This is a genomic window from Streptomyces sp. WG5 (genome assembly GCF_049974565.1).
Lineage (GTDB): Bacteria > Actinomycetota > Actinomycetes > Streptomycetales > Streptomycetaceae > Streptomyces.
Map to the genome: position 1 here is coordinate 1 of NZ_JBNGGC010000017.1, position 113,743 is coordinate 113,743.

At 70.4% G+C, this 113,743-nt stretch carries 102 protein-coding genes and 3 tRNA genes (1 of these 105 cut by a window edge); 51 read left to right on the forward strand and 54 right to left on the reverse strand.

What is annotated here, in order from left to right; genetic code table 11:
• Both ACP4IX_RS19290 and ACP4IX_RS19295 read right to left on the reverse strand, forming a co-directional pair.
• A partial coding sequence (locus ACP4IX_RS19290) for a thiamine pyrophosphate-dependent enzyme (RefSeq protein WP_426521579.1) occupies positions 1–887 on the reverse strand: 887 nt, incomplete at its 3' end.
• 510 nt (positions 888–1,397) lie between these two features.
• Positions 1,398–3,023 carry a protein kinase domain-containing protein gene (locus ACP4IX_RS19295; protein WP_426521578.1) on the reverse strand — a complete coding sequence of 542 codons (1,626 nt, stop codon included), beginning with the start codon at positions 3,021–3,023 and terminating at the stop codon, positions 1,398–1,400.
• Positions 3,024–3,372: 349 nt separating this feature from the next.
• On the opposite strand from ACP4IX_RS19295, the gene ACP4IX_RS19300 reads away from it, so the two are divergent.
• A complete protein-coding gene (locus ACP4IX_RS19300) occupies positions 3,373–5,043 on the forward strand; it encodes a protein kinase domain-containing protein (protein ID WP_426521577.1) in 1,671 nt (556 codons plus the stop codon).
• Positions 5,044–5,205: 162 nt separating this feature from the next.
• Here ACP4IX_RS19300 and ACP4IX_RS19305 read toward each other — a convergent pair whose 3' ends face one another.
• On the reverse strand, positions 5,206–5,745 hold the full coding sequence (locus tag ACP4IX_RS19305) for a bacterial proteasome activator family protein (protein WP_426521576.1): 540 nt from the start codon (positions 5,743–5,745) through the stop codon (positions 5,206–5,208).
• A 216-nt stretch (positions 5,746–5,961) separates the two neighbouring features.
• Between ACP4IX_RS19305 and ACP4IX_RS19310 the strand changes: the two genes are divergently transcribed.
• Positions 5,962–6,747 (forward strand): hypothetical protein, encoded by a 786-nt coding sequence (locus ACP4IX_RS19310; protein ID WP_426521575.1) that lies wholly within the window; start codon positions 5,962–5,964, stop codon positions 6,745–6,747.
• Positions 6,748–6,759: 12 nt separating this feature from the next.
• Here ACP4IX_RS19310 and ACP4IX_RS19315 read toward each other — a convergent pair whose 3' ends face one another.
• On the reverse strand, positions 6,760–7,740 hold the full coding sequence (locus ACP4IX_RS19315) for an NAD(P)H-quinone oxidoreductase (protein ID WP_426521574.1): 981 nt from the start codon (positions 7,738–7,740) through the stop codon (positions 6,760–6,762).
• Positions 7,741–7,914: 174 nt separating this feature from the next.
• Here ACP4IX_RS19315 and ACP4IX_RS19320 point away from each other — a divergent pair, with 174 nt between their 5' ends.
• Both ACP4IX_RS19320 and ACP4IX_RS19325 read left to right on the forward strand, forming a co-directional pair.
• The gene (locus ACP4IX_RS19320; RefSeq protein WP_426521573.1) at positions 7,915–8,943 is read left to right on the forward strand and encodes an ATP-binding cassette domain-containing protein; all 1,029 of its coding nucleotides are present in this window, start codon (positions 7,915–7,917) and stop codon (positions 8,941–8,943) included.
• Positions 8,940–9,788, forward strand: a complete 849-nt coding sequence (locus ACP4IX_RS19325) for an ABC transporter permease (protein ID WP_426521572.1) — start codon at positions 8,940–8,942, stop codon at positions 9,786–9,788. Before ACP4IX_RS19320 ends, ACP4IX_RS19325 begins: the two co-directional genes overlap by 4 nt.
• Positions 9,789–9,821: 33 nt before the next feature.
• Here ACP4IX_RS19325 and ACP4IX_RS19330 read toward each other — a convergent pair whose 3' ends face one another.
• The 6 genes from ACP4IX_RS19330 to pdhA all read right to left on the reverse strand — a co-directional run bounded on the left by ACP4IX_RS19330 (position 9,822) and on the right by pdhA (position 17,136).
• Entirely contained in the window at positions 9,822–10,919 is a 1,098-nt protein-coding gene (locus ACP4IX_RS19330; RefSeq protein WP_426521571.1) for a potassium channel family protein, read from the reverse strand.
• Positions 10,916–12,394, reverse strand: a complete 1,479-nt coding sequence (locus tag ACP4IX_RS19335) for a molybdopterin-binding protein (protein ID WP_426556206.1) — start codon at positions 12,392–12,394, stop codon at positions 10,916–10,918. The genes ACP4IX_RS19330 and ACP4IX_RS19335 overlap by 4 nt, the downstream gene beginning before the upstream one ends.
• Complete coding sequence (locus ACP4IX_RS19340) at positions 12,394–13,398, reverse strand: NTP transferase domain-containing protein (protein ID WP_426556207.1); 1,005 nt, start codon at positions 13,396–13,398, stop codon at positions 12,394–12,396. The genes ACP4IX_RS19335 and ACP4IX_RS19340 overlap by 1 nt, the downstream gene beginning before the upstream one ends.
• Before the next feature lie 80 nt (positions 13,399–13,478).
• Entirely contained in the window at positions 13,479–14,957 is a 1,479-nt protein-coding gene (locus ACP4IX_RS19345; protein ID WP_426556208.1) for a dihydrolipoamide acetyltransferase family protein, read from the reverse strand.
• Positions 14,957–15,961 (reverse strand): alpha-ketoacid dehydrogenase subunit beta, encoded by a 1,005-nt coding sequence (locus ACP4IX_RS19350; RefSeq protein WP_426556209.1) that lies wholly within the window; start codon positions 15,959–15,961, stop codon positions 14,957–14,959. Before ACP4IX_RS19350 ends, ACP4IX_RS19345 begins: the two co-directional genes overlap by 1 nt.
• On the reverse strand, positions 15,958–17,136 hold the full coding sequence (gene pdhA / locus ACP4IX_RS19355; protein WP_426556210.1) for a pyruvate dehydrogenase (acetyl-transferring) E1 component subunit alpha: 1,179 nt from the start codon (positions 17,134–17,136) through the stop codon (positions 15,958–15,960). Before pdhA ends, ACP4IX_RS19350 begins: the two co-directional genes overlap by 4 nt.
• Before the next feature lie 174 nt (positions 17,137–17,310).
• On the opposite strand from pdhA, the gene ACP4IX_RS19360 reads away from it, so the two are divergent.
• Positions 17,311–17,829, forward strand: a complete 519-nt coding sequence (locus ACP4IX_RS19360) for an Lrp/AsnC family transcriptional regulator (RefSeq protein WP_426521565.1) — start codon at positions 17,311–17,313, stop codon at positions 17,827–17,829.
• 115 nt (positions 17,830–17,944) lie between these two features.
• Here the strand turns inward: ACP4IX_RS19360 and ACP4IX_RS19365 are convergent, their stop codons facing one another.
• Together ACP4IX_RS19365 and ACP4IX_RS19370 are read right to left on the reverse strand one after the other, a co-directional pair.
• The gene (locus ACP4IX_RS19365) at positions 17,945–18,610 is read right to left on the reverse strand and encodes a TetR/AcrR family transcriptional regulator (protein ID WP_426556211.1); all 666 of its coding nucleotides are present in this window, start codon (positions 18,608–18,610) and stop codon (positions 17,945–17,947) included.
• Positions 18,607–20,121 (reverse strand): 3-hydroxyacyl-CoA dehydrogenase, encoded by a 1,515-nt coding sequence (locus ACP4IX_RS19370; protein WP_426556212.1) that lies wholly within the window; start codon positions 20,119–20,121, stop codon positions 18,607–18,609. The genes ACP4IX_RS19365 and ACP4IX_RS19370 overlap by 4 nt, the downstream gene beginning before the upstream one ends.
• 158 nt (positions 20,122–20,279) lie before the next feature.
• On the opposite strand from ACP4IX_RS19370, the gene paaN reads away from it, so the two are divergent.
• Positions 20,280–21,971 (forward strand): phenylacetic acid degradation protein PaaN, encoded by a 1,692-nt coding sequence (paaN, locus tag ACP4IX_RS19375; RefSeq protein WP_426556213.1) that lies wholly within the window; start codon positions 20,280–20,282, stop codon positions 21,969–21,971.
• Here paaN and ACP4IX_RS19380 read toward each other — a convergent pair.
• The 6 genes from ACP4IX_RS19380 to ACP4IX_RS19405 form a co-directional block, all read right to left on the reverse strand.
• Complete coding sequence (locus ACP4IX_RS19380) at positions 21,968–22,753, reverse strand: TrmH family RNA methyltransferase (protein ID WP_426521561.1); 786 nt, start codon at positions 22,751–22,753, stop codon at positions 21,968–21,970. The genes paaN and ACP4IX_RS19380 overlap by 4 nt on opposite strands.
• A 66-nt stretch (positions 22,754–22,819) precedes the next feature.
• Complete coding sequence (locus tag ACP4IX_RS19385; RefSeq protein ID WP_426521560.1) at positions 22,820–24,118, reverse strand: HTTM domain-containing protein; 1,299 nt, start codon at positions 24,116–24,118, stop codon at positions 22,820–22,822.
• The gene (locus ACP4IX_RS19390) at positions 24,115–25,176 is read right to left on the reverse strand and encodes a DUF5819 family protein (RefSeq protein WP_426556214.1); all 1,062 of its coding nucleotides are present in this window, start codon (positions 25,174–25,176) and stop codon (positions 24,115–24,117) included. Before ACP4IX_RS19390 ends, ACP4IX_RS19385 begins: the two co-directional genes overlap by 4 nt.
• Positions 25,177–25,457: 281 nt before the next feature.
• Positions 25,458–25,787 carry a rhodanese-like domain-containing protein gene (locus tag ACP4IX_RS19395; protein ID WP_426521588.1) on the reverse strand — a complete coding sequence of 110 codons (330 nt, stop codon included), beginning with the start codon at positions 25,785–25,787 and terminating at the stop codon, positions 25,458–25,460.
• Positions 25,788–25,836: 49 nt separating this feature from the next.
• Positions 25,837–26,652, reverse strand: coding sequence for a hypothetical protein (locus ACP4IX_RS19400; protein ID WP_426521558.1), 816 nt, complete (start codon positions 26,650–26,652; stop codon positions 25,837–25,839).
• A 62-nt stretch (positions 26,653–26,714) separates the two neighbouring features.
• Positions 26,715–28,205 carry a DUF2252 domain-containing protein gene (locus ACP4IX_RS19405; RefSeq protein WP_426521587.1) on the reverse strand — a complete coding sequence of 497 codons (1,491 nt, stop codon included), beginning with the start codon at positions 28,203–28,205 and terminating at the stop codon, positions 26,715–26,717.
• Positions 28,206–28,622: 417 nt separating this feature from the next.
• Between ACP4IX_RS19405 and ACP4IX_RS19410 the strand changes: the two genes are divergently transcribed.
• The 3 genes from ACP4IX_RS19410 (at position 28,623) to ACP4IX_RS19420 (ending at position 31,019) form a co-directional block, all read left to right on the forward strand.
• Positions 28,623–29,489, forward strand: coding sequence for a carbohydrate-binding protein (locus ACP4IX_RS19410; RefSeq protein WP_426556215.1), 867 nt, complete (start codon positions 28,623–28,625; stop codon positions 29,487–29,489).
• Positions 29,490–30,016: 527 nt separating this feature from the next.
• Entirely contained in the window at positions 30,017–30,733 is a 717-nt protein-coding gene (locus tag ACP4IX_RS19415) for a hypothetical protein (protein ID WP_426521556.1), read from the forward strand.
• Between the two features lie 7 nt (positions 30,734–30,740).
• Positions 30,741–31,019 (forward strand): hypothetical protein, encoded by a 279-nt coding sequence (locus tag ACP4IX_RS19420; RefSeq protein WP_426521555.1) that lies wholly within the window; start codon positions 30,741–30,743, stop codon positions 31,017–31,019.
• Between the two features lie 489 nt (positions 31,020–31,508).
• Here ACP4IX_RS19420 and ACP4IX_RS19425 read toward each other — a convergent pair.
• Positions 31,509–31,595: transfer RNA gene (locus ACP4IX_RS19425), tRNA-Leu, on the reverse strand.
• 534 nt (positions 31,596–32,129) lie between these two features.
• On the opposite strand from ACP4IX_RS19425, the gene ACP4IX_RS19430 reads away from it, so the two are divergent.
• The 8 genes from ACP4IX_RS19430 to ACP4IX_RS19465 all read left to right on the forward strand — a co-directional run bounded on the left by ACP4IX_RS19430 (position 32,130) and on the right by ACP4IX_RS19465 (position 43,434).
• Positions 32,130–33,011 (forward strand): FhaA domain-containing protein, encoded by an 882-nt coding sequence (locus tag ACP4IX_RS19430; protein ID WP_426556216.1) that lies wholly within the window; start codon positions 32,130–32,132, stop codon positions 33,009–33,011.
• Between the two features lie 10 nt (positions 33,012–33,021).
• Positions 33,022–33,537: an antibiotic biosynthesis regulator FhaB gene (fhaB, locus tag ACP4IX_RS19435; protein WP_426521553.1), complete on the forward strand. Its 516-nt coding sequence runs from the start codon at positions 33,022–33,024 to the stop codon at positions 33,535–33,537.
• 141 nt (positions 33,538–33,678) lie between these two features.
• Positions 33,679–35,259 carry a Stp1/IreP family PP2C-type Ser/Thr phosphatase gene (locus ACP4IX_RS19440; protein WP_426521552.1) on the forward strand — a complete coding sequence of 527 codons (1,581 nt, stop codon included), beginning with the start codon at positions 33,679–33,681 and terminating at the stop codon, positions 35,257–35,259.
• A 27-nt stretch (positions 35,260–35,286) separates the two neighbouring features.
• Complete coding sequence (locus tag ACP4IX_RS19445) at positions 35,287–36,735, forward strand: FtsW/RodA/SpoVE family cell cycle protein (protein WP_426556217.1); 1,449 nt, start codon at positions 35,287–35,289, stop codon at positions 36,733–36,735.
• A complete protein-coding gene (locus tag ACP4IX_RS19450) occupies positions 36,732–38,204 on the forward strand; it encodes a peptidoglycan D,D-transpeptidase FtsI family protein (protein ID WP_426556218.1) in 1,473 nt (490 codons plus the stop codon). Before ACP4IX_RS19445 ends, ACP4IX_RS19450 begins: the two co-directional genes overlap by 4 nt.
• A gap of 556 nt (positions 38,205–38,760) precedes the next feature.
• Positions 38,761–40,107, forward strand: a complete 1,347-nt coding sequence (gene iscB, locus ACP4IX_RS19455) for an RNA-guided endonuclease IscB (protein WP_426556219.1) — start codon at positions 38,761–38,763, stop codon at positions 40,105–40,107.
• Positions 40,108–40,203: 96 nt separating this feature from the next.
• The gene (gene pknB, locus ACP4IX_RS19460) at positions 40,204–42,219 is read left to right on the forward strand and encodes a Stk1 family PASTA domain-containing Ser/Thr kinase (RefSeq protein WP_426521548.1); all 2,016 of its coding nucleotides are present in this window, start codon (positions 40,204–40,206) and stop codon (positions 42,217–42,219) included.
• A 153-nt stretch (positions 42,220–42,372) separates the two neighbouring features.
• Complete coding sequence (locus ACP4IX_RS19465) at positions 42,373–43,434, forward strand: restriction endonuclease (protein WP_426521547.1); 1,062 nt, start codon at positions 42,373–42,375, stop codon at positions 43,432–43,434.
• Positions 43,435–43,523: 89 nt separating this feature from the next.
• Here ACP4IX_RS19465 and ACP4IX_RS19470 read toward each other — a convergent pair whose 3' ends face one another.
• The 5 genes from ACP4IX_RS19470 to ACP4IX_RS19490 all read right to left on the reverse strand — a co-directional run bounded on the left by ACP4IX_RS19470 (position 43,524) and on the right by ACP4IX_RS19490 (position 47,029).
• A complete protein-coding gene (locus ACP4IX_RS19470) occupies positions 43,524–44,297 on the reverse strand; it encodes a class E sortase (protein ID WP_426521546.1) in 774 nt (257 codons plus the stop codon).
• A gap of 13 nt (positions 44,298–44,310) precedes the next feature.
• Positions 44,311–45,375 carry a class E sortase gene (locus tag ACP4IX_RS19475; RefSeq protein WP_426521545.1) on the reverse strand — a complete coding sequence of 355 codons (1,065 nt, stop codon included), beginning with the start codon at positions 45,373–45,375 and terminating at the stop codon, positions 44,311–44,313.
• Entirely contained in the window at positions 45,372–46,010 is a 639-nt protein-coding gene (locus tag ACP4IX_RS19480) for an aminodeoxychorismate/anthranilate synthase component II (RefSeq protein WP_426521544.1), read from the reverse strand. Before ACP4IX_RS19480 ends, ACP4IX_RS19475 begins: the two co-directional genes overlap by 4 nt.
• Positions 46,007–46,168, reverse strand: coding sequence for a hypothetical protein (locus ACP4IX_RS19485; protein WP_043382636.1), 162 nt, complete (start codon positions 46,166–46,168; stop codon positions 46,007–46,009). The genes ACP4IX_RS19480 and ACP4IX_RS19485 overlap by 4 nt, the downstream gene beginning before the upstream one ends.
• 81 nt (positions 46,169–46,249) lie before the next feature.
• Positions 46,250–47,029, reverse strand: a complete 780-nt coding sequence (locus ACP4IX_RS19490; RefSeq protein WP_426521543.1) for a DUF881 domain-containing protein — start codon at positions 47,027–47,029, stop codon at positions 46,250–46,252.
• A gap of 121 nt (positions 47,030–47,150) precedes the next feature.
• On the opposite strand from ACP4IX_RS19490, the gene crgA reads away from it, so the two are divergent.
• Positions 47,151–47,405, forward strand: a complete 255-nt coding sequence (gene crgA, locus ACP4IX_RS19495; protein ID WP_426521542.1) for a cell division protein CrgA — start codon at positions 47,151–47,153, stop codon at positions 47,403–47,405.
• A gap of 253 nt (positions 47,406–47,658) precedes the next feature.
• On the opposite strand, the gene ACP4IX_RS19500 is transcribed toward crgA, so the two are convergent.
• Both ACP4IX_RS19500 and ACP4IX_RS19505 read right to left on the reverse strand, forming a co-directional pair.
• Positions 47,659–48,549, reverse strand: coding sequence for a rhomboid family intramembrane serine protease (locus ACP4IX_RS19500; RefSeq protein ID WP_426521541.1), 891 nt, complete (start codon positions 48,547–48,549; stop codon positions 47,659–47,661).
• Between the two features lie 103 nt (positions 48,550–48,652).
• Positions 48,653–49,186: a peptidylprolyl isomerase gene (locus ACP4IX_RS19505; RefSeq protein WP_426521540.1), complete on the reverse strand. Its 534-nt coding sequence runs from the start codon at positions 49,184–49,186 to the stop codon at positions 48,653–48,655.
• Between the two features lie 320 nt (positions 49,187–49,506).
• Between ACP4IX_RS19505 and ACP4IX_RS19510 the strand changes: the two genes are divergently transcribed.
• Positions 49,507–50,208 (forward strand): DUF5324 family protein, encoded by a 702-nt coding sequence (locus ACP4IX_RS19510; RefSeq protein WP_426521539.1) that lies wholly within the window; start codon positions 49,507–49,509, stop codon positions 50,206–50,208.
• Between the two features lie 85 nt (positions 50,209–50,293).
• Here ACP4IX_RS19510 and ACP4IX_RS19515 read toward each other — a convergent pair whose 3' ends face one another.
• Together ACP4IX_RS19515 and ACP4IX_RS19520 are read right to left on the reverse strand one after the other, a co-directional pair.
• The gene (locus ACP4IX_RS19515; RefSeq protein WP_426521538.1) at positions 50,294–51,070 is read right to left on the reverse strand and encodes an isoprenyl transferase; all 777 of its coding nucleotides are present in this window, start codon (positions 51,068–51,070) and stop codon (positions 50,294–50,296) included.
• Positions 51,071–51,593: 523 nt separating this feature from the next.
• Positions 51,594–51,666: transfer RNA gene (locus tag ACP4IX_RS19520), tRNA-Ala, on the reverse strand.
• Between the two features lie 178 nt (positions 51,667–51,844).
• Between ACP4IX_RS19520 and ACP4IX_RS19525 the strand changes: the two genes are divergently transcribed.
• Together ACP4IX_RS19525 and ACP4IX_RS19530 are read left to right on the forward strand one after the other, a co-directional pair.
• On the forward strand, positions 51,845–52,393 hold the full coding sequence (locus ACP4IX_RS19525; protein WP_426521537.1) for a helix-turn-helix domain-containing protein: 549 nt from the start codon (positions 51,845–51,847) through the stop codon (positions 52,391–52,393).
• 75 nt (positions 52,394–52,468) lie between these two features.
• Positions 52,469–54,205: a protein kinase domain-containing protein gene (locus ACP4IX_RS19530; RefSeq protein ID WP_426556220.1), complete on the forward strand. Its 1,737-nt coding sequence runs from the start codon at positions 52,469–52,471 to the stop codon at positions 54,203–54,205.
• Positions 54,206–54,217: 12 nt separating this feature from the next.
• On the opposite strand, the gene ACP4IX_RS19535 is transcribed toward ACP4IX_RS19530, so the two are convergent.
• Complete coding sequence (locus tag ACP4IX_RS19535; RefSeq protein ID WP_426521535.1) at positions 54,218–55,513, reverse strand: hypothetical protein; 1,296 nt, start codon at positions 55,511–55,513, stop codon at positions 54,218–54,220.
• A 345-nt stretch (positions 55,514–55,858) separates the two neighbouring features.
• Positions 55,859–55,987 (reverse strand): DLW-39 family protein, encoded by a 129-nt coding sequence (locus tag ACP4IX_RS19540; protein ID WP_426521534.1) that lies wholly within the window; start codon positions 55,985–55,987, stop codon positions 55,859–55,861.
• A 337-nt stretch (positions 55,988–56,324) separates the two neighbouring features.
• On the opposite strand from ACP4IX_RS19540, the gene ACP4IX_RS19545 reads away from it, so the two are divergent.
• The 3 genes from ACP4IX_RS19545 (at position 56,325) to ACP4IX_RS19555 (ending at position 58,511) form a co-directional block, all read left to right on the forward strand.
• Positions 56,325–56,699, forward strand: a complete 375-nt coding sequence (locus ACP4IX_RS19545) for a DUF6344 domain-containing protein (RefSeq protein WP_426521533.1) — start codon at positions 56,325–56,327, stop codon at positions 56,697–56,699.
• 244 nt (positions 56,700–56,943) lie between these two features.
• The gene (locus ACP4IX_RS19550) at positions 56,944–57,732 is read left to right on the forward strand and encodes a GntR family transcriptional regulator (RefSeq protein ID WP_426521586.1); all 789 of its coding nucleotides are present in this window, start codon (positions 56,944–56,946) and stop codon (positions 57,730–57,732) included.
• A gap of 8 nt (positions 57,733–57,740) precedes the next feature.
• Positions 57,741–58,511, forward strand: a complete 771-nt coding sequence (locus ACP4IX_RS19555) for a glycosyltransferase family 2 protein (protein WP_426521532.1) — start codon at positions 57,741–57,743, stop codon at positions 58,509–58,511.
• Positions 58,512–58,781: 270 nt separating this feature from the next.
• Here the strand turns inward: ACP4IX_RS19555 and ACP4IX_RS19560 are convergent, their stop codons facing one another.
• Together ACP4IX_RS19560 and ACP4IX_RS19565 are read right to left on the reverse strand one after the other, a co-directional pair.
• Positions 58,782–59,702: an FkbM family methyltransferase gene (locus ACP4IX_RS19560; RefSeq protein ID WP_426556221.1), complete on the reverse strand. Its 921-nt coding sequence runs from the start codon at positions 59,700–59,702 to the stop codon at positions 58,782–58,784.
• Positions 59,703–59,894: 192 nt separating this feature from the next.
• On the reverse strand, positions 59,895–60,089 hold the full coding sequence (locus ACP4IX_RS19565) for a ferredoxin (RefSeq protein ID WP_426521530.1): 195 nt from the start codon (positions 60,087–60,089) through the stop codon (positions 59,895–59,897).
• 166 nt (positions 60,090–60,255) lie between these two features.
• On the opposite strand from ACP4IX_RS19565, the gene ACP4IX_RS19570 reads away from it, so the two are divergent.
• The 3 genes from ACP4IX_RS19570 (at position 60,256) to ACP4IX_RS19580 (ending at position 66,309) form a co-directional block, all read left to right on the forward strand.
• Positions 60,256–60,798, forward strand: coding sequence for a hypothetical protein (locus ACP4IX_RS19570; RefSeq protein ID WP_426521529.1), 543 nt, complete (start codon positions 60,256–60,258; stop codon positions 60,796–60,798).
• Positions 60,799–61,155: 357 nt separating this feature from the next.
• Entirely contained in the window at positions 61,156–65,319 is a 4,164-nt protein-coding gene (locus ACP4IX_RS19575) for a hypothetical protein (protein ID WP_426556222.1), read from the forward strand.
• Between the two features lie 759 nt (positions 65,320–66,078).
• Complete coding sequence (locus tag ACP4IX_RS19580) at positions 66,079–66,309, forward strand: hypothetical protein (protein ID WP_426556223.1); 231 nt, start codon at positions 66,079–66,081, stop codon at positions 66,307–66,309.
• A gap of 516 nt (positions 66,310–66,825) precedes the next feature.
• Here the strand turns inward: ACP4IX_RS19580 and ACP4IX_RS19585 are convergent.
• Positions 66,826–67,491 (reverse strand): YdcF family protein, encoded by a 666-nt coding sequence (locus ACP4IX_RS19585; RefSeq protein WP_426521527.1) that lies wholly within the window; start codon positions 67,489–67,491, stop codon positions 66,826–66,828.
• The gene (locus ACP4IX_RS19590) at positions 67,488–68,282 is read right to left on the reverse strand and encodes a GntR family transcriptional regulator (RefSeq protein WP_426556224.1); all 795 of its coding nucleotides are present in this window, start codon (positions 68,280–68,282) and stop codon (positions 67,488–67,490) included. Before ACP4IX_RS19590 ends, ACP4IX_RS19585 begins: the two co-directional genes overlap by 4 nt.
• 161 nt (positions 68,283–68,443) lie before the next feature.
• Between ACP4IX_RS19590 and ACP4IX_RS19595 the strand changes: the two genes are divergently transcribed.
• The 13 genes from ACP4IX_RS19595 to ACP4IX_RS19655 all read left to right on the forward strand — a co-directional run bounded on the left by ACP4IX_RS19595 (position 68,444) and on the right by ACP4IX_RS19655 (position 75,487).
• Positions 68,444–68,776, forward strand: coding sequence for a hypothetical protein (locus ACP4IX_RS19595; protein WP_385642369.1), 333 nt, complete (start codon positions 68,444–68,446; stop codon positions 68,774–68,776).
• Positions 68,777–68,778: 2 nt separating this feature from the next.
• On the forward strand, positions 68,779–70,119 hold the full coding sequence (locus ACP4IX_RS19600) for an FtsK/SpoIIIE domain-containing protein (RefSeq protein ID WP_426556225.1): 1,341 nt from the start codon (positions 68,779–68,781) through the stop codon (positions 70,117–70,119).
• A 76-nt stretch (positions 70,120–70,195) separates the two neighbouring features.
• The gene (locus ACP4IX_RS19605) at positions 70,196–70,864 is read left to right on the forward strand and encodes a DUF2637 domain-containing protein (RefSeq protein WP_426556226.1); all 669 of its coding nucleotides are present in this window, start codon (positions 70,196–70,198) and stop codon (positions 70,862–70,864) included.
• Positions 70,865–70,885: 21 nt separating this feature from the next.
• Positions 70,886–71,065: a hypothetical protein gene (locus ACP4IX_RS19610; protein ID WP_426556227.1), complete on the forward strand. Its 180-nt coding sequence runs from the start codon at positions 70,886–70,888 to the stop codon at positions 71,063–71,065.
• A 5-nt stretch (positions 71,066–71,070) separates the two neighbouring features.
• The gene (locus tag ACP4IX_RS19615) at positions 71,071–71,259 is read left to right on the forward strand and encodes a mobile element transfer protein (protein WP_426556228.1); all 189 of its coding nucleotides are present in this window, start codon (positions 71,071–71,073) and stop codon (positions 71,257–71,259) included.
• Positions 71,260–71,273: 14 nt separating this feature from the next.
• Positions 71,274–71,429: a hypothetical protein gene (locus tag ACP4IX_RS19620; protein WP_383553680.1), complete on the forward strand. Its 156-nt coding sequence runs from the start codon at positions 71,274–71,276 to the stop codon at positions 71,427–71,429.
• A 21-nt stretch (positions 71,430–71,450) separates the two neighbouring features.
• Positions 71,451–71,759, forward strand: a complete 309-nt coding sequence (locus ACP4IX_RS19625; protein ID WP_426556229.1) for a SpdD-like protein — start codon at positions 71,451–71,453, stop codon at positions 71,757–71,759.
• Positions 71,760–71,762: 3 nt separating this feature from the next.
• Complete coding sequence (locus ACP4IX_RS19630; RefSeq protein ID WP_426556230.1) at positions 71,763–72,308, forward strand: GGDEF domain-containing protein; 546 nt, start codon at positions 71,763–71,765, stop codon at positions 72,306–72,308.
• A 93-nt stretch (positions 72,309–72,401) separates the two neighbouring features.
• A complete protein-coding gene (locus ACP4IX_RS19635) occupies positions 72,402–72,581 on the forward strand; it encodes a hypothetical protein (RefSeq protein ID WP_426556231.1) in 180 nt (59 codons plus the stop codon).
• Positions 72,578–72,757, forward strand: a complete 180-nt coding sequence (locus ACP4IX_RS19640; protein ID WP_426556266.1) for a hypothetical protein — start codon at positions 72,578–72,580, stop codon at positions 72,755–72,757. Before ACP4IX_RS19635 ends, ACP4IX_RS19640 begins: the two co-directional genes overlap by 4 nt.
• Entirely contained in the window at positions 72,754–74,145 is a 1,392-nt protein-coding gene (gene repSA, locus ACP4IX_RS19645) for a replication initiator protein RepSA (RefSeq protein WP_426556232.1), read from the forward strand. The genes ACP4IX_RS19640 and repSA overlap by 4 nt, the downstream gene beginning before the upstream one ends.
• Positions 74,142–74,330 (forward strand): helix-turn-helix domain-containing protein, encoded by a 189-nt coding sequence (locus ACP4IX_RS19650; protein ID WP_019527440.1) that lies wholly within the window; start codon positions 74,142–74,144, stop codon positions 74,328–74,330. Before repSA ends, ACP4IX_RS19650 begins: the two co-directional genes overlap by 4 nt.
• Complete coding sequence (locus ACP4IX_RS19655) at positions 74,330–75,487, forward strand: tyrosine-type recombinase/integrase (RefSeq protein ID WP_426556233.1); 1,158 nt, start codon at positions 74,330–74,332, stop codon at positions 75,485–75,487. The genes ACP4IX_RS19650 and ACP4IX_RS19655 overlap by 1 nt, the downstream gene beginning before the upstream one ends.
• A gap of 56 nt (positions 75,488–75,543) precedes the next feature.
• On the opposite strand, the gene ACP4IX_RS19660 is transcribed toward ACP4IX_RS19655, so the two are convergent.
• From ACP4IX_RS19660 to dnaA, 9 genes are all read right to left on the reverse strand, one after another.
• Positions 75,544–75,620: transfer RNA gene (locus tag ACP4IX_RS19660), tRNA-Ile, on the reverse strand.
• A gap of 100 nt (positions 75,621–75,720) precedes the next feature.
• Positions 75,721–76,449 carry a DUF3566 domain-containing protein gene (locus ACP4IX_RS19665; protein WP_426521515.1) on the reverse strand — a complete coding sequence of 243 codons (729 nt, stop codon included), beginning with the start codon at positions 76,447–76,449 and terminating at the stop codon, positions 75,721–75,723.
• A gap of 18 nt (positions 76,450–76,467) precedes the next feature.
• Positions 76,468–79,062 carry a DNA gyrase subunit A gene (gyrA, locus tag ACP4IX_RS19670; protein ID WP_426521514.1) on the reverse strand — a complete coding sequence of 865 codons (2,595 nt, stop codon included), beginning with the start codon at positions 79,060–79,062 and terminating at the stop codon, positions 76,468–76,470.
• Positions 79,063–79,104: 42 nt separating this feature from the next.
• On the reverse strand, positions 79,105–81,165 hold the full coding sequence (gene gyrB / locus ACP4IX_RS19675; RefSeq protein WP_426521513.1) for a DNA topoisomerase (ATP-hydrolyzing) subunit B: 2,061 nt from the start codon (positions 81,163–81,165) through the stop codon (positions 79,105–79,107).
• Between the two features lie 433 nt (positions 81,166–81,598).
• Positions 81,599–82,174, reverse strand: a complete 576-nt coding sequence (locus ACP4IX_RS19680) for a DUF721 domain-containing protein (RefSeq protein WP_426521512.1) — start codon at positions 82,172–82,174, stop codon at positions 81,599–81,601.
• The gene (gene recF, locus ACP4IX_RS19685; RefSeq protein WP_426521511.1) at positions 82,171–83,292 is read right to left on the reverse strand and encodes a DNA replication/repair protein RecF; all 1,122 of its coding nucleotides are present in this window, start codon (positions 83,290–83,292) and stop codon (positions 82,171–82,173) included. The genes ACP4IX_RS19680 and recF overlap by 4 nt, the downstream gene beginning before the upstream one ends.
• Positions 83,293–83,357: 65 nt before the next feature.
• Positions 83,358–84,380, reverse strand: a complete 1,023-nt coding sequence (gnd, locus tag ACP4IX_RS19690; protein WP_426521510.1) for a phosphogluconate dehydrogenase (NAD(+)-dependent, decarboxylating) — start codon at positions 84,378–84,380, stop codon at positions 83,358–83,360.
• A gap of 70 nt (positions 84,381–84,450) precedes the next feature.
• The gene (gene dnaN / locus ACP4IX_RS19695; protein ID WP_426521509.1) at positions 84,451–85,581 is read right to left on the reverse strand and encodes a DNA polymerase III subunit beta; all 1,131 of its coding nucleotides are present in this window, start codon (positions 85,579–85,581) and stop codon (positions 84,451–84,453) included.
• A 1,072-nt stretch (positions 85,582–86,653) separates the two neighbouring features.
• Positions 86,654–88,564 (reverse strand): chromosomal replication initiator protein DnaA, encoded by a 1,911-nt coding sequence (gene dnaA, locus ACP4IX_RS19700; protein WP_426556234.1) that lies wholly within the window; start codon positions 88,562–88,564, stop codon positions 86,654–86,656.
• A 376-nt stretch (positions 88,565–88,940) separates the two neighbouring features.
• Here dnaA and rpmH point away from each other — a divergent pair, with 376 nt between their 5' ends.
• From rpmH to ACP4IX_RS19745, 9 genes are all read left to right on the forward strand, one after another.
• On the forward strand, positions 88,941–89,078 hold the full coding sequence (gene rpmH, locus ACP4IX_RS19705; RefSeq protein ID WP_003975051.1) for a 50S ribosomal protein L34: 138 nt from the start codon (positions 88,941–88,943) through the stop codon (positions 89,076–89,078).
• A 21-nt stretch (positions 89,079–89,099) separates the two neighbouring features.
• On the forward strand, positions 89,100–89,471 hold the full coding sequence (gene rnpA / locus ACP4IX_RS19710; RefSeq protein WP_426521507.1) for a ribonuclease P protein component: 372 nt from the start codon (positions 89,100–89,102) through the stop codon (positions 89,469–89,471).
• Positions 89,468–89,842 carry a membrane protein insertion efficiency factor YidD gene (gene yidD, locus ACP4IX_RS19715; protein ID WP_426521506.1) on the forward strand — a complete coding sequence of 125 codons (375 nt, stop codon included), beginning with the start codon at positions 89,468–89,470 and terminating at the stop codon, positions 89,840–89,842. The genes rnpA and yidD overlap by 4 nt, the downstream gene beginning before the upstream one ends.
• Before the next feature lie 3 nt (positions 89,843–89,845).
• Positions 89,846–91,120, forward strand: a complete 1,275-nt coding sequence (yidC, locus tag ACP4IX_RS19720; protein ID WP_426521505.1) for a membrane protein insertase YidC — start codon at positions 89,846–89,848, stop codon at positions 91,118–91,120.
• 15 nt (positions 91,121–91,135) lie between these two features.
• A complete protein-coding gene (locus tag ACP4IX_RS19725; RefSeq protein ID WP_426521504.1) occupies positions 91,136–91,648 on the forward strand; it encodes a protein jag in 513 nt (170 codons plus the stop codon).
• A 125-nt stretch (positions 91,649–91,773) separates the two neighbouring features.
• Positions 91,774–92,493, forward strand: a complete 720-nt coding sequence (rsmG, locus tag ACP4IX_RS19730; RefSeq protein ID WP_426521503.1) for a 16S rRNA (guanine(527)-N(7))-methyltransferase RsmG — start codon at positions 91,774–91,776, stop codon at positions 92,491–92,493.
• A gap of 312 nt (positions 92,494–92,805) precedes the next feature.
• Positions 92,806–93,879 carry a ParA family protein gene (locus ACP4IX_RS19735; RefSeq protein WP_426521584.1) on the forward strand — a complete coding sequence of 358 codons (1,074 nt, stop codon included), beginning with the start codon at positions 92,806–92,808 and terminating at the stop codon, positions 93,877–93,879.
• Positions 93,876–94,988 (forward strand): ParB/RepB/Spo0J family partition protein, encoded by a 1,113-nt coding sequence (locus ACP4IX_RS19740; protein ID WP_426556235.1) that lies wholly within the window; start codon positions 93,876–93,878, stop codon positions 94,986–94,988. Before ACP4IX_RS19735 ends, ACP4IX_RS19740 begins: the two co-directional genes overlap by 4 nt.
• A gap of 327 nt (positions 94,989–95,315) precedes the next feature.
• Entirely contained in the window at positions 95,316–95,933 is a 618-nt protein-coding gene (locus ACP4IX_RS19745; RefSeq protein ID WP_426521501.1) for a GNAT family N-acetyltransferase, read from the forward strand.
• Between the two features lie 81 nt (positions 95,934–96,014).
• Here the strand turns inward: ACP4IX_RS19745 and trxA are convergent, their stop codons facing one another.
• The 7 genes from trxA to ACP4IX_RS19780 all read right to left on the reverse strand — a co-directional run bounded on the left by trxA (position 96,015) and on the right by ACP4IX_RS19780 (position 106,104).
• The gene (gene trxA / locus ACP4IX_RS19750; RefSeq protein WP_426521500.1) at positions 96,015–96,347 is read right to left on the reverse strand and encodes a thioredoxin; all 333 of its coding nucleotides are present in this window, start codon (positions 96,345–96,347) and stop codon (positions 96,015–96,017) included.
• Between the two features lie 43 nt (positions 96,348–96,390).
• On the reverse strand, positions 96,391–97,359 hold the full coding sequence (trxB, locus tag ACP4IX_RS19755; RefSeq protein ID WP_426521499.1) for a thioredoxin-disulfide reductase: 969 nt from the start codon (positions 97,357–97,359) through the stop codon (positions 96,391–96,393).
• 185 nt (positions 97,360–97,544) lie between these two features.
• The gene (locus ACP4IX_RS19760; RefSeq protein ID WP_426556264.1) at positions 97,545–98,447 is read right to left on the reverse strand and encodes an anti-sigma factor family protein; all 903 of its coding nucleotides are present in this window, start codon (positions 98,445–98,447) and stop codon (positions 97,545–97,547) included.
• Between the two features lie 17 nt (positions 98,448–98,464).
• Positions 98,465–99,190, reverse strand: a complete 726-nt coding sequence (gene sigM, locus ACP4IX_RS19765) for an RNA polymerase sigma factor SigM (RefSeq protein WP_426556236.1) — start codon at positions 99,188–99,190, stop codon at positions 98,465–98,467.
• Positions 99,191–99,221: 31 nt separating this feature from the next.
• The gene (locus tag ACP4IX_RS19770; protein WP_426521497.1) at positions 99,222–100,940 is read right to left on the reverse strand and encodes a protein kinase family protein; all 1,719 of its coding nucleotides are present in this window, start codon (positions 100,938–100,940) and stop codon (positions 99,222–99,224) included.
• 140 nt (positions 100,941–101,080) lie between these two features.
• Positions 101,081–103,648, reverse strand: coding sequence for a murein biosynthesis integral membrane protein MurJ (gene murJ / locus ACP4IX_RS19775; RefSeq protein ID WP_426556237.1), 2,568 nt, complete (start codon positions 103,646–103,648; stop codon positions 101,081–101,083).
• A gap of 44 nt (positions 103,649–103,692) precedes the next feature.
• Positions 103,693–106,104, reverse strand: coding sequence for a DUF6049 family protein (locus tag ACP4IX_RS19780; protein ID WP_426556238.1), 2,412 nt, complete (start codon positions 106,102–106,104; stop codon positions 103,693–103,695).
• A gap of 225 nt (positions 106,105–106,329) precedes the next feature.
• On the opposite strand from ACP4IX_RS19780, the gene ACP4IX_RS19785 reads away from it, so the two are divergent.
• Complete coding sequence (locus ACP4IX_RS19785; protein ID WP_426556239.1) at positions 106,330–107,799, forward strand: CCA tRNA nucleotidyltransferase; 1,470 nt, start codon at positions 106,330–106,332, stop codon at positions 107,797–107,799.
• 104 nt (positions 107,800–107,903) lie between these two features.
• On the opposite strand, the gene ACP4IX_RS19790 is transcribed toward ACP4IX_RS19785, so the two are convergent.
• The 4 genes from ACP4IX_RS19790 to ACP4IX_RS19805 form a co-directional block, all read right to left on the reverse strand.
• Positions 107,904–108,410 (reverse strand): LppU/SCO3897 family protein, encoded by a 507-nt coding sequence (locus ACP4IX_RS19790; RefSeq protein ID WP_426556240.1) that lies wholly within the window; start codon positions 108,408–108,410, stop codon positions 107,904–107,906.
• Between the two features lie 121 nt (positions 108,411–108,531).
• Positions 108,532–109,794: an MFS transporter gene (locus ACP4IX_RS19795; protein ID WP_426521492.1), complete on the reverse strand. Its 1,263-nt coding sequence runs from the start codon at positions 109,792–109,794 to the stop codon at positions 108,532–108,534.
• Positions 109,795–109,872: 78 nt separating this feature from the next.
• Positions 109,873–110,955: an inositol-3-phosphate synthase gene (locus ACP4IX_RS19800; protein WP_100049573.1), complete on the reverse strand. Its 1,083-nt coding sequence runs from the start codon at positions 110,953–110,955 to the stop codon at positions 109,873–109,875.
• Between the two features lie 44 nt (positions 110,956–110,999).
• Complete coding sequence (locus tag ACP4IX_RS19805) at positions 111,000–111,677, reverse strand: helix-turn-helix transcriptional regulator (protein ID WP_426521491.1); 678 nt, start codon at positions 111,675–111,677, stop codon at positions 111,000–111,002.
• Between the two features lie 352 nt (positions 111,678–112,029).
• Here ACP4IX_RS19805 and ACP4IX_RS19810 point away from each other — a divergent pair, with 352 nt between their 5' ends.
• Positions 112,030–113,743, forward strand: partial view of a transglycosylase domain-containing protein gene (locus ACP4IX_RS19810; RefSeq protein WP_426556241.1) — the 5' portion only. 986 nt of this gene lie beyond the right edge of the window; 1,714 of the gene's 2,700 nt are visible here — the first part of the coding sequence; its start codon is at positions 112,030–112,032; its stop codon lies off the right edge, out of view.

Here is a 113,743-nt window from a genome sequence, read left to right on the forward strand (position 1 = left end):
TCACCGCGCCGCGCCCGCTCCAGCGCCCACCGGGTCACCGCGAGACAGGCCAGGACGTCGTTGCCGTCGACGCGTACACCCGGGAAGCCGAAACCGCTGGCGCGCTGGTAGAGCGGCACCCGGGTCTGCTTCTCGTTGGACTCGGAGATCGCCCACTGGTTGTTCTGGCAGAAGAACACCACCGGCGCGTTGTAGACGGCGGCGAAGTTGAACGCCTCGCTCACGTCTCCCTGGCTGGAGGCGCCGTCACCGAAGTACGCGATCACGCCCGAGTCCGCGCCGTCCTTGGCCACGCCCATCGCATAGCCCGTGGCGTGCAGCGCCTGCGACCCGATGACGATCGTGTACAGGTGGAAATTGTTGCTGTTGGGGTCCCAGCCGCCGTTGTTCACGCCGCGGAACATGCCGAGGAGGTTGGTCGGGTCGACCCCGCGGCACCAGGCGACGCCGTGCTCGCGGTAGGTCGGGAAGACGTAGTCGTCCTCGCGGGTGGCCCGGCCGGAGCCGATCTGGGCAGCCTCCTGCCCCAGCAGCGAGGCCCACAGGCCCAGCTCGCCCTGACGCTGCAGGGCGGTGGCCTCGGCGTCGAAACGCCGGGTGAGCACCATGTCGCGGTACAGGCCGCGCAGCTCGTCGGGGGTGATGTCGGCGACATACTCGGCGTACTCGGCGTAGGCCGAATTCTTGGCGGTCCCGACGCGTTCGCCCTCGGGCGTCAGCAGTTGTACGAGCTCCGTCTCGGAGCCCTTCTCGGCAGCGGCGGTGCGGGGGGTGCGCTTGGCGCCCGCGGTCCCGGCCCTGGTCCCGGTCGCCTTGGTGCCGGTGGTACCGGTCGCCTTGCTTCCGGCGCTGCGTCGCGGCTTGCGCGCGGCAGTGCTCTCGGTCACGTGTGCTCCTCCGTCGGTCCGGCCCCCGGGTTCGCCGGAAGCCAGTGCGGCTCACCTGCGGCCCGGCGGTCGCACGAGGGTGGGTGCGGCCCGGTCGGGAACAGGCGTGACAGGTGCCCCGGCGAGCGCCCTGCGAACAGCACGTTACCCAGTGCTCCACATTTCTGTGAAACCCCTCCTGACCTGCATTTTTACTCGGATTTCCAAGTAAATCGGCAAAGTGCGGAAGTTTTACTGGTCACAGCCTCGCAGGGGGCCGGAACAACGGCACGTTATCCCGGCCACCCCGGGCACGGGAAGACTTGGCGTGGGACACCGCGCGCGCACCCCAAAACGGACACATCCCGGCATTCCTCCTGGACGGCCCCGGGCTCGTCCGCCGGGGGTGTGCACGATCCGCACCGCCGTCGGGGTGGTGGGCGTACTGCGGCCGGGTGACGCCCCGAACGCGAAGCGCGCGTGGGCCCGTTTCCGGGACGCACGCGCGCGTGAGGAGCGATTCGGTTCGGGTCAGCCCAGGCCCGGCAGCCCCGTGTCGCTGGTCGCACCACCGTCGGTGCCGCCGGTGGGATCGCTGGACGCGCCGCCGTCGGTGCCGCCGGTCGGGTCGCCCGTCGGGTCCGTGGTCGGGTCGCCCGTCGGGGCGCCCGTCGGGTCCGTGGTCGGGTCGCCCGTCGGATCGCCCGTCGGATCGTCCGTCGCGGTCTGCGACGGCGTGTACGACGGCGTGTAGGGCCGATCCCAGTTCCCGCCGCCGCCCGTTCCTCCGTTGCCGTCGCCCCGATCCGTGCCCGGGTCGGTGGTCTCCTGCGTCTCCTCGTCGCTGGGCGACGGGCTGGGCGACTCGTTGCCGGTGCTCTGCGAGGTGGTCGCCGTCGGGCTCTTGTCCGTGTCGGTGCCACCCGTGCCGCCGCCGTTGTTCAGGGCCAGCGCGACGCCCGCGGCGACGGCGATCACCGCGAGGACGGCCAGGATCCACAGCTTGCCGCGGCCGCTGCCCTTGTTGCCGCTGCCCTCGAAGCCGCCGTCGTCTCCGCCGTAGCCACGGCCGTAGCCACCCGGCAGGATCGGCTGGGGGATCTGCGTGGTGCCCGAGCCGTGGTCGGGGTGCGGCAGCACCGAGGTGCCCGCGAGGCCGGCGGCGGGCGTGTGCCGGCCGTCGTGCGCGGCGACCGGGCCGGTGTTCCAGGTGCCGGTGTGACCGCCCTGCTCGTACAGCATCTGCAGCCCGTACTGGACCAGGCCGCGCATCTCCTCGGCGGTCTGGAAACGGTCGTCGGGCTCCTTGGCCAGCGAGCGCATCACCAGGCCGTCGAGCTCCGGCGGGGTGGCGTCGGAGACCTCGGACGGCGGCGTCGGGATGTCCTGGACGTGCTGGTAGACCACCGACAGCGGGGTCTCGCCGGTGAACGGCGGACGCAGCGCGAGGAGTTCGTAGAGCAGGCAGCCCGTCGCGTACAGGTCGGAGCGGTGGTCGACGGCCTTGCCGAGGGCCTGCTCCGGGGAGAGGTACTGCGGGGTGCCCATGACCATGCCGGTCTGCGTCATCGTCGACTGGGCGCCGTGCAGGGCGCGGGCGATGCCGAAGTCCATCACCTTCACCGCGCCGTTGTGCGTGATGATGACGTTGGCCGGCTTGATGTCGCGGTGGACGATGCCGTGCTGGTGGGAGTAGGCGAGGGCCTCCAGGACACCGGAGACGATGATCAGCGCCTGCTCGGGGCCGGGCGCCTCGGCGTTGAGGAGGAGGTCGCGGATGGTGCGGCCCTCGACGATCTCCATCACGATGTACGGCACGGACTGGCCGCCGACGACGTCCTCGCCGGAGTCGTACACGGCCACGATGGCGTGGTGGTTGAGACCGGCCACCGACTGCGCCTCACGCGTGAAGCGCGCCTTGGAGACCGGGTCCTCGGCGAGGTCGGCGCGCAGCAGCTTGACCGCCACGGTGCGTCCGAGGCGCACGTCCTCGGCGGCGAACACCTCGGCCATGCCGCCCCGCCCGAGCCTGCGGGTCAGCCGGTACCGGCCGTCACCGACCAGGCCGCCGTTGCCCCAGGCCTCCGGCGCGTCAGACATACCGCCGCCAGTCGCCTCGGGATCGGACGGGCCCTGGGCGCGCTGCTGCTGTGCCATCAGTCCTCGCCGTCGTTTCTGCCCGCGGTGCGCGCGGTGTTGTTACGGTCTCCGTCGGCCACGCTACAGCCTTCGCGGGGGCCTCCGGTCCGAGATGGGCGCCGGGACCGGCATCGAGACGGACCGGTCATGAAACCCTGGTTCCGTACTCTCGTGCAAATTCCGTGTACCGGCGGTACGCCGGCTGTAACGCTTCCGCGACGCTTCTTTCGCGTACGGTCACGGAACGGGCACCCCGCTTGACGTGTCGGTGCCCTGGGGCAGACTTGGCCGGGAATAGCACTTTCGATCACGAGCGCGCGTGCTGCTGACACCGGCGCCGCACAGCGCCTATGGGGGACGCAGAGACATGAGCCAGGACGCCGGACAGGGCCGGTACGCGGGGCGGGCGCTCGCCGGCGGCCGCTACCAGCTGCGCGACTTGCTCGGCGAGGGCGGCATGGCCTCCGTACACCTGGCGTACGACTCGGTGCTGGACCGCCAGGTGGCGATCAAGACACTGCACACCGAACTGGGACGGGAACAGGCCTTCCGCGAGCGCTTCCGCCGCGAGGCCCAGGCCGTGGCCAAACTCACGCACACCAACATCGTCTCGGTCTTCGACACCGGCGAGGACACGCTGCCGGCCGGCGGCTCCGCCGCGGGCGACGGCATGCCGACGCCGTACATCGTCATGGAGTACGTCGAGGGCCGGCCGCTCAGCTCGGTGCTCGACGAGGACGTACGGCAGCACGGCGCCATGCCCGCCGACAAGGCCCTCAAGATCACCGCGGACGTGCTGGCAGCCCTCGAGATCAGCCACGAGATGGGCCTGGTCCACCGGGACATCAAGCCGGGCAACGTGATGATGACCAAGCGCGGCGTGGTCAAGGTGATGGACTTCGGCATCGCCCGCGCCATGCAGTCCGGCGTGACCTCGATGACGCAGACCGGCATGGTCGTCGGCACCCCGCAGTACCTCTCGCCGGAACAGGCGCTCGGCCGCGGCGTGGACGCCCGCTCCGACCTGTACTCGGTCGGCATCATGCTGTTCCAACTGGTCACCGGGCGCCTGCCGTTCGAGGCGGACTCACCGCTGGCCATCGCGTACGCGCACGTGCAGGAGGAGCCGGTGGCCCCTTCCTCCGTCAACCGCGCCCTGCCGCCCGCCGTCGACGCGCTGGTGGCCCGCGCGCTGAAGAAGAACCCGAACGAGCGTTTCCCCAGCTCCGAGACCATGCGGGACGAATGCCTGCGCGTGGCGGCCTCCTTCCGGGCGGCCCCGCCGAGCATCGTGCCCGGCGGGCACGCGCCGAGCGGCGCGGGCGTCGGCTCCGCGGTGTTCCCACCGGTCGACCAGACCGCACCCGCGCCCACGGGTCCCGTCCAGACGCCGTACCAGCCGATGCCGAATCCCGGCCCGAGCCCCTACGGCGGCACCCCGGCCCCCGCCGCGCACTCGCCCGCGTACGGCTACCCGCAGCAGGGCGGCGGCTACCAGACGCCGTCGCCGTACGCACCGCAGCAGCAGGGCGCGCCCACGCCACCGCCGTACACCCTCACGCCCGCCACCCGCGCGTCCGGATCACCGGGCGGCGGCAAGGGCGGCAAGATGGTGGTCATCGGCTCGATCGCGGTCGTCGTCCTGGTGGTCGGCGGCCTGATCGGCGCGCTGACGATGGACGACGGCGGTGACGAACCCACGGGCGGCAGCGCGACCACCGCCGCCTCGGAGGTGCCGGGTTACCGCGGGCCGGACAAGACGAAGACGATCGAGAAGGACACCTGCACGGAGCCCCGTGAGTCGTACAACGACCCCGACAAGATCCGGGTGCCGGACTTCACGTTCAAGTACATCGGCTCGGTCAAGGAGTGCTTCAACGCCGCCGGCTGGCCGATGGAGATCGTGGAGGTCGACGAGAACACCTACGGTGAGGGCTCGATCCGGGACCAGTTCCCCCAGCCCGGTACCGACGTCGACCCCGACGACATGCCGAAGATCCAGCTGAAGGTCTCGACGGGCAAGCCGCCGTCCGCCTGACCACGCGATCCGTCCGGCGTACGGCGAAGGGCCCGGCAGCGGCTGCTGCCGGGCCCTTCGCGCCGTCGGTGGTCGGCGCTCCCCGCGGGTGCGGGCTTCCCACGGGTACCAGCGGGCTTCCCACCCGGGCCGGTGGGCCTGCTGCCCGTACCGGTGGGCCTGCTACAGGTAGGGACCGCCGGAGCGGACGCCCGGGTGGGGCGGCTCCTCGCCGTCCTGGCCGACGCCCGGCGGGAGAGCGCGGCGCATCTGCTCCAGCTGGGCCCGCGCGGCCATCTGCTGGGCGAACAGCGTGGTCTGGATGCCGTGGAACAGGCCCTCCAGCCAGCCCACCAGCTGGGCCTGCGCGATCCGCAGTTCGGCGTCGGTCGGCGTCACGTCGTCCGTGAAGGGCAGGGAGAGCCGTTCCAGCTCCTCGACCAGCTCCGGGGCCAGGCCGTCCTCCAGCTCCTTCACCGAGCTGGAGTGGATCTCCTTGAGCCGCGCCCGGCTCGCCTCGTCCAGGGGCGCGACCCGCACCTCCTCCAGCAGCTGCTTGATCATGCTGCCGATCCGCATGACCTTGGCGGGCTGTTCCACCTGCTCGGTCACCGGGGTCTCGCGGGAGTCGTCGTCTCCGCCGCCGCTGAGCGCCATTCCGTCCTGGCCGACGACCAGGATCTGAGGGTTCTCCGGCGACCTGTCGTTCCTCGGCATCTCCATGCCCGCCATTCTCTCGTACGCCCGCACCTCGATCGGGTGGTGCCCCCGGAGAAACGTGATCCACCGCGTTCGGCGCAGTCCGGAATGCCGGTATGGCGGGCAGGTGTGAGGCTTGTTCCGTCGATTTCCGCGACTGGTTATCACCGGGAGGGGGTCACGGACGTGACTCCATGGCTGCACGCACTGCGAACCACGGGACTGGCGGGGGTTCTGGGGGTGAGCACGCTGGTGTCGCCGTGGGCGGTGGAGGCGGCGCACGGCGCCGGGGCCGCGACAGCGGGGGCCGCCGGGTTCGCGGCGGTGGACGCGATCGCGGCCCCGTCACCTTCCGCGCCGGTCCCCGCTGCGGTGCCCGGGGCGGCTGCCGGCCCCGACCGCTCCGGCGGTGGCGACGGACATGACACCGGCGGTGACGACGCGCACGACCCCGACGGTGACGACGGCGACGACGGGCGGGGCGCTCACGAGCGCCCCCGGCGCCAGGACGGCCGTGACGGCCCGGACCGCCCGCAGGCCCACCCCGCTTCCCCCACCGCCGAGGAGTCCGGCCCGGCGGGCGGCGCGGCGCGCGGCTCCGCGACGCCCGCCCCTTCTCCCTCGTCCTCTCCCTCGGCGTCCGGCGGCTCGGCGGCCGACCCGGAGCCCTCCCGGGCGGGGAGCCGGCCGGGCGAAGGGCGGCAGCGGCCCGGACGGCCCGAGGAGCGGGCACCGGACTGGGACGGCGCGGACGAGGACGCGGGTCACAGGGCGGACGGTGACGGTGGCCGGGGCATCCTCGACGATCCGTTCCCCGCCGTGCCGCCCGGGGAGGCCGGAGAGGTCAGGGAGGCCGCCCCGGTGCCCTCCGCGACCCCGCCCCGGTCCGAGCAGCCGCAGGCCGGCACGCACGCCGAGAACGCCACCGAGCCCGTGGTGCGGGTCCTTCCCCTGGGCAGCGGGCTCGTCCTCATCGGCCTCGGCCTGGCCCTGGCCTTCGTCGGCCTCCGCCTGCGCCGGGGCTGACACCCGCCTCCGCTACGGGGTGACCAGCAGCACCTTGCCGATGTGCCCGCTCTCCTCCACGACCCGGTGGGCGGCGGGAGCGTCGCTCATCGGGAGTTCACGGTCGACGACCGGACGGACGTGCCCCTCCGCGAGCAGCGGCCAGACGTGCTCGCGTACGGCCGCCACGATGGCCGCCTTCTCCTCCAGCGGGCGGGCGCGCAGCGACGTCGCGCTGACGGCCGCGCGCTTCATCAGGAGCGTGCCGATGTCCAGCTCGGCCTTCCGGCCGCCCTGCATGCCGATGATCGCGAGCCGGCCGTTGGCGGCGAGGGCCTGGACGTTGCGGTCCAGGTACGTGGCGCCCATGTTGTCGAGGATGACGTCGGCGCCCGCGCCGCCCGTCGCCTCCCTCACCTCGGCGACGAAGTCCTGCTCGCGGTAGTTGACCAGGATGTCGGCGCCCAGCTCGGCGCAGCGCTCCAGCTTCTCCTTGCTGCCCGCCGTCACGGCGACCTTCGCGCCGACGGCCTTGGCGAGCTGGATCGCCATGGTGCCGATGCCGCTGGAACCGCCGTGCACGAGGAACGTCTCGCCGGGGCGCAGCTGGGCGACCATGAAGACGTTCGACCAGACGGTGCAGACCACCTCGGGCAGCGCCGCCGCCCGCGTGACGTCGATGCCCGCCGGAACCGGCAGCAGCTGACCGGCCGGAACGACGACCTTCTCGGCGTAACCGCCGCCTCCGAGCAGCGCGCACACCTCGTCGCCGACCGACCAGCCGGACACGCCCGGCCCGAGTGCGGCGACGCGCCCGGAGCACTCCAGGCCGGGGTAGGGGGAGGCGCCGGGCGGGGGGTCGTAGAAGCCCTGGCGCTGCATGATGTCGGCGCGGTTGACGGCACTGGCCGTCACCTCGACCAGGACCTCGCCCTCGCCGGGCACCGGGTCGGGGACCTCGGTCCAGACCAGCGCCTCGGGGCCTCCCGGTTCGGAAATCGTGATCGCATGCATGAGAGCGACGCTACTCCTCCACCCGGGGTCGGGCCCCTCCACCCGGTCCCCGGGACGGAACGCCCTCCGTCTCGCGGGGGACCGTCCGCCGGGAAATCCCGGTGCGCGACCGATGAGTTTGCGCGACGGTGGAGGTCTTCCCGTGCGAAGCCCGAGAACGCGGAGGGACCACCGATGAGCACGCACACGTCCGGTTTCGCGATCGAGACCGCGGGACTGGTGAAGACGTTCGGCGAGACCCGGGCCGTGGACGGGGTGGACCTCGCGGTGCCCGCCGGCACGGTCTACGGCGTCCTCGGCCCGAACGGCGCCGGCAAGACCACCACGGTGAAGATGCTCGCCACTCTGCTGAGGCCGGACGGCGGCCAGGCCCACGTCTTCGGCCACGACGTCGTACGCGAGGCGGACGAGGTGCGCGGCCGGGTGAGCCTCACCGGGCAGTACGCGTCCGTGGACGAGGACCTCACCGGCACCGAGAACCTGGTCCTGCTGGGCCGCCTCCTCGGGCACCGCAAAGCGGCCGCGCGCGAGCGCGGCGACCAGCTGCTGGCGGCCTTCGGGCTGACGGACGCGGCGGCGAAACAGGTCAAGCACTACTCCGGCGGCATGCGGCGGCGCATCGACATCGCCGCGTCCATCCTCAACACCCCCGACCTGCTCTTCCTCGACGAACCGACGACCGGCCTCGACCCCCGCAGCCGCAACCAGGTGTGGGACATCGTCCGCGCGGTCGTCGCCCAGGGCACGACCGTGCTGCTGACCACGCAGTACCTGGACGAGGCCGACCAGCTGGCGTCCCGGATCGCCGTGATCGACAAGGGCAGGGTGATCGCGGAGGGCACCAAGGGCGAGCTGAAGGCGTCCGTCGGCGCCGGCTCCGTCCACCTGCGGCTGCGGGACCCCGGCCAGCGGCCGGAGGCCGAGCGCGTCCTGCGCGAGCTGCTGGTCGCCGAGGTCCAGCTGGAACACGACCCGGTCGCGCTGACCGCCCGCCTGGGGGCGGCGTCCGGCGACACGGCCGCCGACCAGGCCGCCAGGGCGCTCGCCGAGCTGGCCCGGGCGGGCGTCACCGTCGACAACTTCTCTCTCGGCCAGCCCAGCCTCGACGAGGTCTTCCTGGCGCTGACCGGGCACGACACCGGCCAGAGCACGGATGCCGGCGACGGCACCGGCCCCGACGCGAAGGACGAGGTGGCGGCATGAGCACGGCCACGAGTACCGAGGGCAAGGAACTCTCCCCGGTCAGCACCGAGTCGCTGACGGCCCTGCTGGTCGCCAAGGAGCGCCCGCCGCGGCCCAGCGCCCTGTCCACGTCCCTGACGTTCGGATGGCGCGCGATCCTCAAGATCAAGCACGTGCCGGAGCAGCTCTTCGACGTCACCGCGTTCCCGATCATGAACCTGCTGATGTTCACGTACCTCTTCGGCGGTGCGCTGGCGGGTTCGCCGAGCGACTACATCCAGTTCGTACTGCCGGGCATCCTCGTGATGTCGGTCGTGATGATCACGATGTACACCGGAGTCTCGGTGAACATCGACATCGAGAAGGGCGTCTTCGACCGCTTCCGCTCGCTGCCGATCTGGCGGCCCTCCGCGATGGTCGGCTACCTGCTCGGTGACGCGCTGCGCTACACCGTCGCGTCCGTCGTGATGCTCACCGTCGGTCTGCTGCTCGGATACCGCCCCGACGGCGGGTTCGGCGGCGTGGTCGCCGGGATCGCGCTGCTGCTGGTGTTCTCGTTCGCCTTCTCGTGGATCTGGACGATGTTCGGGCTGCTGCTGCGCACCGAGAAGTCGGTGATGAGCATCAGCATGATGGTGATCTTCCCGCTCACCTTCCTGTCCAACGTCTTCGTCGACCCGAAGACCATGCCGGGCTGGCTGCAGGTGTTCGTCAACAACAGTCCGATCACCCACCTGGCGTCCGCGGTGCGCGGGCTGATGGCGGGTGACTGGCCGGGCGCCGAGATCGGCTGGACGCTGGGCTGGGCGGGCCTGTTCCTGCTGGTCTTCGGTCCGGTCACCATGCGTCTCTACAACCGCAAGTAGCCCTTGCGCGCCCGGTACGGGACCGGCGCCCCCTCAGTCGCGGGGCAGCGGGCGGGCGTCGGGCGCCACATGAGTGGCCGGCGTCGCCCGCACGATCGTGATCAGGCGGTCCGTCAGCTCCAGCCCGCCGACGGCCGGATCGTCGTAACCGAGCACCCGGTGCCCGCGCAGGACGCTCACCACCAGGTCGTCCGTCTCCCGCGGGTTCCTGCCCACCTCGGCCTTTATGACCGGTCGCTCGACGAGGTCGAGGCCGCTGCCCTGGCTGATGAGGTCCTCCATGACCATGCCGGCCGCGGGGCTGAGCACGGAGAGGCCGAGCAGGCGGCCCGCGGCGCTCGCGCTGGTGATCACGGCGTCGGCACCGGACTGCTTCAGCAGCGGCGCGTTCTCCTCCTCACGGACCGCGACCACGATCTTCGCGCCGCGGTTGAGCTGCCGGGCCGTCAGCGTCACCAGTACGGCCGTGTCGTCGCGCTGGGTGGCGATGATGATCTGCTTCGCCCGGTACACCTCGGCCCGGTTCAGCACATCGCTGCGCGTCGCGTCACCGACCACGCCCGCGTAGCCGTGGGCCGTCGCGGCCTCGACGGCCTTCCCGCTGGGATCGACCACGACGACCTGTTCCTTGCGCAGCCCGGTCGCGCAGACGGTCTGGATCGCCGACCGTCCCTTGGTCCCGAATCCGACAACGACGGTGTGATCGCGCAAGGTGGACCTCCAGCGGTTCAGCCGCCACTCCTCCCGAGTGCGCTCGGTGAGGGCTTCCAGCGTGGTGCCGACCAGGATGATCAGGAACAGCACGCGCAGCGGCGTGATGACGAAGATGTTGGTGAGCCGGGCGGCGTCGCTGACGGGCGTGATGTCGCCGTACCCGGTGGTGGAGAGGGTGACGGTGGCGTAGTAGAAGGCGTCGAGGAGGTCGACGGACCCGTCGGAGTTGTCGGTGTAGCCGTCGTGGTCGGCATAGACGATGACGGCGGTCACCAAGAGGACCAGCAGCGCCGTGGAAAGCCGCTTGACCACCTGGCGGATCGGGTGCTCCACCAGCTTCCTCGGGAGTTTCACCCGATGGGTCACGAGGTGCTCGTCCGCCTGGCGGGCGATCGCGTCCTGGCCCGGAAGTTTCACGTGAAACACACTCCGATTCCGCCGGTGGCCCAGGGCAGGTCGAGCAGTTCGGCCTCCTGCCCACGCCGCGTCCCGCCCGGGGGCACGACGGCCAGGGCGTCGGCGGCCGCGATGCCGCGCAGCATGGCGGGACCGTTGTAGCGCAGCGGCACGGCACCGTCGCCGCGCAGGACGACGGGGACGAGCCGGGTGTCGTACGGGTGCCCGTGCACCGCGTCCCGCAGCGGCAGTGCGTACGGCTCGGGGGCCGGGCGGGCGGCGAGGGTGCGCAGCAGCGGCTCGGCGAGCGTGAGCAGTCCGGAGACGGCCGCGAGAGGGTTGCCGGGCAGACCGACGAGGTGCCGGCCGTCCTTGAGGCGGGCGAGCAGCATGGGGTGACCGGGGCGCACCTCGACACCGTCCACCAGGAGTTCGGCGCCGGCCCGGAGCAGGACGGGGTGAACGTGGTCGACGGGACCCGCGGCGGTGCCACCGGTCGTGACGATCAGCTCCGCCTTGGAGGTCGTGACCGCACGCTGCAGGGCCTTGGCGTCGTCACCGATCCGGCGGACCGCGCGGACCTCGGCGCCCAGGGCCCGCAGCCAGGGCGGCAGCATCGGACCGAGCGCGTCCCGGACGAGGCCGTCGTGCGGGAGCCCCTCGGCGAGCAGTTCGTCACCGAGGACGAGGACGTCGACGCGCGGGCGGGGGACCGCGGTGAGGGTGTCGTAACCGGCGGCAGCCGCGAGGCCCAGTACGGCCGGGGTCGCCAGGGTGCCGACGGGCAGCAGCTGGTCGCCGCTGCGGCACTCCTGGCCGCGCAGGCGGATGTCCTGGCCGTGCACGACCTCACGCGTCGCCTGCAGACGGTGCCGGCCGTCGGTGCGGCCGTGCTCGGTGCGCAGTACGGCGGTCGTGTCCAGGGGGATGCGTGCGCCGGTGGCGATCCGGACGGCCGTGCCGTCGGTGAGGGGGGCGGGGGTCCCGTGTCCGGCCAGGACCCCCTCGTCGCGCACCGTCCAGGGGCCCGGGCCGGCGACGGCCCAGCCGTCCATCGCGGAGGTGTCGAAGGAGGGCAGATCGGTGAGGGCGGTGAGAGGCGCGGCGAGGGTGAGACCGAGGGCCTCGTCGAGGGGCACGGAGACCGGGGCGCGGCCGCCTGCACGGGCCGCGGCGCGGGCGGCGCGCTCGGCGGCCGTCCGGGCTTCGGGCCACGGGGTGGCGCGGTGGCGGGGTTCCGCCGGCCGGTGCGACGCGCCGTGGTGACCGTGACTGTTGTCGTGGTGACCGTGACTGTTGTCGTGGTTGCCGTGACTGCTGTGGTTGCCGTGACTGTCGTGGTTGCCGTCGCTGCCGTGGTGCTCGGTGTGCGCGGGTGCCGCGGGGTGGCCGCGGTCGCCGCAGGAGGGGCCGGGGTGCTGGTTCACGAGGGCGAGCGCCTCCTCGACGTCCAGGTCCTCCGCCTCGTCGTCGGCCCGTGTACGGGGGGAGGTCATCACGCGTCCGGGCGGGTGTCGGGGGTGGTGTCGGCAGCCGCGTCGGGCTCGTCCTGTGCGGCGGCGGGACCGGCGTCGGCGGCTTCCTGGGCCCAGCGCCGGGCGAGGGCCGCGGCCTTGCGGGCGGCCTCGGAGACGGCCTCGGGGCCTCCTCCGGCCCGTCCGACCGCGTAGCCGACGAGGAAGGTGGTCAGCGGGGCGGCGGGCCTGGCCACGCCGTGGGCGGCGTCGCGCGCGAGGTCGAGCAGGACGCCGGTGTCGACGTCGAGGTCGATGCCCAACTCGGCCTTGGCTGCGGTAATCCATTCATCCAACACGTGCCCATGCTCCCTGATGCGTGCCCTTGCGGTGGCGATGTCGTCCCAGGTGTCGCAGTCGAAGGAGGCGACGGCGTCGGGGACACGGATGAGACGGAGCGCGCCGGTCAGGCGGCGCAGGGGCAGCCCGGTGAGGTCCGCCCGGTCCCGGGTGAGCGCGGCGAGTCCGCGGCGCAGCGCGGATGCGCGGTAGGCGGCGACCAGGGGCTGGTCGCGGCCGTCGGCGTCGGTGAGCAGCACGCCGTCGCCGTCGCTCGCGGTGAGGGCCGACAGCAGTCGTCCGACGGTGGGCCCGGCGAGGAACGGCAGGTCGGCGGAGACCACCAGGACGTGCTCTTCCGTGGTGTGCGTGAGGCCGGCGGCGAGGGCGGCGAGCGGTCCACCGCCGGGCGGGTCCTCACGCGCCCAGGTCACCGGGCGGGCGGTGGGGCGGCGGTCGGCGACGACGACGGTGGTCCGCGCTCCGGCGCAGGCGGCGAGCACCCGGTCCAGCAGCGCGCGCCCGCCCACACGGAGACCCGGCTTGTCCGCACCGCCGAGCCGCCGGGCGGCCCCGCCGGCGAGCACGACGGCGTCGTACCCGGCGAGGCCCGGGCCCGGGCCCGGCGCGGAGCCGGTGCCGGGGGCGGGGCCGGTGCCGGGGGCGGGGCCGGTGCCGGGGGCGCCGGCGGGCTCGTACGCGGTCACCCCCCGAGTATGCGTCCCTGCACGATCACAGGGAACGCGGGGGAGGCCGCGCGATCAGCGCGCGTGGTCCGGCACCGCCGTCACAGGGTGCGCAGCAGGACCGCCGGCTGCTCCACGCAGTCCGCGACGTACCGCAGGAAACCGCCCGCGGTGCCGCCGTCGCACACCCGGTGGTCGAAGGTGAGCGACAGCTGGACGACCTGACGCACCGCCAGCTCGCCCTCGTGCACCCAGGGCCTGGGGACGATGCGGCCGACGCCGAGCATGGCCGCCTCGGGGTGGTTGATGATCGGCGTGGACCCGTCGACGCCGAACACGCCGTAGTTGTTCAGCGTGAAGGTGCCGCCGGTCAGGTCACCGGGCGTCAGCCGACCGGCCCGGGCGCCCTCGGTCAGCCGCGCGAACTCCGCGGTGAGCCCCTCGGCGTCCCGCGCGTGCGCGTCCCGGACGACCGGAACGACCAGCCCCCGGTCCGTCTGGGCGGCGAAGCCGAGATGGACCCGGCCGAGCTGGACGACCTCCCTGGCCTCCGTGTCGACCGTGGAGTTCAGCTCGGGGAAGCGGGCCAGTGCGGCCGTGCAGATCCGGGCCAGCAGGGCGACGAGGGAGATCTTCTGTCCACCGGCGGCGTTCATCGCGGCGCGCGCCCGCATCAGCTCGGTCGCGTCGGCGTCCACCCAACAGGTCGCGTCCGGGATCTCACGCCGGCTGCGGGAGAGCTTGTCGGCGACGGCACCACGAACGCCCTTGAGGGGGATGCGGATGCCGTCGGACCCCGGGACCGAGGCGGGTGCCGGGCCGGTCCCGGCCTCGTGCGGTCCGCTCCTCCGGGCCGCCGTACGGCCGCTCTGCGCGGCGGCGGCACGCAGCGCGTACTCCACGTCCGCCCGCAGGATCAGCCCGTCCGGGCCGGAGCCGGTCAGCTCGCGCAGATCCAGGTCGTTCTGCCGGGCGAGCCTGCGCACCAGCGGGGAGATGACGGGGACGGGGCCGTCCACCGGGTCGGCAGGACGGACCTGGCCGTTGGCCCGCCCGGTCGCCGCCGGGGCGGACTCCGACGCGGACGCCGACGGCACCGGCCGCACCCTGCGCCGCCGCGCGGGCGCCGCGGAGGTGCCGTACCCGACCAGGACGTTGCCCGAGCCCTCGGCCTTCGCCTGCCGCTCCCGTGACCCCTCGGCCTGAACCCTCTCGGCCCGGGGCTCCCCGTCCTGCGGCTCCCCGGCCCGCTCTCCGGGCGGCCGGGCGGCCGTCCCGCCGCCGGTGCCCGCCTCCCCTGCCGGGCGGTCGCCGGCGGTCTCGCCCACCGCCACCGTCAGCAGCGGCGCCCCGACGGGCAGCTCCGTGCCCTCCTCGCCGAAGCGGGCGGTGACCACACCGCCGTAGGGACAGGGCACCTCGACCATCGCCTTGGCCGTCTCGACCTCGACGACCGGCTGATCGACGGCGACGACGTCACCGACCTCGACCATCCAGCGCACGATCTCCGCCTCGGTGAGCCCCTCACCGAGGTCGGGGAGCCTGAACTCCAGGCTGCGACCGTCAGAAGCGTGTGCCATCAGCTTTCGGCCTCCCACTGCAGGCGCCCCACGGCGTCCAGGATCCGGTCCACACCGGGCAGGTGGTGGCGCTCCAGCATCGGTGGCGGATACGGGATGTCGAACCCGGCCACACGCAGCACCGGCGCCTCCAGGTGATGGAAGCAGCGCTCCGTGACCCGGGCCGCGATCTCCCCGCCCGGGCCCCCGAAGGAACCCGACTCGTGGACGACGACCGCGCGTCCCGTCCGCCGCACCGAAGCGCACACCGTCTCGTCGTCGAACGGCACCAGGGAGCGCAGATCGACGACTTCGAGGTCCCAGCCCTCGGCCCGGGCCGCCTCGGCCGCCTCCATGCAGGCGACCAGCGACGGCCCGTACGTGATGAGTGTGGCGCTCCGGCCCGAGCGCCGCACCACCGCGCGGCCCACCGGCTCAACGGGTGCGGGCTCCTCGGGGTTCCAGGAATCCCTCGACCAGTACAGCCGCTTGGGTTCGAGGAAGACCACCGGGTCGTCGGAGGCGATGGACTCGCGCAGCAGCCCGTAGGCGTCGGCGACGGTCGCGGGCGTGACGACATGGAGCCCCGGAGTCGCCATGTAGTACGCCTCGGACGAGTCGCTGTGGTGCTCGACGCCGCCGATGCCTCCGCCGTAGGGGACGCGGATGGTCAGGGGCAGGGGCATCTTCCCGCGGGTGCGGTTGCGCATCTTGGTGACGTGGCTGACGACCTGCTCGAACGCCGGGTAGGCGAAGGCGTCGAACTGCATCTCCACGACCGGGCGCAGCCCGTACATCGCCATGCCGACGGCCGCGCCGAGGATGCCGGCCTCGGCGAGCGGCGTGTCCGTGCACCGGTCCTCGCCGAACTCCTCGGCGAGCCCGTCGGTGACCCGGAAGACGCCGCCGAGGGTGCCCACGTCCTCGCCCAGGACGTGCACGCCCGGGTCGGCGGCCATGGCGTCGCGCAGCGCGCGCGTGAGGGCCTGCGCCATGGTGGCCGGCCTGACGGCGACGGTGGTCATCGGCGCGCCCCTTCCGGCTCGGCCCCGGCCCCTGCCCCTGCCTCCGCCTCGGCATCCGCCTCGGCCTCCAGCTCCGCGCGCAGCCGGTCCCGCTGCTCGCGCAGCTGCGGGGTGGGTTCGGCGTAGACGTGGGCGAACAGGTCCATCGGGTCGAGCGGCGGGTCCTGGTTCATGCGCGCGCGCAGGTCCGCGGCCAGGGTCTCGGCGTCCTCACGGGCGGCCCGGACGGCGTCCTCGTCGAGCAGGCCGCGCTCGGTCAGCTCCCGTTCCAGCAGCTCGATCGGGTCGTGCCGGCGCCAGGTCTCGACCTCGGCGTCGCCCCGGTAGCGCGTCGCGTCGTCGGCGTTGGTGTGCGCCTCGACGCGGTACGTCACCGCCTCCACCAGCGTGGGCCCGCCGCCCGCGCGCGCGTGCCGTACGGCGTCGGACAGGACCTCGTGCACGGCCGCGGCGTCGTTGCCGTCGACCAGGCGGCCGGGCATCCCGTAGCCGACGGCCTTGTGGGCCAGCGACGGGGCGGCGGTCTGCTTGGCGAGCGGGACCGAGATCGCGAAGCCGTTGTTCTGTACGAAGAAGACGACCGGCGCCTGCCAGACGGCGGCGAAGTTCAGCGCCTCGTGGAAGTCGCCCTCGCTGGTGCCGCCGTCACCGACCATCGCCAGCGCGACCACGTCGTCGCCCTTGAGCCGTGCGGCGTGCGCGAGGCCGACGGCGTGCGGCAGCTGGGTGGCGAGCGGCGTCGACAGGGGGGCGACCCGGTGCTCGTAGGGGTCGTAGCCGGTGTGCCAGTCACCGCGCAGCAGGGTGAGGGCCTCGACCGGGTCGACTCCGCGGGCGACCACGGCGAGCGTGTCGCGGTAGCTGGGGAAGAGCCAGTCCCGCTCCTCGAGTGCCAGCGCGGCGGCGACCTCGCAGGCCTCCTGACCGGTGCTGGAGGGGTAGACGGCCAGCCTGCCCTGCTTGGTCAGTGCCGTGGCCTGCGCGTTGTACCGCCGGCCGCGCACCAGCCGGGCGTACAGCGTGCGCAGCAGCCGGGGGTCGGCCTGCTCGGCGGCCTCCGTGCCGAGGACGCGGTACGGCTCCGCGTCGGGCAGCAGCGGCGCGGGGTCGGTACGGGGCTGCCAGGCGGGCGGCGGTGTGGGCCGGTAAGCGCCCCGCTGCTCCATGACCGTCATGACGGCACCTCCTCGTGGGAGCGGCTCCGGGCTCGGCACGGGTGTGACGGGCCTCACCTACCGATTGTTCGGTCGTCGGCACATTTTGGCTACAGGCGGCCCCAGGCTGTGGACAAACGGTTCTCCACAACCTGAGATGGACGCAGTACGTCCATGGTAGGAAGGCGGGGGGACATGGCATCTGAACAAATGGCCGAACGCCCGGAGGACGCCGGCGAGCAGGAGGAGTCCGTCGCCCCGCCGCCCCCGCGCCCGCTGGACGCCATCGACCAGGACATCCTGCGCATGCTCCAGGCGGACGGCCGCGCCTCGGTACGCTCGGTCGCCGAGCGGGTGCACGTCTCGCGCGCGAACGCCTACGCGCGCATCAACCGGCTCGTCGAGGACGGCGTCATCCGCGGCTTCGGCGCCCGCGTCGACCACGAGCGCGCGGGGCACGGCACCTCGGCGTACATCACCTTGAAGATCGTCCAGAACTCCTGGCGCACGGTCCGCGCCCAGCTCCGCCGGCTCCCCGGGGCCTCCCACATCGCCCTGGTGGGCGGCGACTTCGACGTCCTGCTCCTGGTGCACGCCCCCGACAACCGGGCCCTGCGCGAGCTGGTGCTGACCCGCCTCCAGGCCATCCCGGAGGTGCTCAGCACGCGCACCCTGCTCGTGTTCGAGACCGAGGACCTCGAGCCTCAGACCTGACCGGCCACCGGGCACGGCCGGCCACCGGCGCCCGCCCGGCCAACCACCTGCGCCCGCCCGGCCACCGCCCGACCGACCACCGGCGCCGGCCAATCACCGGCCCGGCCGCCACGGCTCAGGACGCCCTGCGCAGCCCTCCGAACACCAGCCGCACCACCGCGTCGGCCACTTCCCGCTCACCCGCGCCACCCCTGCCGCCGGAGCCGCCCGGGCCGCCGGGTTCTCCGGGGCCGCCGGGGCCGCCGGCGCCGCCGGCGCCGCCGGGGCCTTCGGGGCGGTACCACTCGACGATCGAGTTGATCATGCCGAAGACCAGGCGCGTCGCGAGCCGCACCTCCACGTCCGCGCGTACGTCCCCTTCGGCCGCCGCGGCCTTCAGCAGATCCGCCACCCGGTGGTCGAACTCGCGCCGCCGCTCCAGCGCCCACCGCTCGGTGCCCGTGTTGCCGCGCACCCGCAGCAGCAGTGTCACATAGGGCAGTTCGGCCATGAGTACCTCGACCATGCGCCGCACGACGTACTCCAGCCGCTCGGCGGCGGACCCCACGCGCGCGTGCTCCTCGTCGAGGATCCCGAAGAGTTCGTCCAGGGCCCGGCTCACGGCCCGGCGCAGCAGGTCCTCCTTGCCCGGGACGTGGTGGTAGATCGACGACTTGGAGATGCCGGCCGCCTTGGAGAGGTGCTCCATGGAGGTGCCGTCGTAGCCGCGCTCGATGAAGACCTGCACGGCGACGGAGAGCAGCGTCTCGGGCGTGTACGTGTCGCGCCTGGCGGTGGTCATGAGGGGGTGCCCTCCCCTGCGTCGGATGCGTGCGCGCGGCGGTGGAGCGCGAGGGACGGGGCGTAGCGCCCCGAGGGTTCGCGCAGGTGGAGGTTCTCGAGCAGTCCGTACGCCCAGTGGCGGCCGAGCCGGCCGTCCCACTCGAAGGGGCCGAGCGGGTAGTTGACGCCCAGGCGCATCGCGGTGTCGACGTCCTGTGCGGAGGCCGCGCCCTGGGCGACCATGTCGTGTGCCAGGCACACGATCCGCGCGACCGTACGCGCGACGATCATGCCGGGAGCGTCGCCGATGACGCTGACCTTCTTGCCGAGCGCCTGGAAGAGACCGGTGGCCTCGGCGAGCGTCCGGGGCGGCAGGGCCGGGTGGGCGGACAGGGCGATACGGGTGGCCCGCCGGTAGTCGAGCGCGAGGTCGAAGTGGACGACGTCGTCGAGCTCGCCGGAGGTGCGCCCGTCGGCGAGGAGCAGCCGGCCGCCACCGGGCAGGAGGAGCGACCCGCTGCCGCCGTCCGCCTCACGGACCTCGACACCGGCCTCACGGATCAGCGTGAGCAGCTCGGCGGCCGGCCCCAGGTCGCCCTCGACGACGACGTACGCGGGCCGGTCGGCCGGCTCGGCGGTGTGCGGCCCGGGGCGTTCGGCGCCGTCCCGGTAGTCGTACCAGCCCTGCCCGCTCTTGCGGCCGAGCCGGCCGGACTCGACCAGGCGGCGCTGGGCGAGCGACGGCGTGAACCGCGCGTCCTGGAAGAACGCCTGCCACACGGAGTGCGTGACGGCCTCGTTGACGTCCTGCCCGATGAGGTCGGTCAGCTCGAAGGCACCCATGCGGAAGCCGCCGGACTCGCGCAGCACGGCGTCGATGGTGGCCGGGTCGGCCGCCCGCGCCTCGTACACCGAGAACGCCTCGGCGTAGAAGGGCCGGGCGACGCGGTTGACGACGAAGCCGGGGGTGTCGGCGCAGGCGACCGGGGTCTTGCCCCAGGCGCGGGCCGTCTCGTACGCGCGCGTGGCCGCCGCGCGGTCGGTCGCGAACCCGGAGACCACCTCCACCAGCGGCAGCAGCGGCGCGGGGTTGAAGAAGTGGAGGCCGACGAAGCGGCCGGGGTCGCGGAGCGCTCCGCCGACGGCGGTGACGGACAGGGAGGAGGTGTTGGTGGCGAGCAGGCAGTCGTCGCCGACGACGTCCTCCAGGGCGCGGAACAGCTCCTGCTTGACGTCCAGCCGCTCCACGACCGCCTCGACGACCAGCGCGCAGCCGGCGAGGTCGGCGAGGGTCTCGGCGGGCTCCAGCCGGGCACGGGCCGCGTCCCGGTCGGCGCCGGTGAGCCGTTCCTTTTCGACGAGCCGGTCGAGCCGGGCGCCGATCGCGCCGGCCGCTTCCCGGGCCCGCCCGGGGACGGCGTCGTACAGCCGTACCGGATGGCCCGCGACCAGCGCCACCTGGGCGATGCCCTGGCCCATGGTGCCGGTGCCGACGACGGCCACGGGGCTGCTGAGGTCGAGTGCTGTCATGTGCGCGATCCTCCCGCACGGGGTTTTCCACAGATGCGGCGGTCCCCCTTGTCCCGACCGATCGTTCGGTTACTCTAGCCGTGACCGCTTGTTTCTGCCCAGGTTTCCCCCAGGTCACGACTCGACGGAGAGCTCGTGAGACGAGGAGTTGGTCCCGCATGGCCGCCGAACTCACCGCGCAGCAGCTGATCGACCGGCACCGGCCGAACCTGGACCAGGCGCTGGAAACGATCCACACGCGCGCGTACTGGTCCCCCCACCCGGAGCACCCCAAGGCCTACGGGGAGAACGGCAGCCTGGACATGGCCGGGGGCAAGGCCGCCTTCGACGCCCTGCTCGGCACCCGCCTCGACCTCGGTCAGCCCGGCACCGACGACTGGGTGGGCGGCGAGGTCTCCCCGTACGGGATCGAGCTGGGCGTGACCTACCCGCACGCCGACCCCGACGTGCTGCTGCCCGCCATGAAGGCCGGACAGCGCACGTGGCGGGACGCGGGCGCGGAGCTGCGCGCGATGGTCTGCCTGGAGATCCTGAAGCGGATCGCCGACCGGACGATGGAGTTCGCCCAGGCGGTCATGCACACCTCCGGGCAGGCCTTCATGATGGCCTTCCAGGCGGGCGGCCCGCACGCCCAGGACCGCGGCCTGGAGGCGGTGGCGTACGCGTACGCGGAGCAGGTCCGCACCCCCGGCACCGCGGAGTGGACCAAGCCGCAGGGCAAGCGCGACCCCCTGGCGCTGGCCAAGCGGTTCACGCCGGTCCCGCGCGGCATCGGCCTCGTGATCGGCTGCAACACCTTCCCGACCTGGAACGGCTACCCGGGCCTGTTCGCCTCCCTCGCCACCGGCAACGCGGTCCTGGTCAAGCCCCACCCCCGCGCGGTGCTGCCGCTCGCGCTCACCGTCCAGGTCGCCCGCGACGTCCTCACCGAGGCCGGCTTCGACCCGAACCTGGTCGCGCTGGCCGCCGAGCGTCCCGGCGAGGGCATCGCCAGGACCCTGGCGACCCGGCCCGAGATCCGGATCATCGACTACACCGGTTCCACGTCCTTCGGCGACTGGCTGGAGGCCAACGCCCGCCAGGCGCAGGTCTTCACGGAGAAGGCCGGCGTCAACACGGTGATCGTGGAGTCGACCGACGACTACCGGGGAATGCTCGCCAACCTGGCCTTCTCGCTGTCGCTCTACAGCGGCCAGATGTGCATCACCCCGCAGAACCTGCTGATCCCCCGCGACGGCATCCGCACCGACCAGGGCGACAGGACGTTCGACGAGGTGACCGCCGACCTGGCGGGGGCGGTCGACACGCTCCTCGGCGACGACGCGCGCGCGAACGCCCTGCTCGGCGCCCTCGTCAACCCGGACGTCAAGGCCCGCCTGGAGGCCGCCGCCGGACTCGGCGAGGTCGCCCTGCCCTCCCGCGAGGTGACCCACCCGGACTTCCCCGACGCGGTCGTGCGCACCCCGGTGATCGTCAGACTGGACGGCGCCAAGCCCGACGACGAGGCCGCCTACACGAGCGAGTGCTTCGGTCCCGTCTCGTTCGCCGTCGCCGTCGACTCCGCACGGCACGCCGTGGACCTGCTGCGCCGCAGCGTCCGCGAGAAGGGCGCCATGACCGTCGGCGCGTACACGACCGACCCGGAGGTCGAGCAGGCCGTGCAGGAGGTCTGCCTGGAGGAGGCGGCCCAGCTCTCCCTCAACCTCACCGGCGGGGTGTACGTCAACCAGACGGCCGCCTTCTCCGACTTCCACGGCTCCGGCGGCAACCCGGCGGCCAACGCCGCGCTGTGCGACGGCGCGTTCGTGGCCAACCGCTTCCGGGTGGTGGAGGTGCGCCGACCGGTCTAGGGCACCCGCGGTGCGCCCCCGGTGGCACTCCAGTGGTACAGCGCCATGGCCACACTGGTCGCGAGGTTGTAGCTGGAGACCTGGGGGCGCATCGGCAGCGCCACCAGACGGTCGGCACGCGCGCGCAGCTCCCGGGACAGCCCACTGCGCTCCGAGCCGAACGCGAGCAGCGCGTCGTCCGGCAGCTTCACCCCGCGGATGTCCTCGCCCTCCGGGTCCAGCGCGAACACCGGCCCCGGCGGCAGCTCCCCGACGTCCAGCCGCTCCACGGCGGTCGCGAAGTGCAGCCCCGCCCCGCCGCGCACCACTGTGGGATGCCACGGGTCGAGCGTGCCCGTGGTGACCACACCGGCCGCCCCGAAACCGGCGGCCAGCCGGATCACCGCCCCCGCGTTGCCGAGGTTGCGCGGCTGGTCCAGGACCACGACGGGCGTACGGCGGGGCAGCCGCGCCAGCGCCCGCAGGTTGGCCGTGCGCGAGGGCCGTACGGCCAGGGCGGCCACCGCGGTGGGATGCGGCCGGGCGACGAGGGACGCGTACACCTGCTGCGGCACCTCGTCCAGCAGACCGTCCAGCGCGTCCCGTACGTCGGGTGCCAGCTCCTCGGCGAGGGCCAGGGCGCCCGTGCGGTCACTGGTGACGGCCACCGGAACCTCGGCGCCGAAACGCAGCGCGTGCTTGAGGGCGTGGAAGCCGTCGAGCAGCACACACGCAGCGGCGTGCCGATGCCAGACGGCCGGCGGAGCGAGGTCGGGGCAGGGGTCGGGGGCGGGGCCGGTCATGCCCCGAAGCCTACGTGGGCGCATTCGGTGCCCTCTTGCCCACGGGACCCGCGGGGCCCACGGGTCCTATGGGGGGCCTACGGGACCCAGGGGACCCATGAGACCCACGGGCCCCTCCGAGCCCTTCCGGTCCTCCCTGTTCTCTCTGTTCTCCCTGTGCTCCTTGCCCTCGTGGGCACGGGGCCCGGGCAGCGCCGCCGCGCGGCCGTCCCCACGCCGGCCCGGCGGCCGGCCTCCCGACCGGCCCCGCGCACGTGCCGCCAGGTCGCCCAGGCGGCGCAGGAAGGAGGTCGGCAGGAAGACGGCGTCCGCGGCGATCATCGCCAGCGAGAAGAACGGCAGTCCGAGCACCACGGCGATCACCGCGTGCTCGGTCATCATGGCGGCCAGCAGCACGTTCTTGACCCGCCGGTTGAACAGCGTGAACGGGAACGCGACCTGCACGACGACCGTGCCGTAGGTGATGAGCATGACCATCGTGCCGTTGGCGGCCAACGCGTCGGAGAGGGCGGGCCAGGGCGAGAAGTAGTCGAGGTTGAGCGGGTAGTAGACCGCGGTGCCGTCCTGCCAGCGCGAACCCTGGATCTTGTACCAGCCCGCGGTCGCGTAGATCAGACACGCCTCGGCCATGATCACGACCAGCGCGCCGTTGTGCACGGTGTTGGCGACCACATCGAGCAGGATCCGCGGCTCTCCGCTCCCGGCCCAGCGCCCCACGGCCCACCACAGGCCCTGCGCGGCCCACACCGCCCACAGCAGCGCCGGAACGAACCAGTCGCCGTCCAGCCCGCCCGCCGACGCCATGGTGAGCAGCACGAACCCGAACACGCACCACAGCACCGGCCCCACCCGGTCCACGACACGCTCCCCACGCGCGCGTGCCGCACCCGCCCGCCGCGCCCGGCGGGCGTCCAGCGACCACACCTGGCCGCAGCGCGTCAGCACCAGGTAGATGCTCATCAGGTGCAGGACGTTGTCGCCGCCGTCGCCCATGAAGACGCTGCGGTTCTGGAGGGAGAGCACGCCGACCATGAAGAGGACGGACATGGTCCGGGTGCGCCAGCCCAGCAGGAGCAGCACGCTGCTCAGCACGGCCAGCGCGTAGACGATCTCGAACCAGGTCCGCCCGTCGGACCACATCAGCGTCGTGAAGGCGCCGTTGTCCGCGATCAGCCGCTCGGCGAGGTCGTGGCTCCAGGGCCCGTCGGGGCCGTACAGCTCGTGACGGTGGGGCAGTTCACGCAGCAGGAAGAGCAGCCAGGTGGCGCTGAAGCCGATGCGGATCACCGCGGTCTGGTACGGACCGAGCGCGGCGCCGGTGACGCGGGCGATGCAGCGGGAGACGGAGAGGACGATGCCGTTCACGCGGCGCCCCCTTGCTGCGCGCTGGCGTCCCGTGCGCCGGCGTCCCGCGCGGTGCCGTCCTGCGCGGTGCCGTCCTGCGCGGTGCCGTCCTGCGCGTCGCCGTCCTGCGCGTCGCCGGGCACCGGCCACCAGGGCAGCTCGCGGTAGACCGGGCGGTCGGAGACCTTCTCGCCGCTCCACGGGGGCGGCTCCACGTTGACGGTCCGGGAACGGTACTGGACCCGCTCGACGACACCGCCCGGCCCGGCGGCGTCGTTCCGGTCCAGGCGCAGGACCGCGATGCGGCGCAGATACTCCTCGGACAGCGTGCCCCGCAGGCCCACCGCGCGGTCGTCGGAGTCGTGGGTGGCGACGAAGAAGTCCCAGGCCCGGCGGAGTTCGTTCTGCTGGGTGTGGCTCGGCAGCGGATTGCCGTCGATGCTCCGGCCGTCCTCCGCGGACAGGTCGTACCAGCCGGTCGTCCGTATCGCGCCGTCCGCCGTGGTGACCTCGGCACGGAGCTGGACGGAGATGTTCTGCTGGAGCGGGTTGGGCGCGAAGAGCTTCCAGTTCTGTTCGAACTCCGGGTAGATCCATTCGTCGACCGCGGCGCCGTGCTGCTTGGTGAGGGTGTTCGACGGGGCGACGTGCAGGAACACCAGGCCTATGTGGGCGCACACGGCGACGGCGACGACCGCGAGGGCGACCACGGCACCGACCTGGTAGCGCGGGGAGAGCGCGGCGACCCCGGTACGGGGCTCCGCTGCCGCCGGCCCGGACTCCGCGGTCGCCGTACGGGGGCCGGTTCCGGTACCGCCCTCGGTTGCCGTCCCCGTCCACGCCCCGAGGGGCACCCCGGCCCCGGCGCCGACCGCCTCGGGCCCACCGGCCGCACCGGCGGCACCGGCCGCACCGGCCGCACCATCCAGCGCATCGGCCGCATCCGCCGCATTGGCCGCATCCGTCACATCGGGCCCATTCGGAACATCCAGCCCATTCAGCGCGTCCGGCCCGCCCAGGCCCGCCTGCCCGTCCCGCCCCCGCCGGGAGGCGTTCGAACCTGTGTCGTACGCGTCCATTACGCCCCGTTCCGGTCCCGAACCGTCGTTCCGCCCGCCCCGCCGCGGGGCTCCCGCGCGCCACTGGTGCGGCTGCCCGGCAGCGTTCGAACGGGAACGGTACTCAGGACCGGCCGCCCGCACAGCCTCGGCGGACCGGCCGCACCGTGGCCGTCGCCACATCCGTCACGGTGCGCCGACGCCCGCGGCACCCCGGAGTCAGCCGGGACACAGCCCTGGGACACCCGGAGACGGCCCGGAATCAGCCCGGAGACGACCCGGACGACGGACGCCGGACGGCGCTAGACAACGTGCCCCGGCTCGCCCTTCCCGTCCACCACGGGACGGCCGGCCGCGGCCCACACCTGCATGCCGCCGTCGACGTTCACGGCGTCGACGCCCTGCTGGACCAGGTACATGGTGACCTGGGCCGAGCGCCCGCCGGACCGGCAGATCACGTGGACCCGGCCGTCCTGCGGCGCGGCCTCGGTCAGCTCACCGTACCGGGCCACGAACTCGCTGATGGGAATGTGCAGCGCCCCGGCTGCGTGACCGGCCTGCCACTCGTCGTCCTCGCGGACGTCCAGCAGGAAGTCGCCGTCCTTGAGGTCCATGACCTCGACCGTGGGCACACCAGCTCCGAAACTCATGCCCCAGACGCTACCCGAGCCACCACCGGGCTCAGTCCTGCCCGAGCGCCGCCGCCAGCTCGGCCTCCCGCTCCCGCACCTGGGTCGCCAGCTGTTCGGCGATCTCCTCCAGGAGACGGTCGGGATCGTCCGGGGCCAGCCGGAGCATGGCGCCGATGGCGCTCTCCTCCAGCTCCTTGGCGAGCAGCGTCAGCATCTCCTTGCGCCGGTCGAGCCATTCGAGGCGGGCGTACAGCTCCTCACCCCGGCTCGGACGCCGTACGGGCGCCGGCCCCGCGGCCCATTCCTCGGCCAGCTCACGCAGCGCGGAGGCGTCGCCACGGGCGTAGGCGGCGTTGACCCGGGTGACGAACTCCTCACGCCGGGCCCGCTCCTCGTCCTCCTGCGCCAGGTCGGGGTGGGCCTTGCGGACCAGCTCGCGGTAGAGCTTGCGGGCCTCCTCGCCGGGCCGCACCCGCTGCGGGGGACGTACCGCCTGGTCCGTGAGCATCGCCGTGGCCTCCGGGAACAGGCCGTCCCCGTCCATCCAGCCGTGCAGCAGCTCCTCGACCCCGGGGATGGGCATCAGCCGGGCCCGCGCCTCGTCGGCCCGGCTGATGTCCTCGGCGTCACCGGTGCGGGCCGCCCTGGCCTCCAGGATCTGCGCCTCCAGCTCCTCGAGCCGCGCGTACACCGGGCCGAGCCGCTGTTCGTGCAGGCGGGAGAAGTTCTCGACCTCCACACGGAAGGTCTCCAGCGCGATCTCGTACTCGATGAGTGCCTGCTCGGCGGCCCGTACGGCCTGTTCCAGCCGTTCCTCGGGACGCGGCGCACCCCCCTGCTCGGGCTCAGCTTCCGGCGTCGTCACCCGACCAGCCTAGGCCACGATCGGCACGCCCCCTCCGGCGTGCCCGGCGGGCCCGGGGCCCCTCACACGCCGAGCTCCGCCGCGACCCGCCCCGCCCGCACCGCGGTCACCAGCTCGGTGTGGTCGGCCTCCGTGCGGTCGGCGTAGGCCACGGCGAAGGCGGCCACCGCCTGGTCCAGCTCGTCGTTCTTGCCGCAGTAGCCGGCGATGAGGCGCGGGTCGGCGCTGTGCGCGTGGGCGCGGGCCAGCAGGGCGCCGGTCATCCGGCCGTAGTCGTCCATCTGGTCGGCGGCCAGGGCCGTGGGGTCGACACTGCCCTTGCGGTTGCGGAACTGCCGCACCTGGAAGGGCCGCCCGTCGACCGAGGTCCAGCCCAGCAGGATGTCGCTGACCACCTGCATCCTCTTCTGCCCCATGACCACCCGGCGCCCCTCGTGCGCGGCCTCGGGGGTGTCGAAGCCGGCGGTCGCCAGATGGGGCAGCAGCGCCGAGGGCCGGGCCTCCTTCACCTGGAGGACGAGCGGTTCGCCGCGGTGGTCCAGGAGCAGCACGACGTACGACCGCGTGCCCACGCTGCCGGTCCCGACGACCCGGAAGGCGACGTCGTGCACCGCGTACCGGGCCAGCAGCGGCAGCCGGTCCTCGGAGAGTGTGGCCAGGTACGGCTCCAGCGCGGCGGCGACCGACGCGGCCTCCTGCGCGGGTACGCGCCGCAGCACCGGCGGGGCGTCCACGAAACGCCGCCCGCCGTCCTCGGTCGGCTCGGTCGACCTGGCCGCGAAACGCCCGCTGGTGTTGGCCCGCGCCTTCTCGGAGACCCGCTCCAGCGTGCCGAGCAGGTCGTGGGCGTCGGTGTGGGAGACGAGTTCCTCGTCCGCGATGGCGTTCCAGGCGTCCAGCGCGGGGAGCCGGGCCAGCAGCCGCATGGTGCGCCGGTAGGCGCCCGCCGCGTCGTGGGCCGCCGCGCGGCAGGTGTCCTCGTCCGCGCCGGCCTCCCGGCCCGCGAGGACGAGCGAGGCGGCGAGCCGCTTGAGGTCCCACTCCCAGGGGCCGTGGACCGTCTCGTCGAAGTCGTTGAGGTCGATGACCAGGCCACCGCGGGCGTCGCCGTAGAGGCCGAAGTTGGCGGCGTGCGCGTCGCCGCAGATCTGGGCGCCGATCCCCGTCGTCGGCGTACGCGCCAGGTCGTACGCCATCAGCCCCGCCGACCCGCGCAGGAAGGCGAACGGCGTGGCCGCCATCCGCCCGGCGCGTATCGGAGTGAGCCCGGGTATCCGGCCGCGGTTGGACTCCTCGACCGCGCTCACCGCGTCCGGCCGGGAGTGGTCCGGGTCGAGGGCGGCGTGCGCGGACCGCGGAACGCGCGTGCGCAGCGCCTTGCCCTCCGCCTTCGGCGAACCGCCGACGGGCCACCGCGCGAACCCCGGCACGACCGGCACCCGCGTGCCCCCACCGGGCTCCGTACCCGCACGGGCCTCCGCCGCCCCTGCCTCCCCTGTTGGCCCTGCTGCCGTCCCCGTCCCGGTCATCGCCCCGGCCACCGCCCCCGTCATCGCGTCGCCCATACCGGCCGCCCTCCCTGCACTCGTCACCGTGCCCTGCCGTGCCCGTCCCCGAGCCGTGCCCGTCCCCGAGCCGTGCCCGCATCCGCGCCTCGTCCGACCGCCGGCGCCGACGCGCCACGACCGTACCCCCGGCCGAACCGCCCGTACACGGGCCCCGCCCCGCCCCGCCACCCGCATAACGCCCGGCAGAGGGCGGAACAAGAGGTGCCCGGGCCCCCACCGGCGCGCCTACGGTGTGCAGCGATCACCCCGGCACGCGCCCGCCGAAGAACGACAGCAGCCTGCCCCGCGCCGGCGGGCGCGTTCCCTGTCCTCGACGTCCCGGATGCCGCACGTCCCGCCCATCTCCCCCCAGGGACCACTCCACCGAAGAGACCGAAGAGACGGAAGAGACCGAGGAGCCCCATGACCCCCGACGCCCCCACCACTCCCGACGAACCCGGCCCCCGCACCGGCGCCGACCGCGGCGTCAGCCGCAAGACGCTGCTCAGGGCGGCCCTCGCCACCGGCGCCACCGTGCCGCTGCTCGCCACCGGCTCCATGGCGCTCGCCCGGGACACCGCCCGCTCCTCCACCGGACGGGCCCTGTCACCGACCCCCTTCTGCGACGACGGCGACGACCCGACGCCCGACCAGATGGAGGGCCCCTACTTCAGGCCGAACTCCCCGCGGCGCACCAACCTGGTGACGCCCGGCACAGCCGGTACCCGGCTGACCGTCACCGGCTACGTCTTCGGGCGGGACTGCGTCCCGCTGGCCGGCGTACTGCTCGACTTCTGGCAGGCCGACAACGCCGGCGCCTACGACATGGCCGGGTACGCCTTCCGCGGTCACCAGTTCACCGACGCCACCGGCGCGTTCACCCTGCAGACGATCGTCCCCGGCCTCTATCCGGGCCGGACCCGGCACATCCACGTCAAGGCGCAGGCACCCGGCGAGCCGGTCCTGACCACACAGCTCTACTTCCCCGGTGAACCCCGCAACAGCACGGACGCGCTCTTCGACCCGGCCCTGCTGATGAACGTCCGCGACGCCGGCGGCGGCAGGGAGGCGAGCTTCGACTTCGTCCTGGACGTGGACGGCGAGCCGGGCCCGGGCCCCACCGGCCCGCCCACCGACCCGCCGAGCGGCACCTGGGCGGCGGGCCGCTCCTACGCCGCCGGCGACCGGGTGACGTACGGCGGTGGCGCGTACCGCTGCCTCCAGGCGCACACCTCGATGACGGGCTGGGAGCCGCCCCGCGTGCCCGCACTGTGGCGCGCCGGTTCCTGAGGCCTTCCTCATAGGACACTCCGCCCCGTGACACCGTGTCCGGGCATGCGGACGCCCCCCGGGTCCGAGCTTGGGTCCTGGGGGGCGTCCGGCTGCCGCGGTACCGGCAGAAACCCTGGTCAGGCACGTCGTGCAGGGCCGCGGAGACCGCCTCCCCGCACACCGGGACCGCTTACCGCGGCAGGTGGACAGGGGGGTGCCACAGGGCGGGGCCCCACGCATCGGACGGCGTTGTGAGCACACACCGAGGAGGTGCGCACCCCCTTGAACCGCGCACTTCACACAATAGGGTGAATCCGCCTCGCCGCCCCGTGCCCCGACCGGTCGTGCTCACGCCATGGTGCACACGCGGAGCGGCTCCTAGCTTCGACTGAGGAAGCGGTCTCGGCCTTCGGCACCGACGGTGTGGCATCCCTTCCCCGCGGAGGAACGCGACTCACCCGACCGGCGGGCCCACTCCGTGTTCGCCCCGGCGACCGGGCCGGACCGCGCTTCCGGACACCACTCGCACGAGCCAGGGAAGTGACATGACCGTACCTCCTCAGCCGAACAGAACCGACATCGTGAGCACGTCCTGCATCCAGGTCACCGGTACCGGCAGGCGCAACGACCCGTACGAGCTCGAACCGGTCCTCCACCCGGACGACTGCAACACGCTCCGCTGCACACCCGACGGGCTGCTGGTCCCGCGCACGGTCCCCTCGGGGATCGACCGGGGCGGGAACATCGGCGGCGCCCGCTCGGTGGACATCGATGTCACGGACACCGGAGGCGAGAACTGCCCCGACACGTGGACCATCGGCGCCCGGCTCACCCCCGTCTACGGACAGGCCGCCGGACAGAACCGTTCGCTGCCCGTCAACGGCGAGTGGACTCCCACCGACTGCGTCGCGACGCTGCCGGAGCCGGGCGTCTACCAGGTCACGGCCATGGCCGTGGGACAGATCTGCGCCATCGCCAGGTACAGCACCAACGTGTGGATCTCGTTCGCCCTGCAGCGCGACAACGACGTCATCCTCACCGGTTACGGGGTGGTGCAGCACCAGTACGGCTTCCCGGCCGCCGGCAACGGCTACCAGGCCTGCCACGTGGGCCAGGGCTCCCTCACGCGGAACGTCCTCGTCGGCGACCGCGCCACCCTCCGCGTGGTGGCCGCCGCCTACGGCCGGGTGGCCGAGAACAGCACGGTGCAACGCGCCGAGGTGCGCGCGCCCCGCATCTCGTGGCACAAGATCTCCGACTAGGAGCACGATGAGCCGCGAATCCACCACAGGCGCGGACCCCTCCACCGGTCCCCGCGCACGCTACTTCGCCAGGGAAGGGGAGGCCGTCCAGGTCGTCCACAACCTCCGCGACGCCACCGTCTACCGGGAACTGGGCTACAGGGAGACGGACGAGGAGGCCTACCGCGCCTACCAGGCGAACCTCTCGGACGCCCCTGACGGCCCCTGCCCCGACCACACCGACGACACCGACGACACCGGCCACACCCTCGGCCACACCGACGACTCCGGCCACGTCCCGGACTGAGAAGGAGGACCCCGTCCCTCATGCGCTCCTCCAGCCCGAGGATGCACGGCACACCGTGCCGGCCCGGCCGGTCCCACACCCGGCCGGGCACCGTTCGTCCCACGGCGACCGCCGCCCCCCGGGCGATCAGCCCGACACCACGGCCCCCACGGCCCCCACAGGCCCCACGACCCACGGGACCGCGGACCCGAGGAACGCCCCGCCCCGCCCGCGGCGGAAGGGCGGCGACGTTCGGCACCTGCCCCCTCAAGAGCCGCGTCGGCAGGCCCTGAGATCTTCCTCACAAGCCGCCGCCCACCCCCGCCACCCCCAGCGACCCGGGAAAGAACCACGGAGTCCGAGCCGGCTCCCGATCCGGAGCCGGACAGCCGGCGGCCACAGAGGCGTCGGCCGCAGACGTGTCATTGCTCACAAAAAAGAGACCGGCCGCATCGTGCATACGATGCGGCCGGTCTCTTCGATCCAGCTGAAGCACCTCGACGGTGCTCCTGGTGCGCGAGGGGGGAGTTGAACCCCCACGCCCTTGCGGGCACTGGAACCTGAATCCAGCGCGTCTGCCTATTCCGCCACCCGCGCATTGGGTGTGTCCTCGGGCCCCGTTCCTTGCGGTCCGGCGCCTTCCGACACGAGAACATTAGCACGCTGGAAGGGGTGGATTCACATCCCTTTGCAGGCGGGGCAGGCCGCGGGAGCAGGGCGCCCGCCCTCCTTCGGGCACTCGTCGCGGCCCGTGGCCGTTCACGTATCAACCTCGTACCGGTCGGGTCCGTCTCCCCGGGAGCCGGTAGGGGTCCGCAGCCAGGTGCGGGACACTGGTCTGCGGCCGCCTCTACGATCCTGGGCATGAGTACCTGCGGGAGCGCATCCCGAAGGGCCCCGAGCGTTCGAAGGGGAGCTCCGGCGGGAACTCCGAGAGGCGTCGACACCTGTCGACCGGGCCGACAGGGGGAACCAGCCGATCGACCGGCGCGTGGATACGATCAGTAAGCAGTACCAGGTAAGCAGTGCGCGGGTGAGCGGTTCGCTCGTAAGCGGTACGGAAGACAGCGGTACGCAAGGCAGCAGTACGCAAGGCAGTGGACAGGACGGCAGCGACGGAGGAGGTGCCCCATGGGAGTCCTGAAGAAGTTCGAGCAGCGTCTCGAAGGTCTGGTCAACGGCACCTTCGCGAAGGTGTTCAAGTCCGAGGTGCAGCCCGTGGAGATCGCGGGAGCGCTCCAGCGCGAATGCGACAACAACGCGACCATCTGGAACCGCGACCGCACCGTCGTGCCCAATGACTTCATCGTGGAGCTGAGCACGCCCGACTTCGAGCGCCTCAGCCCCTACTCCGGCCAGCTCGGCGACGAGCTCGCCGGCATGGTGCGGGACTACGCCAAGCAGCAGCGCTACACCTTCATGGGACCGATCAAGGTCCACCTGGAGAAGGCGGACGACCTCGACACCGGCCTGTACCGGGTGCGCAGCCGTACACTCGCCTCCTCCAGCAACCAGCAGGGCGGACCGCCCTCCGCGGGCCCCTCCGCGCCCCCCGCCCCCACCGGGCGGCCCGGCGGCGCCGGCGGTGGCTACGGCTACCCGCAGCCCTCCGCCCCCGCGGGCGCCCCGCCCATGCCGGCCGCGCCGCCGCCGGGCGGACGCCCCGGCGGCTACGGCTACCCGCAGCCCGCGGGCGGCCAGCAGCCCCCGGCCGCACCCGCGCCCGGCGGACGCACCCGCCACTGGATCGAGATCAACGGCACCCGCCACCAGATCTCCCGCGCGACCCTCGTCCTCGGACGCAGCACCGAGGCCGACGTGCGGATCGACGACCCCGGCGTCTCCCGCCGGCACTGCGAGATCCGGACCGGAACGCCCTCGACGATCCAGGATCTCGGATCCACCAACGGCATCGTGGTGGACGGGCAGCACACCACCCGCGCTACGCTCCGCGACGGCTCGCGAATCGTCGTGGGCAGCACCACCATTCTCTATAGGCAAGCCGAAGGGTGATCCGGGGGCAATGTCAGAGCTGACCCTCACGGTCATGCGGCTGGGTTTTCTCGCCGTACTGTGGCTGTTCGTGATCGTGGCCGTACAGGTCATCCGCAGCGACCTGTTCGGTACGCGGGTCACCCAGCGCGGAGCGCGGCGCGACGCCGCCCGACCGCAGCAGGCCGCGCGCCAGGGCCAGGCGCCTCCACCGCAGCGCCAGCAGCAGAGCGGCGGCCGGGGCCGCCGCGGCGCGCCCACCAAACTGGTCGTCACGGAGGGCACCCTCGCCGGCACCACCGTTGCCCTCCAGGGCCAGACCATCACGCTCGGCCGGGCACACGACTCGACCATCGTGCTGGACGACGACTACGCCTCCAGCCGCCATGCCAGGATCTACCCCGACCAGAACGGCCAGTGGATCGTCGAGGACCTGGGCTCCACCAACGGCACCTACCTGGACCGGTCCCGGCTGACGACCCCCACACCGATCGGGCCGGGAGCGCCGATCCGCATCGGCAAGACCGTCATCGAGCTGCGGAAGTAGTGCTACACCAATGAACGAGCGCGAGCGGAGCGAGCACGCAGCGGTGGCCGGCCCCCCGGGCCCCGGCGCGCTCCCGACCGGAGGGTGGGCAGTGTGGCTCGACACGACCGGCTGCAGGCGGAGCCGACGGGCGAGGTGCGCATGAGTCTGTCACTGCGCTTCGCCGCCGGATCGCACAAGGGCATGATCCGGGAGGGCAACGAGGACTCCGGTTACGCCGGTCCCCGCCTGCTCGCCATCGCCGACGGCATGGGCGGCCAGGCCGCGGGCGAGGTCGCCTCCTCCGAAGTGATCTCCACGATCGTCGCCCTCGACGACGATGTGCCCGGCTCCGACATCCTCACCTCCCTCGGCAGCGCCGTGCAGCGCGCCAACGACCAGCTGCGGCAGATGGTCGAGGAGGACCCCGCCCTCGAAGGCATGGGCACCACCCTCACCGCCCTGCTGTGGACCGGCCAGCGCCTCGGCCTCGTCCACGTCGGCGACTCCCGCGCCTACCTCCTGCGCGACGGCGTCCTCACCCAGATCACGCAGGACCACACCTGGGTGCAGCGCCTCGTCGACGAGGGCCGCATCACCGAGGAGGAGGCGGGCACCCACCCGCAGCGCTCCCTGCTGATGCGCGCCCTCGGCAGCGGCGACCACGTCGAACCCGACCTGTCCATCCGCGAGGTCCGGGCCGGTGACCGCTACCTCATCTGCTCCGACGGACTCTCCGGCGTCGTCTCCCACCAGACGATGGAGGACACCCTCGCCAGCTACCAGGGCCCCCAGGAGACCGTCCAGGAGCTGATCCAGCTCGCCCTGCGCGGCGGCGGCCCCGACAACATCACCGTCATCATCGCCGACGTCCTCGACCTCGACACCGGCGACACCCTCGCCGGCCAGCTCTCCGACACCCCGATCGTGGTCGGCGCCGTCGCCGAGAACCAGGCCCAGTTCGGCGACAACGGCATCATGCAGACCCCGGCCGGCCGCGCCGCCGGCCTCGGCCGCCAGGGCGGACAGCGCGGCGGGGGCGGCGAGTTCGGCCCGCCCGGCAGCGGCGACACCACCGGCTACGTCCCGGCCGACGACTTCGACGACTACGGCCCCGACGACTTCGTCAAACCCCGCAAGAACCGCAAGTGGCTGAAGAGGTCCCTCTACACCGTGCTCGCCCTCGCCGTCATCGGCGGCGGCACGTACGGCGGCTGGCGCTGGACCCAGACCCAGTACTACGTCGGCACCAAGGACGACCACCTCGCGCTGTACCGGGGCATCAGCCAGGACCTCGCCTGGGTCTCCCTCTCGAAGGTCCAGAAGGACCATCCCGAGATCGAACTCAAGTACCTCCCGCCCTACCAGCAGAAACTGGTCGAGGCCACCATCCCCGAGAGCGACCTGGCCGACGCCCGGGCGAAGATCGAGGAACTCGCCGTACAGGCCTCCGCCTGCAAGAAGCAGGCCGACCGGCGCACCGCCCAGACCGAGCAGACCGCGAACGAGAAGAACGCGACGCCGGGCGAGGGCGGAGGCGAGGCCGGAGGCACCACGGGAACCACTCCCGCCTCCTTCACGTCCAAGGCCTCACCGTCCCCGAACGCGTCCCCGAACGCGTCGGGATCACCGCAGGCACCCGAATCGTCCGAGACCCCGTCCACGACCGCACCCACTCCAGGCCCCGGCCCGACCCTCTCGGAGGAAGAGCAGAAGGTCGTCTCGCTGTGCGGTAAGCAGTAGGCAAGCAGTGAGAGGCCCCGTCACACGATGAGCAGTCCTACCAACTCGCCGACGCACCACACGTCCACGATCGGCGCCATCGGCGCCCCGAGCCGGCGCAACACCGAGCTGGCCCTGCTCGTGTTCGCCGTCGTCATCCCGGTCTTCGCCTACGCCAACGTAGGACTGGCCATCAACGACGAGGTGCCCGCCGGCCTGCTGAGCTACGGCCTCGGCCTCGGCCTCCTGGCCGGCGTCGGACACCTCGTCGTCCGCAAGTTCGCCCCGTACGCGGACCCGCTGATGCTGCCCCTGGCCACCCTGCTCAACGGACTCGGACTCGTCGCCATCTGGCGCCTCGACCAGTCGGAGCGCCTGCAGGCGAGCAAGGCGTTCGTCGAGGCCGCGCCACGCCAGCTCATGTACTCCGCACTCGGCGTCGCCCTGTTCGTCGCCGTGCTCGTCTTCCTCAGGGACCACCGTGTCCTGCAGCGCTACACCTACATCTCCATGGTCGGCGCGCTGGTCCTGCTGCTCCTGCCGCTGGTCCCGGGGCTCGGGCACAACGTCTACGGCGCCAAGATCTGGATCAAGATCCCCGGGCTCGGCACCCTCCAGCCCGGCGAGTTCGCGAAGATCGTCCTCGCGGTCTTCTTCGCGGGCTACCTCATGGTCAAACGCGATGCCCTGGCCCTCGCCAGCCGTCGCTTCATGGGCCTCTACCTGCCCCGTGGACGCGACCTCGGGCCGATCGTCGTCGTATGGATCATCTCCATCCTGATCCTGATCTTCGAGACCGACCTCGGCACCTCGCTGCTCTTCTTCGGCATGTTCGTGATCATGCTGTACGTCGCCACCGAACGGACGAGCTGGATCGTCTTCGGTCTGCTGATGTCCGCGGTCGGCGCCGTCGGCGTGGCGAGCTTCGAGCCCCACATCCAGACCCGCGTGCAGGCCTGGCTCGATCCGATGCACGAGTACGAGCTGAGCCGCGCGGGAGTAGCCGACGGCATCGTCCACTCCGAGCAGGCCATGCAGGCCCTGTGGGCGTTCGGCTCCGGGGGCACCCTCGGCAGCGGCTGGGGCCAGGGCAACTCCGACCTCATCGGCTTCGCCTCCAACTCCGACTTCATCCTCGCCACCTTCGGCGAGGAACTCGGCCTCGCCGGCCTCATGGCCCTCATCCTGCTCTACGCGCTGATCGTGGAACGCGGCGTGCGCACCGCCCTCGCCGCCCGCGACCCGTTCGGCAAGCTCCTCGCCATCGGCCTCTCCGGCGCCTTCGCCCTCCAGGTCTTCGTCGTCGCCGGCGGCGTCATGGGCCTCATCCCGCTCACCGGCATGACCATGCCCTTCCTGGCCTACGGCGGCTCCTCCGTCATCGCCAACTGGGCCCTCATCGGCATCCTGCTGCGCATCAGCGACACGGCCCGCAGACCGGCACCCGCCGCGCCCGCCAGCCCCGACGCCGAGATGACCCAGGTGGTCCGACCGTGAACAAGCCACTGCGCCGCATCGCGATCTTCTGCGGCCTCCTGGTCCTCACCCTGCTCATCCGCGACAACTGGCTCCAGTACGTCCAGGCGGACGAGCTCAAGGAGGACGAACACAACCGCCGCGTCGCCATCGAGCGGTACGCCAGCCCGCGCGGCGACATCATCGTCGACGGCCGGGCCATCACCGGCCACGCCACCACCGACGGCGACTTCAAGTACAAGCGCACCTACAAGAACGGCGCCATGTGGGCGCCGGTGACCGGCTACGTCTCCCAGGCCTACGGCGCCACCCAGCTCGAGGCCATCGACGACGGCATCCTCACCGGCAACGACGACCGGCTCTTCTTCCGCAACACCCTCGACATGATCACCGGCAAGAAGCGCGAGGGCGGCAACGTCGTCACCACCCTCAACGGCGCCGCCCAGAAGGCCGCCTACGACGGCCTGAAGAAGCAGGGCGCCAAGGGAGCCGTCGTCGCGCTCGAACCCTCCACGGGCAAGATCCTCTCGATGGCCTCCTACCCGTCGTACGACCCCACGACGATCGCCGGCGGCAGCACCGCGGACGGCGAGGCCTGGAACAGGCTCCAGAAGAAGAACAACCCCGACGACCCGATGCTCAACCGGGCCCTGCGCGAGGTCTACCCGCCCGGATCCACCTTCAAGGTGCTCACCGCGGCGGCCGCCCTGGAACACGGAGAGTACGACTCGGCGGACGAGAAGACCGACTCCCCCCTGCCCTGGACGATGCCCGGCACCACCACCGAGCTGCCCAACGAGGGCGACCTCCCCTGCGAGGACGCCACCCTCCGCGAGGCACTCCGCGTGTCCTGCAACACCGTCTTCGGCAAGATCGGCGCCGACCTCGGCAACGACAAGATGCTGGAGACCGCCAAGAAGTTCGGCTTCACCGAGGAGCAGTTCGTCCCCGTCCGCTCCAGCGCCTCGGTCTTCTCCGACGACATGAACGCGTCGCAGACCGCGCTCTCCGCCATCGGCCAGTACAACACCGCCGCCACCCCCCTGCAGATGGCCATGGTGACCTCCGCCATCGCCAACAACGGCACCCTGATGAAGCCGTACATGGTCGACGAACTCCAGGACCCGGGCCTCGACACCATCGAGAAGACGGACCCCGAGGAGATGAGCAAGCCGCTCTCCGCGGACAACGCCCAGATCCTCCAGTCCATGATGGAGACCGTCGTCAAGGAGGGCACGGGAACCAACGCACGGATCGACGGCGTCACCGTGGGCGGCAAGACCGGCACCGCACAGCACGGGGTCGACAACAGCGAGAACCCCTACGCCTGGTTCATCTCGTACGCCAAGGCCGACGACGGCAGCTCGCCCGTCGCCGTGGCCGTGGTGATCGAGGACGAGAACGCCGTCCGTGACGACATCTCCGGCGGCGGGCTCGCGGCGCCGATCGCGAAGAACGTCATGGAGGCCGTCATCGAAAGCAAGAAGTGACCGCGCCATGAACGGGACGTGACTCCGATCACGTCCCCTTCACATCGGCGCACGTTGCGATACCGGTCCTGTATCGGCTGCCGAATGCGGCCCTGCCCTGCGGGAGCAGACAGGTACGGTATGCCCGAACAGCATTACTGAAAGGGCTGGTAGGTAGCTGTCAGCCGCTCCCCGATCTGCGAAGGTCGGGGCCGACCACTTCAGGTGGTCGGCCCATGGTTGACCAGCCCGAGTCATCAGTGGTTGGAGGTGTTCGATGACTACGTTTCATACAGGTGAGCAGACCCACCCTGCCGTGCTTCCTCAGCGGCAGGCTCTGGAACCTGTGGCAGCAGACACCCCTGGGAGCAGGGACGAAACGGGCCACAGGCGCATCAGCCAGCATCGTGGTGCAGCCGGTATGAAACATGGGCGAGGGGAGACCGCGCGCACATCACCTCCTGGCGCACGGCGACACCCCGACCCCACCGTGTTTACGGTGGGGAAGGGAGTAAGCGCTGCCCGTAAGAGCAGCATCTCGCACACCGAGACGTCTCCGGTCGGGACAGGGGCGCAGATGGTTGCTGTCCTTGATCGCAAGGGGCGTCCACTTATGCCGTGCCACCCGGCTCGCGCCCGCAAGCTGCTTTCTCAGGGCCGTGCAGTCGTCATCAAGTCAGTGCCGTTTGCGATCCGCTTGAAAGATCGCGTTGTGGAGAACTCCGTCGTGTCCGGGGTCGCTGTACGGATCGACCCGGGTTCCAAAGGCACCGGCGTTGCCGTAACTGCCGATACTGACCACTTCGACACCACCACGGGCGAAATCACCACGAGCCGCCGTGGTCTGTGCGCGGTCGAACTTCGCCACCGCGGCGCGCAGATCCGCAACGCCATGCGAAAGCGGGCAAGCTACCGGCGCAGGCGCCGCAGCACTAATCTCCGCTACCGCGCTCCCCGTTTCCACAACCGATCTCGCCCGTCGGGATGGCTTCCTCCGTCCCTTCAGCACCGAGTCGACACCACGGCAAGCACTATCGCTCGCCTGACGAGGTTCTTCCCTGTCATTGAGCTGCACATCGAACGGGTTTCCTTCGACGTCCACGCCATGAGCCTCGACCGCGAATCGCTGGAAGGTGTGGAATATCAGCAGGGTTCCCTTGCTGGCTACGAAGTCCGGCAGTACTTGCTGGAAAAGTGGGGACGCACCTGCGCGTACTGCGGGGCAAAGGACGTTCCCCTCCAGGTCGAGCACATCCATCCACGCGCCAGGGGCGGGTCCGACCGCATCAGCAACCTGACCCTCGCCTGCGTCCCGTGCAACCAGGACAAGGCCGCACAACCGGTGGGGGATTTCCTTGCCGGCTCCACGACACGGTTGGCCCGTCTCCTCGCCGGCGCGAAAGAGCCCCTCGTGGACGCGGCAGCCATGAATGCCATCCGCTGGCAGCTCTGGGAGCGTCTCAGCAGCCTAGGTGTTCCGATATTCGCTTGGTCCGGCGGACGGACGAAGTACAACCGTGCCATGCACGGGTTGTCGAAATCCCACACCCTTGATGCGCTCGCAGTTGGAGAAGTCGACGACGCGACGCGAGTAGTCCGCCATCCAGAGATGGTGCTCGTCACCACAGCGTGCGGACGAGGGTCATACGCTCGGACGCGCACGGACAAGTACGGTTTCCCTAGACTGGGTATGCCTCGCCAGAAACTGCACTGTGGTTTCGCCACTGGCGATCTGGTCCGTGCCCAAATCCCGCGCGGCAAGTACCAGGGGACGCACACCGGCCGCGTTGCTGTCCGCGCTTCGGGCACCCATCGCATCTCCGTTCCCGGCGGGTACGTCGATACCAACCACCGCAACCTGCGCCTTCTTCAGCGAGGCGACGGATACGCCTACACCACCAGGAAGGAGGACGCGCGGCAGTAAAGGCCGTCCCCGTCGGTCCGCAGTGCTTCGCATCGGGGACCACAGGGCTGCGTCCCGCCCCCAGCCTGAAGGCTGTGGCACCGCGCAAGAACTCTGATGGAAGAGCCACGTCGCCTCGGCGGCCGGTACGAGCTGGGCCCGGTGCTGGGCCGTGGTGGCATGGCGGAGGTTTACCACGCACATGACACCCGGCTCGGACGCCAGGTAGCGGTGAAGACGCTGCGCGCGGACCTCGCGCGCGACCCGTCCTTCCAGGCCCGCTTCCGCCGGGAGGCCCAGTCGGCCGCCTCGCTCAACCACCCCGCGATCGTGGCGGTCTACGACACGGGCGAGGACTACATCGACAACGTGTCGATCCCGTACATCGTCATGGAGTACGTCGACGGCTCCACACTCCGCGAGCTGCTCCACTCCGGCCGCAAACTGCTGCCGGAGCGGACCCTGGAGATGACCATCGGCATCCTCCAGGCCCTGGAGTACTCCCACCGGGCCGGCATCGTCCACCGCGACATCAAGCCCGCGAACGTCATGCTGACGCGGGGCGGCCAGGTCAAGGTCATGGACTTCGGCATCGCCCGCGCCATGGGCGACTCCGGCATGACCATGACGCAGACCGCCGCGGTCATCGGCACCGCCCAGTACCTCTCCCCGGAGCAGGCCAAGGGCGAGCAGGTCGACGCCCGCTCCGACCTGTACTCCACCGGCTGCCTCCTCTACGAGCTGCTGACCGTGCGCCCGCCCTTCGTCGGCGACTCCCCGGTCGCGGTCGCCTACCAGCACGTCCGCGAGGAACCGCAGGCGCCCAGCGTCTTCGACCCCGAGATCACGCCCGAGATGGACGCGATCGTGCTGAAGGCCCTGGTCAAGGACCCCGACTACCGCTACCAGTCGGCCGACGAGATGCGCGCCGACATCGAGGCCTGCCTCGACGGCCAGCCCGTCGGCGCCACCGCCGCACTCGGCGCCATGACCGCCGGCGGCTACGGCGCCTACCCCGACGAGCAGCCGACCACCGCTCTGCGCTCCGACGCCGGAGCGGGCGCCACGACCATGCTGCCGCCCATGAACGCGGACGACGGCGGCTACGGCTACGACGACCGCCCCGACCGGCGCCGCCAGCAGCCCCGCAAGTCCCACACCTCCACGATCTTCCTGGTCCTGGCCGGCGTCCTCGTCCTCGTCGGCGCCATCCTCATCGGCAAGTACGCCATCGGCGGCGGAGGAGGACCGGGCAACGACAAGGTGTCGGTGCCCAGCCTCATCGGCCTGACCAAGGACGACGCCCAGCAACAGGCGACCAACGCCGACCTGGAACTGGCCTTCACGGAGAAGCCCTGCGAGGACCAGAAGAAGGGCAGCATCTGCTCCCAGGACCCCAAGCAGGGCACCCAGGTCGACAAGAAGTCCACCGTCAACCTCGTCGTCTCCACCGGCGCGCCGAAGGTCGCCGTGCCGAACGTCATCGACAAGAACATCGACGAGGCCACCCAGCAGCTCGAGGACAAGGGCTTCGACGTCGAGACCAAGCAGACCGAGTCCTCCCAGGCCGAGGGCACCGTCCTCAGCCAGAACCCCGACCCGGGCAAGGAGCTGGAGAAGGGCTCCACGGTGACCCTGGAGGTCGCCAAGGCCGCGGAGAAGGCCACGGTGCCCGACGTCGTCAACCGCACCTGTGACGAGGCCAAGGCCCAGGTGGAGAGCGGCGGCGACCTCACGGCCGTCTGCACGGAGCAGCCCACGACCGACCCGAACCAGAACGGCAAGGTCATCTCCACCACGCCGCAGTCCGGCCAGCAGGTCGACAAGGGCTCGCAGGTGACCATCGTCATCGGCAAGGTCGCCGAGAAGACCAAGGTGCCGGAGGTCCGCGCCCAGAACCTCGCGCAGGCACGGCAGACCCTCCAGCAGAGCGGCTTCACCAACGTCCAGGTCGCTCCCGGAGCCCCGGGCGACGACAACGCCACGGTGGTCGCCATCGACCCGCAGCCCGGCACCGAGGTCGACGACCCGGCCGCCACGCCCATCACCCTCACGACCATGGGCGGCAACGGCAACGGAAACGGCGGCAACAACGGCGGCGGCTTCATCGGCGGGCTGCGCGGCGACGACTGACACGCCCGCGCCCACCCGGAACGGCCCGAGCCCCGGCCCCTCAGCGGAGGGACCGGGGCTCTGTCGTGCGCGGCACCGGGAATCGATCGTGTCTTCGTATGTCATGACTCGTTGACGCAGGGTGACCGTACAACTCACCCGAGGGGACCCACCATGATCAGTGAGTCCATGATCAGTGAGACCGTCCTACTGCAATCGTCGGCCCTCCGCGGCAGCGTCCTCGGTCGCACGGACGTACTCGACAAGGTGAAAGCGTTGTCACTGCTACCTGACGGGATGCACGTGACGACAGCGATGGTGGCCGCGTACTTCGAGGTCACCGTCGAAGCCGTCCGGCAACTTGCCAAGCGCCACCGCGAGGAGCTCACAGCCAACGGAATGACCGTGCTTCGAGGCGCTGACCTGCGGAAATTCGAGAGTGACAACACGTCACTCTCGCTGGTCAGTTCTCCACAAGCTCGCCGAAGCCTCACCATCTACTCCAGGCGCGCCGTTCTCAACGTCGCCATGCTCCTGCGGGACAGCGAAGTCGCACGCCAGGTCCGTGTGTATCTGCTCGACACGGAGTACCAGGCCCGCACACAGCCTGTGGACAACCCGCTCCCGACAACTCCCTCCGCCCTCGACGCCCGCATCGACCAGCGCATCACCCACATCCTCGGCAAGACCGTCGTGCCGATGTTCAACGCCCTGATCGAAACGTCGAGCGATCACCAACGAGAGCTCATCGCTCTGCGCACAGGCGTCCAGCGCATCGAGAAGCGGCTCCGGCAGCACCACGCTCGACTGCAACGGCTGGAAAGCCCGCGAGAGGACCGTCCTCTGGCCGGCGTCATGGCCTCCATGGACGCCCTGAACGGCCGTGAGTTCGAGGAGCACGTCGCCGCACTCCTCCGCCGTGACGGCTGCACCGACGTCATCGTGCGCGGCGGCAGCAGGGACCGGGGCATCGACATCACCGCGCTCACAACCGACGGGCGAACCCTCGTCGTCCAGTGCAAGAGGTTCTCGCCCCACCTCTCCATCACCAGTCCCGAGGTCCAGAAGTTCGTCGGAGCGAAAGTCCTGCACGGCTCCGACGTGGCCCTGTTCGTGGCGACGTGCCCCTTCACGCGTGACGCCCGCGACATCGCCGCCGAGAGCGGCATCACCGCCGTACATCGCGGGCTCCTGGAGGAATGGAGCGCCGGTGCACCGTTGACCGTCCTGCAGTGAGAGGAACGAAGAGGCCCGAAGCCGCAAGAGCAAGTTGCGGCTTCGGGCCTCCGTCATGCTAAGCGACCGGCCTCCCACAAGAAGGTCAGTCAGCGCAGCTCCTTCGGCGGAGTCCGCTCCCCGTCCACCTTCTCCGTACGCACCAGCTCCCCCCACACCACGTACCGGTACCGGCTCGTGTACAGCGGCGTGCAGGTCGTCAGCGTGATGTAGTGGCCGGCCTTCTTCTTGCCGGACTCCTTGGGGACCGGGTCGAGGACCCTGACGTTGTACTTCGACGTCTCGGGAAGGACCGCGTAGGTCTTGTAGACGTACCACGTGTCCTTCGTCTCGAAGACGATCGGGTCGCCCTTCTCGATCTTGTCGATGTCGTGGAACTTCGCCCCGTGCCCGTCCCGGTGCGCCGCCAGCGAGAAGTTGCCCTCCTTGCCCGACGTCGGCAGCGCCGACTTCACCGGATCGGTGTAGTAGCCGGCCACGCCGTCGTTGAGGACCTTCATCGACGTGCCCTTCTCCACCAGGATGTCGCCATTGCCCATCGCCGGCACGTGCAGGAAGCCGATGCCCGCCTTCGTGTCCAGCGCCCCCGGGCCGTCCGGGCCGACCCGGTCCTGCGCCCAGTTGTCACGGACCTTGTCGGCCTGCTTGTCCGCCGCGCGGTCGGCGACCACGTTCGTCCACCACAGGGAGTAGACGACGAACAGGCCCAGCACCAGGCCCGCGGTGATGAGGAGCTCGCCGAGGACGCTGACGGCCTGGGCGAGGACACGCCCGGGCCCTCGTCCACGGCGGCGTGCCGCGGGCCCCGGTGAGCCGTCCGCGCCGGCCCGCTCCTCGTGCTCCGTGTCGGTGGTCGCTGCCACTGGTCATCCGCCCTTAACTGACGAGCGCATCCGGCTTGCCCTTGCTGCGCGGCCGTTCCTCGACCATCTTGCCCCAGACGATCATCCGGTACTTACTGGTGAACTCCGGCGTGCAGGTGGTGAGCGTGATGTACCGGCCCGGCTCCTTGAACCCCGACTGCTTCGGCACCGGGTCGAGGACGCTGATGTTGCTCGGCGACGTCACCGGCAGGATCGACGCCATCTTGTACACGAAGTACTCGTCCTGCGTCTCCACGACGATCGGATCGCCCGGACTCAGCTTGTTGATGTACCGGAACGGCTCGCCGTGCGTGTTGCGGTGCCCCGCCAGCCCGAAGTTGCCCGCCTCCGCGTCCGGCATCGCCGTCTTCAGCGCGCCCTCGGCGTAGTGCCCGACCATCCCCCGGTCCAGCACCTTCTCGTCGTCGATGCCCTCCGCGATCGGCACCACCACGTCCAGCTTGGGAATGTGCAGCAGCGCGAAGCCCTGCCCCGGCTCGAAGGCCCCCGGATTCCGCTTGCCGCTCGCCCAGTCCTCCTGGAGGCTGCTCGCCGCCTTGTCCGCCTGCGCCTGCGCCCGCACGTTCGTCCACCACAACTGGTACGTGACGAACAGCAGCATCAGCACACCGGACGTGATGAAGAGCTCGCCGATCGCCCGGCTCGCGATCACGGCCGGGCCCGGCTTGCGCGCACGGGCCTGCCGACGCGCCTCGACGCGCGACAGAGGCGCTTTCGGCTCCTCGTCCGGCTCCCCTGCCTCCGACGGCACCCGCGAGGCCCCACGGCGCCCGTGACGCCTTTTCGCGGCCTTCCTGCGGGCCGCGCGCCCGCCGCCCGCGGGACCGCCCTCGGGTGAGGTGGCGGCCCTCCGCTCCGGCGGCGGCTCCGGAATCCGCAACGCCACCGTCTCGTCGTCGACCGGCCGATACGCCCCACCGGGAGGGAAGTCCTCGCCGGGAGGGAAGTCCTCGTTCCAGCCGGCCCCGAACGCACCGGAATCCCCGTACGGCTGCCCGTACGGGGATCCCTGGTCACCGGCCGCGCCGGATGCGCGCTCGGGACGCAGCGCGGTCACGCCGTGGCCCTGCCCACCACCGGGGCGAGCCCCGCCGACCTCACCACCGCGTCCTGGTCGCCGCACTCCACCAGCCAGTTGGCCAGCATCCGGTGCCCGTGCTCGGTCAGCACCGACTCCGGATGGAACTGCACGCCCTCGACCGGGAGTTCCCGGTGGCGCAGCCCCATCACGATGCCGTCCGGAGTCCGGGCCGTCACCTCCAGCTCCGCCGGCACCGTGGCCGGCTCCGCCGCCAGCGAGTGGTACCGCGTCGCCGTGAACGGAGAGGGCAGCCCGGCGAAGACGCCCCGGCCCACGTGCTCGACCGGCGAGGTCTTGCCGTGCAGCAGCTCAGGCGCCCGGTCGACCACACCGCCGTACGCCACCTGCATCGACTGCATGCCCAGGCAGACACCGAAGACCGGCACCCCGGTCGCCGCGCAGTGCCGCACCATCTCGACGCACACACCCGCCTGCTCCGGCGTCCCCGGGCCCGGCGACAGCAGCACGCCGTCGAAGCCGTCCTGGGCGTGCGCCGTCGACACCTCGTCGTTGCGCAGCACCTCGCACTCGGCGCCCAGCTGGTAGAGGTACTGCACCAGGTTGAAGACGAAGCTGTCGTAGTTGTCGACGACAAGGATGCGCGCACTCACTGGTTGTCCACCGTCACATCGTTGAAGGGAAGCAGCGGTTCGGCCCACGGGAAGACGTACTGGAAGAGGACGTAGACCACGGCCACCGCCAGCACGAGTGAGAGCAGCGCCTTCACCCACGCGTTCCCCGGCAGATGCCGCCAGATCCAGCCGTACATGCCGTCCCTTCCGTCGCACCACGGCGCAAGGCTCACGCCGTACGGCACCAGACTAGCGGCGCGGGGCCCCGCGGAACGGCGTCAATCCACAGGCTGGGCATAGTGGAGGTCAGCCGTGCCCGAGTAGCCCGGCAGCGTCACCCGCCCCTCGTCCTCGACCTTCCAGCCCAGCCCGTACACGTTGACGTACACCATGTAGTTCTGGATCGCCGGCGACTCCGCCAGCGCCTTCTTCAGCCGCTCCGGGTCACCGACCGCCTGGATCTTGTACGGCGGCGAGTAGACCCGGCCCTGGAGGATCAGCGTGTTGCCCACACAGCGCACCGCACTGGTGGAGATCAGCCGCTGGTCCATGACCTTGATGCCCTCGGCACCGCCCTGCCACAGGGCGTTCACGACCGCCTGCAGGTCCTGTTGGTGGATCACCAGGTAGTCGGGCTCGGGTTCCGGATAGCCGGGCAGCTTGGCTGTGGCGTCCGGCGGGGCGTCGTCGAGCGTGACCGAGATCGACTCGCCCTTCAGTTTCCGCGTGCCCGCCTTCTTCTCCAGCTCCGCGAGTTTGTCGTCCTCCGCCTTCGTACTGCCGTCGTCGCGCTCGGCGAGTGCGTCGACGTCGTCCCGGAGAGCCGCGTTGGATTCCTCCAGCTCACCGTTCTCCCGGCTGCGCTCGTGGATGAGATCGGACAACTTGAGCAAAGAGTCGTCAGTGCGGATATTGGTGCCCTTGGCGGTATTGAAGCTGGTGAAGAAAATGAGCCCCGCGAGAGCGAAGACGGCTGCCGTGAGAACCCGCACGGGCCGGAAACGGCGCCTGCGGAGAGGACTGGATCCCGTCCCGGGAGAGTCGGCAGAATTGCTCAACGTACCCTTATCTCCTTCGGCGCCACGGAAGCACTACGCTAACGGACGCCCGGGGGAGCGCTCCAAGTCCCCGACCCCGTTCCCTGCGCGGCCACGCAGCGCATCGACAGGAGAGACCCTCGTGCCGAAGTCACGTATCCGCAAGAAGGCCGACTACACGCCGCCGCCGTCGAAGCAGGCGACCAGCATCAAGCTGACCAGCCGCAGCTGGGTGGCGCCCGTCATGCTGGCCTTGTTCGTCATCGGTCTCGCCTGGATCGTCCTCTTCTATGTCACCGACGGTTCTCTGCCGATCGACGCGCTGGGCAACTGGAACATCGTGGTGGGCTTCGGCTTCATCGCCGCGGGATTCGGTGTCTCGACGCAGTGGAAGTAGCGCCGCGGTAAGCCCGCAGCAGCTCTGCACAGGGCTGTCCACTGGGTTATCCACAGGAGTTATCCACATGGGGAAAAGAAAGAAGATCTGTGGATAACCCGCCGTCCGTTGACGCCGGTGTGACGGAAGTACCGGTACTCGAAAACACGTTCGCCCCCTGCCTGACCTGCGGAAACACAAGTCAGTGACAGGGGGCACGCTTGTTCCCGCACGCTGTGCACAAGATCGGCCACCGACTGTGGACAACGCGCGCTCAGGTGAGCTGAGCAGTCCTCAACAGGGTCAGTCCGACGACGGCCACGAGGACGAGCGCGCAGGTGCCGTACTGCACGAGCGTCCGTCGCTCACGCGGGGCGTGGAGCATGGCGTAGCCGATCGTGGCGCCGGCGACGAGGCCGCCGATGTGGGCCTGCCAGGCGATGTTGAAGCCCGGGCTGAACGTGAAGACCAGGTTGATCACGAGCAGGATGACCACCGGCCGCATGTCGGCGTTGAGGCGGCGGACGAGGGCCGCGGTGGCGCCGAAGAGGCCGAAGACCGCGCCGGAGGCGCCGAGGGTGGCTGTGGTGGGAGCGGTCAGCAGGTAGGTGAGGGCGCTGCCGGCCAGGCCGGAGACGAGGTAGAGCGTGAGGTAGCGGGCTCGGCCGAGGGCTGCTTCCAGGGGGCCGCCGAGGAACCAGAGGCTGATCATGTTGAAGCCGATGTGCCAGATTTCCTCGTGGGTGAACATCGTGGTCACCAGGCGGTACCACTCGCCCTCCGCGACGCCTTCGGTCGGCACGAAGGGGGCGGGGGGCCAGCTTCCGATCAGCACCATGTCGCTGAGGAACGGCGACGACAGGGTGTGTACGGCGATGAAGACCGCCGCGTTGATCCCGATGAGGATCTTGGTGAGGAGGTGGGGGTCGGCGGCGATGGTGCCGCCGGCGAGGGTGCGGGGCCGGGATGCGGCGGGGGCGGGTCCGGTGCCGGTGCGGCCGGTGGCGCAGTCGGGGCAGTGGAAGCCGACGGAGGCGTTGACCATGCAGTCGGGGCAGATGGGGCGTTCGCAGCGGGTGCAGCGGATGCCGGTCTCGCGGTCGGGGTGCCGGTAGCAGCCGGGCGGTTTCCGGGCGTCCGGTGAGCCGGCTGCGGCGTGGTCCATGGCGTCCCCTCGGTCGTCCTGCGGGCGGTGTGCGCAAAAGCACCGCCCCGCCCATCTTTACGGATGGGCGGGGCGTTTGGTTCCTGCCCTGTGGGCGGGGAGGTCAGTCCTCGCGGGTCTCGACGACGACCGATTCGATGACGATGTCGTTGACGGGCCGCTCGGTGCGGGGGTTGGTCTGGGTGGCGGCGATGGTGTCGACGACCTTCTGGCTGGTCGCGTCGGTCACTTCGCCGAAGATGGTGTGCTTGCGGTTCAGCCACGTCGTCGGGGAGACGGTGATGAAGAACTGCGAGCCGTTGGTGGCGGGGCCGGCGTTGGCCATGGCCAGCAGGTAGGGCTTGTCGAAGGCGAGGTCGGGGTGGAACTCGTCCTCGAACTGGTAGCCGGGGTCGCCGGTGCCGTTGCCCAGCGGATCACCGCCCTGGATCATGAAGCCGCTGAGGACGCGGTGGAAGACCGTGCCGTCGTAGAACCTGGCCGTTGACTTCTCGCCGGTGGCGGGGTGGGTCCACTCCCGCCGGCCCTGGGCGAGTTCGACGAAGTTCCTGACCGTCTTGGGAGCGTGGTTCGGCAGCAGCCGGACCTCAATGTCACCTTGGCTGGTCTTCAGGGTGGCGTAGAGCTGCTCGGCCACGGTGTGCCTTCCGTCGTCCTGTGGTGCGCACCGATCCTCGCACGGTCGCGAACGCGTGTGTCGCCCATACCGCCGGGTCACGAGCGCGGCGCGCCGTTCCGTGGCATTGTCGTCGGCAGGCTCGCGTTGCCCGGTATTCATTCGTTATTGGTGTTGATCAGCTCTTGTTCGCAGCTTCGTCACCATGTGCCCCAGAGGGCCCGAAGACACCGTCCGTGACCCGGATGCCCGCCCTCACATGCCCGGCAGCGCGTCCGCAGGCATGATCCGTAAAAGGGTGGAAAGTCGAATTACCGTACGCCACCGAGGAGGAGGAACCCGTGACCCGCATCGACAGCGTGCGCGCCGCGACCGGTTCGGCGAAGGACAGCGTGCTGCACGCCGCGGAAGTGGTGGCGCCCTACGCCGACACGGCCAAGGACAGGGCCGCTCACTACGCACAGGAGGCGCGCGTACGGCTGGCGCCCAAGGTGTCGCAGGCCGCATGTCAGGCCCGTTATCAGTACGGTGCGCATGTCGCGCCGCGGCTGGAGCAGGCCCGCACGCATGTGCCGCCGAAGATGGACGCGGCCGCGCAGGAGGCCGCCGTCCGTACGCGTCTGGCCGCCCGGCAGGCGGCGGACTACTCCCGGCCGAGGATCGAGCAGGCGGTGGCCGCGGCCGGGCCCGTCAGGGACGAGGCCGCTGCCCGGGGTGCCGCCGCGTTGGCCGCGCTGCGGGGTCAGGTCACGGCCGAGGAGATCCAGAGGCTGACGCGCAGGCACCGGCGTCGGGCGAGGGCCGGGCGGATCGCCAGGGTTCTGGCGGTGGCGGGTGTCGTCGCGGGTGGTGCCTTCGCCGCCTGGAAGTGGTGGGACAAGCAGGCCAACCCGGACTGGCTGGTGGAGCCGCCCGAGGCGACGGAGGTTGCCGAGTCGGGGCGGCTGACGTCGGTGGACGGCACCGGTGGTGCGCTTCTCGATCCCGAGGTGCAGGCCAAGCAGGCGCAGGAGGAGGCGGCGGAGGGCGACGAGCCCCGCTGACCTGGCCGGACGGGTTTCACCTTGCCGCGGGGCGGAAGGCTTCAGGGCCTTCCGCCCCGCGGTGACGTTTCACGTGAAACGCTGCTCAGCGGCCGTAGCGGCGTTCGCGCAGGGAGTAGGAGCGCAGGGCGCGCAGGAAGTCGATCTCGCGGAAGTCCGGCCAGTAGGTCTCGCAGAAGTGGACCTCGGCGTAGGCGGACTGCCAGAGCAGGAATCCGGAGAGGCGTTGCTCGCCGGAGGTGCGGATGATGAGGTCGGATTCGGACCGTGTCTTGGAGTACAGGTGCTTGGAGATGTGCTCCATGGTGAAGGTCTCGATGAACTCGTCGATGTCCCCGCCCTGGGAGCTGTGCTCGGTCAGGGCTGACCGGACGGCGTCGACGATCTCCCGTCGGCCTCCGTATCCCACGGCGACGTCGACCTTGGTGCCGCCTTGGCGGCCCTGGGTGGCCGCGGTGGCGGTCTTGAGGCGGCTCGCGGATTCGGCGGGCAGCAGGTCCAGGGCGCCGACCGCTTCGACGGGCCAGGGGTTTCCGGGTGCGGCCAGTTGTTCGACGACCTCGGCGATGATGTCGATGAGCGGGTTCAGCTGCTCCTCGGGCCGTCGGAGGTTGTCGTCGGAGAGCATGAACAGGGTGACGTGTTCGATCTGCGCGGAGTCGCACCAGCGCAGGAAGTCCTGCACCTTCGCCCCGCCGGCCCGGTAGCCCTCTCGGGGGTCGTCGATGCCCGACATCTTGGCCCACCGGCGGTTGCCGTCGAGCATGATGCCGATGTGCTGGGGGCGCTGGCGTCCCTCCAGTTCCTTGACCAGACGCTTCATATAGATCGCGTCGAGAGCGGCCCGTACCTTCGCCCGCATGGTCTACCCCTTCCACCTCGTCGGCAGCGGCCGGTCGGCTGCGACGGCGATGTGCCACGTGGCACCGCCCCGCAGGGGTGTGGCGCTGGTGCCCTGTGGGGTGACGATATCAAGAGCAGACAGCGCCGCCCGGGTGCTCGGCGGGGCCCTGGGAAGTCGGCGTACGCCGCGGGGGCACGGTACCTCCGGTCCAGCGGTCCGGGGGCGCTGCTCAGGGGCACGGCCGGGTCAACTCCCTTCTCCGGCAGGACGGTTGCCGATCAGTTCGGCAGGCACCGCCCGAGGTGTCCGGCCGGGTGTTTCCGGTCACCCCCGGAGGTCGGCCCGTGGGCGGCGGCCGGCTGCCACACGGCATGCGGTGACGACGGGTCCGGCCCGATGACCTGGAGCGTCGCTCCGGCTGCTCGACGCCGCAGGGAGGGTCGGCCGGGCCCGTCCGCAGGGCGAGGCGTCGTAACCCCGAGCCGTGCCAGAACGCGCAGACGCCCTCCGGGAACTGTCCCGGAGGGCGTCTGACCTGCGGTGGAGCCTAGGGGAGTCGAACCCCTGACATCTGCCATGCAAAGACAGCGCTCTACCAACTGAGCTAAGGCCCCGAAAGAGGCGTCCGGCCGGATCATTGCGTCCCGTCGGGTGCCGCAGACAAGAGTACCGGGTAGCCCCCCGTATCTCACAAATGATTGGGGGTCCCGGGAAAACACCACGCTCCGTAAGATGCTCGGCGTGGTTCGCTGGAGCGAACTGCGGTTTTTGGGGAAGCGATGGGGAGACGCAATGGACGCCGCACAGCAGGAAGCCACCGCGAGAGCGCGGGAACTGCAGCGGAACTGGTACGGGGAGCCGCTGGGGGCGCTCTTCCGCAAGCTCATCGACGATCTTGGTCTCAACCAGGCGCGTCTCGCGGCGGTGCTGGGGCTGTCCGCGCCGATGCTGTCCCAGCTGATGAGCGGTCAGCGGGCGAAGATCGGCAATCCCGCGGTGGTCCAGCGGGTGCAGCTGCTGCAGGACCTGGCGGGGCAGGTCGCGGACGGCAGCGTGAGCGCGGCCGAGGCGACGGAGCGCATGGACGAGATCAAGAAGTCGCAGGGGGGCTCGGTGCTCAGCAACACCACCACGACCACGAGTAGTTCGGGGGCGCCCACGGTCAAGCGGGTGGTCCGCGAGATCCAGTCGCTGCTGCGTTCGGTGGCCGCTGCCGGGGACATCATCGACGCGGCGGACGCCCTGTCCCCTTCCCACCCGGAGCTGGCGGAGTTCCTGCGGGTGTACGGCGCGGGCCGTACCTCGGACGCGGTGGCGCACTACCAGTCCCACCAGAACTGATCCCGGGGCCGGTCGCCGGAAGGGGGTCCGGCGGTCGGTCCCGCAGTGGCGCGAGGGGAGGGGCGGCACACGGTCATGGGTGAGGTCTTCGCCGGACGGTACGAGCTGGTCGATCCGGTCGGCCGCGGCGGGGTCGGTGCCGTCTGGCGGGCCTGGGACCACCGCCGTCGGCGGTATGTGGCCGCCAAGGTGCTCCAGCAGCGGGACGCGCACTCGCTGCTGCGGTTCGTACGCGAACAGGCGATGCGGATCGATCATCCCCATGTGCTCGCGCCCGCGAGCTGGGCCGCGGACGACGACAAGGTCCTGTTCACCATGGATCTGGTCACGGGCGGTTCGCTCGTCCACCTGGTGGGGGACTACGGTCCCCTGCCGCCGGCGTTCGTGTGCACCCTCCTCGACCAGCTCCTCTCGGGTCTGGCGGCGGTGCACGCGGAGGACGTCGTGCACCGGGACGTGAAGCCCGCCAACCTGCTGCTCGAAGCGACCGGGACGGGCCGGCCCCGGTTGCGGCTGTCCGACTTCGGCATCTCGATGCGGCTGGGCGAGCCCCGCCTGACGGAGACCAACCTCGTGGTGGGGACGCCGGGTTATCTCGCGCCGGAGCAGCTGATGGGGGCGGAGCCGGACTTCCCCGCGGACCTGTTCGCGGTGGGCCTGGTCGCCCTGTATCTGCTGGAGGGTGCCAAGCCGGACACCAAGGCGCTGGTGCAGCACTTCGCCGAGCACGGGACGCCGCCCGCGCCGCGGGGGGTCCCCGAGGCGCTGTGGCAGGTCGTGGCGACACTGGTGCAGCCGGATCCGTCGGCGAGGTTCCGTACCGCCACGGGGGCGCGCAAGGCGCTGGCCGCGGCGGCGGAGCTGCTGCCGGAGCCCGGGCCCGACGACGAACTGATCGAGATTTTCGACCAAGTCGGCCCGCTGCCCTCCGGGTTCGGGCCCGACGGGCCACTGGAACGGGCGTCGGGGGTGAACGACGCGGCGGCGGACCCCCGGCAGTCGTCCGGCCCCGGAGCGGCGCCGGACGGTACACCGTCGATGCCGAGTCTGCCACCGCCGGTCCCGGACGGTACGCCGCCGGTCCCGGACCTGGCGCCGCCGCATTCGCGCCGGACACCGGCGATCCCGGGTGGCACGCCGCCGTTCCCGGGAGATACGCCGTCGTTTCCGGGCGAAGCGTCGGCGTATCCGGCCGAAGCGTCGGCGTCTCCGGGCCGTACGCCGTCCAGCCCGGGCGGAACGTGGTCCCCGGACCGAACACCGTCGCCCCCGGGCGGAACGCCGCCCGCCCACGACCGTACGCCGCCCGCCCCGGGCGGGGGCCCGCCAGGCCCGGACAGAACATCCCCATCCGCTTCCGGGAGGACGCTGCCCGTCCCTGACGGCACGCCGTCGGCGTCGTCCGACGGGCCCGCGCGGCCGGCCGCCATGTCGGAGACCGGAAGTTTCCGTCTGCCGCCCCCGCAGGCGGCCGTCACCTACCAGCCGGCGCCAGGTCCGCAGCCGTACGGACAGCCACCGGCCTTTCCAGAGAGCGGACCGCAGCACCAGACCCCGTACCAGCCCCCGCCCCCGCTCCCGCTCCCCGAGCAGGCGCTGCCGCCGCCGTCCCCGCGGCAGCGCGCCGACGTGCCCACCGCCTCGTACACCACTCGTACCCCGCAGGGGCCCCCTTCCGCCCAGGGGCGTCGGCAGCACCGGGCGACACGGCGGCGACGCCGTCCGGGGCCTCCGGCCAAGGTGGCGGTGCCGCTCCTGGTCCTCGCGCTGGCCTGCTACGCCGTGGGCTTCTGGGCCCTGACCCGGATCTGAGCCCGGGCTCCGTCAGGTGGTGCCGGCCCTGCGCCGTGCCGCCGCCGTCCACACGCCCAGGCCCACGAGCAGCAGGCTGCCGGTGCCGATCCCGCCGACGGCCACCGCCTTCATGGCGAGGTCGCCGCCCGTGGCCCCGTCCTCCGGCGCGGCTCCCCGGTCCCCGTCCGGGACCTCGAAGACGCCCTTCGGCTCGGACTCTCCCGCGTACTGCGGGCCGGCCTGCGCCGTTCCCTCGAGCCGGACGCGCAGCGTCAGTGCGAAGGGCCCCTCGCCGAAGTCGTCGGCCACCTGTGCCGCGAGGTGCACCACGAGGTAGTGGGCGCCGGCGAACCGCATCGCGCTGGTCTGCCGGCCGGTGGCGTACCGGTTGGCGTGGGCGACCGGCGGCAGGGGAGCGAGGCCGACCGTCGTGCGACGGCCGGTGTAGCCCTTGGCGGCGGCGTCGGCCTCGCCGCGCACGGGGTTGTGGAGGGCCAGGCGAAGTGCGCTGGTGGCGTAGCCGGACCGGCGGCCGGAGCCGCCGAGTTCGGCGGTCGCGTACAGCTGGCGGCCCCAGTCGACCGGCACCTTGTAGAAGAGGGTCTGCCCGGGCCGGATGTCGTCGCGCCAGGCACCCTGTCCGACGGTGGTGGCGTGGGCGAATCCGTTGCCGCCAGGGCGCCGTTCCGGCTGGCCGGTGAGGGGTTCGGGCGAGGCGGAGTTCCAGGCCTCGGGTGCGGTGGTCGCACCGGTCCGTTCCGGGCGGGGTTCGGTGACGGCGGTGAGCTCCAGGTCCCAGGCCTCCGGCGGGGAGTCCTGGGGCCGGGACCGCTCGACCGTGACGTAGTAGGTGCCGGGCTCCTGGCACCGGGTCGCGCCTGGGGCGATCTCCCGCATGCCCCAGGCCGTGACCGGGCGGGGGCTGTGGGAGGCGCCGAACGTCGCGCTGTCCGAGGAGCAGGATCCGCCGTCGGCGTCCTGTACGGAGACCCTGATGCCGTCCACCGCGGTGACCTCGCCGCCGGGGCCGGGTACGGCGGTGACGGAGACGTAGGTGTCGAGGGCGGTGTCGAGTTCGAGGCGGTAGTAGAGGGTGCCGCTTCTCGGCAGGGAGCTGCGGTACGTGGCGCCGGGTTCCAGCGGTGCGGCGTCCGAGGTGCCGCTCGCGCCCTCGACCCGCCGGGCGTCCTCGGCGAAGGCGTAGCCGGAGCCGACGGGCGCGCCGGCCGCGCGAGCCGCACCGTCGCCGGGCAGGGCGGCGGTCAGGGCCGCGGTCAGGGCCAGTACGGCGGTGGCGACGACCGGCCGCCCGGGCGTCCCACGCACCGGCGTGCGCCCCGCGGGCGCGGGTGCAGGCGCGGGCCGCGCGGGCGTCGCCGATCGGTCACGCCGCGATCCGGCACGCCCCCACGCCATACACCACCGTCCCCTCACCCGCCACCCCTCGAGCTCATCGGCACTGTCGCAGCCACCCGGAGGGGCTCGTGGCCCATCCTGCCCCGCGATCCCGTGCTCCGCGCCCCCCGCTCGGAATCCCGGCAGCGGAATCCGGACAACGGAGTCCGGGCAAAGGCCTCCGGGCAAAGGCGTCCGGGCAAAAGGAGTCCGGGCAACACAAAACCCCGACCGTATGACGGCCGGGGTCTGCTCAGAACCGGATGTCGGTCGTACTCACGAACCCGTGGGCACGGAGTCAGTCGCCTCCGTCCACAGATCCTGCTCGGCGCGATCCGCCTGGATCTGGCGGTACACGAGGAGTCCGCCGATGGCGGCCAGTGCGACCAGGAGAATCTTCTTCACCGCGCGACCTCGTCTTTCCTTGACGTAGGGGACCTCTGGCGCCCGACTATACACACCGGCCGATACCGATCGGTGACCTGTGTCGGCGGCCAACTGACCGCCGTCAGAGCCCGATAGGAGCGGACCACGCCGTTCCGATCGGAGGGTGATCACACCTCTACGGACGGTGACTTTGGTCGCTTACCTCCCCTCTGGCCACCTTTTCGCCCCCCTTGCACCCATCCGGGTGGTGTTGATCTGAACATCCACGCGCCACGGGCGTCGGTCCACCACTTCGCGGTCCACATACACATCATGAGGAAAGTACGCAAATCGCCCAACCCGAAAGTGAGGGGTCATGGCCCGGAACAAGGTCCTGACACTGTGGACAACCATCGTCACCGCCTTCCTCGCGCTGTGCACGGCGCTCGGACTCATCACGACGACCGCCTCCGCGGCCGTACCGCAGACCGGAACGCACAGCAACACCGAGAGCGCCTCCCCCGAGGCGGTACCCACGGCGGCGGCCCCCCGGTCCTGGTCACGTACCGGCTCCCTGCCCCCCACGATGAAACAGCGCATCCGCGCCGAGGCCCACGGCAAGGCCCCCAGCTGCCGCAACCGCCCGCTCACCGGTGCCGCCGCGGCCCCCGGCCTCCTGTGCGACGACCCCGCCGGGTCCTCCGCCCGGCAGCACACCCCCTCCCAGCACACCGCGCCTCTGCAACGCTGAGCGGCCCGGCGCGCACGGCTCCCGCCGCGCCGCCCCCGTCCAGCCCGACGACACGGCGATCTGCGTACAGCACCGCACGCGAGAAACGGCCCGGCAGCTCGACAGAGCAGCCGGGCCGCCGCCATGTGCGGAGAACACCAGGGAGCACCACTCATCAAGACCTCATGAGGAGCCGTAGGGTGTGATCGGGTCGTGCCCAGCTCGGACCCACAGCCCGACCACGGACCGGAACCGGTGAGTGCCAGTGCCCAAGGCGTACGAGGTGATCGCGGACGCCCTGCGCCGCTCCATCCGCGAGGGTGAGCGGAAGCCCGGCGACCGCCTGCCGTCGGAAGCGGACCTCGCCCAGCGGTACGGGCGCAGCGTGCCGACCGTGCAGAACGCGCTCCGGCTGCTGAGCGACGAGGGCCTGATCGACAAGCGGCACGGCCGCGGCACCTTCGTCCGGCGCCCCCGCATCCCGGCGGTCCGGGAGAACGGCCGGCACCAGTGGGAGAAGGACCGGGCACGCCGGCCGCACGCGACGCGGGCCGAGACAGGCGCCACGGAGCGCGACACCGGTCTCCGGATCGACGACCTCGTCTTCCAGGCGGAGTACCGCGAGACCGAGGCGTCCGGGGAACTGGCGAGGGCCTTCGGCGTGTCCGAGGGCACCGTGCTCCTCCGACGCGCCTACCGGACGCGGCACTCGGCCGAGTCCGCCCCGTTCAGCCTCGTCACCTCCTACCTCGTCCGCGACATGGTCGCCGCCAATCCCGATCTCCTGGACGAGACCAACGAGCCCTGGCCGGGCGGCACCCAGAACCAGCTCCACACCGTGGGCATCGAGCTGGACCGCGTGGAGGAACGCCTCACCGCCCGCCCGCCGACACCGGAGGAGGCCACCGCGCTGGACCTGCCGCCGGGCACCTCGGTCATCCTGCTGCGCAAGACCTCGTACGACATCGACGACCGCGTCGTGGACATCTCCGACATCGTGCTGCCCGGTGACCGCACGGAGCTCCTCTTCACCACTCATCTGGAAAGGTGGTGAGTGCTGCCGTGAGCCGGCGCATCATCATCGTCACGGCCGTCCACGGCCCCTCCGCCCCCTTCCTGCCGGAGGCCCACGCGTCGTTGTGCGCGCAGGAGCTGCCCGACGGCTGGGAGTGGCGCTGGGTGATCCAGGAGGACGGGCGGACGGACGACGTACGGCCGCACGTGCCCGACGACCCCCGGATCGTCTTCCGGCAGGGGCGTCGCGGACAGCCGGGCGGCCCCGGAGTGGCCCGCACGATCGCCCTGTCCCACGCGGACGGCGAGTACGTGAAGATCCTGGACGCCGACGACCAGCTCCCGCCGGGCGCCCTGGCCCGCGACCTGGCCGCCCTCGAGGCCGACCCGACGCTCGGGTGGGCGACGTCCAGGGTGCTCGACCTCCTGCCGGACGGCTCGACGGCCGGCTTCCCCGGCGACCCGGACCACGGGCCCATCGAGCGGGGGGAAGTGCTCGACTTCTGGAAGGCCAACGCGTTCCGCGCCCAGGTCCACCCGGCGACCCTCCTGGTACGGCGTGATCTGCTGCTCGCGCTCGGCGGCTGGATGGCCCTGCCCGCGTCCGAGGACACCGGACTGCTGCTGGCGCTCAACTGCGTGAGCCGGGGGTGGTTCTCCGAGGAGGTGGGCCTCCTCTACCGCAAGTGGGAGGGCCAGGTGACCGGCCAGGCGGCCCATGTGGACCCCGCCGAACGGGACGCCCGGATGGCGGTGGTGGAGGCCAGGGCACGGGCGCTGGCGTCCTTCGGGTGGCGTTTTCCGGCCGGGAGGACCTGAGACTCGCGGGGCCCGCAACTGCACCGGGCGGCACCAGCACCCGCGCCCCGTGCCCGGCAGGCCGGCCACGCACCCGCACGCGGCGGGCCGACACCCGCACGCACTCCTTGCCCGGCGGGCCGACACCCGCACGCACTCCTTGCCCGGCGGGCCGACACCCGCCGCCGCACCTGGTCGCACCAGCCCTCCCGCCGCCGCACCCGAGGCGTGCGCGACTGCGTGACTGCGCGACGCGGCGCCCGGACCGTGTCCAGCCGGGGAGCGGCACAGTCACGTCAGCACCTCGGCGTCGACCCGGGAGAAGACCAGGTCGCTCTCGGCTGTGACCGGTCCGCGCCACCGCACCGGAGGTTCGGGTCGGCGCAGGGCGCTCGGATAGCTCTCCGGCGCGTAGTCGTTGGCCAAGCGGTAGGTGTGGAAACCGTGCCCGCGCATCGTGCTCAGCAACTCGTCGACGGAATCGCCCAGCAGCTCCATGCGCTCCGGCGTCACCTCCACGGCGATCTCCGCATCGGGACGGAGCCCGTCGAGCAACGGGGCGAGCCCGCGTACGACACCGCCCTCCGCGCCCTCCACATCGATCTTGATCACACGCGCTCGTGCGATCTCGTCCGGCCGGAGGAGTTCGGGCAGCGGACGCGCTTCCGTCTCGAAGGTGGACTCGGCCGGTCCGTCCCACGGCACGATGCTGTTCGCGCCCGTGTTCCGCGAGCTCGCGAGGACGAAGGTGACCGTCCTGTGGCTGTCCGAGACCGCGGCGTTGACCGCCCGGATGTTGTCGCACCCGTTGAGCCCGGCGTGCTGGATCACCCGTCGGTGGAAGACGAGGGACGCTTCGATGGACACCACCCGGCCCGTTCTCCCCACCAGCCGGGAGCCGTAGACGCTCAGGAAGCCGAGGTTCGCGCCGACGTCGACGAGGACGTCCCCGGTCCGGAGCCGACTCGCGAGCCATCGCATCATGTGCGGCTCCCAGGCGCCGTACATGTAGACGTACCGCTGGATCAGGTCGCGGGTGTCGACGGCGAACCTGGCCCCGAACCCGGCGTCGACCACCCGCCGACGAGGGTGGTCGCGCAGGCGGGGATTCAGGTATCGCCCGGCGATCGTCCCCTTGAACAGGGAGCCGGGGGCCCGTCTCACGTACCCGCGGGCGAGCGTGACGAGCAGTTCAGAAGCACGGTCCGTCATACGAACGCCTCTCGATCCGACGCGGACGCCTCTCGATCCGTCGCGACGAGGGGCGGCTGCCCCGCCGCCCGGTGACCGCGGCCGGACCGGGCCGCCTTCCCGTACACCCCGGGCCGGGCCGCACGTAGGCACTCCCGCTGCCGTGCGTGACCGGGGCCCGGGGCGCCGGGATCCTCATTTCCCCCCGGGTGCTCAGTGCTCCCCCGTGATGGTGATCGCGGCGGAGGGGCATCCCTCGGCCGCCTCGCGCACCCGTGGTGCGTCGACATCGTTCTCCCGTCCGGGTATCACGGCGCCCAGACCGTCCACCTTGGTGAAGACGGACGGCGCCCGGTGGACGCAGTCGCCGGAGCCGTAACACTGCTCGGGGTCGACGGAGATCCTCATACACACTCCAGCGGCGGTCGAATCGGAACCATCAGGACCTGCCTGCCCGCGGATCACCGCGCTGAATCCGCCGTGCCCGCTTGCCTGTTGGTCCGATGAACGTAAGATCATCCAGCATCTTGCGGAGTTGTGACTGGGGGACGGTTTGGGGACCGGCGAGCAACTCGTGACGATCGCGGCCGTGCTGCTCGGCGCACTGACCACACACGTCACGAACCACTTGATGGAGCGGAGCAGAAACCGGCACCAGTCACTGACGCGCTGGGACGACAAGAAGGTCGACGCGTACGGGGAGTACGTGGACGCCTCGAAGATGAGGATCGCCGCTGCCGTCCGGCTCTACGAGGCCAGGGAGGGCCTGCGCGAGGACCACCGGCCTGAGGAGGACCTGCACGAGGACCTGGCGGAGACGAGCCGGCGGTGGGGATCGGCGTTCGAGCGGGTCATGCTGCTCGGCGGTGACGACGCCGTCGAGGCCGGGCATGAGCTGAACGCGGTGCTCGCCGAGATCGACTGGCAGGCCACGGGCCGTATCACCGGCAGCCTGGAGGAGTGGCGCGAGCGGCACCGGGCGGTGTTCCGGGCCATCAACGCCTTCCACGAGGAAGCCCGGGCCGACCTCGGTATCCAGGGCAGCGTCACCGGCGAGAAGCACCCCGAACGCGACCTGCTGGTGCCGCCCGCCCGTCGGCCGTCCGCCAAGGACTGACCGCCGCCCGCGACCGCCGCCCGCGACCGCCGGCATCGTTCGGCGCCGGTCCCTCCCCTCGTGGGGACCGGTGCCGAACCATGCCGGCGGCGTGTTGTACGCGGTACCGGACCGGGTCGAAGAGGGCGGGCCACCGAAAGCTGACCGAGAACGTTCGGCCGCACCGGGTGGCTCCGCCGTGTGCTGGGCCGCTGACCTGTCAGGGTGTCGGGCGGCCGACTCGCCACTGCGACGTGATCCTGCCATCCACGGTCGCCGCTGGGGAGGTTCCGGTGCCGCAGCCCTGACGTACCCGCAGGTCAGGCGTATAGAGTGAGTTTTCCGGTCCGGACGTCCGAAGTGCGGGGGAAGTAAGGAGTGGAGACCTTGAGTTTCGACTCAGGGGCACGCACGGCCTTCGCAGAACGTCTCGCACTGCTCTACAAGGAGGCCGGCAACCCTCCCCTGAAACGCGTGTCCGAGGCGGTCGTCCGACTCCAGCGGGTCGACGAACGGGGGCGGCCCGTACGGGTCTCCGCTCAACGGATCAGCGACTGGCGGCGGGGCAGGAACGTGCCCGCCCAGTTCCCCGCCCTCGCGGCGGTGCTGCACGTCCTCATCCCCCAGGCGCGGCGCGCGCGACCCGTACCGGTCTCCCCGGGCCTGTACGACCTGGCCCAGTGGCAGCTCCTGTGGGAGCGCGCGGTGGCCGACCCGACCGGCGAACGGCCCGTGCCGCCCCTCTCGGACGAGGAACGCCTCCCGGCCGGGTCCCCGCCCGGTCCCGGCGGTGTCTGCCCCTACCGCGGGCTGGCCGCGTACCGTCAGCAGGACGCCGGCTGGTTCTTCGGGCGGAGGCGGAGCACGGACGCCCTCGTCGCCCAGCTCCGCGCGGCCCAGGACACGGGGGGCCTGGTCATGCTCGTAGGCGCCTCGGGAGCCGGGAAGTCGTCTCTGCTGAACGCCGGCCTGGTTCCCGCCCTGCGCAACGGCGCACTGGACGACGGGGACGCCGAGGGCGACGGAGCCGGTCGGCCGAGGCACGTACTCCAGCTCGTACCGGGAGGCGACCCGCTCGGGGAACTGGCCCGCCGGATCCCCGGCCTCGCGCCCGTCATCGCCTCCACCGTCCCCTCCACCACCACCGCCTCCACCGCCTCCACCGCGGAGGGCGCGGCGGCGGAGCAGCCGGGCGCTCCGGACATCGCGCGGGCGGCCAGAGAGGCCTTCGCGGCATGGGCCCGCGCGGGCACGACGGCATCGGAGGAGTCGACGAAGGAGACGACGGAGGAAACGGCGAGGGAGACGACGGGGGAAACGGCGGAGGCGCCCGCGGGCACGGCCGCGGTGGCCCGCCCGGTCGTCATCGTGGACCAGTTCGAGGAGGTCTTCACCCTCTGCACCGACGAGTCGGACCGGCGCGCGTTCGTCCAGCTCCTCCAGGCCATCTGCGCACCCGGCGACGCGGAGGACCCGGCACCCGTGCTCGTCGCCCTCGGCGTACGCGCGGACTTCTACGAGCAGTGCCTGCGCTACCCCGAGCTGGCCGACGCCCTGCAGCACCGGCACATGGTGCTCGGGCCACTGACCACGGCGGAACTACGCGAAGCGGTGACCGGCCCGGCCAAGGCCGTCGGCATGGAACTCGAACCGGGGCTGGCAGAACTGATCATCCGTGAGGTGAGCACCGACGGCCCGCGCGGGTCGCACGACGCGGGCGTGCTGCCCCTGCTCTCCCACGCCCTGCTCGCCACCTGGCAGCGCCGCAAGGCGGGCCGGCTGACGCTGGCCGGCTACCGCGCGGCCGGCGGGATCCAGGGAGCGGTGGCGGCGACCGCCGAGCGGGCCTGGTCGGGCCTCGACCCGGCGGCGCGCACGGCCGCACGGCTGCTCCTGCTCAGGCTGGTCCGGCTGAGCGAGGACACCCAGGCCACCCGCAGACGGGGCGCGCGGCGCCGGCTGGCCCAGGAGTCGAGGGACCCCGGCAAGACGGAGGAGTCGCTCGAAGCACTGGTGCGCGCCCGGCTGGTGACACTCGACGCGGACACCGTGGAGATCACCCACGAGGCGCTGCTCCACGCCTGGCCGCGGCTGCGCGACTGGATCGACGAGGACCGCACCGGCAACCTGCTGCGCCAGCGTCTGGAGGAGGACGGCCGGGCCTGGGAGGAGTCGGACCGGGACGCCTCGCTGCTCTACCGGGGCTCCCGCCTGGAACAGGCCCACAGCTGGGCGGAGTCGGATGACGGCACCTTCCTGACCCGGAGCGCGGTGGAGTTCCTGGCCGCCGCGCTCAGGTCGCGCAGGCGCACCGTCCTGATCAGCCGTGCCGCGGTGTCCGCGCTGGTCGTCCTGGCGCTCGTGGCGGTCGGTTCCGCGGTGATCGCCTGGCAGCAGCGCAACGACGCGGTGTTCGAGCAGGTGGTCGCCGAAGCGGACCGGGTGCAGTACACGGACCCGTCGCTGTCGGCCCAGCTCGACCTGGCGGCGCACCGCCTGCGCCCGGACGACGAGGATGTGCGCAACCGGCTGCTCTCGATCGTGAACGCGCCGCTGGCCACGCCGCTGCTCGGGCACACGGGTGCCGTGTACCTCACCTCCTTCAGCCCCGACGGACAGGTCCTGGCGACGGCCAGCTACGACCGGACCGTCCGCCTCTGGGACGTGTCGGACCCCGCGCGTCCGCAGCCGCTGGGCGAGCCCCTCACCGGCCACACGAGCTGGGTGAGCTCGGCGGTGTTCAGCCCGGACGGCACGACCCTGGCCAGCGCCTCGGACGACGGCTCGATCCGGCTGTGGGACGTACGCGACCCGCGTCACCCGCGCCCGCTCGGTGCTCCCCTGCACGGTCACGGCGGCACCGTCTACCTGCTCGCGTTCAGCCCGGACGGCCGCACCCTGGCCTCCGCCCACGACGACCACGCCGTACGGCTGTGGAGCGTGGCCGACCCCCACCGGCCGAAGCAGCTCGACACCCTGACGGGCCCCACCGCGGCGGTGCGCTCGGTGGCGTTCAGCCCCGACGGCCGGACACTGGCAGCCGGGGGCGACGACGACACCGTACGGCTCTGGGACGTGGCCGACCCGCGGAACGCGACAGGGATCGGCTCACCGCTGACCGGCCACACCGGCCTGGTGCACTCCGTGGCCTTCAGCCCCGACGGCCGCACCCTCGCCAGTGGCAGCGCGGACGACACCGTACGGCTCTGGGACGTGGCCGACCCGCGGGACGCGACGCGGATCGGCTCACCGCTGACCGGCCACACCGGCCCCATTTGGTCGGTGGCCTTCAGCCCCGACGGCGACATGCTCGCCGCGAGCAGCGCGGACAGCACGGCGAGCCTCTGGAACGTCAGTGTCCCCGCCTACCCGTCGCAGATCGGCGTTCCCCTCGCCGGAAGCAGCGGGGAGATGTACGCCCTGGGGTTCAGCCCCGACGGACGCACCCTCGCCACCGGCAGCGGCGACAGCAAGGTCCGTCTGTGGTCGATACCGGCATCGGACATGACCGGCCGCGTCGGAGCGTTCCGCCCGGACGGACAGGTACTGGCCACGGCGTCGCGTGACGGAAGGGTGCGGCTGTGGAACGTGACGAACCCCGGCCGGCCCGTGTCACTGGGCGCGCCCTTCGAACCGGGAAAGGGTGACATACGGTCGCTCGTCTTCTCCCCGGACGGCGACACACTCGCCGTGCTGACGGGAAACCGCGAGGTACGCCTGTGGAACGTCACGGACCCGGCCCGGCCCTCCGCCCACCGGACACCCGTGGCGCTGCGCACCCGTTACGCGGGCCCCGACACGCTGGCGTTCAGCCCCGACGGCCGCACGCTGGCCACGGCCTACGAGGACCGCACCATCCAGCTGTGGGACACCGCCGACCCCGCCCGCCCCCGCCCGCTCGGCAAGCCGCTCACCGGCCACACGGGGTACGTCAACACCCTCGCCTTCAGCCCGGACGGCCACACGCTCGCCAGCGGCAGCGCGGACGACACGGTACGGCTCTGGGACGTGGCGGACCCCGGCCACGCCGCTCCCCTCGGCACGCCCCGTACAGGGCACCTGGGCCCCGTCAACGCGCTCGCCTACAGTCCGGACGGCCACACGCTCGCCAGCGGCAGCGACGACGGCACGGTACGGCTCTGGGACACCGGCGGCGGCCCCGACGGACCGGCCCGGGCGGGTTCCACCCTCGCCGGACACACCGACTCGGTGGTGTCGCTGACGTTCAGCCGGGACGGCGGCACCCTGGCGAGCGGCTCCAACGACAACACGGTACGGCTCTGGGACGTCCACACACCCGGTGAAGCCGCTCCCGTCGGGGAGTCGATGAACCCCAACGCCAAGACCGGCGGTTTCCTGTCCTTCAGCCCCGTGCATCTCATGCTCGGGGTGTCCAGCGGTACGGACACCGTCCGGCTGTGGAACCTGGATGTGGACGACGCCATCGACCGCATCTGCTCGACCACCCGGGGCGTGCTGACCAAGGAGAAGTGGCACGAGTACCTGCCGCGTCTCTCGTACGAACCGCCGTGCGATCAGTGAATGTCTCCCGCCACGCACCCGGCCTTGTTAGCCTTGGCCACAGCCCGGCCGCTGGCGCATCCCCCGTCGCCAGCGGCCGGGCGTTTCCCTTGACGCCCGCCATGGGCATCACCCATGGACATCACCTGATGCCCGGCATGGACATCCCCGTGAACGTCGAAGACCCCCAGCCGCTACCGACTGGGGGTCTTCTCGCTGGTGGGGCTAACAGGATTTGAACCTGTGGCCTCATCCTTATCAGGTCGATCAAGGCACCCCGATGAGCTTGATGCCTCGCAGCATATCGGCTCAGTGCCGGCCGCCGTGGTCCGCCCTGATCCGGCTCCGTACGCAGCCGTTGGTGTCAGCCGCTGATGTCAGGCACCGGGCGCCCTCTTGACAGAGTCGCTCGCACCGCCCTGCCTCGCGAATCGACCACCGATACTTGCCCCTGGGGCGCCACTGGCGCGTTGATACGCAGAAGCGTCTCAACTGGCTTTTTATGGGGAGTGTTCACGCCCTCACGGAGTCCCAACACCGCCTGAGCTGGCACGTTCCGTGATCAAGCTCCGACGCGATGCGCGACCGCTCGACACATGTCCGGTATGAGGCATTTAGAGCACGTGTGGGATAGGTCTCAGAAGCCCTGATCAAGTTGGTATTTAGCCGCTCACAGGCAGCAAGATTCATCCAACCGCAAGGGCCCGTCGGTGAACCTCTCACAGTCTGGCCGACGGGCCCTGTGGGCCCACACCCCTGCGATAAAAGGCTGGACCCAGAGTGGACACTACACAGACCGAGTCCAAGAAGTCGCCCGTCCCCGGCGCGATGCTCGTCACGTCGCTCGGCCTCGGCGCGGGCAATATCGGCTTCGTCGCCGGCATCTTTGGTCGCCTTGCCGGTGCTCAGACCCTGTATGCAGCCACTGTCACCGGAGTGTTCGTCGGTGCAGCCGCCTTCACCCTGTTTCTCACGATCGCCTCGTTCATCCGGAAGAACAGCGAGAGCTAAGCACTTCGGTGGAGTATGCGGCCCGGACGTCATCCGCGCGCCGCATCCCCCTCAGCCGACCACTCACCTCAGCTCCCATCCCGTACGCCGTCGACCCACACACCGTGGAGCGGGCGTGGTTCAGGGGCGTCAAGGTGGAGCGCGCCACTGTACGAACGACCTTGACGCCCCTGGGCCGCGTCTGCTCGGCTCTGCCTGGGTCGACGGTGTACGGGATGGGATCACTCCACCCACGCCACAACGCGCTCGCAGTCGGCGACGGCGCCCCCCTCCCCCCGGTGCCGGCCGATCCCCCGCCGGAGGCATCGTCTGTGACCGCACGCCGTTCTATGGGGTGATCGCCTCATGGCTTCCGGCCCTATCCACCAGTGGGCGCGTGTCGGCGCAGCGCGGGCGGAGCGGGCCGAAGGCAGGAGCGTCGCCCGGAGCGGAGCCGGGAAGCGCGCCCGGCGGAGCGGAGCGCAGCCGGGGCTTGATGAGGTAGAGAAACCTGTAACAGCTCTCGCTCGGTTCGGGTCAAGACGAAGGCGCGTCAGTAGCCAGGAGGCGGCTCGTGAATCCGGCTTCGCAAAGGCGCTCGTACGCGTCCAGCACGTCGGAGGGCACTGGTTGGCTGATCATGAATCCCTGCTCCGGATAGATCATCAGTCGCTGCAGCGCACCAACCAGCATGTCAATCACCAACCGGGCGTCACCGATGGAGTCGACGTACTCGTCGAGCGTCATGGGAGCGGAAGCGCTGACGACCTCGACCGCCGGCCAGAGCTTGCGTGCGGTGGCGTACGCTCGCCGCTCCTCGTAGGGCTTGCTGATGAGGAGCACCGAGGCAACCTCGACCCCCTCTTTCTCCAACAGCTCTCGCGAGAAGCGGATGTTCTCGCCGGTGTTGCGGGCGCGTGGCTCTACGAGGATGGCCGTACTGGGGACATCGAGTTCCAGTGCCCGTTCCTTGTAGTGGACTGCTTCACCCCGGGGCATGCGCTCCCGTGTCGTGGGGCTGGTGGCACCAGTGAACACGAGCAGGGGGGCCATGCCTCGCTTGTACAGGCTCACCGCCATGTCGGCCACGCCCAGATCGTGACTACCAAGCCCGATGGCGACCGAGCACGGCCGGGGTGTGTGGCCCATCTGGTGGTAGTCCCATACGCGCCGGGCGTCCGCCCAGTCCTGTGCCGAAATCACTGCTCGCCTTCCCTGTCCTTCGCCGAGTCGGGCACCTTGAAGTCGTACTCCCACGCGAAGCGCGATGCCGCGTGTACCCCGATGGCGTACTCCACGACGATGCCCGCGGCCGTGTAGGTCGTCCGATGCAGCTCGACGACCGGTTCGCCCGGTGGCAGCTGGAGCTGCTTCACCTCATCCGGTGTGGCAGCACGGGCAAAAAGTCGCTCCTTCATGTGGTCGATCTCGTAACCGGCGTCGTACAGCACTCGGAAACCTCCGCCTCGGCCGGCGGGCCCTGGCGTTGGGTCTACCAGTCGAGTTCCTTCGACGTGCTCGGGCCGGTAGTAGCTGGTCAACGTGTGCGTCGGCTGATCGCCTTCCTTCACCAGCCGCGCGCGGGCGTAGACCTCGGCGCCTTCCGGCAGTTCATGAGCGGCTGCCACTTCCGGTGGCGCTACGACACGGCTGACCGTCTGGGTCTGCTCGTTCCGGCGGTACCCCCGTCCGGAAGCCACACGGTCCGCGATGAAAGCGACCTCGTCGCCGTCCCGCCACTTGGCCTTGTCGTACCTGGCGATGCCGAGCCGCTTAAGAGGCACGTGCTCACGCACCACGGTTCCGTGGCCGCGAGATGACGTCACCAGGCCCTCCGCCTCAAGAGCCTTGTAGGCCTGATGGACGGTGGACTTGCTGCCTTCGCCTGCTGCGACCAGCTCCCTGATCTGCGGGAGCTGCTGGCCGGGGGCGTACTCACCCCTCTTGATCTGTTCAGCCAGCTTGTCCGCCAGCTCCCGCCACTTGGGCGCCATTGCATGACTCCTCTCAACCAGTCCAGTCAAGCACAGTCCCAGGACTGTTGACAGTCCTAGGACTGCGTGCGACAGTCTTGCCAAGCCCACCGCAGTCCTAGGACAGCGGGAAGGAAAGGCCTTCTTTGGGCTGCTCCAAAGCTTCGAAACAGGGAGTGCTCATGCCGTCGTTCAAGATCGACCTTTCGACCGCCGTGGTGTTCGTGGCGACCGCGCCGGAACCGAAGATGGCGAACAAGAAGACCGGTGAGCGGGCCATGGACCGGGACAACCCGAGCCTGGGGCTGTCCACGGTGGGTCTGCTGGTCTCGGACGAGGGGGAGGGCAACCTCTACCAGGTAACCGTTCCGGAGAACGGCTACCCGGAGAACCTCGTGCCGGGCACGCCCGTCAAGGTCCACGGCCTGAAGGCGCGTGACTGGGAGAACGAGTTCAACGGCCAGAAGCGTCACGGCATCTCGTTCCGCGCGGTCGCGATCACCCCGGCGGCCTGATCATGGCTGACCTGACGATGTGGCTGGAGGCCACGGGAGCGTTAGCGGGCGCCGGCGGTCTCGGCTACGCGAAGGTACGGGCCCCGCGGGTGTACTGGTCGCTGGTGGGCATGCCGCTCACCTGGGGGCGGTTCACCTTCTCCTACCGGTCGACGATGGACGTGTGCGGGCTGACGGTTCAGCCGTCCGGCCTGCGGGCGTTCATGACGCGCAACGTCGCTCGCCGAGAGGTACAGCCGGTACCGCCGAAGATCCGTCGTGTCCGGCCCACGTCGACCGGGCTGCGGGTGACGCTGCGGCTTCCGGCCGGCCTGGAGCCCGCCGACGTGATGGCCTCCTCCGAGCGGCTCCGGCACGCCTGGGGTGTGCACTCCGTGACCGTGGTGGAGACCAAGCCCGGGTTCGTGGAACTGCGCATGACCGGGTATGACGTGCTGCGCCGGGTGCGGATGCCGCGCAACGCTGCCCCGCACGATCTGGTGGTGCCGGTTGCGCTGCGGGAGGACGGGACCGCGTTCGAGCGGGACTACCGCAAAGCTCCGATGGCGCTGACCCTGGGCGCGAACCACTCGGGCAAGTCGATGTACCAGCGCAACCTGATCAAGGGCCTGGCTCAGTTGCCGGTGGCGCTGGTCGGTATCGACTGCAAGCGCGGGGTGGAGCAGTCCGCGTTCGCTCCCCGGCTGTCGGCCCTGGTCACCACCCCCGATGATGCCGCTTCCCTGCTCGCGGTCCTGGTCGCGGAGATGGAAGACCGCTTCGACCTCCTCGCTCGGCACGGCGTCTCGGACGTGTGGGAGCTGCCCGAACACCTGCGGCCGGTGCCGGTCGTCGTCCTGGTCGATGAGGTGGCCGAACTGTTCCTGATCTCGGCGAAGAAGGACGAGGAACGCCGCGAGCGGATCGTCACGGCACTGATCCGGCTGGCGCAGATGGCCCGCGCGATCGGGATCTACCTGGAGATCTGCGGGCAGCGGTTCGGCTCCGACCTGGGCAAGGGCGCCACCATGCTCCGTGCCCAGCTCACCGGCCGTGTCGTGCACCGGGTCAACGACAAGCAGACCGCAGAAATGGGCCTGGCCGACGTGGCTCCGGACGCCGTACCGACTGCCGGTCTGATCCCGATGGACCGCCCCGGCACGGCTGTCGCCGTGGACTCGACGGGCGGCTGGTCGAAGATCCGCACCTCGCAAACTTCCCGCGCGGAAGTGGTCGCGGCCTGCCGGGAGTTCGCCCACCTGGTCCCGGACTTCCCCGCCCTCGACCCGTTCCGGCCCCTCGTGCCCACCGAGGCGCCGGCGGCCGGTCCCTCGCTGGTCAAGCCTCGCCCGGTCACCGACTGACCGCCGGGGCCGGGCGGCCGGACACCGCTCCCCGCCCGACCCCGGCCCCAACCCTCCTCGAAGGGAGGTGCCTCCCATGCCCCGCTCGATCCGCGTCGACGCCATACTCGTCCAAGCTGTCATCGCCGGTGCGCTCTCGTTCGCCCACCTGCACGACCTGGCGGAAGCCGCCGGTCAGTCCGGCTGGAAAGCCTGGGCCTACCCGGTCTCCGTCGACCTGCTCCTCGTCGCCGCGTGGCGTCGACTGCGCACGGCCCGCCGGGACCGCTCGGCCTGGACCTGGTTCGTCATCGCCCTGTTCGCCTCGCTCGGCGCGAACATCGCGACCGCCGGACTCCTCGACCTGGCCCACGTGCCCGACTGGCTCCGCATCCTCGTCGCCGGCTGGCCCGCCCTGGCCTTCCTCGGCGGAACCCTCTTGGTCCACACCCCCGTCGACAAGCCCGTCCCTGCTCCTGCACAGCCTGTGGACGACGCAGCGGTATCCCCGCCGGAAGTCGACGTCACACGCGACGACACCCCCGTCCCGCCCCCGGCGCCTGCCGCTCCGGAGCTGTCCCCGGCGTCACCGCCCGCACCTGACACGCCCGCGGTTCCGGCCGCGCTGCTGGACCACGCCCGCAAGATCGCCGACGCGCATCAGGCGGCCACCGGTGCCCCGATGCCCGCCGACATCCTCTCGGCCCGGCTCGGACTGCCCGCGCCGATGACCGACGCGATCGCCGCCCAACTCCAACTCACCTGACCAACACAGGAGGAACGCACCGTGCAGACCTTCAACCGCCCCTCCGACTACATCGACGCCGCCCGTGAGATGGCCACCGCCGGCCGCCCGGCCCTGGCCCGCCTGCTCGCCGAGGAAGCCGCCGACCGCACCCCGAACCCGCAGGACAAGGCCCGCATCCTCGCCGAGTTCCCCGGCCACAGCCTCAGGCAGGAGGACTGACCCCCATGACCGTCTACCGCCGCTTCCGCGACCGCGTCCGGATCGGGCCCGTGCAGGTCGGCACCTACTACGACGGCCGGGGCCGCGAGATGCACACCGCGGCCTGCACCGCCCCGGGCTGCGGCTTCTCCGCCGACTACCACGACCGCTCCGCCGCCGAACTCGCCGCCCGCACCCACCGCTGCAAGGCGTAGGAGGACACCGCGTCATGGACGTCCCGCTCTGGCTCGCCCTGCTCGTCGTCGGCTTCCTCGGCATCAAGCTCATCCGCCCGCCGTGGTGGCTGGTGGCCGTGCTCCTCCTCGGCGGTTACCTCCTCGCCGACAGCCTCCTGTCCCCGGTCATCGACACCGCCGTCAAGTAACCCGCGAAAGGAGATCCGCCCATGTTCCGCCCCAAGCTCCCGACCATGCCCCAGCCCACGGGCCTGGTCACACCGCCCACCGTGGTCGAGCCGACCAGCATCACGCCCGGCACCCCGGCCACGCCGCCGGCCCCGCCCACGTCCCGGCCCACGGTTCAGATCACGCCCGGCACCGCCCTCGCGCTCGTCGGCGGCGGTACCGCCGTGGTCCTCGTCGTCGGCGCGGTCCTGGTATCCATGCTCCTGGCCGTAGCCGTCACCGGCGTCTCCGTCGCCCTGGTCGCCGTCGTCCTGCGCCTGCTCGTCAACGACATGCACAAGGGGCGGTGAGTCATGGAAACCGTGATCGCCGCCGCCTTACCGGCCCTCGGCTGGGCCCTGCACGGCAGTCTCCTCCTGCGCCGCCTGTCCACCGCCCGCCGCGACCCGCTGACGGGTCTGCACACCCGAGCCGGATTCACCACCCGCGCCGAACACCTGCTCGCCAGGAACCCGGCCGCGCTCGTCGTCCTGATCGACCTCGACGACTTCAAGGCCATCAACGACACACACGGCCACGCCGCCGGTGACGCCGTCCTCACCGCGACCGCCCACCGACTGCGTGACTGGTGCGCCGGCCATGGCATCGCTGCCCGCCTCGGCGGAGACGAGTTCGCCGCCATCGTCACCGACCCCGCCCGCACCCCCGGCGCAGCCTCGCTGATCGGCTTGCTCGCTCGGCCTGTCGCACACGCCGGAACATTCCTGCCGGTCTCCGCCTCGGTCGGCTTCTGCCACCGCACCGACCTGCCGATCCCCGCCCTCACCGACGCCCTGTCCGCAGCCGACGCCGGCATGTACGCGGCCAAGGGCCACGGAAGGCGCAACGTCCACAACTGAACGGCCCCCGGAGCGGCCTCGGTCGCCAAACTTCCGCCGCTCCGGGCGCCTGCACCTATCCAGATCCAACGGACCCGAAAGGGAAGTCTCATCATGCCCCAGCACGCCCAGAACACGCGCGTCTGCCGCGACTGCGACGGCTTCGCCACCGCCGCGATCACCACCGGCGCCCGCCACGCCGACGGCACTCGCGCCACTCTTCGCGTGACCTGCCCGACCTGCCAGGGCACCGGCCACACGGTCCCCGCGGCCCTCGCCCGGACGGGTCGGTGATCGCGGTGGCTCTCCTCGACTGGCGCTCTCCCGAGCACTACGACCACACCGGCGACCAGCCGTGCGTGATCTGCACCAAGCCCACCCCGCTGCGCTCCGACCGCGGCAAGCCCGTGCACAAGGTCTGCGCCGAGGACTGGATCGACCGTCACACCGTCAAGGAGGACGACGCGTGACGAACGCCCCCGCCACGGCGGGCCTGGACCCGGCCACCCTCGCCGACGTGCTGAGGCTGGCCGGGTCCACCGGCTTCGACCGCATCCAAGACCAGATCCGCCGCACCGGCGGCTGCTCCGACCCCATCCACCTGATGGGCTCGACCGTCACCCGCGACGCCACCACCGGGCAGGTACTCCACTCCTACTCGACCGACACCGAACCCGGCGGACGGCTCCGGGTCGCCTGCGGTAACCGGCGGGCCTCCCGCTGCCCCTCGTGTGCCTGGACGTACGCCGGCGACACCTACCACCTGATCCGCGCCGGCCTCGTCGGCGACCCGGCCAAGGGCACCCCCGAGACGATCCGGAACCACCCGCGGGTGTTCGCCACGCTCACCGCCCCCTCGTTCGGCCCGGTCCACAACCGCCCCGGAAACCGGCCCTGCCGCTGCGGTGTCCGCCACAACGAGGACGCCCCCGAGCTGGGCACACCGCTCGACCCCGACGCATACGACTACGCCGGTGCGGTGCTGTGGAACAACCACGCCTCCGAACTGTGGCGCTACTTCACGATCTACCTGCGCCGCGAGATCGCCAAGCGCGCCGGACTCACGCAGAAGGACGCCAAGGAACAGTCCCGGGTCTCCTTCGGCAAGGTCGCCGAGTACCAGAAGCGCGGCGCCGTCCACTTCCACGCCGTGTTCCGCTTCGACGGCCCCGACGGCCCCGACGATGCCCCGCCGACGTGGGCCACCCTCGACCTGCTCACCGACGCGATCCATGCCGCCGCTGCCCGCGTAGAAGTCGACGTCGACCCGGCCGGAGACCAGCCCGCCCGCACCCTGCGATGGGGCACACAGCTCGACGTACGCCCCATCCGGGCCTTCGGCGAAGGTGAGGACATCACGGAACAGGCCGTGGCCTCGTACGTCGCGAAGTACGCCACGAAGGCGGCCGAGACCACCGGCACCGTGGACCGCCGAATCGGCAGTAAAGACGCCCTCGTCCTGCTCGACGTCCCGGACCATCCCGCCCAGCTCATCGCCGCGTGCCTCGACCTCCACGCGCTCTACCCGGACCGCAAGCTCCGCGACTGGGCCCACATGCTCGGCTTCCGCGGCCACTTCTCCACGAAGTCCCGCCGCTACTCCACCACCCTCGGCGAACTGCGCCAAACCCGCGCCGACTACCGCGCAGCCCAGCAACGCGCCGCCCTCGGCCTGCCCGACCCCGACGACGAGGACGCCACCACGCTCACCCTCGCCCACTGGACCTACGCCGGCCACGGTCACACCCCCGGCGAATCCTGGCTCGCCGCCAACATCCGCCGGGACATCCAGCACAACCGCGAAACCGCCCGCGAAGAACTACCCGCCCTGCTCGACCTGGAAGGAGCCGCTACATGACCACCGCTGCCCCGGAGCTGCTGACCGTGCCCGAGGTCATGGCGCGGCTGAAGGTGGGCCGGACCAAGGTCTACGACCTGATCCGCACCCACCGCCTCGTGTCCATCAAGGTCGACGGGTGCCGTCGCATCCCCGACCACGCCGTCCGCGACTTCATCGCCGGCCAGATCGGGGAGGCTGCCTGATGGCGAAGCGTCGACCCAATGGCGGCGGCACGATCACCAAACGGTCCGATGGCCGGTACCAGGGCGCCGCGTACGTCACCGACACGGACGGCAACCGCGTGCGGAAGTACGTGTACGGCCGGACGTGGGACGAAGCGAACGAGAAGCTGGGAAAGCTCCAGGACCAGGAGCGCAACGGCATCCCTGTGCCGTCCCGGTCCTGGACGCTCGGCGAGTGGCTGGCCTACTGGCTGGAGCACATCGTCGCTCCGGAGCGCGAGCACAACACGTACGTGAAGTACGAGTCCAAGGTGCGGCTGTACCTGCTGCCCCACCTCGGCAAGAAACCGCTGGTCAAGCTCACCCCGGCGCAGATCCGAGCGTTCATGGCCACGCTGACCCGGGAGAAGGTCGGCGCCTCAGCCCGCTTCGAGGTCCTGCGGGTCCTCCGCAACGCCCTCAACCGGGCCATGCGCGAGGAGCTGATCACGCGGAACGTCGCTCTCCTGGTCGACATGCCCAAGGTCAGCAAGGACAGGGGCACGGCGTGGAACGCCCGCGAGGCGATCGCCTTCCTGCGCTCCGTGCGCGCCCACCGCCTCTACGCGGCCTGCGTCCTCGTCCTCGTCCTCGGGCTCCGCCGTAGCGAGGTGCTGGGACTGCGCTGGCAGGACATCGACTTCGAGGCCGGCCGCTTCACCCCGGTCAAGCAGGTGCAGCGCGTCAAGGGCGTCGGCCTGGTCCTCAAGGACCTCAAGACGGAGTCCTCACAGGCCGTGCTCCCGCTCCCCGAGTTCTGCGCCCGTGTCCTGCATGAGCGGCGCGAGCTGCAAGAGCTGGAACGGAAGATCGCCGGTGAGCACTGGGCGCAGGAGCCGGACCATGATCTGATCTTCTCCTCCGAGCACGGCGGCATGATCGACCCGGTCGGCTTCTCCCGCACCTTCGACCGGCTCGTCAAGCGCGCCGGCGTCCGTCGGATCACGGTCCGCCTCGCTCGGCACACCTGCGGGACCCTGCTGGCCTTCCTGAAGGTGCATCCCAAGGTCGCTCAGGCGATCCTCCGGCACAGCCAGATCAGCATGACCATGGACGTCTATACGCACGTGGTCGGCGACAGTGAGCGCGAAGCGGTGGGCATGCTCGCCGAGCTTCTGGAAGATCCACTCATCGGCTGATGTCAGCCGTGGATGTCAAAGACCCCCAGCCGGTATCGACTGGGGGTCTTTTTCGCTGGTGGGGCTAACAGGATTTGAACCTGTGGCCTCATCCTTATCAGGGATGCGCTCTAACCAACTGAGCTATAGCCCCGCCGCGCTCTGCGGTGTGTGTCCCGCGCGCTGACTCCTGAAGATTAGCGCACGAGGCGGGCAGTCCCAAAATCGGTGGTGGCGATCCCGGCGGGCGGCGGTCACTCGTCCTCGGCGAGGGTGAGCTCCACGCCGCCGACGAAGCCGGCGGACAGGTTGTAGATGAAGGCGCCGAGCGTCGCCAGCGCCGTCGCGAGGACGACGTCGATGACCGCGATGACCGTCGTGAACAGCAGCACGTTGCTCAGCGACAGGAACGACTGCAGGTCGAAGCCGTTGGACTCGTTCGAGCCGGTCGCCTCGGAGACCGTGCTGCCGACCGACGAGAAGACGCCCATGGCGTCCATGACCATCCACAGCACGGCGGACGCGACGATCGTGCAGATGCCGAGCGCGATGGAGAGCAGGAAGCTGACCTTCATCACCGACCACGGGTCGGCCTTGGACACGCGCAGGCGTGCCTTGCGGACGCGGGGCGTGGTGCGTGCGCCGGTGCGCGGGCGGCGCACGGTGGCGGACGTGTTGCCGCCCTGGGTCTGGTAGGCCTGCGGCGGGTGGTACGGCCCGCTGGGCTGCTGGGGCTGCCGTTCTCCCGGCAGCGGCGAGGCCGCCGCTTGAGTCTGCTGGCCTCGGGTGTCCGTCACAGTTCCCCCCTGGGATCCATGCGTCTTGGACGGGCTCGCCGAGTGCGAATCGGCCGTGCCGTCGTCGATCTTGCGCAGTTGAGTCGTGTGCGAATCCGTCGCACGCGCTGCGGAGCCACGGCCGCCGCCGCCCGTATCCGTACCCCTGGAGGTACCGGCCGATCCGGCGCCCGTGGCTCCGCTCACGATGACTCTCTCCTCGTCCTACTCGGCCGAGGGCGCCTCACCCTCGTCCGTGCCGGTGGTCGCGGCACCCTCGGCGGTCTCGTCGACGACCACGTCGCCGTCGACTTCCTCCGCCTCGCGTCCCGCCTCGGCGTTGCGAGCGATGCCGACAACGGCATCGCGCTTGCCCAGATTGATCAGTTGGACACCCATGGTGTCACGGCCCGTCTCCCTGACCCCGCTGACTCGCGTACGAATCACACCGCCCGAGAGTGTGATGGCGAGGATCTCGTCGTGCTCCTCGACCACCAGCGCGCCCACGAGCGATCCACGGTCCTCGACGATCTTGGCAGCCTTGATGCCGAGGCCGCCGCGGCCCTGGACGCGGTACTCGTCGACAGAGGTCCGCTTCGCGTACCCGCCGTCAGTGGCAGTGAACACGAACGTACCGGCTCGAACAACATTCATCGAGAGCAGTTGGTCCCCTTCGCGGAAACTCATGCCCTTGACGCCCGAGGTGGCACGCCCCATCGGGCGCAGCGTGTCGTCCGAGGCCGTGAACCTGATCGACTGCGCCTTCTTGCTGATCAGCAGCAGATCGTCCTCGGCCGAGACCAGCTCGGCTCCGATCAGCTCGTCGTCGGAACCGTCTTCCTGCTCACGCAGGTTGATGGCGATCACACCGCCCGAGCGCGGCGAGTCGTAGTCCTTCAGAGGCGTCTTCTTCACCAGGCCGGCCTTGGTGGCCAGGACCAGGTAGGGCACCGCCTCGTAGTCGCGGATCGCGCGGATCTGGGCGATCGTCTCGTCCGGCTGGAAGGCCAGCAGGTTCGCCACGTGCTGCCCGCGCGCGTCCCGGCCGGCGTCCGGCAGCTCGTAGGCCTTCGCCCGGTAGACCCGGCCCTTGTTGGTGAAGAACAGCAGCCAGTGGTGCGTGGTGGACACGAAGAAGTGGTTGACGATGTCGTCTTCCTTGAGCTTCGTGCCCCGTACGCCCTTGCCGCCGCGCTTCTGCGCCCGGTAGTCGTCGGTCTTGGTGCGCTTGATGTACCCGCCACGGGTGACCGTGACGACGATGTCCTCCTCGGCGATCAGGTCCTCGATGGACATGTCGCCCTCGTACGGGATCAGCTTGGTCTTGCGGTCGTCGCCGTACTTCTCGACGAGCGCGGCCAGCTCCTCGCTGACGATCCCCCGCTGGCGGACCGGGGAGGAGAGGATCTCGTTGTACTCGGTGATCTTCGCCTGGAGTTCGTCGTGCTCCCGGACGATCTTCTGGCGCTCCAGGGCGGCCAGGCGGCGCAGCTGCATCTCCAGGATCGCGTTGGCCTGGATGTCGTCGATCTCCAGGAGGTCCATCAGGCCCCCGCGCGCGATCTCCACGGTGTCACTGCGCCGGATCAGCGCGATGACCTCGTCGATCGCGTCCAGGGCCTTGAGCAGGCCGCGCAGGATGTGCGCCCGTTCCTCGGCCTTGCGCAGCCGGAACTTCGTGCGCCGGACGATGACCTCGATCTGGTGGTTCACCCAGTGCCGGATGAACGCGTCCAGGGAGAGGGTGCGCGGCACGCCGTCGACCAGGGCCAGCATGTTGGCGCCGAAGTTCGACTGCAGGTCGGTGTGCTTGTACAGGTTGTTCAGGACGACCTTGGCGACCGCGTCCCGCTTGAGCACGATGACCAGGCGCTGGCCGGTGCGCGAGCTCGTCTCGTCGCGGACGTCGGCGATACCGCCGATCTTGCCGTCCTTCACCAGGTCGGCGATCTTCTGCGCGAGGTTGTCCGGGTTGGTCTGGTACGGCAGCTCCGTGACCACCAGGCACTGGCGGTTCTGGATCTCCTCGACCTCGACGACCGCGCGCATGGTGATCGAGCCGCGCCCGGTCCGGTAGGCCTCCTCGATGCCCTTGCGGCCCACCACCAGGGCACCGGTCGGGAAGTCGGGGCCCTTGATGCGCTCGATGAGCGCGTCGAGCAGCTCCTCGTGCGAGGACTCGTAGTTCTCCAGGTACCACTGGGCGCCGGCCGCGACCTCGCGCAGGTTGTGCGGCGGGATGTTGGTGGCCATGCCGACCGCGATGCCCGCCGAACCGTTGATCAACAGGTTCGGGAAGCGGGCGGGCAGGACGGTCGGCTCCTGGGAGCGGCCGTCGTAGTTGTCCGTGAAGTCGACGGTCTCCTCGTCGATGTCGCGGACCATCTCCATGGCCAGCGGCGCCATCTTCGACTCGGTGTACCGCATGGCCGCCGCCGGGTCGTTGCCCGGCGAGCCGAAGTTGCCGTTGGAGTCGACGAGCGGCATGCGCATCGACCAGGGCTGGGCGAGGCGGACCAGGGCGTCGTAGATGGAGGTGTCGCCGTGCGGGTGGTAGTTGCCCATGACGTCGCCGACGACGCGGGCGCACTTGTAGAAGCCGCGCTCGGGACGGTAGCCGCCGTCGTACATGGCGTACAGCACGCGGCGGTGGACGGGCTTGAGGCCGTCGCGGACGTCGGGCAGCGCACGCGAGACGATGACGGACATCGCGTAGTCGAGGTAGGAGCGCTGCATCTCCGTCTCGAGCCCGACGGGCTCGACACGCATGGCCAGGGCGTCACCCTCGGGCGTCGTCACAGGGGTGTTCTCGTCGGTCATTGCTGGTGAAGGTCCTTCCTGGTGCGGTCAGCTGAGACCGACTCAGATGTCGAGGAAGCGGACGTCCTTGGCGTTGCGCTGGATGAACGCGCGCCGGGCCTCGACGTCCTCGCCCATCAGCACCGAGAACAGGTCGTCGGCCTGCGCGGCGTCGTCGAGCGTGACCTGGCCGAGCACGCGGTGCTCCTGGTCCATGGTCGTGATGCGCAGCTCCTCGGCGTTCATCTCGCCGAGGCCCTTGAAGCGCTGCACGGAGTCCTCACGGATGCGCTTGCCGGCGCTTCGGCCCATCTCGATCAGGGCGTCGCGCTCGCGGTCGGAGTACGCGTACTCGAAGTCGTCCCGGCCCCACTTGATCTTGTAGAGCGGCGGGCGGGAGAGGTACACGTGCCCGGACTCGACCAGCGGCCGCATGAAGCGGAACAGGAAGGTCAGCAGCAGGGTGTTGATGTGCTGGCCGTCGACGTCGGCGTCCGCCATGAGAATGATCTTGTGGTAGCGGAGCTTCTCGATGTCGAAGTCCTCGTGCACGCCCGTGCCGAACGCGGAGATCATCGCCTGGATCTCCTGGTTCTGGAGGATCCGGTCGATGCGCGCCTTCTCGACGTTGAGGATCTTGCCGCGGATCGGGAGGATCGCCTGGTACTGCGGGTTCCGGCCGGACTTGGCGGAGCCGCCGGCGGAGTCGCCCTCGACGATGAAGATCTCGCACTTGGTCGGGTCGTTCGACTGGCAGTCGGACAGCTTGCCCGGCAGCGACGCCGTCTCCAGCAGACCCTTGCGGCGGGTCAGGTCACGGGCCTTGCGGGCCGCCACGCGCGCGGTGGCCGCCTGGATGCCCTTGCGGATGATGTCCGCCGCCTCGTTCGGATTGCGGTCGAGCCAGTCGGCCAGGTGCTCGTAGACCACGCGCTGCACGAAGGTCTTGACCTCCGTGTTGCCCAGCTTGGTCTTGGTCTGGCCCTCGAACTGCGGCTCGCCCAGCTTCACCGAGATGATCGCCGTCAGGCCCTCGCGGATGTCGTCACCCGTGAGGTTGTCGTCCTTCTCGCGCAGCAGCTTCTTGTCCCGCGCGTACTTGTTGATCAGCGAGGTGAGCGCCGCGCGGAAGCCCTCCTCGTGCGTGCCGCCCTCGTGGGTGTGGATGATGTTGGCGAAGGAGTACACGCCCTCGGTGTAGCCGCCGTTCCACTGCATCGCGATCTCGAGGGACAGGCTCTTGTCCTTGTCCTCGGCCTCGAGGTCGATCACGGTCGGGTGCACCAGGTCTCCCTTGCGGGAGTTGAGGTACTTCACGAAGTCGACGATGCCGCCCTCGTAGTGGTACGAGACGCTCTTGACCTCGTGCTTCTCGTCCTCGCCCGCCTCGTCCGCGCCGGCGGTGGCCTTCGCCGACTCGCGCTCGTCGGTGAGGTTGATCCTCAGGCCCTTGTTGAGGAAGGCCATCTCCTGGAAGCGCCGGGACAGCGTCTCGAAGGAGTAGTCGGTGGTCTCGAAGATGTCGCCGTCGGCCCAGAAGGTGACCGACGTGCCGGTCTCCTCGGTGGCCTCGTGCCGAGCCAGCGGTGCCGTGGGGACACCCAGCTTGTAGTCCTGCGTCCAGCGGTAGCCGTCGGTCCTGACCTCCACGGCGACCCTCGTGGAGAGGGCGTTGACGACGGAGACGCCCACGCCGTGCAGACCACCGGAGACCGCGTAACCGCCGCCGCCGAACTTGCCGCCCGCGTGCAGCACGGTCAGCACGACCTCGACGGCGGGCTTGCCCTCCGAGGGGACGATGCCCACCGGGATGCCACGGCCGTTGTCGACGACCCGGACACCGCCGTCGGCGAGGATCGTGACGTCGACCGTGTCCGCGTGGCCGGCCAGCGCCTCGTCGACGGAGTTGTCCACGACCTCCTGCACCAGGTGGTGCAGGCCGCGTTCACCGGTCGAGCCGATGTACATACCGGGTCGCTTGCGGACCGCGTCCAAACCCTCGAGGACGGTGATGGCACTGGCGTCGTACGAGGCGGGAGCCGCGCCGTTCGGGATGCTCGCCGCGTCGTTCGCGCCGGTGTCGGTGGACGGGTTGTTCTCGTTGGGGTTGCCGGAATCGGCCACGAAGCGCCCTTTCTGGCACAGCACGAGCCAGGCTCGTCGGCGGGTTGCCGGAGCGGCTGCGGCATGTTGCGTTGGTAAGCCTTGATCAGCGTTGCTCAGCTAGTCCCGGACGGTCCCCACATTGGGGGCGGGATTGTCTTCCATTCTACCGGTAGCACTGACACTGATGGGGGTTTGCCGGTACCTGAGTCCGCATGTGCCGCCCTGAACCAGGCTCGTCCGACTCCCGATATGTGGATGGGGGCCTCAAGAGGCTCACAACGGCACTCAGCGCTTCGAGGCGTCAACCCTTGGCTACTTGGGAGTCAGATCGTGATTCGCCACCGTGTGCGGTTCCACGACGAAGGGGGCGTCGGCGGCTCACCACAGCCACTGGCGCCTGCTTTTGTGAGGTACATCACCCGCTTCTGACGGGGTGCCAGAGCACCCCGGGTCACCCGTAGGTGTCGCCCGGGCCCCGGCTCCCGGGGGCGCGCAACGGCCCGTAACGACGACCGGGCCCGCCCGGACCACCCGGTCCCAGAACCTTGATCACCCGTACCGAACCGTGCCCGAGGTCCTCGTTGAGCCGGGCCACCAGCGTCGGCGCCAGCAACCGCAGGTTCGTCGCCCATGCCGTCGAGTCGCAGCGGACGACCAGCACCCGCTCCTCCTCGTCGTACCGCTCCGGCACACAGTGCTTCGCCACGTCCTCACCGACGATCTGCGGCCAACGGCCCATCACCCCGCCCACCGCGGCCGGCGTCTCCCAACCGCGCTCGGTGATCAGCCGGTTGATCGCCGACCCCAGTGCCATGGGGTCACGGCCGTCGGCGCGCGCGCCGGAGCGCAGACCCCCACGCCGCGCCTGCTTCTTCTGCTGCGCCGCGTCCCCACGCGCGCGGGCCGCCTCCCGCGCGGCCCTGAGGGCCACGCGCGCGAGATCCACACCCGACGGCTCCGGACTCCTGCCGCTGCCGCTGCCGCTGCCGCCGGGAGGCTTTCCGGGGCCCGGTCCGTCCACGCTCATACGCGCTCCACCGATCCCTCCGCCACGGTGAACCGCGCCCCCGCCAGCACCTGCGGTACGTCGTCGTCGACCGCGGCCGTCACCAGCACCTGCTCACCCGGCGCCACCAGTTCGGCCAGCCGTTCCCGCCGCCGCGCGTCCAGCTCGGCGAAAACGTCGTCGAGGACGAGAACGGGCTCATTGCCCTCCGCCCGCAGCAGGTCGAACGACGCCAGCCGGAGCGACAGCGCATACGACCAGGACTCGCCGTGGGAGGCGTACCCCTTGGCGGGCAGCTGGCCGAGTCTGAGGAGCAGATCGTCCCGGTGCGGCCCCACCAGGGTGACGCCCCGCTCGATCTCCTGCTTGCGGGCCTCGGCGAGCGCGGCCATCAGCTGCTCGTAGAGGCCCTCACGCGTGTGCGCCTCACCGGGCGCCGACGGCTTGTACTCCAGGGTGACGGGACCCCCGCCCGGGGCCAGCTGCTCGTACGCCTTGTCCGCCAGCGGCTGCACGGCGGCGATCAGATCCAGCCGCTGCGCGAGCAGCTCGGCACCCGCACGCGCGAGGTGCTGGTCCCACACGTCCAGCGTGGACAGGTCCATCGTGCGGCCACCGTGGCGGCGGGCGAGCGCGGCCGACTTCAGCAGGGTGTTGCGCTGCTTGAGGACCCGGTCGTAGTCGGAACGCACCCCGGCCATGCGCGGGGAGCGGGCGGTGATCAGCTCGTCCAGGAAGCGGCGCCGCTCACCGGGGTCGCCCTTCACCAGGGCGAGATCCTCGGGCGCGAACAGCACGGTGCGCACGATGCCCAGCACGTCACGTGGTCTGACCTGCGAGGACCTGTTGATACGGGCACGGTTGGCCTTGCCCGGGTTCAGCTCCAGCTCGATCAGCTGCTGCCGCTCCCCCTGCGTGACCTGGGCGCGAATCACCGCACGCTCGGCGCCCATCCGGACCAGGGGCGCGTCGGAGGAGACCCGGTGGCTGCCGAGCGTGGCGAGGTAGCCGACCGCCTCGACGAGATTGGTCTTGCCCTGCCCGTTCGGACCGACGAAGGCGGTGACGCCCGGGTCGAGCGGGACCTCGACCCGGGCGTACGAGCGGAAGTCGGCCAGCGACAGATGCGTGACGTGCATGGTCGTTTCGCCGACCTCCCCAGCCTTCGGGTGTTGACCCTCCGGTGTTGACCTTCGGGTGTTGCCTACTTCTTCTCGACCGCGTGGCCGCCGAACTGATTGCGCAGCGCGGCGATCATCTTCATCTGCGGCGAGTCGTCCTGCCGGGACGCGAACCGCGCGAACAGCGACGCCGTGATCGCCGGCAGCGGCACCGCGTTGTCGATCGCGGCCTCCACCGTCCAGCGTCCCTCACCGGAGTCCTGCGCGTAGCCCCGCAGCTCACCGAGGTGCTCGTCCTCGTCGAGCGCGTTGACCGCCAGGTCCAGCAGCCAGGAACGGATCACCGTGCCCTCCTGCCAGGACCGGAAGACCTCGCGGACGTTCTCCACGGAGTCGACCTTCTCCAGCAGCTCCCAGCCCTCGGCGTAAGCCTGCATCATGGCGTACTCGATGCCGTTGTGGACCATCTTCGCGAAGTGGCCGGCGCCCACCTTGCCGGCGTGCACGGCACCGAAGTCGCCCTCCGGCTTGAGGGCGTCGAAGACCGGCTGCACCCGGGCGACGTCGTCCGCGTCACCGCCGTACATCAGCGCGTAGCCGTTCTCCAGGCCCCACACGCCGCCGGAGACTCCGCAGTCGACGAAGCCTATGCCCTTGGCGGCCAGCTCCTCGGCGTGCTTCTCGTCGTCCGTCCAGCGGGAGTTCCCGCCGTCCACGACGATGTCACCGGGTTCCAGCAGCTCGCCGAGGCGGTCGACGGTGGCCTGGGTGGCCTCACCGGCCGGGACCATGACCCAGACGACGCGCGGGGCGCTGAGCTTGCCCACAAGCTCTTCCAGGCTGTGGACATCGGCGAGGTCCGGATTGCGGTCGTATCCGACGACGGTGTGGCCCGCGCGGCGGATCCGCTCGCGCATGTTGCCGCCCATCTTGCCGAGGCCGACGAGACCGAGCTCCATCAGTTGCGTTTCCTTAGGTGTGCGAGGGGCGGGACGGCACGTCCTGACCCGACGGATGACCCGCCGGATGCGTGCCGCGGCACTTTCGTACCCACGTCCGAGCCTAAACCCGGACGCCCGTGCACAGCTGTGGGCGTACGCGCTCATACGTACGCCCTCACCTGCGAGTTTCCCTCACCCTGTGGACAACCGGCGCCCCACCGATGAGCTCAGCCGCTCAGCCGCTCAGCCGCACCGGCATGATCAGGTACTTGTAGGCCTCGTCCGCCTCGGCGTCCACGGCGGGCTTGCCGCTGAGCAGCGCCGGCTTCGTGGAGGTCGTGAAGGACAGCTGCGCCACCGGAGAGTCGATCGCGCTCAGACCGTCCAGCAGGAACGTCGGGTTGAAGGCGATCGAGATGTCGTCGCCCTCCAGCTGGGCGTCCACCCTCTCCACAGCCTGTGCGTCGTCGCTGGAGCCGGCCTCCAGGATGAGTACGCCCTGCTCGAAGCTGAGCCGGACCGGGGTGTTGCGCTCGGCGACCAGGGCCACGCGCTTGACGGCCTCCACGAAGGGAGCCGTCTCGATCACGGCGACGCTGTTGAACTCCGTCGGGAACAGCGTCTTGTACTTCGGGAGGTCGCCCTCCAGCAGCCGCGTCGTCGTCCGGCGGCCCGCGCCCTCGAAGCCGATCAGGCCCTCACCCGCGCCCGAGCCGGACAGCGCCAGGATCACCTGGTCGCCGCTGGTCAGCGCCTTGGCGGTGTCCTGGAGCGTCTTGGCGGGCACCAGGGCGACCGCGGAGACGTCCGGATTCTCCGGCTTCCACAGGAACTCGCGGACCGCGAAGCGGTAGCGGTCGGTGGAGGCCAGCGTCACCGAGTCGCCCTCGATCTCGATGCGCACACCGGTGAGGACGGGCAGTGTGTCGTCACGGCCGGCGGCGATGGCGACCTGCTGCACGGCCGAGGCGAACACCTCGCCGGGGACCGTGCCCGTCGCCTCCGGCATCTGCGGCAGCGCCGGGTACTCCTCCACCGGCAGGGTGTGGAGGGTGAACCGCGAGGAACCGCAGACCACCGTCGCCCGTACACCGTCTGTGGAAATCTCCACCGGCCGGTTGGGGAGGGCGCGGGAGATGTCGGCGAGCAGGCGGCCCGAGACCAGGACCGTGCCCTCCTCCTCGATCTCCGCCTCCACCGACACCCGCGCGGAGACCTCGTAGTCGAAGCTGGACAGGCTCAGCTGTCCCTCCTCGGCCTTCAGCAGCAGGCCCGCGAGGACCGGCGCCGGCGGACGGGCCGGAAGGCTGCGAGCCGCCCAGGCCACTGCCTCCGCGAGTACGTCGCGTTCCACCCGGATCTTCACTGTTGCCGCCTCCTGCTGTTGCCGGCGCTGCTCGCTCTGCCTGGCCTTCGTCGTCTGAGTCGGTGTCGTCGGTCCCCGTGAGGGGCAGAACACCGGGGACCAGTCTGACGCACCCCACTGACAGTAGGTGCCGTTCGGGGTCAAGTCGTGGCGAGGGGCGGCCGGGCTCGAGAGCGCGAGTTGTGCACAGGGCCCACTTCGAAACGAATTCCGCACTCTCTCTAGTCGTTAGTAGTAGTAGGGCCTGTGGATACCGTGGATAACCTCGTTTTCCCAGGTCAGAGCAGGTTTTTTGTCCACCGTGCCTGTGGGCGGAGCCGGTGGACAACCGGGCTCTTCTGTGGAGAACGGAAAGTTCTGCACACGCCGTGCACAGGGAGGGGCGACTTCTCCCCAGAGCCGTCCCCAGGTTTACCCAGGTTGCCCACAGCCCAACCGGGGCTCCCGATGTGACGCCTTTCACTCGACGCGGTGACTGAGCGCGTCAGGTTGCCGAACAGTGGACAGGCATGTGGAGAAGCTGGGGATCGCTGGGGACAACTCCCCTCAGCCTGTGGGTTGCCCGTGGACAACTTCCTGCACAGCCTGTGGACCGTTTCTTTGTCCACAGGCTGTGGATAATATTCGTCCACGAATCCACAGGGAGCTGACCTGCCCCGATGATCTCGTAACACCCTGGCCTGTGGACAGGATCGGGACAACTTCCCGGTCCCCAAGGTGTGGACGGAAAAAAGTCACCGAATCTGTGGAGAGCGGCCGTAACCCGGCAGGGATTCGAACAGCGAGGACCGGGGGCGGGCTCGGCTCCTGCTCTCGCCGCACCGCTGCGGACCTCCGGGACGGTGCCGAATCCGGGACGCGGTGCGGGACGCAGGCATGGGCACGGCACGCAGGGGGCGGCAGGGGCGGCAGGGGGGGGGCAGGGGGGGCGCGGGCAGCACGGGGGCCGTAGGTGCGGGCAACGGGGCGCTGTACGGGCACGGGGCCGCAGGTGCGGGCAACGGGGGCATGGGGGCACGGGAAAGGCGCCCCAGGGGTGTCCGGGGCGCCTCGGTGACCGGTGCGGGCGGTGTCAGCCGTTCTTGATGCGGTTGGTCAGCTCGGTGACCTGGTTGTAGATGGAGCGCCGCTCGGCCATCAGATTGCGGATCTTGCGGTCTGCGTGCATCACCGTGGTGTGGTCCCGGCCGCCGAACAAGGCGCCGATCTTCGGCAGGGAGAGGTCCGTCAGTTCGCGGCACAGGTACATCGCGATCTGCCGGGCCGTCACCAGTGCGCGCCCGCGCGAGGTGCCGCACAGGTCCTCGACGGTGAGGCCGAAGTAGTCGGCGGTCGCGCCCATGATGGCCGTGGAGGTGATCTCGGGTGCCGAGTCATCGCCGCCGGGGATCAGGTCCTTCAGGACGATTTCCGTGAGGCCCAGGTCGACGGGCTGCCGGTTGAGCGATGCGAACGCCGTGACCCGGATCAGCGCGCCCTCCAGTTCGCGGATGTTGCGCGAGATCCGGGAGGCGATGAACTCCAGTACCTCCGGCGGGGCGTTGAGCTGCTCCTGGACCGCCTTCTTGCGCAGGATCGCGATGCGCGTCTCCAGCTCGGGCGGCTGGACGTCGGTGATCAGACCCCACTCGAAGCGGTTCCGCAGCCGGTCCTCCAGCGTGACCAGCTGCTTGGGGGGCCGGTCGGAGGAGAGGACGATCTGCTTGTTCGCGTTGTGGAGGGTGTTGAAGGTGTGGAAGAACTCCTCCTGGGTCGACTCCTTGTCCGCGAGGAACTGGATGTCGTCGACGAGCAGGATGTCCATCTCGCGGTAGCGCTTGCGGAAGCTGTCGCCCTTGCCGTCGCGGATGGAGTTGATGAACTCGTTGGTGAACTCCTCGGAGCTCACGTAGCGCACGCGTGTGCCGGGGTAGAGGCTGCGGGCGTAGTGGCCGATGGCGTGCAGGAGATGGGTCTTGCCGAGGCCCGACTCCCCGTAGATGAAGAGCGGGTTGTACGCCTTCGCGGGTGCCTCGGCGACGGCGACGGCCGCCGCGTGGGCGAAGCGGTTGGAGGCGCCGATGACGAAGGTGTCGAAGAGGTACTTCGGGTTCAGCCGTGCGGTCGGCTCACCCGGGCCCGTCGCCGGCGCGGGCTGCGCGGCCAGCGGGCCGGGGGCGCCGGTGGCGGGACCGGGTCCGACGGGACCGCCGCGGTGGACGTGTCCGGAGCCGGACGGCGGCTCGGGCAGGTCCCGGCGGGGGCCGCGCTGGTCGTAGTCGCCGCGGGCCTGTTCGTAGTCGTTGCGTTCGTAGTCGCCACGCGAGTCACCACGGGAATCGCCGCGCTGGGAGTCGTACGGCGGGCGGTCCGGGGACTGCGGACGGTAGTCCTGCTGGTACGCGTCCTTCGGGTACGGGTCCTGGCCGTAGGACTCCTGCGGGGGCGACGCGTAGGGGTCCCGTTCCGGGAAGCCGAGGCGCTGCTGCTGCCAGCCGTAGTCGTCCTGCTGTGCCGGGCGCGGCCAGGAGCCGGGCTCGGGGCGCTGGTACTCCTGCGGGTAGGCGGGGCGGGCGGTGGGGAGCTGTTCGGCGCGGTGGCGGCCGTATCCGTCGTAGCCCTCGTATTCGTCGCGGCCCTGAACGCCGGGGGCGGGGAGCTCGGGCTCCTCGTAGCGGGGCTGGGGGCGGGCAGGGGGCGCCGGCGGGGTGGGGCCGGTGGGTTCGCCCGCGGTGTCGTCGACGGTGATCGCGATGCGGATGGGGCGGCCGCATTCACGGCTCAGCGTCTCGCTGACGATGGGGGCGAGGCGGCCCTCCAGTACGCCCTTCGCGAATTCGTTCGGTACGGCGAGCAGGGCGGTGTCGGCGACCAGTGCGAGGGGCTGGCAGCGTCGGATCCAGTGCTCGTCCTTCGACTCGACACCTTGCCCGCGGCCCTCCCCGAGGAGTTGCTCCAGTACGCGTGGCCACACTGCGGCAAGATCGGCAGGTACGTCAGCCACAGGGCACGCTCTCTCACGAGTCCCTCGAAGGTGTGATTCGGGGACGGGTCGGGATGAAACTCGGGTGGGGCAGGGATAAGGGAACGAATCGGAGTCCATTCACGGTAGTCAGCGCGGCCGGTAGGGTTCAAGTTGTTGTCCCCAGCCTGTGGACAAGCGTCTCCCGGTCACCGCTGGTTTGACCGAATGGCGCAGTCCCACGTACCGTAACCAAGTCGAGTTGTCGATGGCTGCTGCCGCCTGCCTCCGATGGGCACAGGTCACGTCCAAGGTGATCGAAAAGCGGTGCACTCGGGCGTAACGCGAGCTACTCGTGGGCGCACGGTGACAGCCAGGACGGCACCCCGCCACCCCCGATTCTTTCTGGAGCCCCCGAGTGAGCAAGCGCACCTTCCAGCCGAACAACCGTCGCCGCGCGAAGACCCACGGTTTCCGGCTGCGTATGCGTACCCGTGCCGGCCGCGCGATTCTCGCGACTCGCCGCAGCAAGGGTCGCGCCCGCCTGTCCGCCTGATCCCGGTCAGGTCATGACATCGTGCTGCCCACCGAGAACCGGCTGAGGCGGCGCGAGGACTTCGCGACCGCGGTACGACGAGGCCGCCGGGCCGGCCGCCCGGTCCTCGTCGTCCATCTTCGAAGCGGTGCCACGGACCCGCACGCGCCTGGGGAGAGCGCTCCCCCGACACGTGCGGGTTTCGTCGTGAGCAAGGCTGTGGGTGGTGCCGTCGTGCGCAACAAGGTGAAGCGCAGGTTTCGCCATCTGATGCGCGACCGGATCGACCTGTTGCCCCCCGGTAGCCTGGTAGTCGTACGAGCGCTACCCGGTGCGGGTGACGCAGACCATGCACAGCTGGCCCGAGACCTGGATGCCGCCCTGGAGCGGCTGCTGGGAGGGGGCGCGCGATGAAGTACCCGCTGCTGGCTCTGATCAAGCTGTACCAGTGGACGATCAGTCCGCTGCTGGGGCCGGTGTGCAAGTACTACCCGTCGTGTTCCCACTACGGCTACACGGCCATAGACCGGCACGGTGCCATCAAGGGCACGGCGCTCACCGCTTGGCGCATCCTGCGGTGCAATCCGTGGTCGCTGGGCGGTGTGGACCACGTCCCGCCGCGTAAGCGTCCGCGGTGGCACGAAATGCTGCGCGGCGCTTGGCGTGCACGCAAGGGCGGGCCCTCCGCCGCCGAACCGGCCACCGAGGGACAGACTGCTCCGACGAGCCCGTCCAGTCCTCCGAGCCCGGCCGCAGAGACCCAGCCCCATGCCCAAGGAGCATGATTAGTGGACACGATTGCCAGCCTCTTCAGCTTCATCACGACACCTGTCTCCTGGGTCATCGTCCAGTTCCACAGCGTGTACGGCGCCCTCTTCGGCCCTGACACCGGATGGGCCTGGGGCCTGTCCATCGTGTCCCTGGTGATTCTCATCCGTATCTGCCTGATCCCGCTCTTCGTGAAGCAGATCAAGGCGACGCGCGGGATGCAGACGCTCCAGCCGGAGATGAAGAAGATCCAGGAGCGCTACAAGAACGACAAGCAGCGCCAGTCCGAAGAGATGATGAAGCTGTACAAGGAGACGGGTACCAACCCGCTCTCCTCGTGCCTTCCCATCCTGGCGCAGTCCCCGTTCTTCTTCGCCCTGTACCACGTGCTCAACAGCATCGCGTCGAACGACACCATCGGTGTGATCGACAAGGGCCTGCTGGAGAGTGCGCAGAAGGCTCACATCTTCGGCGCGCCGCTGGCCTCGAAGTTCACCGACGGCGCGTCCGCGGTGGAGGCTCTCGGTTCCTCGCTGACGGACGTCCGGATCGTCACCGCGATCATGATCGTGCTGATGTCGGCGTCGCAGTTCTTCACCCAGCGCCAGCTGATGACCAAGAACGTCGACACGACGGTCAAGACGCCGTTCATGCAGCAGCAGAAGATGCTGATGTATGTCTTCCCGGTCATGTTCGCCGTCTTCGGCATCAACTTCCCCGTCGGTGTCCTCGTCTACTGGCTGACCACCAACGTGTGGACCATGGGCCAGCAGATGTACGTCATCCGCAACAACCCGACGCCGGGTTCCAAGGCGCAGGCCTCCTACCTGGAGCGACTGCAGAAGAGCGTCACCCAGCACGGCAAGACGCGTGGTCGTGGTGAGAAGGCCATCGTGAAGGCCATCGTCGCCAAGGGCCGGGACCGCAACGAGTTCGAGCGGAAGTTCATCAACGGTCTGAACAAGGCGGGCATGGCGGCCCAGGCCGACGGCACCGTGGTGAAGAACGACGCCGCGGTCGCCGCCCAGACCGAGGACGGCGCGACCGTGACCACTTCGGCCACTCCCAAGCGCCAGCAGCCCAAGCGGCAGAGCAAGTCTCAGCGCCAGGCCGCGAAGGTGGCCGGCGAGTCCGAGTCGAAAACCTCGCTGACCAAGTCGGACGAGCCGCAGGACGCCAAGCCTGCCTCCGGCGCCAACAAGCCGGCTCAGAAGTCCGGCGGCGGTGGCCGTAGCAAGGCCCAGTCCGGACAGCGCAAGGGCCCGCAGCGGCCCAAGTCCCCGTCGAAGAAGTAAGAAGGAGCCCATCCCGTGACGGAAGGCACCACCTCCGCCGCTGCCGAGGGTGCAGACACCCTGACTCGCCTCGAGAACGAGGGCGAGATCGCCGCGGACTACTTGGAGGGCCTGCTCGACATCGCCGACCTCGACGGCGACATCGACATGGACGTCGAGGCCGACCGTGCCTCTGTCTCGATCATCAGCGACTCGAACAGCCGCGACCTGCAGAAGCTGGTGGGCCGGGACGGTGAGGTGCTGGAGGCTCTGCAGGAGCTCACGCGCCTGGCCGTGCACCGGGAGACCGGCGACCGCAGTCGGCTGATGCTCGACATCGCGGGTTACCGGGCCGGGAAGCGGGCCGAGCTCTCCGAGCTGGGGGCCAAGGCCGCTGCCGAGGTCAGGAGCAGCGGCGAGCCCGTGCGAATGAAGCCGATGACGCCGTTCGAGCGCAAGGTCGTGCACGACGCGGTCAAGGCCGCGGGGCTGCGCAGCGAGTCCGAGGGCGAAGAGCCCGAGCGCTTCGTCGTCGTGCTTCCCGCCTGACCGTTCTCACGTTCTCCGGCCCCGTCTGTTGCGCAGGCGGGGCCGGATTTTGTCAGCCTGATAGTTCTGGTGGTTCTTGTAGCGGCGACTGGTGCGCCGGTGCCGTACGGAAGGACGGTCCCCCTGTGACGGAGGCAGCGGAGCTTCCCCCTGTGCCTGAGCAGGCACGCGACGTGTTCGGTGATCGGTACGCGGATGCGGTCCGCTACGCGGAGCTGCTCGCCGAGGCGGGAGTGAAGCGTGGCCTGATCGGTCCACGCGAGGTTCCCCGCCTGTGGGAGCGCCATCTGCTGAACTGCGCGGTGCTCTCGGAGGTTGTGCCCGAGGGTGTGACGGTGTGCGATGTCGGATCGGGTGCGGGCCTGCCAGGAATCCCGCTGGCGCTCGTCCGGGAAGACCTGAAGATCACGCTCCTGGAGCCGCTGCTGCGGCGCACCAACTTCCTGACCGAGGTCGTGGAGTTGCTGGGCCTCGACCACGTCACGGTCGTGCGTGGCCGGGCCGAGGAGGTCATGGGCAAGATGCCGCCCGTGCATGTGGTGACGGCTCGTGCCGTTGCCCCGCTGGACCGTCTGGCCACATGGGGGGTTCCGCTGCTGCGCCCGTACGGCGAGATGCTCGCCCTCAAGGGCGACACGGCCGAGGAAGAGCTGAAGGCTGCGGCCTCGGCGCTGAGCAAGCTGGGTGCGGTGGAGACGTCCATCCTGCATGTGGGTGAGGGCGTCGTGAACCCCATGTCCACCGTGGTGCGGGTCGAGGTCGGGGAAAGCCCGGGAGGCGTGCGCTTTGCCGCCAAGCGGGCCAAGGCGGCCCGGACGGGGCGGACGCGTCGGCGTCGCGGATAGCCGTGCGGGTAGCCGCAAAGGGCGCGGGCGACGCTGTTCTGTTCTGATACGCCCTGAAGGTCGGCTGTACTCCACACAAGCTGCCGAACCATCGCATGCCGGAGTGTCGCGACAGTTCGGCTTCGGCTGCTGTGCATCGTGTTTCACGTGAAACGTCGCTCACTGCTGCACGGCATCATCAGTCGCGGCCGCGCTGCGGCCGACCCCCGTGACCGAAAGCCTCTCGGGTCGCTCGGGGAGGGCACGGAGTTGTCCACAGAGGTGGATTTCTCCACAGAACACCAGGCCTCACTGGTTCATGACCCCGAAGACATGGGAGGCTCTGTTCATTGCGAGCCTGAAGTCGAGGAGAGTGAATCCTTGCGGTCCGACGCCAATATCGCGGGACCGATGACCGATCCGGTCCCCGGTCCCCGTACCGAGTCGATGGGGGCGGATGTTTCACGTGAAACACCGCCTCCGATGGACGACACTCCGATCGGTCGTGCCGCCCAACTGGCGGTGGAGGTTCTGGGACGCGCCGGCGAGGGACTGCCGCGGCCCGAGCAGACCAGGGTCATGGTGGTCGCCAATCAGAAGGGCGGTGTGGGCAAGACGACGACGACCGTCAATCTTGCAGCGTCGCTCGCCCTGCACGGTGCCAGGGTTCTGGTCGTCGACCTCGATCCACAGGGCAATGCCTCCACTGCGCTGGGCATCGACCATCACGCCGATGTCCCATCGATCTACGACGTACTGGTCGAGAGCAGGCCACTCTCGGAAGTGGTCCAGCCGGTAGTCGACGTCGAGGGTCTCTTCTGTGCACCCGCCACGATCGATCTCGCCGGTGCGGAGATCGAGCTGGTCTCTCTGGTGGCACGCGAAAGCCGGCTTCAGCGGGCGATCCAGGCGTACGAGCAGCCGCTGGACTATATCCTCATCGACTGCCCTCCCTCCCTCGGCCTGCTGACAGTCAACGCGCTTGTCGCGGGCCAGGAGGTACTGATCCCGATCCAGTGCGAGTACTACGCGCTGGAAGGGCTGGGGCAGCTGCTGCGGAACGTCGATCTGGTCCGGGGGCACCTCAACCCCACGCTGCATGTGTCGACGATTCTGCTCACCATGTACGACGGCCGGACGCGACTCGCGTCCCAGGTCGCGGACGAGGTGCGCAGTCACTTCGGTGACGAGGTGCTGCGGACGAGTATTCCGCGGTCGGTTCGTATCTCGGAGGCCCCGAGTTACGGACAGACGGTACTGACCTACGATCCAGGATCGAGTGGAGCGCTCTCCTATCTGGAGGCGGCACGCGAGATCGCGCTGAAGGGTGTGGGCGTCAGTTACGACGCGACGCACGCCCACATCGGCGCACAGAATGACGCGAACATGGTGGAGGGGATCCAGTGAGTGATCGACGGAGGGGGCTGGGCCGAGGTCTGGGCGCACTGATCCCCAATGCTCCGACGGAGAAGTCGGTGGCTTCGGCAGCACTGGGCAATGCGGCTCCTGCGCCGCAGGGGGCGATGCCCCTGCTGCCGAGCGACCGCGGAGTGGCCGCCGCGAAGGTCGCGACGCTGCCCCCGGTTCCACGTGAAACGGAGGAGTCGGCGGCACGCAGCGCGGCACCAAGCGGTATGGACGGGTTGAGGCCGCCCATGGGGGCGCACTTCGCGGAGGTCCCGCTCGAGGCCATCACGCCGAACCCGAAGCAGCCGCGGAAGGACTTCGACGACGACGCGCTGGCCGAGCTTGTGACCTCCATCAGTGAGGTCGGTCTCCTCCAGCCGGTCGTTGTCCGTCAGACGGGGCCCGGCCGCTACGAGCTCATCATGGGCGAGCGTCGTCTCCGGGCTTGCCGAGAGCTGGAGATGGATGCCATCCCAGCGATCGTGCGGGCCACAGAGGACGAGAAGCTCCTCCTGGACGCGCTGCTGGAGAACCTGCACCGGGCCCAGCTGAATCCGCTGGAAGAGGCCTTCGCCTACGACCAGCTGCTGAAGGACTTCAACTGTACGCACGACCAGCTGGCGGACCGCATCGGTCGCTCCCGTCCCCAGGTTTCCAACACGCTGCGTCTGCTGAAGCTGTCGCCGAAGGTTCAGAACCGAGTTGCTGCCGGAGTGCTCTCCGCCGGGCACGCGCGGGCACTGCTCTCCGTGGAGGATCCTGAGGAGCAGGACCGGCTGGCGCATCGGATCGTGGCCGAGGGGCTTTCGGTGCGGTCCGTCGAAGAGATCGTCACCTTGATGGGTTCCCGGCCGCAGAAGGCACAGCGTTCCAAGGGCCCGCGCGCCGGAGCCCTGGTCTCTCCGGCGCTCTCGGACTTGGCGACACGGCTCTCGGATCGCTTCGAGACCCGAGTGAAGGTCGACCTGGGGCAGAAAAAAGGAAAGATCACTGTGGAGTTCGCTTCCATGGAGGACCTTGAGCGGATCCTTGGGAGTCTCGCTCCCGGTGAAGGACCCGTGCTGCAGAAGGGGCTCTTGGACGGCGAAGCCGAGGAGCTCGACTCCTGAGGCCGGGGCAGGTGGAGCACGGGCGGTGTCCACCTGCTGAGGGGGCGGGTCGTGACCGGTGCGTACCGGAACACGGCCCGCCCTTTGCTTTCCTTCGGTGTCGGGGTCACCGCATCGTGGTTACGATGCGATCAGGATGGCGCGAGCACCTGGCGGTACCTCTGAGAGGAAGGCAGGGGCCATGCGAACGATGAGCCGCACGCGATTGGTGAGCGCGGGCTTGGGTTTGGGTGCGGTCGGTGGGTTCATCGGCAGCCTGCTCAGGGAACGGAGCGCTCTGACAGCGGCCCGCGACGCGGCGGGCGAAGGAAGCGAGGAAAGGCCTTCATGGGGCGCCGGCTCGTACCGCTCACGCTGGACAACCTTCAGGACCTTCCCCAGCGCTGTCGCTCGTGCGTCTTCTGGGAGCTGGACCCCGTCAGCGGTGAAGCCGCGGTAGAGGCAGGTACGCCGGCCCTGGAGAAGGAGTCGTGGATCTCCGCCGTCCTGCTGGACTGGGGATCGTGCGGCCGGGTGGTCTACGTCGACGATGTGCCGGTGGGCTTTGTCCTCTACGCTCCACCGGCGTACGTACCGCGCTCGACGGCTTTTCCCACCAGCCCTGTCTCTCATGATGCGGTGCAGCTGATGACTGCGTTCGTGACGCCGGGCTATCAGGGGCAGGGACTGGGCCGGGTGATGGTCCAGACAGTCGCCAAGGATCTGCTGCGCCGGGGGTTCAAGGCGATCGAGGCGTTCGGGGATGCCCGCTGGAAAGAGCCGGCCTGTGTCCTGCCCGCTGACCACCTGCTGGCTGTGGGCTTCAAGACGGTCCGGCCCCATCCCAGTCATCCGCGGCTGCGGCTGGAGCTCCGTTCCACGCTGTCCTGGAAGGAAGACGTGGAGATGGCGCTGGATCGTCTGCTCGGAGCCGTGCAGAAGGAACCGGCGCTGCGGCCGCTGTAGCGGCACGGCGGTGCCGAGGACCGCTTCCATGCGAATGGGCCGACCCGTCCGGGTCGGCCCATTCGTGTTTCACGTGAAACGTCAGTCGGCGATGAAGTCCTCGAGGTCGCGGACGAGCGCGGCCTTCGGCTTGGCGCCGACGATGGTCTTGGCGACCTCGCCGCCCTGGTAGACGTTCAGGGTCGGGATGGACATGACGCCGTACTTGGCGGCCGTACCCGGGTTCTCGTCGATGTTCAGCTTGACGACCTCGATCTTGTCGCCGTACTCGGCGGCGATCGCCTCGAGGGACGGCGCGATCTGGCGGCACGGACCGCACCAGGCGGCCCAGAAGTCCACCAGGACGGGCTTGTCGCTCTTGAGGACGTCCTCGTCGAAGGAGGCGTCGGTCACCTTCTTCAGGGCTTCGGCCACGGCAGGCTCCTTAATTGGTTGGTGCGTGGGGTGGTGGAAGGGGTCAGACAGTGGTCTTCTCGGGCTCGGCCTTGTCCCCGTCGGTGAGCGCGGCGAGGAAACGCTCGGCATCGAGCGCGGCGGAGCAGCCGGTGCCGGCGGCGGTGATCGCCTGGCGATAGGTGTGGTCGACCACGTCACCGGCGCCGAAGACACCAGGCAGGTTGGTCTGGGTCGACGGGGCGTCCACCTTCAGGTAGCCCTCCGGGTCCAGGTCGAGCTGGCCCTTGAAGAGCTCCGTACGCGGGTCGTGGCCGATCGCGATGAACAGGCCGGTCACCGCCAGGTCCGAAAGCTCGCCGGTCTTGACGTTGCGCAGCTTCAGGCCCGAGAGCTTCTGCTCGCCCTGTACTTCGGCGACCTCGCTGTCCCAGACGAACGAGATCTTGGGGTCGGCGAAAGCGCGCTCCTGCATCGCCTTGGAGGCACGCAGGGTGTCACGGCGGTGGACGATGGTCACGGACTTGGCGAAGCGGGAGAGGAACGTGGCCTCCTCCATCGCGGTGTCACCGCCGCCGATCACAGCGATGTCCTGGTCCTTGAAGAAGAAGCCGTCGCAGGTCGCGCACCAGGAGACGCCGCGGCCGGACAGGGCGTCTTCGTTCGGCAGACCGAGCTTGCGGTGCTGGGAACCGGTGGTGACGATGACGGCCTTGGCCCGGTGAACGGTGCCCGCGGTGTCGGTGACGGTCTTGATCTCACCGGTCAGGTCGACGGCGACGACATCGTCCGGGATCAGCTCGGCGCCGAAGCGCTCCGCCTGGGCGCGCATGTTGTCCATGAGCTCGGGGCCCATGATGCCGTCCTGGAAGCCGGGGAAGTTCTCCACCTCGGTGGTGTTCATCAGCGCACCGCCTGCTGTGACGGCGCCCTCGAACACCAGCGGCTTCAGCGACGCGCGCGCGGTGTAGAGCGCCGCCGTGTAGCCGGCGGGCCCGGAGCCGATGATGATCACGTTTCGGACGTCGCTCACGGCTTCATTCCTCGTCTCTGGACTGCGTCTTCAGGGCGGGGTGGAGCTTCTCTCGGAGCTCTCACCCCACCCAACGGATCCTACGGGGCGCGCATTCCCGCTGTGCCGGGGCACACGGAGTGGAAGTCCCGGCACGACGGGACGAGGAACGGATTCCCGTGCTGAAGAGGATCAGAGTTCAGTGCTCAGGAACGTGCGTAGGAGTGCTTCAGAAGGATCTTGGCCTTGCTCACAGCAGGCTGATCCACACACGTCGACTCGACGATGTACGCGGTGACACGGCTGTCGTTGGAGGCGTCGGGCACCACGACGAGCAGCGCTTCCTTGCCCTTGTAGACGCCCTCCTTCACGGCGAGCGCGGCGTCCTCGCGGCCGATGCCCTTCTGGATGCACTCGGGGACCGTCGGCTGCTTGAAGACATGGTTCTCACCACTGGTCTCGGACTCCGTGCCGAAGCTGCGCGGTGTACGCGGACCGCTCGACGCGTCCTGCTCGCTGGCGAGGAGATCGGTGACCTGTTTCTTCAGCTGTCCCTCGGAGAAGGTGTCCGCGAGTGCGGTCTGCTGCCCCTGGGCGGTGTCACCGGACGAGTCGTCCCCGCTGAGTGAGGAAACGAGCACGGAGCCGATCCCGAGGGCGGCAGCGGCGGCAACGGCGCCGAGGACGGCGATCCTGCGTCGCCCGCCTCGTCGGCGGTCCTTGCGGCCCGGTCCGGTGAATGACGGCCGGGCGCGCCCGACGGGCCGGTCTGCCGATGACCATGTTTCACGTGAAACGTGGGTGCTGTCGTTCCTGTCCGAGGCGGCGGGCGCCGTAGCGGCAGGCGCGTGCTCGTGGGTTTCCGGTGCCGTGGCGCTCAGCGGGGCCTCGTCGGCCAGGGCGGCATCGATCCGGCCGACCACGTCATCGGGCATCCGAGCCGGTCCCGGCAGCGTGCCGAGCAGTCCCTGGATCTCCTCCAGCGACGTGTAGACGTCGGTGCAGAGCGCGCAGGTCTCCAGGTGCCGCCGTAGATCTGTGGTCCGTGAGGCGGGGAGCAGGCCTTCGGCGAGGTCGGAGATCTCCGCGACGTCCGGGTGCCCGGTCATGTCTGTCGTCGACGACGTCACGCTCGTCCACCTCCGCCCTTCACTGCGGCTGAATCGCTCGGCCCCGCGTCCGACGGACCCGCACGGTGCGGTCCCGCTGCGGGTGGGACGGATGTCACCTGCGCCCGGTTCCGTTCGGTGCCGGGCCTCCTGTCCTCGCCGCTGCCCTCCGGGCGCAGGTGGGTGAGCAGCGGCAGGAGTCTGGCTCTGCCCCGGGCGCACCGGCTCTTGATCGTGCCGGTCGGCACGTCGAGGATCCGGGCGGCCTCTGCGACCGGGTAGCCCTGCATGTCCACCAGAACCAGGGCCGCCCGCTGGTCGGCCGGCAGGGTACCCAGGGCATCCAGCAGCTGGCGGTGCAGGTCGTTGCGCTCGGCGGGGGCCGAGGCCGACTCGTGCGGCTCCAGGAGCTGCTCCAGGCGCTCGGTGTCGTCGACGGGAGCGGTCTTACGGGAGGCGGCCTTGCGAGCGCGGTCCAGGCAGGCGTTCACCGTGATCCGGTGCAGCCATGTGGTGACGGCCGCCTGCCCGCGGAAGGTGTGGGCCGCCCGGTAGGCGGAGACCAGGGCGTCCTGAACGGCGTCGGCGGCCTCCTCGCGGTCCCCCAGCGTCCGCAGAGCCACCGCCCAGAGGCGGTCACGGTGGCGGCGTACGAGCTCACCGAAGGCGTCGGGGTCGCCCTCGACGTGACGGGCGAGGAGGTCCTGATCGCTGATGCCGCTGTATGCGGTGTCATCCGCCATGGGCCTCCTCTCCCTCTTTCCCAGCGGGCTGTCAGCCCTTGAACGTCACGTCGGTGACGGCCTGCTTGTACCCGGCGCCGCTGTAGCCGTCGGAGGGAGCATTCGGCACGGCCGTGATCCACAGCAGGACGTACTGGGTCTTGCGTGGCTTGGATGCCTTCACCGTGAGCGAGGTGCCGCTGGTGGTGGCGGTCGCGATCTCCTCCATTCCGTCGATGCCTGTCGAGGGCGACAGTGAATCGGTGGCGTAGAGGTGCACTGTCGTGTGATCACCGGCGTACCGGAGACCTATCGACGCCGTCGAGAGATCCTGGGCCGATCCGAGGTCGTAGACAATGCCGACGCCGGGCTTGTACGGCGCGAGTACCGGCCCGTCGACGTACTTTTTCGTGCGCCAGTAGGTGGAACGATCGCCGTCGTAGGTCTTGCTCACGTCTCCCGGTGCCTGGGCTTCGCCCTCGGCGACGTACTCCTGGGCTCCTTGGACGCTGATCGGCTTGATCGGCTTGGTCTGCTCGCTGTTCTTGTCGTTGCCGTCGGTCGTCTGTGTCTGGTTCTGGTCGTCGGCTTTGCCGCCCCGCTCCATGATCGCGTCCGCGAGCTGCCAGCTGCCCAGGCCGAGCGCGGCGATCAGCAGGGCGGAGACGCTCCACTTCAGTGCCTTGCCGGTGCGGCTCTGCAGCGGGGGCGGCGGGGCCGGTACCGGCTGGGTGGCGCGAGGGTGCGGGGCGGGGCGCCCGTAGGCGCCCTGCTGGTAGGCCGTGCGCTGGTACTGGGGCGGGGCGGTGTACGCGGGCTCGGGCGGGCGGATGCGGGGCATCTCGCCGATCGCCTTCACCAGTTCTTCCGGCGTGGTGCAGGGGGACTCGTGGCGGGAGGCGGTGGCGCCGTCGTTGGCGAGCGCCCGCATGGCGAGTTCGGAAAGACCGCGGTGGACGCCCGCGCGCACCTGGTCCGGTGGGATCAGTCCGATGTCCTTGGGCAGACCGGCCAGACCGTGGGCGTCGCTCTCGTACGGCCAGCGCTGGGTGAGGGCGGCGTACAGCAGAGCGCCGATGGCCTCGGTGTCGGTGCGCTGAGGAGTGTCGGAACTGATGCCGCGCAGCGCGGCGTTGACGGCGAGCCCGCGGATCCGCCACTGACCCGTCGACGTCCGCAGCACCGCGGTGGGGCTCAGGCGCAGATGCGCGAGGCCTTCGCGGTGGGCGGCCGCCATGGCGGCCGCGACCTGACTGACCATCTGGTAGGTGTCGTACACCTCCAGCGGGCCGGAGGCGAGGAGGGCGGTCAGCTCGGTGGCGTCGGGGAGCCACTCGTGCACGACGTAGACGATGTCGTTGTCCTCGACGGCGTCGAGGACCTGGACGAAGCGCGGGTCGCCGAGAAGGGCGGAGGAGCGTGCCGCGGCCAGCACGGAGCGGGCGCGTGTGTGGTCCGCGGGAAGGATGTGGACCCCGACGGCGCGGCGGAGCTTCTCGTCGACGGCCCGCCAACTGCTGAAACCGTCCAGGCGGGTGACGCACTCCTCGAGGCGGTAGCGTCTGGCGAGCTTGTGCCCGCTGTGCAGTTCGGGAGGCGAGGCCTTGCCGGAATCCTCGCTCGTGGGGCTTCCCTGTGCCTCGTCGCCGTCCGTGTCCCGCTCCCGGTTGTTGGCCACCCCGTCGGCCGTGGACTGGTCCGCCTGTGCGGTCAGCGGCTCATCGCCGCTGTTGTCTGCCACGTCGACGGCAGCTGTGCTCCGTTCCGCCACCGTCGTTCCTGCCTCCCCAATCGATGCGCGCCGACCGGCTCCCGATGTGCGCAGTCCGACGCCGAACCCAATTGTGCCCACAGTCCGCCGCTATGCACGACACACGGCGGCAGACGATGGTTGTGCGCCTACCCCCGCTCTCAGCGTCCCAGGCGTCCGCGCACCATGCCGACCAGCGAGTTGACTTCCTCGATGCGCATGCGGCGGGCGGCGACGAAGAAGACACCGAACAGGAGCACCCCGCCGGCCAGCAGCGCGGCGAACGACCCCAGCACGCCCTGACCGAGCGCGCGGCTGATCGCGTAACAGGCCGCACCGCTGAACAGAGCGGCCGGGACGGACGCGATGCACAGCCGGGCGTACGTCCGAAGTACCCGGGCACCGTCCAGGTCCCCGCCGAGCCGCTTGCGCAGCCTGCGCCAGGCGACGCCCACACCGATCACGTAGGCCAGTCCGTAGGCGGCGGCCATGCCGACGACGGCCCAGCGCGAGGGCAGCAGGAAGAAGCACAGCGCCGAGGCCGCCGCGTTGACCACGGCCACGATGACGGTGTTGTAGAAGGGCGTCCGGGTGTCCTCGTAGGCGTAGAAGGCGCGCAGGACGACGTACTGCACGGAGTACGGAATGAGGCCGAGGCCGAACGCCATCAGCATGTAGCCCATGTTGGTGGCCGCGCCTGTACCCGAGGAGCCGAAGATCAGCGTGCACATCGGGATGCCGAGCGCGACGAAACCGAACGAGACCGGCACGATGGCGACGGCCGTCGTGCGCAGGCCCTGGGAGATGTCGTCCCGGACCGCGCCCCCGTCCTCCTCGGCTGCCGAGCGGGAGATGCGGGGCAGCAGGGCGGCCATCAGGGAGACGGTGATGATGGCCTGAGGCAGGCCCCAGATGAGCTGGGCGTTGGCGTAGGCGCTGTAACCGGTGCCGGCGATGTCGGCGTCCGTGACCGACGCCGTGGCCAGCTGGATGACGACGAGTGCGCCGGCCTGGTTGGCGAGCACGAACAGGATCGTCCACTTGGCGAGCATCGCCGCCTTGCCGAGGCCGTGGCCCTTCCAGTCGAACCGCAGTCGGAGCCTGAAGCCGGTCTCGCGCAGGTAGGGGATCATCGCGAGGGCCTGAACCACGAGGCCGAGGAGGATGCCGACCCCGAGGAGCCGCTCACCCTCGGGTGGGATGCTCTCGACCGTCATACCGGAGTCGGCGGCGGTGCCGTAGACCCAGATGAACATGCCGAGCGTGACGATGATGACGATGTTGTTCAGGACCGGGGTCCACATCATCGCGCCGAACCGGCCGCGGGCGTTGAGGATCTGTCCCATCACCACGTGGACGCCCATGAAGAAGATGGACGGCAGGAAGTACCGGGTGAAGGTGACGGCCGTCTCGTTGGCCGCGGGGTTCGAGGCGACGGGGTCGGACAGCGCGCGAACCAGCAGTGGCGCCGCGAGCATACCGAGCGCGGTGAGGACTCCGAGGGCGACCATGACCAGGGTCAGAAGCCGGTTGGCGTAGGCCTCGCCGCCGTCCTTGTCCTCCTTCATCGCGCGTACGAGCTGCGGGACGAACACGGAGTTGAGGCCGCCGCCGACGGTCAGGATGTAGATCATCGTCGGCAGCTGATAAGCGATCTGGAAGGTCTCGCCCAGGAGTGCGAGTCCCAGAGCCGAGACGATCATCGCGGACCGGATGAACCCGGTAAGCCGGGACACCATCGTGCCCGCTGCCATCACGGCGCTGGACTTCAGGAGGCCGCCCGCACGTCCGCCCTTCTTGGGCACGACCGGCGCGGAAACGGGCTCGGGCCCTTGGAGGGGAGCCTCGGCTGCTTCCGGGGTGGGAGCCACCGCGTACTGGCCCGGCGCGGGCGCAGCGTGCTGTCCGGGTGCCGGAGCGGGGCCGCCGTACTGGGCGTGCGCCGGTGCGGTCCCGTAGGGGTCGGGCCCCTGATGCCCGCCGTACTGACTCGGTGCCGGAGCGTTTCCGTACGGGGCGGGACCTTGGTGCCCGCCGTACTGACTCGGTGCCGGAGCGTTTCCGTACGGGGCGGGACCTTGGTGCCCGCCGTACTGCCCCGGTCCTGGTGTACCGCCGTACTGCCCCGGCCCTGGTGTACCGCCGTACTGCCCCGGTCCTGGTGTACCGCCGTACTGCCCCGGTCCTGGTGTACCGCCGTACTGCCCCGGTGCCGGAGCGGGGGCGGGTACGGACGCATGGTCGTCGTACGAGGGATGGCCGCCACCTTGCTGCTGGTCGCGGAACAGGTGGGCGAAGGCGTCCGGCTCGTGGCGCTGCTCGCCGGCCTGGGTGATCAGGTCGTCCACGCCGACGAACTGGGTGGTCCGCGGGTCGTCGCCGTACGGCAGGTACTGCGTCGGGCCCTCGGGTTCGGGGGCCGGGGTCTGGGCCCACACGTGGGGGTCGGGGGAATAGGGCGACTGGGAGGGCTGGGAGTACAGCGGCTGCTGCGGCGGGTACGTGCCCGGCGGCGGGGGCGGGTGCGCGGCGCGGTCGTAGAGAGCCTCGGAGACCGGGTCCTGAGCGGAGAGGTCCTGAGCCCGGTAGGGATCCTGGTCGTAGGCGTCCTGGAGATACATGTCCGCGGGCGGCTGCGGCGATGCCTGGCCGGGGCCGGGCGGCGGATCCTCGGGGTGACCCGAGCCGTCCACGGTCTGACCGCGGTCACCGTCGTACGGCGCGTTCATGGTTACCCCACCTCATCGTCCCGGGCCCACCGGCCACGACATCCTCAACGGTCCACTCTCTCACCCGTGCCGGACGGGTCGGCGCTTTCCGCTGCGGTGTCCGGTGTCGGGTCACTCGGCTGCTCCGGGGCGCTTGCCCGCGGGCGTGCCTCGGACGCCTCCGCCTCGGACTCCTCCTTGAGACGTTCGTCGGAGCCTTCCGGGTTCTCCGGATCGTCCTCGGGTTCCCCGGGCTCCTCCGTCTGGCCGTCCTCGCCCTTCTCGGCGTTGCGGGCCGCGGCCCGCTTGCGCTGCGTGTACATCCGGAAGCCGGCGAGGACGAGCAGCAGGACACCGCCGCCGATGACGAGCATCACGGTGGCGGTGATCTCGGTGACCTTCACGTCGAAGGTAACGGGCTCGCCGTACTTCCGCCCGTCCGCCGTGTACAGCTGGGCGATCACCGTCGCCCGGCCGTTGGCGTTGGCCGACGTGGTGAACTTCACCGACTGGCTGTGCCCGCCGGAGACCGAGATCGGCTGCTCTTGGTAGTCGGCGCCGTCGATTTCGAGGCGCGTCGGGTTCGTGGAGGTGAGCCGCAGGACCAGGGGGCCCACGTCCTGCACCAGGTTGTTCTGCACCGTCACGGGGATCGTGGCGCTGCGGCCGGAGAGCTTCGTCTCCGACTTGTCGATCAGTCTGACCCGGCCGGTCAGCCCGTCGAGGTACGACTTCACGCCGGCGCGGAAGGACTCCGCCTCGTCGGCCCTACCTCGCCACGACGCGGACATGTCCCTGTTCAGTGCGCGCCCGAACGGGGTCACCACCCGGGACGGGTCCGACAGGACGACCTTGAAGTTGTCGAGCGTGTCCTGGGTCCGAGCGATCTCGACGAACGCCGACCGGGGCAGCTCGTTCTTGCGCAGCGCCGAGGGGTAGGAAGAGGGTCCCGGTACCTCCGTGGTGGCGTCCGGGTCCGGCTTGGCCGCGGCGGCCGCCGCCAGCTTCTGGGACTCGGACCAGGTGCCGCCCTGCAATGCCCGCAGCGCGTCGGCCATCGCGCGTGCCTGGCTCCCGGAGAGCATGCGCTGCGGGGCGACGACCACGCTGCGCTGCTCACCGGTCTGGAGATTCAGGGCAAGGCTCTGAGCGAGGAACCGCTGCACCGCGAGTGTGGACGCGGATGCCTTCGTCAGATCGCCCTCGAACGCCTTGGACAGCCGGGCGTCCGTGACGACGGCTGTCGTGCCGCCGCCGATGGGGCGGGCCGCGGAGGGCGTGTAGGGCAGACCACTGGTCTCCTGGAGACTGTCGCTGCGGGCGATCACGTTGTCGGCGCCCGCTGAGGTGGCGACCTTGACGATCGACCGGTCGACGGCTCCGTCCACGGGCCAGGCGAAGTCGGTGCTGGGTTTCACATGGAGGATCGGCTCGACCGTGTTGTTGATGACGTCCGTGGCGCTCTTCAGCTGGTTGAGCGAGCCGGTGACGTCCGTGCCGTTGTGGGCCAGGGACGCCAGGTCGGGGTCGGCGAAGGGCAGGGCGACGACCTCCTTGTCGGCCACCGCGTCCTGCAGCTCGGCGAGCCACTGCTTGGCGACCGCCTGGTGCGCGCCGGCGACGGTCTTGTCGCCGTCCCGGACGCGGTAGCTGCCCGTCATGGCGTCGACGGAGGCCAGCAGGTCCGGGTCGACCACCCAGGTGACGTCGAGCTCCTTCCCCAGCGTCACCATCTGGTTCAGGCGGCCCCCGGGAGAGATCTCCTTGGCCAGATCGTCGTTGAGGAGGACCGGTGTCTGCTCCTCGTTCGGTCCGGTCTCGGCGGCCATGTGGGTGGTCGACACGAGCGGCCACAGAGCCGTCGTCTTCGTCCTGGGGGCGGCCCCGTCGGGCTGCCAGGGCAGGAAGGTCCGCTGGATGCCGAGGACCCGGTCCCACGGCTGCGAGGAGGTCTCCCCGGAGAGGGAGACGGCGAATTCGTAGACGCCGTCCTCGCCGAGGTTCAGGTCGTCGACCGGTACGGAGATGTTGAAGTGTTCGGAGACGCCGGGAGTGAGCTTGGAGAACTTCTCGGTGTACTTGTCGTCGATCTCCGGGGCGATGGATCGGTGGAGATCGTCGCCGTCCTTGGCGATCGCGTCGACGGACGAACGGGTGTTGACCTCAGGGCCCACGCGCAGCCCCACGTGGGCGTCGGTGACGGTCTGCTTGCCGTTGTTCGTCACGGTCCCGGACACGGTCACCGTGTCCCCGTCCGTGGGTGCGGAGGGGGTGAGCGAGTCGACGGCGACGGCCACCGAACCCGCATCGGCGTCGGCCTGCGCGAGGGACGGCCCGTCGGCGTGTGCCGGGCCCGCAGCCGGCAGCTGGAGCAGACCGGCCACCAGGGGCGCCCCGGCGAGCAGCGCCGTGGTGCGCCGTAGCCACCGGCGGGCAGGTGAGGGACTGGTCCCCTGGAAGTCTGCCGCCTCGGCCACGCGCTCGCCCGTCCCTCGTCGTCGTCAGTGGTCGTCGGAATGTGCGTCCACGCATGGTAACGATGCGGGCCGAGGGGAAGTGCCGCGGAGTACGCCACAGGATCCGCCACCGAGCGGAGCTGCACCGTATGTGCGCCTATAAAGGGAGCGCTGCACACGTGGGGGATTCGTTGCGTGATCAATGGGGGCGCCGGTGTCCGCCCGGGACACGTACCCTGTTCTGTTGTGCCGAACGCCAACGAAGTCAACCCCAGTGCCCTGAGCCAGGACCAGGACCGCGCGGTGAGTGAACCGCTGCGGATCGCCCCTGTCGCCGACGACCTCGCCCGCCGCTTCCAGGAGGCCGGGTTCTCTCTCGCCCTGGTGGGTGGCTCGGTCCGGGACGCGTTGCTCGGCCGGCTCGGCAACGACCTGGACTTCACCACCGACGCCCGCCCGCAGGACGTCCTGAAGATCCTCCGGCCGTGGGCGGACGCCGTATGGGAGGTCGGAATCGCCTTCGGCACGGTCGGTGCGCAGAAGGACGCCCGTGACGGAGACACTGATCGAAGCTTTCAGATCGAGGTGACCACCTACCGGTCGGAAGCCTACGACCGGACCTCGCGCAAGCCCGAGGTGTCCTACGGCGACAGCATCGAGCAGGACCTCGTCCGGCGGGACTTCACCGTGAACGCCATGGCCGTCGCGCTCCCGGAGAAGAAGTTCATCGATCCGCACGGCGGCCTCGACGACCTCGCGGCGCGTGTACTGCGTACTCCTGGCACCCCCGAGGAGTCCTTCTCGGACGACCCGCTCCGGATGATGCGGGCCGCACGCTTCGCCGCGCAGCTCGACTTCGAGGTGGCTCCCGAAGTGGTCGCTGCCATGAAGGACATGGCCGGGCGCATCGACATCGTCTCGGCCGAACGGGTCCGGGACGAGCTGAACAAGCTCGTTCTCTCCTCTCACCCGCGCAAGGGTCTGAGCCTGCTGGTGGAGACCGGCCTCGCCGATCGGGTCCTGCCCGAACTGCCGGCGCTGCGCCTGGAGCGGGACGAGCACCACCGGCACAAGGACGTCTACGACCACACACTCATCGTGCTGGAGCAGGCGATGGCCCTGGAGAGCGAGGGCCCCGACCTGACCCTCCGCCTTGCCGCCCTGCTGCACGACATCGGCAAGCCGCGCACACGCCGGTTCGAGAAGGACGGCCGGGTCTCGTTCCACCACCACGAAGTGGTGGGGGCCAAGATGACGAAGAAGCGCATGACCGCGCTCAAGTACTCCAACGAGCTGGTGAAGGACGTCTCGCGCCTGGTGGAGCTGCACCTGCGTTTCCACGGCTACGGCACGGGCGAGTGGACGGACTCCGCCGTCCGCCGGTACGTCCGGGACGCAGGCCCTCTGCTCGACCGGCTCCACAAGCTGACCCGTTCGGACTGCACGACCCGCAACAAGCGCAAGGCCTCGGCGCTCTCGCGTGCGTACGACGGGTTGGAGGAGAGGATCGCGCAGCTGCAGGAGCAGGAGGAGCTGGACGCGATCCGTCCGGACCTGGACGGCAATCAGATCATGGACATCCTCGGTATCCAGCCCGGGCCGGCCGTGGGCCAGGCCTACAAGCATTTGCTGGAGCTTCGCCTGGAGCACGGGCCGATGGGGCACGAGGCGGCGGTGGCGGCACTCAAGCAGTGGTGGGACGAGCAGGAAGCGTGAGTCGCGGAGAGCGGGTCATGTTTCACGTGAAACATGACCCGGCCTGACGCGGCAGGGGCGGTGTTTCACGTGAAACACCGCCCCTGCGTCTCGCTGCGGGTGGCTCAGACGTTGGTGAGGCAGAGCAGGAACTCTTCCCCGTCGCCCGTCTCCGCGTAGAAGCCGGTGGCGCCCTCGACCTTGCTGCATGCGGACTCAGCAGTGAACTGCGTGTGGTGGCCCTTGATCTTCTCGATGACCTTCGCCTCGGCGTCCGCGGAGGAGCAGTCCACCACCTCCATGCGGTCGGAGGACGACGACGCGGACTTCAGGCAGTCACCCACACCGGCCTGGTCGGCGTCGTCCCGGCTCGCGATGAAACCACCGACCGCCACAGCGACGACGATCACAGCGATGACGATGTTCTTGATCGTCTTGAAGCTCGGCCTGCGGCGGGCCGGCTGCGGGGGGACCGGGGCGTACGGCGCGCCCGGCGGGGGGAATCCCGGCTGACCGGCCTGCTGCGGGAAGCCCGGCTGACCCTGCGCATAGGGGTTCTGTCCCTGCGGCTGCTGCGGAGCCTGCGGCTGGCCCTGCGCGAATGGATTGCCCTGAGGCGGCGGAGTGGTCACTGGGGTCCCCCTGAAGCATAGGTACGTATCGCGAACGTGTCGCGAATAAGACGCACGTAAGCTATCGCCCCCCACTGACATCTCTGCAATTCGCTGAGGCTTCGTGGCACCGGTGTGACACTCACTGGCTTTCGAACCGGGCCATAGCGGCCGCAACCGCTCCATAGATCACGGTGACTGTCACGACCAGCGGCACTGAGCGGCCGTCCGGCGGCAGCATCAGCGCGGCCACCCCGGCGGCGCCGACGAAGGCGACGTTGAACAGCACGTCGTAGACGGAAAAGATCCGGCCACGAAAGGCGTCGTCGACCGAGGACTGTACGACCGTGTCGGTCGCGATCTTCGCTCCCTGCGTCGTCAGGCCCAGGGCGAACGCCGCGGCGAGCAGCGGCACGGTGGCGAACGGCAGACCGAGTGCAGGCACCAGCACCGTGGCGGCCGCCGCGCACACGGCCATCCAGCGGCCGGGCCCGAGCCGTCCCGCCGCCCACGGGGTGACCACCGCGGCCGCGAAGAACCCGGCACCGGAGATGCCCAGAGCCAGCCCCAGCAGGGCGAGCCCCTCGTCCGTGTCCGAGGTCAAGGCGTACCGGCACAGCATCAGCAGCATGACCAGCAGGGCTCCGTAGCAGAACCTCATCAGCGTCATGCCCGTCAGTGACCAGGCCGCTTCCCGGCGTGCGGGGGCGGCGAGATGACGCACTCCTGCCACCAGGTCGCGGGCGGTGCCCGTGAGTGCCGAGGCCAGTCGGGGCGGCACGCGTGTGGGGTCGGGGCCCAGCAGTTCCACGGCGATGCGCAGTGATGCCAGCGCTCCGCACAGGTACAGGGCGGCCCCGAGCAGCACCACTGCGGCATCGGAGTCCGCGAACACGAGGCGTACGACGAAGGCGAGGCCGCCGCCCGCCGTCGCGGCGAGGGTACCGGCGGTCGGGGAGAGCGAGTTGGCGATCACCAGACGGTCGGCGTCGACCACGCGTGGCAGCGCGGCGGACAGGCCCGCGAGGACGAAGCGGTTGACGGCGGTGACGCAGAGGGCCGAGACGTAGAAGAGCCAGTCCGGGACGGACGCGAAGATCAGTACGGCCGTCACCGAGGCCAGCGCGGCGCGCAGCAGGTTGCCGTACAGGAAGACCTGACGGCGGCGCCAGCGGTCCAGCAGGACGCCGGCGAAGGGGCCCACCAGGGAGTACGGCAGCAGCAGGACCGCCATCGCGGAGGCGATCGCGGCGGGCGAGGTCTGCTTCTCCGGGGAGAAGACGACGTAGGCGGCGAGCGCGACCTGGTAGACGCCGTCGGCGCCCTGGGAGAGCAGGCGTACGGCGAGCAGGCGCCGAAAGCCCTTCAGGCGCAGCAGGACGCGCAGGTCACGGACGACGGCCATGGGGCACAGCCTCACATACGGGAAAGGCCCCCGGGTCATGCGACCCGGGGACCTCCGACGGACCGGAGTCCGCGCTTGTCAGCGCTCGACCTCGCCGGCGATGAACTTCTCGACGTTGGCGCGGGCCTCGTCGTCGAAGTACTGCACCGGCGGGGACTTCATGAAGTAGCTCGATGCCGACAGGATCGGGCCGCCGATACCGCGGTCCTTGGCGATCTTCGCGGCGCGCAGGGCGTCGATGATGACACCCGCCGAGTTCGGGGAGTCCCAGACCTCGAGCTTGTACTCCAGGTTCAGCGGGACGTCACCGAACGCGCGGCCCTCCAGGCGGACGTAGGCCCACTTGCGGTCGTCCAGCCAGGCCACGTAGTCGGACGGGCCGATGTGGACGTTCTTCTCGCCCATGTCCCGGTCGGGGATCTGGGAGGTGACGGCCTGCGTCTTGGAGATCTTCTTCGACTCCAGGCGGTCGCGCTCGAGCATGTTCTTGAAGTCCATGTTGCCGCCGACGTTCAGCTGCATCGTGCGGTCCAGGACGACGCCCCGGTCCTCGAACAGCTTCGCCATGACGCGGTGCGTGATGGTGGCGCCGACCTGCGACTTGATGTCGTCGCCGACGATCGGGACGCCCGCCTCGGTGAACTTGTCCGCCCACTCCTTGGTGCCGGCGATGAAGACCGGGAGCGCGTTGACGAAGGCGACCTTGGCGTCGATGGCGCACTGGGCGTAGTACTTCGCCGCGTCCTCGGAGCCGACGGGCAGGTAGCAGACGAGGACGTCGACCTGCTTGTCCTTGAGGACCTGGACGATGTCGGCCGGCTCCTCGGCGGACTCCTCGATGGTCTCGCGGTAGTACTTGCCGAGACCGTCGAGGGTGTGGCCGCGCTGGACCTGGACACCGCTGTTCGGGACGTCGCAGATCTTGATGGTGTTGTTCTCGGAGGCGCCGATGGCGTCCGCGAGGTCCAGGCCCACCTTCTTGGCGTCCACGTCGAAGGCGGCGACGAACTCGATGTCACGGACGTGGTAGTCGCCGAACTGGACGTGCATCAGGCCCGGGACCTTGGCCGCCGGGTCGGCGTCCTTGTAGTACTCGACGCCCTGCACCAGCGATGCGGCGCAGTTGCCCACACCGACGATGGCTACGCGAACCGAACCCATTCCGGTTGCTCCCTGTGTGTACGAGTGAGGCCCTGACTGGGCGCTCACGTGGCGGTGTCGCCGGGCGTATCCGGCCGGGGGTCGTCCCCGGACCGGGGCAGGCCGCCCGTCGCTCCAGATGTCGTGTCCTGTTGAGCGGTCCCCTCCGAAGCGGAACCCCGTAGGTCCCGCCCCGCCCGCTCACTCTCGATGAGCTCGTTCAGCCAGCGCACCTCGCGCTCCACGGACTCCATTCCGTGGCGCTGGAGCTCAAGCGTGTAGTCGTCGAGTCGCTCCCGGGTGCGGGCCAGGGAGGCCCGCATCTTCTCCAGGCGCTCCTCCAGCCGGCTGCGCCGGCCCTCGAGCACGCGCATGCGCACGTCGCGCGACGTCTGGCCGAAGAACGCGAAGCGAGCGGCGAAGGTCTCGTCCTCGTACGCGTCCGGGCCCGTCTGGGAGAGGAGCTGCTCGAAGTGTTCCTTACCGTCGGCCGTCAACCGGTAGACGATCTTGGCGCGGCGTCCCGTGAGGGAAGCGGCGGCCTCGCCGACGTTCCCCGGCTCCTCGATCAACCAGCCGTTGGCGACCAGCGTCTTGAGGCAGGGGTAGAGCGTCCCGTAGCTGAACGCCCGGAACACACCCAGTGACGTGTTGAGCCGTTTGCGCAGCTCATAGCCGTGCATCGGGGATTCGCGGAGCAGGCCGAGTACAGCGAACTCGAGGATGCCGGATCGCCGGCTCATCGTCGCCTCCTCTCGTCCTTATGCCGCGCTGATGTATCGACTCGATACATCAGCACGATAGAACGAGCTTCCTCGTGCGACAAGAGGGGGGCCGGTGAACGGGATCACATCAGGGATTCATCGAGAGCAAGTTGCCTGATTTGAGGTGAACTTCGGGGCTAGGGGGTTTTGACGGTGCGTAGTCTGTGCGCCATGCAGACCACCGGGAACCGAGTGACGCCTGGGGGCGTCCCTGTCCCTGGTGCAGTACGGGTGAATGCGGAAGGGGCCGCATCCGTACTTCGGGGGGACCGGAAAACAGCCGCCTTTACCAGGCGCGCAAAGGTGCGCCTGCCCGAGGAGTAGTCGTTCGATGAGCGAGCACCGTCGCAAACCGCCGCCGCCGCAGGGAGGCGGACGTGCCGCGGCCCGACGCGGCCAGTCCGGCTCGTCCTCCGGCCGCCGTGCGGCACCGCGAGGCGCCACTGGGTCTCCGTCCGGCTCGTACGGTCCGGAGGACGAGGAGCGTCCGTACGGGAGTCGTGCCGAAGCCCGGCGCGCGGCACAGCGCAGCGGGAGCGGTCGGCGCAGAGTGGCCGAGCCGTCTCGCGGAGGCCGGCGGGCCGCACCCGGCGGACCGGGAGGGGCCGGACGGGGCCGCGCGGTAGCGTCCGGCAAGAAGCGGATAATCGATTACCCGCGCCGCGACAAGGACGGATGGCACCGGTGGGTGCCCTCCTGGAAACTCGTCTCCGGGTTGTGCGTCGGCTTCTTCGGCACCATGGTGGCCGCCGCGGGCATCGCCTACGCCATGGTGGGCATCCCTGATGTCGCCAAGATCGCGGAGGCCCAGAACAACGTCTACTACTGGGCCGACGGCTCCCAGATGGTCGCCACGGGCGGTGAGCGCAACCGTCAGAGCATCAGCTTCGCGCAGATTCCCAAGGAGATGCGCAACGCCGTCATCTCCCAGGAGAACAAGACCTTCTACTCCGACAGCGGCATCGACCCCAAGGGCATCGCCCGCGCCGTGTTCAACATGGCCAAGGGCGGCGATACGCAGGGTGGGTCCACCATCACCCAGCAGTACGTGAAGAACGCGATGCTGAACGACCAGTCGCAGACGATCTCCCGCAAGGTCAAGGAGATCTTCGTCTCGATCAAGGTCGGCGCCAAGGAACCGAAGGACAAGATCCTCGAGGGCTACCTGAACTCCGCGTACTACGGCCGCGGCGCCTACGGGATCCAGGCCGCAGCGCGGGCGTACTTCAACGTGGATGCCGTCGACCTCAACGCGGGACAGTGCGCCTTCCTGTCGGCGATGCTCAAGGGCGCCACGTACTACGACCCGGCGGGCTCGACTTCGATCGACCCGGCCGCGACTCCTGAGGCGAACAGCGAGCGCGCCAAGCGGCAGATGCAGGACACCCTCAACAAGATGGTGGAGTACGAGCATCTGAGCCAGGAAGAGCGGGACAAGTACACCGACCTTCCCACCGTGCGGAACCCGCAGTCGAACGCGCAACTGGGCGGCCAGATCGGTTACCTCGTCAGGCTCGCCAAGTCGTCCGTGGTCAGGAACGGCGTGGTTTCGGAGCAGCAGATGGAGAGGGGCGGCTACTCGATCTACACGACCTTCGACAAGAAGAAGGTCGAGGATCTCGAATCCGCGGTGCAGAAGGTCTACAAGGAGGAGATCGACCCCGAGAAGCGTCCCGACAAGGACACGCACGTACAGTTCGGCGGGGCGTCCGTGGAACCCGAAACCGGCGCCATCAAGGCTGTTTACGGTGGAGAGGACGCGACCAAGCACTTCACCAACAACGCCGACGTGACCGGTGCCCAGGTCGGTTCGACGTTCAAGCCCTTCGTGCTGGCGGCGGCGATGAACTGGGGCGTGCGCGATCCCGACCTCGGGCCGACCCAGTCCCAGGACGAACGCACGATCGTCTCCCCCAAGAGCCTCTACAGCGGCAAGAACGACCTCAAGATCAAGGAATACGACGGGACGATCTGGAAGAACGAGGACGGCGAGCAGTGGCTCCAGAGGAATGACGGCCGGGTGTCGCTGGGCGATCCGCCGGACT

What these genes read in the sequence shown, in the direction of transcription:
- ACP4IX_RS19305 (WP_426521576.1), bottom strand. Translation starts at nt 5,745, where the DNA reads ATGGAGATGCCGAGGAACGACAGGTCGCCGGAGAACCCTCAGATCCTG.
- ACP4IX_RS19595 (WP_385642369.1), top strand. Translation starts at nt 68,444, where the DNA reads ATGCCGTCGTTCAAGATCGACCTTTCGACCGCCGTGGTGTTCGTGGCG.
- ACP4IX_RS19440 (WP_426521552.1), top strand. Translation starts at nt 33,679, where the DNA reads ATGAGTCTGTCACTGCGCTTCGCCGCCGGATCGCACAAGGGCATGATC.
- ACP4IX_RS19315 (WP_426521574.1), bottom strand. Translation starts at nt 7,740, where the DNA reads ATGCATGCGATCACGATTTCCGAACCGGGAGGCCCCGAGGCGCTGGTC.
- ACP4IX_RS19515 (WP_426521538.1), bottom strand. Translation starts at nt 51,070, where the DNA reads ATGCGGGCGAAGGTACGGGCCGCTCTCGACGCGATCTATATGAAGCGT.
- ACP4IX_RS19365 (WP_426556211.1), bottom strand. Translation starts at nt 18,610, where the DNA reads ATGACCACCGCCAGGCGCGACACGTACACGCCCGAGACGCTGCTCTCC.
- ACP4IX_RS19680 (WP_426521512.1), bottom strand. Translation starts at nt 82,174, where the DNA reads ATGAGCGTGGACGGACCGGGCCCCGGAAAGCCTCCCGGCGGCAGCGGC.
- ACP4IX_RS19415 (WP_426521556.1), top strand. Translation starts at nt 30,017, where the DNA reads ATGACCGTACCTCCTCAGCCGAACAGAACCGACATCGTGAGCACGTCC.
- ACP4IX_RS19800 (WP_100049573.1), bottom strand. Translation starts at nt 110,955, where the DNA reads ATGGGTTCGGTTCGCGTAGCCATCGTCGGTGTGGGCAACTGCGCCGCA.
- ACP4IX_RS19445 (WP_426556217.1), top strand. Translation starts at nt 35,287, where the DNA reads ATGAGCAGTCCTACCAACTCGCCGACGCACCACACGTCCACGATCGGC.
- ACP4IX_RS19430 (WP_426556216.1), top strand. Translation starts at nt 32,130, where the DNA reads ATGGGAGTCCTGAAGAAGTTCGAGCAGCGTCTCGAAGGTCTGGTCAAC.
- ACP4IX_RS19465 (WP_426521547.1), top strand. Translation starts at nt 42,373, where the DNA reads ATGATCAGTGAGTCCATGATCAGTGAGACCGTCCTACTGCAATCGTCG.
- ACP4IX_RS19380 (WP_426521561.1), bottom strand. Translation starts at nt 22,753, where the DNA reads ATGACCGGCCCCGCCCCCGACCCCTGCCCCGACCTCGCTCCGCCGGCC.
- fhaB (WP_426521553.1), top strand. Translation starts at nt 33,022, where the DNA reads ATGTCAGAGCTGACCCTCACGGTCATGCGGCTGGGTTTTCTCGCCGTA.
- ACP4IX_RS19300 (WP_426521577.1), top strand. Translation starts at nt 3,373, where the DNA reads ATGAGCCAGGACGCCGGACAGGGCCGGTACGCGGGGCGGGCGCTCGCC.
- paaN (WP_426556213.1), top strand. Translation starts at nt 20,280, where the DNA reads ATGGCCGCCGAACTCACCGCGCAGCAGCTGATCGACCGGCACCGGCCG.
- ACP4IX_RS19485 (WP_043382636.1), bottom strand. Translation starts at nt 46,168, where the DNA reads ATGTACGGCTGGATCTGGCGGCATCTGCCGGGGAACGCGTGGGTGAAG.
- ACP4IX_RS19615 (WP_426556228.1), top strand. Translation starts at nt 71,071, where the DNA reads ATGACCGTCTACCGCCGCTTCCGCGACCGCGTCCGGATCGGGCCCGTG.
- murJ (WP_426556237.1), bottom strand. Translation starts at nt 103,648, where the DNA reads ATGAACGCGCCGTACGACGGTGACCGCGGTCAGACCGTGGACGGCTCG.
- ACP4IX_RS19560 (WP_426556221.1), bottom strand. Translation starts at nt 59,702, where the DNA reads ATGACGGACCGTGCTTCTGAACTGCTCGTCACGCTCGCCCGCGGGTAC.
- ACP4IX_RS19625 (WP_426556229.1), top strand. Translation starts at nt 71,451, where the DNA reads ATGTTCCGCCCCAAGCTCCCGACCATGCCCCAGCCCACGGGCCTGGTC.
- ACP4IX_RS19605 (WP_426556226.1), top strand. Translation starts at nt 70,196, where the DNA reads ATGCCCCGCTCGATCCGCGTCGACGCCATACTCGTCCAAGCTGTCATC.
- ACP4IX_RS19500 (WP_426521541.1), bottom strand. Translation starts at nt 48,549, where the DNA reads ATGGACCACGCCGCAGCCGGCTCACCGGACGCCCGGAAACCGCCCGGC.
- ACP4IX_RS19745 (WP_426521501.1), top strand. Translation starts at nt 95,316, where the DNA reads ATGGGGCGCCGGCTCGTACCGCTCACGCTGGACAACCTTCAGGACCTT.
- pdhA (WP_426556210.1), bottom strand. Translation starts at nt 17,136, where the DNA reads ATGACGGTCATGGAGCAGCGGGGCGCTTACCGGCCCACACCGCCGCCC.
- pknB (WP_426521548.1), top strand. Translation starts at nt 40,204, where the DNA reads ATGGAAGAGCCACGTCGCCTCGGCGGCCGGTACGAGCTGGGCCCGGTG.
- ACP4IX_RS19630 (WP_426556230.1), top strand. Translation starts at nt 71,763, where the DNA reads ATGGAAACCGTGATCGCCGCCGCCTTACCGGCCCTCGGCTGGGCCCTG.
- ACP4IX_RS19735 (WP_426521584.1), top strand. Translation starts at nt 92,806, where the DNA reads ATGGGAGGCTCTGTTCATTGCGAGCCTGAAGTCGAGGAGAGTGAATCC.
- ACP4IX_RS19795 (WP_426521492.1), bottom strand. Translation starts at nt 109,794, where the DNA reads ATGGCCGTCGTCCGTGACCTGCGCGTCCTGCTGCGCCTGAAGGGCTTT.
- ACP4IX_RS19420 (WP_426521555.1), top strand. Translation starts at nt 30,741, where the DNA reads ATGAGCCGCGAATCCACCACAGGCGCGGACCCCTCCACCGGTCCCCGC.
- ACP4IX_RS19600 (WP_426556225.1), top strand. Translation starts at nt 68,779, where the DNA reads ATGGCTGACCTGACGATGTGGCTGGAGGCCACGGGAGCGTTAGCGGGC.
- ACP4IX_RS19370 (WP_426556212.1), bottom strand. Translation starts at nt 20,121, where the DNA reads ATGACAGCACTCGACCTCAGCAGCCCCGTGGCCGTCGTCGGCACCGGC.
- ACP4IX_RS19635 (WP_426556231.1), top strand. Translation starts at nt 72,402, where the DNA reads ATGCCCCAGCACGCCCAGAACACGCGCGTCTGCCGCGACTGCGACGGC.
- ACP4IX_RS19345 (WP_426556208.1), bottom strand. Translation starts at nt 14,957, where the DNA reads ATGGCACACGCTTCTGACGGTCGCAGCCTGGAGTTCAGGCTCCCCGAC.
- ACP4IX_RS19525 (WP_426521537.1), top strand. Translation starts at nt 51,845, where the DNA reads ATGGACGCCGCACAGCAGGAAGCCACCGCGAGAGCGCGGGAACTGCAG.
- iscB (WP_426556219.1), top strand. Translation starts at nt 38,761, where the DNA reads ATGGTTGCTGTCCTTGATCGCAAGGGGCGTCCACTTATGCCGTGCCAC.
- ACP4IX_RS19350 (WP_426556209.1), bottom strand. Translation starts at nt 15,961, where the DNA reads ATGACCACCGTCGCCGTCAGGCCGGCCACCATGGCGCAGGCCCTCACG.
- ACP4IX_RS19760 (WP_426556264.1), bottom strand. Translation starts at nt 98,447, where the DNA reads ATGACCGGGCACCCGGACGTCGCGGAGATCTCCGACCTCGCCGAAGGC.
- ACP4IX_RS19335 (WP_426556206.1), bottom strand. Translation starts at nt 12,394, where the DNA reads ATGACCTCCCCCCGTACACGGGCCGACGACGAGGCGGAGGACCTGGAC.
- ACP4IX_RS19320 (WP_426521573.1), top strand. Translation starts at nt 7,915, where the DNA reads ATGAGCACGCACACGTCCGGTTTCGCGATCGAGACCGCGGGACTGGTG.
- ACP4IX_RS19410 (WP_426556215.1), top strand. Translation starts at nt 28,623, where the DNA reads ATGACCCCCGACGCCCCCACCACTCCCGACGAACCCGGCCCCCGCACC.
- ACP4IX_RS19405 (WP_426521587.1), bottom strand. Translation starts at nt 28,205, where the DNA reads ATGACGGGGGCGGTGGCCGGGGCGATGACCGGGACGGGGACGGCAGCA.
- yidD (WP_426521506.1), top strand. Translation starts at nt 89,468, where the DNA reads ATGAAGTACCCGCTGCTGGCTCTGATCAAGCTGTACCAGTGGACGATC.
- ACP4IX_RS19360 (WP_426521565.1), top strand. Translation starts at nt 17,311, where the DNA reads ATGGCATCTGAACAAATGGCCGAACGCCCGGAGGACGCCGGCGAGCAG.
- gyrA (WP_426521514.1), bottom strand. Translation starts at nt 79,062, where the DNA reads ATGACCGACGAGAACACCCCTGTGACGACGCCCGAGGGTGACGCCCTG.
- ACP4IX_RS19325 (WP_426521572.1), top strand. Translation starts at nt 8,940, where the DNA reads ATGAGCACGGCCACGAGTACCGAGGGCAAGGAACTCTCCCCGGTCAGC.
- recF (WP_426521511.1), bottom strand. Translation starts at nt 83,292, where the DNA reads ATGCACGTCACGCATCTGTCGCTGGCCGACTTCCGCTCGTACGCCCGG.
- ACP4IX_RS19295 (WP_426521578.1), bottom strand. Translation starts at nt 3,023, where the DNA reads ATGGCACAGCAGCAGCGCGCCCAGGGCCCGTCCGATCCCGAGGCGACT.
- ACP4IX_RS19590 (WP_426556224.1), bottom strand. Translation starts at nt 68,282, where the DNA reads ATGGCGCCCAAGTGGCGGGAGCTGGCGGACAAGCTGGCTGAACAGATC.
- ACP4IX_RS19545 (WP_426521533.1), top strand. Translation starts at nt 56,325, where the DNA reads ATGGCCCGGAACAAGGTCCTGACACTGTGGACAACCATCGTCACCGCC.
- ACP4IX_RS19530 (WP_426556220.1), top strand. Translation starts at nt 52,469, where the DNA reads ATGGGTGAGGTCTTCGCCGGACGGTACGAGCTGGTCGATCCGGTCGGC.
- ACP4IX_RS19390 (WP_426556214.1), bottom strand. Translation starts at nt 25,176, where the DNA reads ATGGACGCGTACGACACAGGTTCGAACGCCTCCCGGCGGGGGCGGGAC.
- gnd (WP_426521510.1), bottom strand. Translation starts at nt 84,380, where the DNA reads ATGAGCGCGTACGCCCACAGCTGTGCACGGGCGTCCGGGTTTAGGCTC.
- ACP4IX_RS19650 (WP_019527440.1), top strand. Translation starts at nt 74,142, where the DNA reads ATGACCACCGCTGCCCCGGAGCTGCTGACCGTGCCCGAGGTCATGGCG.
- ACP4IX_RS19805 (WP_426521491.1), bottom strand. Translation starts at nt 111,677, where the DNA reads ATGAGCCGGCGATCCGGCATCCTCGAGTTCGCTGTACTCGGCCTGCTC.
- ACP4IX_RS19620 (WP_383553680.1), top strand. Translation starts at nt 71,274, where the DNA reads ATGGACGTCCCGCTCTGGCTCGCCCTGCTCGTCGTCGGCTTCCTCGGC.
- ACP4IX_RS19655 (WP_426556233.1), top strand. Translation starts at nt 74,330, where the DNA reads ATGGCGAAGCGTCGACCCAATGGCGGCGGCACGATCACCAAACGGTCC.
- sigM (WP_426556236.1), bottom strand. Translation starts at nt 99,190, where the DNA reads ATGGCGGATGACACCGCATACAGCGGCATCAGCGATCAGGACCTCCTC.
- ACP4IX_RS19565 (WP_426521530.1), bottom strand. Translation starts at nt 60,089, where the DNA reads ATGAGGATCTCCGTCGACCCCGAGCAGTGTTACGGCTCCGGCGACTGC.